Origin of the sequence: Comamonas sp. MYb69 (assembly GCF_037479315.1) — a bacterium.
In the GTDB taxonomy this organism is placed as follows: Bacteria; Pseudomonadota; Gammaproteobacteria; order Burkholderiales; family Burkholderiaceae_C; genus Comamonas.
This window is the reverse complement of record NZ_JBBGZG010000003.1, coordinates 171,039-251,855: the sequence shown is the minus strand read 5'-3', so window position 1 is coordinate 251,855 and position 80,817 is coordinate 171,039. Positions and strand designations below refer to the sequence as shown.

At 64.6% G+C, this 80,817-nt stretch carries 61 protein-coding genes and 1 tRNA gene (1 of these 62 cut by a window edge); 36 read left to right on the top strand and 26 right to left on the bottom strand.

The window, feature by feature from the left end; all coding sequences use genetic code 11:
* Positions 1-69 precede the first annotated feature (69 nt).
* Positions 70-735, top strand: coding sequence for a DNA oxidative demethylase AlkB (gene alkB / locus WH303_RS05355; protein WP_339517305.1), 666 nt, complete (start codon positions 70-72; stop codon positions 733-735).
* On the opposite strand, the gene WH303_RS05350 is transcribed toward alkB, so the two are convergent.
* Positions 732-1,637: a LysR family transcriptional regulator gene (locus tag WH303_RS05350; protein ID WP_339517304.1), complete on the bottom strand. Its 906-nt coding sequence runs from the start codon at positions 1,635-1,637 to the stop codon at positions 732-734. The two genes, alkB and WH303_RS05350, sit on opposite strands and share 4 nt — an antisense overlap.
* A gap of 88 nt (positions 1,638-1,725) precedes the next feature.
* Here WH303_RS05350 and WH303_RS05345 point away from each other — a divergent pair, with 88 nt between their 5' ends.
* The 8 genes from WH303_RS05345 (at position 1,726) to WH303_RS05310 (ending at position 10,871) form a co-directional block, all read left to right on the top strand.
* The gene (locus WH303_RS05345) at positions 1,726-2,571 is read left to right on the top strand and encodes a DODA-type extradiol aromatic ring-opening family dioxygenase (RefSeq protein WP_339517303.1); all 846 of its coding nucleotides are present in this window, start codon (positions 1,726-1,728) and stop codon (positions 2,569-2,571) included.
* Between the two features lie 95 nt (positions 2,572-2,666).
* Positions 2,667-3,650 (top strand): bifunctional helix-turn-helix transcriptional regulator/GNAT family N-acetyltransferase, encoded by a 984-nt coding sequence (locus tag WH303_RS05340; RefSeq protein WP_339517302.1) that lies wholly within the window; start codon positions 2,667-2,669, stop codon positions 3,648-3,650.
* 7 nt (positions 3,651-3,657) lie between these two features.
* Positions 3,658-4,557 carry a DMT family transporter gene (locus WH303_RS05335; protein WP_339517301.1) on the top strand — a complete coding sequence of 300 codons (900 nt, stop codon included), beginning with the start codon at positions 3,658-3,660 and terminating at the stop codon, positions 4,555-4,557.
* Positions 4,558-4,634: 77 nt separating this feature from the next.
* Positions 4,635-5,075, top strand: a complete 441-nt coding sequence (locus WH303_RS05330; RefSeq protein ID WP_339517300.1) for a hypothetical protein — start codon at positions 4,635-4,637, stop codon at positions 5,073-5,075.
* Positions 5,076-5,246: 171 nt separating this feature from the next.
* Positions 5,247-6,575 carry a tRNA (N6-isopentenyl adenosine(37)-C2)-methylthiotransferase MiaB gene (gene miaB, locus WH303_RS05325; protein WP_312989610.1) on the top strand — a complete coding sequence of 443 codons (1,329 nt, stop codon included), beginning with the start codon at positions 5,247-5,249 and terminating at the stop codon, positions 6,573-6,575.
* A 167-nt stretch (positions 6,576-6,742) separates the two neighbouring features.
* Positions 6,743-9,043 carry a hypothetical protein gene (locus tag WH303_RS05320; protein WP_339517299.1) on the top strand — a complete coding sequence of 767 codons (2,301 nt, stop codon included), beginning with the start codon at positions 6,743-6,745 and terminating at the stop codon, positions 9,041-9,043.
* An 8-nt stretch (positions 9,044-9,051) separates the two neighbouring features.
* Entirely contained in the window at positions 9,052-10,209 is a 1,158-nt protein-coding gene (locus WH303_RS05315) for a hypothetical protein (protein WP_339517298.1), read from the top strand.
* Positions 10,206-10,871, top strand: coding sequence for a DUF1266 domain-containing protein (locus WH303_RS05310; RefSeq protein WP_339517297.1), 666 nt, complete (start codon positions 10,206-10,208; stop codon positions 10,869-10,871). The genes WH303_RS05315 and WH303_RS05310 overlap by 4 nt, the downstream gene beginning before the upstream one ends.
* Before the next feature lie 61 nt (positions 10,872-10,932).
* On the opposite strand, the gene WH303_RS05305 is transcribed toward WH303_RS05310, so the two are convergent.
* Positions 10,933-11,508, bottom strand: coding sequence for a C40 family peptidase (locus WH303_RS05305; RefSeq protein ID WP_339517296.1), 576 nt, complete (start codon positions 11,506-11,508; stop codon positions 10,933-10,935).
* 238 nt (positions 11,509-11,746) lie between these two features.
* Between WH303_RS05305 and fdnG the strand changes: the two genes are divergently transcribed.
* The 8 genes from fdnG (at position 11,747) to selD (ending at position 22,347) form a co-directional block, all read left to right on the top strand.
* Positions 11,747-14,809, top strand: a complete 3,063-nt coding sequence (gene fdnG, locus WH303_RS05300) for a formate dehydrogenase-N subunit alpha (protein WP_339517295.1) — start codon at positions 11,747-11,749, stop codon at positions 14,807-14,809.
* A 9-nt stretch (positions 14,810-14,818) separates the two neighbouring features.
* Positions 14,819-15,760 (top strand): formate dehydrogenase subunit beta, encoded by a 942-nt coding sequence (fdxH, locus tag WH303_RS05295; protein ID WP_021026451.1) that lies wholly within the window; start codon positions 14,819-14,821, stop codon positions 15,758-15,760.
* Positions 15,757-16,419 carry a formate dehydrogenase subunit gamma gene (locus tag WH303_RS05290; RefSeq protein WP_021026452.1) on the top strand — a complete coding sequence of 221 codons (663 nt, stop codon included), beginning with the start codon at positions 15,757-15,759 and terminating at the stop codon, positions 16,417-16,419. Before fdxH ends, WH303_RS05290 begins: the two co-directional genes overlap by 4 nt.
* Before the next feature lie 138 nt (positions 16,420-16,557).
* On the top strand, positions 16,558-17,523 hold the full coding sequence (fdhE, locus tag WH303_RS05285; RefSeq protein WP_339517294.1) for a formate dehydrogenase accessory protein FdhE: 966 nt from the start codon (positions 16,558-16,560) through the stop codon (positions 17,521-17,523).
* Positions 17,524-17,632: 109 nt separating this feature from the next.
* A complete protein-coding gene (gene selA, locus WH303_RS05280) occupies positions 17,633-19,060 on the top strand; it encodes an L-seryl-tRNA(Sec) selenium transferase (RefSeq protein WP_339517293.1) in 1,428 nt (475 codons plus the stop codon).
* Positions 19,057-20,982 carry a selenocysteine-specific translation elongation factor gene (gene selB, locus WH303_RS05275; protein WP_339517292.1) on the top strand — a complete coding sequence of 642 codons (1,926 nt, stop codon included), beginning with the start codon at positions 19,057-19,059 and terminating at the stop codon, positions 20,980-20,982. The genes selA and selB overlap by 4 nt, the downstream gene beginning before the upstream one ends.
* Before the next feature lie 89 nt (positions 20,983-21,071).
* Positions 21,072-21,167, top strand: a tRNA-Sec gene (locus WH303_RS05270).
* Between the two features lie 112 nt (positions 21,168-21,279).
* Entirely contained in the window at positions 21,280-22,347 is a 1,068-nt protein-coding gene (gene selD / locus WH303_RS05265; protein WP_339517291.1) for a selenide, water dikinase SelD, read from the top strand.
* Between the two features lie 86 nt (positions 22,348-22,433).
* Here the strand turns inward: selD and ffh are convergent, their stop codons facing one another.
* Positions 22,434-23,813, bottom strand: a complete 1,380-nt coding sequence (ffh, locus tag WH303_RS05260; RefSeq protein ID WP_021026457.1) for a signal recognition particle protein — start codon at positions 23,811-23,813, stop codon at positions 22,434-22,436.
* 384 nt (positions 23,814-24,197) lie between these two features.
* On the opposite strand from ffh, the gene WH303_RS05255 reads away from it, so the two are divergent.
* From WH303_RS05255 to groL, 13 genes are all read left to right on the top strand, one after another.
* Positions 24,198-28,067 carry a response regulator gene (locus WH303_RS05255; RefSeq protein ID WP_339517290.1) on the top strand — a complete coding sequence of 1,290 codons (3,870 nt, stop codon included), beginning with the start codon at positions 24,198-24,200 and terminating at the stop codon, positions 28,065-28,067.
* Between the two features lie 49 nt (positions 28,068-28,116).
* Positions 28,117-29,043, top strand: a complete 927-nt coding sequence (locus WH303_RS05250; protein WP_021026460.1) for a diguanylate cyclase — start codon at positions 28,117-28,119, stop codon at positions 29,041-29,043.
* 110 nt (positions 29,044-29,153) lie between these two features.
* Positions 29,154-29,960 carry a cytochrome C assembly family protein gene (locus WH303_RS05245; RefSeq protein ID WP_339517289.1) on the top strand — a complete coding sequence of 269 codons (807 nt, stop codon included), beginning with the start codon at positions 29,154-29,156 and terminating at the stop codon, positions 29,958-29,960.
* 6 nt (positions 29,961-29,966) lie between these two features.
* Positions 29,967-30,203: a PP0621 family protein gene (locus WH303_RS05240; protein ID WP_021026462.1), complete on the top strand. Its 237-nt coding sequence runs from the start codon at positions 29,967-29,969 to the stop codon at positions 30,201-30,203.
* 18 nt (positions 30,204-30,221) lie between these two features.
* Entirely contained in the window at positions 30,222-31,904 is a 1,683-nt protein-coding gene (locus tag WH303_RS05235; RefSeq protein ID WP_021026463.1) for an ATP-binding protein, read from the top strand.
* Entirely contained in the window at positions 31,901-33,430 is a 1,530-nt protein-coding gene (locus WH303_RS05230) for a sigma-54-dependent transcriptional regulator (RefSeq protein WP_339517288.1), read from the top strand. Before WH303_RS05235 ends, WH303_RS05230 begins: the two co-directional genes overlap by 4 nt.
* A gap of 74 nt (positions 33,431-33,504) precedes the next feature.
* Positions 33,505-34,101: a 1,6-anhydro-N-acetylmuramyl-L-alanine amidase AmpD gene (ampD, locus tag WH303_RS05225; RefSeq protein ID WP_339517453.1), complete on the top strand. Its 597-nt coding sequence runs from the start codon at positions 33,505-33,507 to the stop codon at positions 34,099-34,101.
* A 432-nt stretch (positions 34,102-34,533) separates the two neighbouring features.
* A complete protein-coding gene (locus tag WH303_RS05220) occupies positions 34,534-37,437 on the top strand; it encodes a ribonucleoside-diphosphate reductase subunit alpha (protein WP_339517287.1) in 2,904 nt (967 codons plus the stop codon).
* A 58-nt stretch (positions 37,438-37,495) separates the two neighbouring features.
* Complete coding sequence (locus tag WH303_RS05215) at positions 37,496-38,623, top strand: ribonucleotide-diphosphate reductase subunit beta (RefSeq protein ID WP_339517286.1); 1,128 nt, start codon at positions 37,496-37,498, stop codon at positions 38,621-38,623.
* A 195-nt stretch (positions 38,624-38,818) separates the two neighbouring features.
* Positions 38,819-39,784 carry a hypothetical protein gene (locus WH303_RS05210; protein ID WP_339517285.1) on the top strand — a complete coding sequence of 322 codons (966 nt, stop codon included), beginning with the start codon at positions 38,819-38,821 and terminating at the stop codon, positions 39,782-39,784.
* Between the two features lie 202 nt (positions 39,785-39,986).
* Positions 39,987-40,613, top strand: a complete 627-nt coding sequence (locus WH303_RS05205) for a TetR family transcriptional regulator C-terminal domain-containing protein (protein WP_021025778.1) — start codon at positions 39,987-39,989, stop codon at positions 40,611-40,613.
* A 324-nt stretch (positions 40,614-40,937) separates the two neighbouring features.
* Positions 40,938-41,228, top strand: coding sequence for a co-chaperone GroES (locus WH303_RS05200; protein WP_021025779.1), 291 nt, complete (start codon positions 40,938-40,940; stop codon positions 41,226-41,228).
* Positions 41,229-41,396: 168 nt separating this feature from the next.
* Positions 41,397-43,040, top strand: coding sequence for a chaperonin GroEL (gene groL, locus WH303_RS05195; RefSeq protein WP_339517284.1), 1,644 nt, complete (start codon positions 41,397-41,399; stop codon positions 43,038-43,040).
* Between the two features lie 138 nt (positions 43,041-43,178).
* Here groL and WH303_RS05190 read toward each other — a convergent pair whose 3' ends face one another.
* The 5 genes from WH303_RS05190 to WH303_RS05170 form a co-directional block, all read right to left on the bottom strand.
* On the bottom strand, positions 43,179-44,435 hold the full coding sequence (locus WH303_RS05190) for a Zn-dependent hydrolase (RefSeq protein WP_339517283.1): 1,257 nt from the start codon (positions 44,433-44,435) through the stop codon (positions 43,179-43,181).
* 16 nt (positions 44,436-44,451) lie between these two features.
* Positions 44,452-45,918: a dihydropyrimidinase gene (gene hydA, locus WH303_RS05185; RefSeq protein WP_339517282.1), complete on the bottom strand. Its 1,467-nt coding sequence runs from the start codon at positions 45,916-45,918 to the stop codon at positions 44,452-44,454.
* 45 nt (positions 45,919-45,963) lie between these two features.
* Positions 45,964-47,469 carry an NCS1 family nucleobase:cation symporter-1 gene (locus WH303_RS05180; protein ID WP_021025783.1) on the bottom strand — a complete coding sequence of 502 codons (1,506 nt, stop codon included), beginning with the start codon at positions 47,467-47,469 and terminating at the stop codon, positions 45,964-45,966.
* Between the two features lie 126 nt (positions 47,470-47,595).
* Positions 47,596-48,918 carry an NAD-dependent dihydropyrimidine dehydrogenase subunit PreA gene (gene preA, locus WH303_RS05175; RefSeq protein ID WP_021025784.1) on the bottom strand — a complete coding sequence of 441 codons (1,323 nt, stop codon included), beginning with the start codon at positions 48,916-48,918 and terminating at the stop codon, positions 47,596-47,598.
* Between the two features lie 41 nt (positions 48,919-48,959).
* Positions 48,960-50,321 (bottom strand): NAD(P)-dependent oxidoreductase, encoded by a 1,362-nt coding sequence (locus WH303_RS05170; RefSeq protein WP_339517281.1) that lies wholly within the window; start codon positions 50,319-50,321, stop codon positions 48,960-48,962.
* 654 nt (positions 50,322-50,975) lie between these two features.
* On the opposite strand from WH303_RS05170, the gene WH303_RS05165 reads away from it, so the two are divergent.
* The 3 genes from WH303_RS05165 to WH303_RS05155 all read left to right on the top strand — a co-directional run bounded on the left by WH303_RS05165 (position 50,976) and on the right by WH303_RS05155 (position 55,204).
* Positions 50,976-51,530 carry a sigma-70 family RNA polymerase sigma factor gene (locus tag WH303_RS05165; protein ID WP_339517452.1) on the top strand — a complete coding sequence of 185 codons (555 nt, stop codon included), beginning with the start codon at positions 50,976-50,978 and terminating at the stop codon, positions 51,528-51,530.
* 7 nt (positions 51,531-51,537) lie between these two features.
* Positions 51,538-52,683, top strand: a complete 1,146-nt coding sequence (locus tag WH303_RS05160) for a FecR family protein (protein ID WP_339517280.1) — start codon at positions 51,538-51,540, stop codon at positions 52,681-52,683.
* A gap of 115 nt (positions 52,684-52,798) precedes the next feature.
* A complete protein-coding gene (locus WH303_RS05155) occupies positions 52,799-55,204 on the top strand; it encodes a TonB-dependent siderophore receptor (protein WP_339517279.1) in 2,406 nt (801 codons plus the stop codon).
* Between the two features lie 110 nt (positions 55,205-55,314).
* Here the strand turns inward: WH303_RS05155 and WH303_RS05150 are convergent, their stop codons facing one another.
* The 6 genes from WH303_RS05150 to tal all read right to left on the bottom strand — a co-directional run bounded on the left by WH303_RS05150 (position 55,315) and on the right by tal (position 63,475).
* The gene (locus WH303_RS05150) at positions 55,315-56,523 is read right to left on the bottom strand and encodes an aminotransferase-like domain-containing protein (RefSeq protein WP_339517278.1); all 1,209 of its coding nucleotides are present in this window, start codon (positions 56,521-56,523) and stop codon (positions 55,315-55,317) included.
* A gap of 72 nt (positions 56,524-56,595) precedes the next feature.
* On the bottom strand, positions 56,596-58,044 hold the full coding sequence (locus WH303_RS05145) for an FAD-binding oxidoreductase (protein WP_339517277.1): 1,449 nt from the start codon (positions 58,042-58,044) through the stop codon (positions 56,596-56,598).
* Between the two features lie 3 nt (positions 58,045-58,047).
* On the bottom strand, positions 58,048-59,421 hold the full coding sequence (gene hglS / locus WH303_RS05140; protein ID WP_339517276.1) for a 2-oxoadipate dioxygenase/decarboxylase HglS: 1,374 nt from the start codon (positions 59,419-59,421) through the stop codon (positions 58,048-58,050).
* Positions 59,422-59,711: 290 nt separating this feature from the next.
* The gene (locus WH303_RS05135; RefSeq protein WP_339517275.1) at positions 59,712-60,602 is read right to left on the bottom strand and encodes a transporter substrate-binding domain-containing protein; all 891 of its coding nucleotides are present in this window, start codon (positions 60,600-60,602) and stop codon (positions 59,712-59,714) included.
* Positions 60,603-60,866: 264 nt separating this feature from the next.
* Entirely contained in the window at positions 60,867-62,474 is a 1,608-nt protein-coding gene (gene pgi, locus WH303_RS05130; protein WP_339517274.1) for a glucose-6-phosphate isomerase, read from the bottom strand.
* A 53-nt stretch (positions 62,475-62,527) separates the two neighbouring features.
* A complete protein-coding gene (gene tal, locus WH303_RS05125) occupies positions 62,528-63,475 on the bottom strand; it encodes a transaldolase (RefSeq protein ID WP_339517273.1) in 948 nt (315 codons plus the stop codon).
* A 183-nt stretch (positions 63,476-63,658) separates the two neighbouring features.
* On the opposite strand from tal, the gene zwf reads away from it, so the two are divergent.
* Positions 63,659-65,128 (top strand): glucose-6-phosphate dehydrogenase, encoded by a 1,470-nt coding sequence (gene zwf / locus WH303_RS05120; RefSeq protein ID WP_339517272.1) that lies wholly within the window; start codon positions 63,659-63,661, stop codon positions 65,126-65,128.
* A gap of 28 nt (positions 65,129-65,156) precedes the next feature.
* Positions 65,157-66,002, top strand: coding sequence for a MurR/RpiR family transcriptional regulator (locus tag WH303_RS05115; RefSeq protein ID WP_339517271.1), 846 nt, complete (start codon positions 65,157-65,159; stop codon positions 66,000-66,002).
* Between the two features lie 71 nt (positions 66,003-66,073).
* Here the strand turns inward: WH303_RS05115 and WH303_RS05110 are convergent, their stop codons facing one another.
* The 9 genes from WH303_RS05110 to WH303_RS05070 form a co-directional block, all read right to left on the bottom strand.
* Complete coding sequence (locus WH303_RS05110) at positions 66,074-67,954, bottom strand: 5'-nucleotidase C-terminal domain-containing protein (RefSeq protein WP_339517451.1); 1,881 nt, start codon at positions 67,952-67,954, stop codon at positions 66,074-66,076.
* Between the two features lie 212 nt (positions 67,955-68,166).
* On the bottom strand, positions 68,167-69,219 hold the full coding sequence (locus WH303_RS05105) for an ABC transporter ATP-binding protein (protein ID WP_339517449.1): 1,053 nt from the start codon (positions 69,217-69,219) through the stop codon (positions 68,167-68,169).
* A 5-nt stretch (positions 69,220-69,224) separates the two neighbouring features.
* Positions 69,225-70,223 (bottom strand): ABC transporter ATP-binding protein, encoded by a 999-nt coding sequence (locus WH303_RS05100; RefSeq protein ID WP_021025747.1) that lies wholly within the window; start codon positions 70,221-70,223, stop codon positions 69,225-69,227.
* Positions 70,224-70,258: 35 nt separating this feature from the next.
* Positions 70,259-71,170 carry an ABC transporter permease gene (locus tag WH303_RS05095; RefSeq protein ID WP_027010623.1) on the bottom strand — a complete coding sequence of 304 codons (912 nt, stop codon included), beginning with the start codon at positions 71,168-71,170 and terminating at the stop codon, positions 70,259-70,261.
* A 53-nt stretch (positions 71,171-71,223) separates the two neighbouring features.
* The gene (locus WH303_RS05090; RefSeq protein ID WP_339517270.1) at positions 71,224-72,798 is read right to left on the bottom strand and encodes an ABC transporter substrate-binding protein; all 1,575 of its coding nucleotides are present in this window, start codon (positions 72,796-72,798) and stop codon (positions 71,224-71,226) included.
* 50 nt (positions 72,799-72,848) lie between these two features.
* A complete protein-coding gene (locus tag WH303_RS05085) occupies positions 72,849-74,066 on the bottom strand; it encodes a M20 aminoacylase family protein (protein ID WP_339517269.1) in 1,218 nt (405 codons plus the stop codon).
* A 1-nt stretch (position 74,067) separates the two neighbouring features.
* Positions 74,068-75,048 carry an ABC transporter permease gene (locus WH303_RS05080; RefSeq protein WP_116924570.1) on the bottom strand — a complete coding sequence of 327 codons (981 nt, stop codon included), beginning with the start codon at positions 75,046-75,048 and terminating at the stop codon, positions 74,068-74,070.
* A 181-nt stretch (positions 75,049-75,229) separates the two neighbouring features.
* Positions 75,230-76,810 carry an ABC transporter substrate-binding protein gene (locus WH303_RS05075; RefSeq protein ID WP_021025742.1) on the bottom strand — a complete coding sequence of 527 codons (1,581 nt, stop codon included), beginning with the start codon at positions 76,808-76,810 and terminating at the stop codon, positions 75,230-75,232.
* 549 nt (positions 76,811-77,359) lie between these two features.
* On the bottom strand, positions 77,360-78,415 hold the full coding sequence (locus tag WH303_RS05070) for a porin (protein ID WP_021025741.1): 1,056 nt from the start codon (positions 78,413-78,415) through the stop codon (positions 77,360-77,362).
* A gap of 323 nt (positions 78,416-78,738) precedes the next feature.
* Between WH303_RS05070 and coq7 the strand changes: the two genes are divergently transcribed.
* Positions 78,739-79,359, top strand: coding sequence for a 2-polyprenyl-3-methyl-6-methoxy-1,4-benzoquinone monooxygenase (coq7, locus tag WH303_RS05065; protein ID WP_021025740.1), 621 nt, complete (start codon positions 78,739-78,741; stop codon positions 79,357-79,359).
* Between the two features lie 66 nt (positions 79,360-79,425).
* On the opposite strand, the gene WH303_RS05060 is transcribed toward coq7, so the two are convergent.
* The 3 genes from WH303_RS05060 to WH303_RS05050 form a co-directional block, all read right to left on the bottom strand.
* Entirely contained in the window at positions 79,426-79,866 is a 441-nt protein-coding gene (locus WH303_RS05060; RefSeq protein ID WP_021025739.1) for a hypothetical protein, read from the bottom strand.
* Positions 79,832-80,431, bottom strand: coding sequence for a MarR family transcriptional regulator (locus tag WH303_RS05055; protein WP_339517268.1), 600 nt, complete (start codon positions 80,429-80,431; stop codon positions 79,832-79,834). Before WH303_RS05055 ends, WH303_RS05060 begins: the two co-directional genes overlap by 35 nt.
* 99 nt (positions 80,432-80,530) lie before the next feature.
* Positions 80,531-80,817: the 3' portion of an OsmC family protein gene (locus WH303_RS05050; RefSeq protein WP_021025737.1), read on the bottom strand. 163 nt of this gene lie beyond the right edge of the window; 287 of the gene's 450 nt are visible here — the last part of the coding sequence; its start codon lies beyond the right edge, outside the window; it ends in the stop codon at positions 80,531-80,533.

Here is an 80,817-nt window from a genome sequence, read left to right as displayed (position 1 = left end):
CCACATCCCACCGCAGTGCCTGCCACAGGCCCTGCGGTTTTTTTATGCCCGCAGAGGCACAATAGCCCCATGCAAGACCTGTTCAGCCCCGCCGCCGACGACGACCAGCCGCCCTGGGAGCGCATTGCCATTGGCCGCCAGGCCTGCGTGCTGCGCGGCTTTGCGCTGCGCTGGGAGGATGACTTGCTGCGCCAGGTGCAGGCCATCGTGCAGCAGGCGCCGTTTCGGCATTTGCGCACCCCGGGCGGGCGCCCTATGCAGGTGGCGATGAGCAACTGCGGCGCATTTGGCTGGTACAGCGACCAGCATGGCTACCGCTACAGCGCCAGCGATCCCTTGAGCGGCCAGCCCTGGCCCGCCATGCCACCCGCCTTTGCAGCGCTGGCCGCGCAGGCGGCAGAAGCCGCCGAGCTGCCTCCGTTTGCGCCCAATACCTGCCTGATCAACCGCTACAGCGTTGGCACCCGCCTGACCCTGCACCAGGACGAAGGTGATGCCCGCCACCCGATCGTGTCGGTGTCACTGGGCCTGCCCGCCATTTTTCTGTGGGGTGGCGATGCCCGCGCCGATGCCACGCAAAAGCTGCCACTGCAGCATGGCGATGTGGTGGTCTGGGGTGGCGTGGACCGCATGCGCTACCACGGGGTGATGCCGGTCAAGGATGGGACCAGCCCCGCGGCGCATCCGCTGCTGGACGGGCAAAGAATCAACCTCACCTTCCGCCGCGCGAGCTAGGCCGCTGGCTCAGGGGCCGCACCACCCAGCTCCTGCGACAGGCAATCGATAAAGCTGCGCACCTTGGGGGCCAGGTAGCGCCGGCTGGTGTAGATCGCATACAGGGTCACCGTCAGCGCCTCCCACTGGGGCAGCACCCGCTGCAGCTGGCCGCTGCGCAGATCGTCCTCCACCAGCCAGGATGGCAAAAAGCCCAGGCCCATGCCTGCGCGCACCGCATGCAGGCTGAGGTTGGAATCATCGGACAGCAGAGCAGGCTGCAGATGCAGCGGCGCGCTGCGCCCGCCAGGCTGGCTCAGCTGCATGGGGCTGAGCGATACATAGCTGGGCAGCACGGCAGGGTGCTGGGCCAGGTCGGCAGGCTGCTGGGGCGGGCCGGCCTGCTCCAGGTAAGCGGGGCTGGCCACCAGGTAGAACGGCACCTGGCACAGCGGGCGGGCAATCAGATGCGGCGCGGGGTCGGACGAGGCGCGCAAAGCCATGTCATAGCCGGCGGTGGCCAGGTCGATCTTGTGGTTGTCCAGGTGGATGTCGACCAGCACCTGCGGGTAGCGGGCGCGGTAGCGCGCCAGGATGCGCGCCATCTGCGGCGTGGCGCACCAGACCGGCGCGCTGATCTTGAGCTGGCCACTGGGGGCCTGGTTATGCTGGCCGATCTCCTGGGCGGCAGCGTCCAGCATCTCCAGCGCCAGGCTGCTTTGCGCATACCAGCGCTGGCCCGCCTCGGTCAGACTGATATGGCGGCTGCTGCGGTTGAGCAGGCGCGCGCCCAGGCGCTGCTCCAGCTGGGCCACATGCTTGCTGACCATCGGGGCCGAAATGCCCAGGCGTTCAGCAGCCTGGGCAAAGCTGCCGTTGTCCACCACCGCCTGGAACACCTGCATGCTGGTGAGCTGGTCCATAGTTTCTTAATAGGAAATCAACCGCTGCATTCTAGCTACTTGGTTTCCTTTTAGGCAGGTACTACATTGGAGACAAGGAGTTTTCAGCATGACCACGACGACCACCCACACCACCCTCGCCAGCACCAGCGGCAGCCGCCTGCCCGTCTACTTTATCTCGCACGGCGGCGGCCCCTGGCCCTGGATGCCCGAGATGCATGACTACTATGCGCAGCTGGCAGCCTCCTTGGCCGATATCCCGCGCCAGATCGGCCGCACACCGCGCGCGATCCTGATGGTGTCGGCCCACTGGGAGGCCGACACTTTTACCGTGCAGTCCACGCCCCAGCCCGGCATGATTTATGACTACGGCGGTTTTCCGGCCCATACCTACCAGGTCCACTACCGCTCGCCAGGTTCGCCTGAACTGGCCGGGCGTGTGGCGGGCCTGTTGGCCCAGGCCGGCATTGCAGTGCAGCAGGACGCCCAGCGCGGCTATGACCACGGCATGTTCTCGCCCATGGCCGCGATCTACCCCGAGGCCCATGTGCCGGTGGTGCAGCTGTCGCTGCGCCGGGGCCTGGACCCGGCAGAGCACCTGGCGCTGGGCCGGGCGCTGGCCGCCTTGCGCGATGAGGATGTGCTGATCATTGGCAGCGGCTTGTCGTACCACAACCTGCGTGCCTTTGGACCGCAGGCCCGTGTGCCCTCCAAAGCCTTTGACGACTGGCTGGCCGAGACCATGCTGCAGCTGGACAGCGCCAGCCGCAGCCAGCGCCTGCTGGACTGGGAAGACGCCCCCGCCGCACGCATCGCCCATCCGCGTGAAGAGCATCTGCTGCCGCTGATGGTCGCGGTCGGCGCCGCCGAACGCGACCGCGCCGTGCGTGTGTACCATGAAGACAACTTCATGGGTGGGCTGGCCGTATCCAGCTACCGGCTGGATGCCGCCTAAGCGCTGCGGATGGACGGGCAGCTGCCGGCCTCTCCAAAAAAGTTGCATTACACAACCAAAAAGTTGTATATTGCAACCAAACACTGGAGAGACGCATGGCAGCCGCTACCGACACCCCCTTGGTCAACGACATCCGCAGCGCCTCGCGCACCATGGTGCGGGAGCTGGGCTTTATGGCCAACACCTTGGCGGCGACGCCCTATTCGGCCTCAGCCGTCCATGCGCTGCTGGAAATCGATGCGCATGGCCAGGTCACCGCCGCCCAGTTAGCAGAGTATCTGGGGCTGGACAAATCCAGCGTCAGCCGCATGCTGGCCAAGCTCATCGCCAACGGTGAGCTGCAAGAAGAGCCCTGCGCAGACGATGCCCGCGCCAAGCAGCTGCAGCTGTCAGCGCAAGGCCAACGCACGGTAGCGGGCATCCATGCCTACGGCCAAACACAGGTGCGCAGTGCGCTGGCGCAACTCAACCCCTCGCTGCAGCAGTCCGTGGCGCAGGGCTTGATGGCCTATGCCCAGGCCTTGCAGGCGCACCGGCTGGGCAGCGCGGCGGGCCAGGGCAGCGCTGCCACCTCGGCCACGGGCAGTATCCAGATTCACAGCGGCTACCGGCCCGGCGTCATCGGCCGCGTGGCCGAGATGCATGCCGTGTTCTATGCCCGGCACTGGGGCTTTGGCGCTTTCTTTGAAAGCAAGGTCGCCTCGGGCCTTGCCGAATTCAGCGGCCGCCTGGGCGAGCCTTGCAACCAGATCTGGACGGCGGTGCACAACGAGCGCATCGTCGGCTCGGTCGCGATTGACGGACAGGACCTGGGCAACAACCAGGCGCATCTGCGCTGGTTCATTCTGGATGACGGCTGCCGCGGCGGCGGCATCGGCCGCCAGCTGCTGACGCAGGCCCTCGCCTTTTGCGACCAGCGCGGCTTTGCCAGCACCGAGCTCTGGACCTTCCAGGGACTGGATGCGGCGCGCAAGCTCTACGAATCGCTGGGCTTTGCGCTGGTGCATGAAGAGGCCGGCCAGCAATGGGGCTCGACCGTGGTCGAGCAGCAGTTCAGCCGCCGCCGGCACAGCGCCTAGGTGCGCGATGCAGGCCCGCCAGCCAGCGCTGTGGGCAGCGGCCACCACCGGCATGCTGGTGGGCGCGGCCATGGTCTCCACCAGCGCGCTATCGCCTGCTGCCTCGCCAGCCAGCCTGGCGTTTTTGCGCTATGCCATCGGGCTGGCGATCCTCGCCGGCCCTGCACTGCTTGCCACCTGGCCGCGCTACCGCGCCCGCGATGCGCTGGCCATCGCCTTGCTGGGCGTGGCGCAGTTTGCGCTGCTGATCCTGCTGCTCAACCATGCACTGGCGCGCCTGCCCGCCTCCACCTGCGCGCTGGTGTTTGCCACCATGCCGCTCTTTACCTGGTGCCTGGCGGCGCTGTCGGGGCGCGAGCCTTTGAGCCGCCGCAGGCTGGCGGGCCTGGCACTGGCCGTCTGCGGCGTCGCCGTGCTGCTGCTTGGCAGTGCGCGCGCTGCCAGCGGCGTGGGTGGCGCAGGCAGCCTGGGCCTGCTGGGCGGCAGCGGCATGGCGGCCTTGCTCGCCGCCACCCTGGTGGGTGCGGCCACCAGCATTCTCTACGGGCCCTATATGCGGCGCTACCCGGCGCTGCCCACCAGCGGCCTGGCGATGGCCGCATCGGTGCTGTTTTTGGCGCTGTACTGCAGCTGGCAGGGCCAGCCGCTGTGGCCGGTGTTTTCTGCCACGCAGTGGGGCCATATGGTCTTTATCGGGCTGTCGAGCGGCCTGGGTTACTTTTGCCTGCTGTGGGCGCTGGGCCGGCTGCAGGCATCGCTGGTGATTGCTTTCCAGGCGCTGGGCCCTGTCACCGCCGCATTGCTGGAGCTGGCCTTGCACCAGCGCCTGCCATCACCTGCGCTGCTGGCCGCCATCGCGCTGGTGCTGGCCGGCCTGGTCATCAGCACCCGGGCGCCTGCAGGCTAAGCCCAGCTTGCCCCAGTGCCGGACTGCGGCACCCCCAGTGTTTGTAAAATGCGGCCTCCAGCCCCTGGATATACACCATGAACCGCTGCACCACACCCCACACATCCCACCACCATCGCCTGCGACGCGCCACGCGCGCCAGCCTCGCCGCATTTGCGCTGGCACTGGGTGGCATCAGTGCCCTGCCCAGCCTGGCCCAGACCGCCACCTTTGCCCCGTTCCAAGGCCCCGTCCGCGCCTTTCCTCCGCAGGCCCTGCGTGGCTATCTGGTGGTCACCAGCCCGACCGAAGCCACGATCGACAACCAGGCGCTGCTGCTGGCACCGGCCTTCAAGCTCTACAACCCGCAAAACACGACGGTGCGCCCCAACACCGTGCTGGGTCAGAAGCTGACGGTGAACTATGTGATCGAGAAAACCAGCGGCCGCGTGCATGCCGCCTGGATCTTGAACAGCGATGAAGCCGCCCTCAAACGCGACCGCGCCGACAACGGCTTCTGGAGCGGACTCTTTAAATAAAGCGCATTGGCGCCGCCGCTTGGGCTGACCGCTGCGGTCAAGCCCGGCCGGGCGACCTGCGTATCCCCCCTTAGGCAGCAGTGCGCCCGCCAGGCGCCTGGCTTTCTGCCGTATTTCGGTATTCCTTCACGCCTGCTACCGCAGCCCCTGGGCCCCCACGAGATTTGCACCATGTCCAAAAAAGTATTTATCAAAACCTTCGGCTGCCAGATGAACGAGTACGACTCGGACAAGATGGCCGATGTGCTGGGCGCCGCCCAGGGCTATGAACCCACACAGGACATGGACGAGGCCGACCTGATCCTCTTCAACACCTGCTCGGTGCGAGAGAAGGCGCAGGAGAAGGTGTTCTCTGACCTGGGCCGCATCAAGCACCTGAAGGAAAAAGGCGTGCTGATCGGCGTGGGCGGCTGCGTGGCCAGCCAGGAAGGCGCCGAGATCATCAAGCGCGCGCCCTATGTCGATGTGGTGTTTGGCCCGCAGACCCTGCACCGCCTGCCCGAGCTGCTCAATGCCCGCGCGGCCAAGGCCAAGCCGCAGGTCGATATCTCCTTCCCCGAGATCGAAAAGTTCGACCACCTGCCGCCCGCCCGCGTCGAAGGTGCATCGGCCTTTGTCTCGATCATGGAAGGCTGCTCCAAGTACTGCAGCTATTGTGTGGTGCCCTACACCCGGGGGGAAGAGGTGAGCCGCCCGTTTGAGGATGTGCTGGTCGAGGTCGCAGGCCTGGCTGCGCAAGGCGTCAAGGAAATCACCTTGCTGGGCCAGAACGTGAATGCCTACCTGGGCAAGATGGGCGATACGGCCGAGATCGCCGACTTCGCGCTGCTGCTGGAATACGTGGCCGAGATCCCCGGCATCGAGCGCATCCGCTACACCACCAGCCACCCCAATGAGTTCACGCCGCGTCTGATCGAGGCCTATGCCAAGATCCCCAAGCTGGTCTCGCACCTGCACCTGCCGGTGCAGCACGGCAGCGACAAGATCCTGATGGCGATGAAGCGCGGCTACACCGCCATGGAGTACAAGAGCACGGTGCGCAAGCTGCGCGCCATCCGCCCCGATCTGGCGATGAGCAGCGACTTCATCGTGGGCTTCCCCGGCGAGACCGAAGAAGACTTCCAGAAGATGATGAAGCTCATTGGCGATGTGCGCTTTGACAACTCGTTCAGCTTTATCTTCAGCCCGCGCCCTGGCACCCCCGCTGCCAACCTGCCCGATGACACGCCTTACGAGGTCAAACTGCGCCGCCTGCAGGAGCTGCAAGCCGTCATCAACCATAACATCAAGACCATCAGCGAAGAGCGCCTGGGCACCGTGCAGCGCCTGCTGGTGGAAGGCAAGTCCAAGCGCGACAACGGCGAGCTGATGGGCCGCACCGAGTGCAACCGCGTGGTCAACTTCCCCGGCCAGGAGCGCCTGATTGGCCAGATGGTTGATGTGCGCATCACCGAGACCATGACCTATACGCTGCGCGGTGAAGTGCTGATCACCCATTGAGATCCATTGCTGGCAGACCGAGACCACGCTGGTCAGGCGCAGCAAACACGGTGAAAATAGCCTTCTGCCCTGCTTTTGTGGCCCGCAAAGGCCCCACCTGCCTTGGGGCCCGTTAGCATGCAGGGGGCGCATGAGGGATGCGCTATTACTAGAAAGGCATCATCACCATGGCATCCGTGTCCGACCCGTCCACCGCACTGCGCAGCGAGGCGCTTGACGCCTTTCTGGACCATGTTGATGCGCTGTTCAACACCGAGGACGAGACACAGGAATGGCCTGCCCGCCAGGCCGCAGCCGCCCAGCAGCTCGCATCGCGCGCGCTGGAGCCCGAAGACCTGGACCAGTTGCGCCGCGTCTACCGGCTGTGGAGCATGGCCGGCCAGCCCGCCCAGGCCCTTGCCGCCGTGCAGCAGCACCAGGCCCGCCTGCTGCAGGAGCTGAGCGCTGGCGCCCAGCGCGATGCCGCCGTCACGATGGCCATGCTGCAGGCCGATGCTGCCGAGGATGTGCCCGACCTCCCCCCCGAACAGTACCGCGCCGTGATCGCGCAGGCGATGGCGGCGGTGGACCAGGCCGGCGACCTGGGTGACCCCGACCGTGCCTGGCGCCACTTGGCCCGCCATGCCCACCAGGCCCAGGCGCTGGACCTGCAAGAGCAGATCTGCCGCAAGCAGCACCAGTACAAAAGCCAGCAGGCCGACCGCGCCCACTTGCGCGCCTGGGACGATGCGATGCTGGCCACGCGCCTGGGCCGCATCGAAGTGGCCAAGGGCAACAGCGCTGCGGCCCGCGACCTGGGCCACTACGCGCTGCAAAAACTCCAGCGCGCCGAAGCGGGCCAGGACATCGACACCGATGACTGGCTGCTGCTGGGCGAGGACATCATTGCGCTGGCCCCGGATGCGCTGGCCCAGCACAGCGAGCTGACGCTGGCGAGCCTGCCCAGCACCGCCTCGCCCGCTGCCTGGCGCGATACGCGCGCCCAGCTCGCGCGTCTGGCCGCTGGCAGCCTGCACCAGCAAGGCGCGCTCGATGCCGCCATCAGCAAAGGCCAGGAAGGCCGCTTTGCGCTGGTGCGCGACAGCGACGACCGCAGCAGCGCCTTGCTGATCGACTGGCTGGTGCAGGCCGCCCGCCTACCCGAGGCCGCCCACATGTGCTTTGAGAGCACCTTGCACAGCCGCCCCGGATCGCGCGAGGCGGCCTGCCGCCAGGCGCTGGCCCATCTGGGCGAATCGGATGGTGCGCCGTACTGGGCGCTGACCCTGATGGCCGCCGCGCAGGACGAGGACCTCGCTGAGTTTCTGCCCGCCGACATGGATGCCGAGCAGGCCTTTGCGCACTACAGCGCCATCGTGCAGCAGCAGTCGCTCAACCACCCGATGTGGCGCCTGCTGCAGGGCAACCATCTGTTCGAGCAGCAGGACTATGCGCAGGCCTTGCCGCTCTTGGAAACCCTGGCCGAGCGTCCCCAGTACGCCAATGGCGAGCTGGCCTACCGCTTGTTTGTCTGCCGCGCCCGCGTGGCGGGCCTGGCCAGCGCGCTGCAGTCGCCCTATATCCGCTGCGACAGCGGCAGCTGGTGCTATGCGATGGGCGTGCAACTGGACGACGACGAGGCGCTGATGCAAGCCATTGGCGGCGAGGGCGAAGAGCTGCCCGCCGACTGGCCCTATGACGAGCTGCTGCGCTGGATCAAGCACTACTACGAGACGGGCCAGGCCCGCTTCGAGCACTGGTTTGCCACCGGCCAGGGCAGCTACAAGGATGGCAACCTGCACGACTACTCGATGCTGTGCAACAACCTGGCCATCAAGTACCGCTACAACGACGAGAACTACGACGGCGCGCTGGCCCTGCATGCCAAGGGCATTGCGACCAGCCCCTTTGCCGAGCACTACAACGGCATCGTCTCCACCCATATCGACAGCGACAACTACGCGCAGCTCATCGGCGCCGCCGAGCAGCTGTGGCACTACAGCCAGGACCACGGCTACAGCCGCCACAGCCCCTGCGACTACTTCCCCAAGGTGGCCTACGCGCTCTACCAGCAAGACCGCAATGTGGAAAACAGCATCTGGCTGGAGCGCCTGGACGAGTGGTGGAGCCAGCTGGACGAGGACGAGCAGCGCAGCGAGCGCTATGACTACCTGCGCAGCCTGCTCAACCAGCTCGACTACTACTCGGCTACGCATGGCGCCGAGGTGCTGCCGCGCCTCCAAGCGCTGCTGCCCGAGCTGGAACAACGCCAGAACCCCTACCTGCTGCGCCGCGCGGGCGACGCGATGCAGACCTCGGGCACGGACCAGCAGGCCTTGCAAATCTACCAGCAGGCGCTGGCCTGCGCGCCTGCCGATGACGCGGCCGAGCGCGAGAAGCTGCAGACCACGATCGACAAGCTCCATGCCCAGCTGATCACCGCAGCGCCTGGCGCGGGCGGCGGCAAACCCTGGTGGAAGTTCTGGTAAGCCCGTCCATGCGCACAAGCACGGTGTACCTGGCGCGCAATGTGGTCAACGCGCCCGAGCTCAAGGCCCGCATCGCCGCGCGCAGCCGCGAGCGCGGCGACACGCCCGAGATTGCCGCCTGGCTGCAGAACCATTTCTACCGCTACCTGGTGGGCAATCTTCAGTCGCCGCCCGAGGCCGTACAGGCCATCACCACCACCGAAGCGCTGCAGCAGCGCTATGCCGCTGGCGCACCGGCCTGGGCGCTGGCCTTGCTGGCGCGCAAACCCGGCCCCGAGGCAGCGCAGGCCGATTCGGCGCTGTGGTGGATCAGCCCTGCCCATGACAGCGTGCTGGCGCTGGAGCGCCAGCTGCTGGAGTTTTTGCAGTCGCGCCAGGGCACCTCGCTGGAAGGCAAGCTCGCCCGCATCAACTGCCCGCAGGCCTTGGAGCGCTGGGCGCAGGAGCACCAGGCTTTCGAGGCCCAGCAACTGGCCGGTTGGCGCCAGCACCAGCCCCATGCAGTGCAGACGGTTTGGCAAGGCAGCCAGGGCGCATTTGTCGAGCTGTTGCCCGGCAGCGGCGTGCTGCGCGAAGAGATGGCCTACGAGAGCCAGATGATGCGCCACTGCCTGGGCCAGTTTGCCAACCGCCGCCAGCTCAGCGGCGGCTATGGCGAGCACTATGCCGAGGGCTGCGAGCAAGGCCGCATGCGCATCTTCAGCTACCGCACCGGCCAGGGCCAGCCGCGCATCACCATCAATGCCTGGCTGCAGCCCGATGGGCGCCTGCGCATCGACCAGATCAAGGGCAAGCAAAACCGCCCGCCGGTGGACCGCTACCGCGCTGACGTCATTGCCTTTTTGAACCAGCTGAACACCAGCGAAGACACGCCCGACGATGCGCTGGGCATGCGCCTGCTGCGCACCAGCGGCGCCCAGGCGGGCTGGCATGCGGTGGAGAGCTTGCACAGCGAGGCTGAGCATTTGCAGCTGTGGCAGCGCCAGCCCAGGCTGCTGGCCCATGTGCCCCAGGCCTCACCGCTGGTGCAATGGCTGGCCGCCGCACATGACAGCAGCCTGCTGGCTGGCCAGCAGCTGCCGCCTGCGCTGGCCTACAGCCTGGCGCAGGCGGGCAAGGTGCCCGCCAAAATGCCGCCGGGCATGCAGCCGGAGGCACAGCGATGATCCAGATCCTGGTGGCAGCCATCGGGCTGTGGCTGGTGTGGCAATGCGTGCGGGCCTTTCGCCGCCAATGGGGCAGCCAGGCGCCTGCGCCCTCGGGCCCACTGGGGCATTACCGGCTCACACCCGAGCAGAACTGGGCGCTGGCGCTGGCCCACCCGATGGCCTTCCATGCGCTCAAGGATGGCTTTGCCGACAGCGCCATGCCCGCGCCCACCAGCAGCCTGGCGGCATCGCTGCGGCCCATGGCCTTGCATGCCTTTGGCCTGCGCACCGACCTGGACGATGCCAAGGTGCGACAGCAGCTGCCCGAGCGCATGCGCACACGCTGGTGGTGCCTGGATGTGGAGCGCCTGCAGGCGGGGGACGACGCCCGCGCCGCGATGGCCTTTGCCTGCGTGCGCGCCAGCTTTTTTGTGCGTACCGCCGCCATGCTGGGCTGGATCAGCGCCGAGCAGCAGTGGCAGCTGCTGCAGCTCAATGCCGCACGGGCGCGCGATTGCTTTGGCAGCTGGCAGGAGCTGGGCAGCGCCTATATCCAGGGCCGCGCCCAATGGGTGGCCAAGGGCCGCTCGGACGCGCTGGGCCGCAGTATCAGCGACGAGGAGTTGCAGCACTGGCTGCAGGATGCTTCGCACCCCTGGGGGGCATACGCCTGGCGTTGAGCGCGCCCCAGACCTTTTTTTGCGGCAATGGCCGCTTGTTTTATTCAGGCAATGAATATTCTCAAGCGTCAAATACCGTGCGGGCCTCGGTAAAACGGCGCGAGAAATAGGGATTGGCCAGGCTCACCGTCTTGACCACGCCGCCGCTCGACGGCGCATGCACAAACTGGCCATTGCCCGCATAGATACCCATGTGCGAATAGCGCCCGCCCATGGTGTTGAAGAACACAAAATCGCCGCGCTGCAGGTCACGCCGGTCGATCTCGGCGCTCACCCCCGCCCACTGCGCCGTGGTGCGTGGCAAGCGGCGCGTGGTGATGCCCTGGATCGCGTACTGGATCAGGCCGCTGCAGTCAAAGCCGCCTTCGGGTGTGTTGCCGCCATAGGTGTAGGGCGTGTTGACCACCAGCATGACCCGCGCATAGAGCGCTTCGCGCAGCTCACCGCTCAAGCCCAGGTTGACGGGAACCACGCCGCTGTCCACACGCGGTGACGTCGATGTACCGCCTGCCGTGCGCTGCCCGCCTTCTTGCCGCGCCGTGCGTGGCGGCGAGGCGCCGCAGCCTGCCAGCAGCGCCGATGCCGACAGCGCCCAGAGCAAAAAGGGACGGCGCGCAGCCGCGTCTTGGTGGTCCATGGTCTCCCCCTTGGATTCAGGCCGCAAGAATTTCATAAAGCATATTATTCACAATTTCATGCAAGTTTGTGAAATGTATTGGTATTTCTCGCGGAGATACGGCCTCTCTCGTATTTTTACCAATTTGTCAAACGTGCTGAATACCCGGAATGCCCAACTATTCTGCTTTCAGAGGGAGAAGACTACAATTTGTGTCGTAAGCATAGAAAACAAGCATCCTTCATTGAAAGGACACCCCATGGTGCAATTCTCCAGACGCCAGTTCATGAAAGTGACTGGTTCGACTCTGGCGGGTTCCAGCCTGGCAGTGATGGGCTTCTCGCCCGCCACTGCGCTTGCCGGAGTCCGTCAGTACAAGCTGGTCGGCAGCACAGTGACACGGCAAACCTGCACGTATTGCTCTGTTGGCTGCGGCATTTTGATGTACTCGCTGGGCGATGGCGGCAAGAACGCCAAACTCTCGGTGATCCACGTCGAAGGCGATCCCGACCATCCCGTCAACCGCGGCACGCTGTGCCCCAAGGGCGCATCGCTGCTGGACATCGTCCACAGCCCCAACCGCCTGCTCTACCCCGAATACCGCGCGCCCGGCTCCAACGAGTGGAAGCGCCTGTCCTGGGATGAGGCCCTGACCCGCATTACCAAGCTGCTCAAGGACGATCGCGACGCGAACTTCCTGGAGAAGACCGATGATGGCCTGACGGTGAACCGTTGGACATCGACCGGCATGCTGGCCGCATCGGCTGCCAGCAACGAGGCCGGTTACATCACCTACAAAGTGGCCCGCTCTTGGGGCATGTTGGCATTCGATAACCAAGCACGTGTCTGACACGGCCCGACGGTGGCAGGTCTTGCCCCGACGTTTGGCCGTGGAGCGATGACGAACCATTGGGTCGACATCAAGAACGCGGACGTTATTTTGATCATGGGCGGCAATGCCGCTGAAGCCCACCCTTGCGGCTTCAAATGGGTGACCGAGGCGAAGGAGCACAACAAGGCTCACTTCATGGTGGTCGACCCGCGCTTTAACCGATCGGCTTCGGTGGCGGATTTCTACGCCCCTATCCGCTCCGGTTCGGACATTGTTTTCCTCGGCGGTGTGATCAACTACCTGCTGACGAATGACAAGATCCACCACGAGTACGTGCGCAACTACACCGACTTCACGTTCATCGTGCGGGAAGACTTTGCGTTCGACGAAGGCATCTTCTCGGGCTACAACCCCGAAAAGCGCACCTACGACAAGGCCAGCTGGGACTACGAGCTGGGCGAGGACGGCTACGTCAAGACCGACCCGAGCCTGCAGCACCCGCGTTGCGTCTACCAATGGCTCAAGCGCCACTACGCCAGCTACACGCCTGAGAAGGTCGAGAGCGTCTGCGGCACGCCCCAGGCCAAGTTCCTGCATGTCTGCGAAAAGCTCGCATCGACGGCAGAAGCGGGCCGCGCAGCGACCATCCTGTACGCCCTCGGCTGGACCCAGCACTCGATCGGCGCGCAGATCCTGCGCACCGGCGCCATGGTGCAGCTGCTCTTGGGCAATATCGGTGTGGCCGGTGGTGGCATGAACGCCTTGCGCGGTCACTCCAACATCCAGGGCCTGACCGACCTGGGCCTGCTGTCCAACGCACTGCCCGGCTACCTGACCTTGGCCAACCAGGGTGAGCAGGACTACCAGAAGTACATCGACGCGCGCACGCAAAAGCCTTTGCGTGCCAACCAGATGAGCTACTGGCAGAACTACCCCAAGTTCCATGTGAGCCTGATGAAGGCTTTCTGGGGACCGGCGGCGACCAAGGACAACAACTGGGCCTATGACTACCTGCCCAAGCTCGACAAGCAGTACGACATGCTGCAGATTTTCGAGCTGATGAACGAAGGCAAGGTCAACGGCTACATCGCCCAGGGCTTCAACCCGCTGGCGGCGCTGTCCAACAAGAGCCGTGTGCGCGACGGGCTGGCCAAGCTCAAGTTCCTGGTGATCATGGACCCGCTGGCCACCGAGACCTCGGAGTTCTGGAAGAACTACGGCGAGTACAACGACATCGACACCGCATCGGTGCAGACCGAGGTGTTCCGCCTGCCCACCACCTGCTTCGCTGAAGAGGATGGCGCCGTCGTCAGTTCTTCGCGTGTGCTGCAGTGGCACTGGAAGGCCTCCGAGCCACCAGGCGAGGCCAAGACCGACATCGCGATCATGTCGGCCCTGCACCTGCGCATGAAGGCGGCCTACCAGAAGGACGGCGGCAAGTTCCCCGATCCGATCCAGAACCTGTGGTGGCCTTATGCGCAGCCAGCGCACCCTTCGTCCGAAGAGATTGCCAAGGAGTACAACGGCCGCGCACTGACCGACCTGACAGCACCTGACGGCAAGGTCTTGCGCCCTGCCGGCCAGCAGCTGTCCGGTTTTGGCGAGCTGCGTGACGATGGCTCCACGATGAGTGGCTGCTGGATCTGGGCGGGCAGCTGGACCGAGGCGGGTAACCAGATGGGCCGCCGCGACAACAGCGACCCGACCGGCATCGGCAACACGCTGAACTGGGCCTGGGCCTGGCCGGCCAACCGCCGCGTGTTGTACAACCGCGCATCGGCGGATCTGGAAGGCAAGCCTTTCAACCCGAATCGCACCTTGGTCAAGTGGAATGGCTCGACCTGGGGCGGCGCGGACGTGCCCGACTACGGCCCGACCATCAAGCCCGAGACCGGCACCGGTCCGTTCATCATGAACCCTGAAGGGGTGGCGCGCTTCTTTGCCCGCAAGGGCATGAACGAAGGTCCGTTCCCGACACATTACGAGGCATTCGACAACCCGCTGGGCTACAACCCGATGTACCCGAAGAACGACAAGGCCGTCAGCAACCCGGCCGCCCGCGTCTTCCCGGCCATCTGGGAGACCTTCGGCAAGGCGGACGAATTCCCGCATGTGGGCACGACCTACCGTTTGACGGAGCACTTCCACTACTGGACCAAGCACGCGCTGCTGAACTCCATCATCCAGCCCGAGCAGTTCGTCGAGATCGGCGAGGCGCTGGCCAAGGAGATCGGCATTGCGACGGGCGCCATGGTGAAGGTCAGCTCCAAGCGGGGCTACATCAAGGCCGCTGCGGTGGTGACCAAGCGCATCAAGCCGATGCAGATCGAAGGCAAGACGGTGCACCACGTGGGTATCCCTATCCACTGGGGCTTCAAGGGCCTGACCAAGCCTGGCTTCCTCGCCAACACCCTCACCCCGTTTGTGGGTGATGGCAACAGCAATACGCCAGAGTTCAAGACCTTCCTCGTGAAGGTTGAGAAGATCTAAGGAGCAGCGATGTCATCTCTTCAATCATTGGATATCAAGCGCCGCTCCGCCACCACCACCCCATCGCCCAGCGTGCGCAGCCCGCACGGCGGCGAGGTGGCCAAGCTGATCGATGTCTCCAAGTGCATCGGCTGCAAGGCCTGCCAGACCGCGTGCATGGAGTGGAACGATCTGCGTGACGATGTGGGCACGGCAGCGGCCGGGGTCTACGACAACCCGACCGACCTGACGGCCAACTCCTGGACGGTGATGCGGTTTTCCGAATACGAAAACGAAGCCACCGGCAATCTGGAATGGCTGATCCGCAAGGACGGCTGCATGCACTGCGAAGACCCGGGCTGCCTCAAGGCCTGCCCGTCTCCCGGTGCCATCCTGCAGTACACCAACGGCATCGTGGATTTCCAGGAGGAAAACTGCGTGGGCTGCGGCTACTGCGTGACCGGCTGCCCGTTCAACATTCCGCGCATCTCCAAGAAAGACCACAAGGCCTACAAGTGCACGCTGTGCTCGGACCGCGTGGCCGTGGGCCAGGAACCTGCCTGCGTCAAGACCTGCCCGACCGGCGCGATCATGTTTGGCACCAAGACCGCCATGCAAGAGCGTGCGGAGGAGCGCATTGTCGACTTGAAGGAGCGCGGCTTTGACAAGGCTGGCCTCTACGATCCGCAAGGCGTGGGTGGCACCCACGTGATGTATGTGCTGCACCATAACGACAAGCCCTCGCTCTACCACGGCCTGCCCGATGATCCATCGATCAGCCCCATGGTGAGCCTGTGGAAGGGTGTGGCCAAGCCACTGGCGCTGGCAGCGCTGGGCGTGGCCGCTGTCGGCAGCTTCTTCCACTACATCACCAAGGGCCCGATCGAAGTGCCCGAGGAGCTGGAAGAGGAAGAAGCCGCCAAGGCGCGCGCGGACAAGGGCGCCGACCACCACGAGGAGTCTGGACGATGAAAAGCAAGACCCGTGATCTCCAACGCTACACCGCTGGCGAACGCGTCAACCACTGGGTGGTCGCGATCAGCTTTGTGCTGCTGGCCTTGTCGGGCCTGGCGTTCTTCCACCCCTCGTTCTTCTTCATGACGAACCTGTTCGGTGGCGGACCCTGGACCCGCATCCTGCATCCCTACATCGGTCTGGTGATGACCGTCGGCTTTGTGCTGATGTTCTTCCGCTTCTGGCAGCTCAACATCATTCGCAAGAACGATGTGGAGTGGCTCAAGAATGTGCCCGCCCTGGTCAACGGCGAGCACGAGAAGATGCCACCGGTGGACAAGTATAACGGTGGGCAGAAGGTGCTGTTCTGGATGCTGGTGCTGTGCATGGCGGGCCTGTTGGTGACCGGCGTTCTGATGTGGCGCGCTTGGTGGAACCTGCCAGTGAATGTGGTGCGCGCTGCGGCGCTGCTGCATGCGCTGTCGGCCTTTGGCCTGATCGGTCTGATCATCGCCCACATCTACGCGGCCATTTGGACCCAGGGCACGATCCGCGCAATGACGCGCGGCACGGTGACCCGCGCCTGGGCGCGCTTTCACCATCCGCTGTGGTACCGCCGCATGACGGGTGACACCACCGACCTGGACAAGCCCGCCAGCCACAAGCACGGCGCCTGATGCGCCTTGCAGGCCTGCTCCGGCCCGCGGCCCCGTGCCGCAGCGGGCCAGGGCCTACCCGCATCGCCCCCTGCCCTGCTCCCCAACGCCGATAGCCCCGCCAGGACTATCGGCGTTGATTTTTGAGAAAATCCCCGTATGCAACGCATTCTTCAACCCGGTGAGATCGAGTCGCTCGACCACACCAGTTTTCCACGCGTGCTGCTGCCCAACACCAGCAGTCTGTTTCTTGACCGAGCCCAGCGCATTCGCCAGCTGGCCGACGGCAACCCGATTGCGGACTACCTGCTGTTCATCGCCAAGCTGGTGGACGCCCAGCACCAGGCAGCCCAGGGCCTGCAGGTGGCTGCGCCCGATGCAGCGGCCATCGCCCAGGCCCAGCAGTACTCGTCGCCGCTCTTGCCCGCTGCTGACCACCTAGACCCCGTCTGGCACCAGGTGCTGGACGGCATGCTCGGCCACCTGGCCAGTGCCGATGGCCTGCCCGAGGCCTTGCAGCCGCTGATTGGCGAGCTGCAGCGCTGCGGCACCGAGGACCGCAATGCGCTGGCCAAGCGCCTGCTGACCAAGGAGCTGGCCGCGCGCGATGTGGGCCTGGCGCCCTTTGTGATGGCTGCGCTGCAAGTGGTGTTTGCCACCCGCGCCAGCCAGCTGCGCCTGGCCGACATCCCCTTTACCGACCCGGCCACCATCTGCCCGGTCTGCGCTACCGAGCCCGTTGCCGGCGTGGTGCGCATTGGCGGCAAGATGGCCGGCCACCGCTACCTGCACTGCGGCTGCTGCGCCACCGAATGGCATATGGTGCGCGTCAAATGCAGCCACTGCGAATCGACCAAGGGCGTGCGCTACCAGGGTCTGGAAGGCGGCAAGGATGTGGTGCTGGCAGAGACCTGTACCGAATGCGGCAGCTACCGCAAGCTGGTCAACCAGGAAAAAGACCCGCTGGCCGAGCCGCTGGCCGATGACCTGGCCAGCCTGATGCTGGACCTCTTGATGAGCGAGCAGACCTCGTTCTCGCGCGCCAGCGGCAACCCGCTGCTGTTTGTGGCCGTGGCTGAGCCGCAGGCGGCCGATGCCGACGGCAGCGTGCCCGATCTGCACTGAGCGCGTGCCGAGCACCTGAACGTTTTGGCACCATGCCATACTGGACGATGGCGCTGCTGCCGCAGCCCATCGTTTTTTTATTTCTGCCCCTGTTTGAGCTGGTTTGCCCATGAACGCACCGACCCACCTGCCCTCTGTTGACAAGCTGCTGCAGCACCCGCGCACCGCTGCGCTGTTGGACAGCTATGGCAAGGCCCAGTGCACGCAGGCCATCCGCGCCGCACTGGGCGAGGCGCGCAGCCGCTGGCTGGCAGAGGCTGGCAGCAACGCAGAAGGTGCCGATGCCTTGCTGGACGCTGCCGAGCAAAAGCTCCAGCAGCTGTTTGCGCCGCGCCTCAAGGCCGTCTACAACCTGACCGGCACGGTGCTGCACACCAACCTGGGCCGCGCGCTGCTGCCGCAAGAGGCTATTGACGCCGTGGTGCAGGCGCTGGCGACCCCCAGCAATCTGGAATACGACCTGGCCGACGGCGGCCGGGGCGACCGCGATGACCTGGTCGAAGACCTGGTCTGCCGCCTGACCGGTGCCGAAGCGGCCACCATCGTCAACAACAATGCGGCCGCCGTGCTGCTGGTGCTGTCCACCTTGGCACGCGACAAGGAAGTGGTGGTCTCGCGCGGCGAGCTGGTCGAGATCGGCGGCGCCTTCCGCATCCCCGATGTGATGACGCGCGCCGGCGCCCGCCTGGTCGAGGTGGGCACCACCAACCGCACCCATGAGAAGGACTACGAAGCCGCACTGGGCGAGCACAGCGCTGCGCTGATGAAGGTGCACTGCAGCAACTACGCGATCAGCGGCTTTACCAAATCGGTTGCCGAGGCCGATGTGGCGCGCATCGCCCATGCGCGGCAGCTGCCGCTGATCGTGGATCTGGGCAGCGGCACCCTGATCGATATGCGCGACTGGGGACTGCCCTATGAGGTGACCGTGCGCGAGACCATCGAGGCCGGTGCCGATGTCGTGACCTTCAGCGGCGACAAGCTGCTGGGCGGCCCGCAGGCCGGCATCATCGTCGGCAGCAAGGCCTTGATCGCGCAGATCAAGAAGAACCCGCTCAAGCGCGCGCTGCGCGTGGGCAAGCTCACCCTGGCCGCGCTCGAGCCCACCTTGCGCCTCTATCTGCACCCCGAGAAACTGGCCGAGCGCCTGACCACCTTGCGCCTCTTCACCCGCCCGGCCGCTGCCATGGAGCAGCAGGCGATCGCGCTGCAGACGCCGCTGCAAGCCTTGCTGGGCCCCGACTATTTGGTGGAGCATGCCGCGATGACCAGCCAGATCGGCAGCGGTGCATTGCCCGTCGAGAGCCTTCCCAGCCATGGCCTGGTCGTGCGCCCCCATGAGCGCAAGCGCGCCGGGCGCCTGTTGCAGCAGCTCGAGGCCGCGCTGCGCCAGCTGCCGCGCCCGGTGATCGGCCGGCTGCGCGACGATGCACTCTGGCTGGACCTGCGCTGCCTCGAAGCCGCCGACCAAGCCGCCTTTGCCGCCAACCTGCAGCAGCTGGCCCTGGGCAGTGGCGCCACGGACGGCCAGGCATGATCATCGGCACCGCAGGCCATATCGACCATGGCAAGACCACCCTGGTGCGCGCGCTCACCGGCGTGGAGACCGACCGCCTGAAGGAAGAAAAGGCGCGCGGCATCTCGATCGAGCTGGGCTACGCCTACACCCCGCTGGCCAATGGCGATGTGCTGGGCATCATCGATGTGCCCGGCCATGAAAAATTTGTGCACACCATGGCCGCCGGGGCCGTGGGCATTGACCATGCCTTGCTGGTGGTGGCCGCCGATGACGGCGTGATGCCCCAGACCCTGGAGCATCTGGAGATTTTGCAGTTGCTGGGCATCCGCCAGGGCACGGTGGCCCTCACCAAGGTCGACCGCGTGCCGCGCGCCCGCATTGATGAGGTGCGCGATGAGATCACCGCCATCCTGGCCCGCAGCAACCTGGCCGATGCGCCCATTTTTGAGACCGCAGCGGCCCTGGCCGATGACCCGGGCGTCTGGGCGCTGCGCCAGCACCTGCACCAGCAGGCCCAGGCCATGCCCCAGCGCGCCAACAGCGGGCTGTTCCGCCTGGCGGTGGACCGGGTCTTCAGCCTGCCCGGCCAGGGCACGGTGGTCACCGGCACCGTCTTCAATGGCCAGGTGGCCGTGGGCGACAGCCTCGTGCATTCGGCCAGCGGCGAGCCCGTACGTGTGCGCAGCATCCATGCGCAGAACCAGGCGAGCGAACAGGGCCTGGCCGGCCAGCGCTGCGCACTGAACCTGGCGGGCATCGCCAAGGAGGCCATCACGCGCGGCGACTGGATCATGGACGCGCGCCTGCGCCAGACCACCCAGCGCATCGATGTGCGCCTGCACCTGCTCGCCGATGCAGCGCCGCTGGCGCAGTGGTCTGCTGTGCACCTGCACCTGGGCACCATGCGCTGCACCGGCCATATCGCCTTGCTGCAAGATGGCGACCTGGCCCCAGGCACGGAAGCACTGGCCCAGCTGGTGCTGGATGCCCCGGCGCTGGTGCTGCCCGGTGACCGCGTCATCGTGCGCAATGCCCAGGCCAACCGCACGATTGCCGGCGCCATGGTGCTCGACCCCTACGCCCCCGCCCGCAAGCGCCGCAGCGACAGCCGCATGGCCTACCTGGCTGCGCTGGCACACTGGATTGACACCGCCGACACCGGCCCGCTGCTGGCCGAGGCCCCGCTGGGCCTGGCCCGCTCACAGCTGGTACGGCTAACCGGCACGGCGACACCGGCCGTGGCCGAGACCTGCACCCACCTGCCGCTGCCCGATGGCGATGCGCTGCTGGTGGACAGCGCTGCCTGGCAAACGCTGCAAGACCAGCTGCTGCAGGCGCTGCAACGCTTTCATGAAGTCGCCCCCGATGAGCCCGGCATCAACGCAGCCCGGCTGCGCCGCATGGCCCTGCCTGCGCTGCAGCATGGCCCCCACGATGCGCTCTACCACGGCCTGCTCGATGCGCTGATCGCCACCGGCCAGATCGCCAGCAGCGGCGCCTGGCTGCACCTGCCCGGCCACACGGTGCAGCTAAGCGACGCCGAACAAGCCCTCGCCCAGCGCTTGCTGCCGGCCATCACCGAAGGCCGCTTTGACCCGCCCTGGGTGCGCGACCTGGCCCGCGACCATGGCGCCGGGGAGGAGCTGGTGCGCCAGCTGCTCAAAAAGCTCTCGCGCCAGGGCCTCGTGTTCCAGGTGGTCAAGGACCTGTTCTATGCCGCCCCCTCCATGGATGCGCTGGCGGCACTCACCGCAGAGCTTGCCCAGCAGGCCGAGCGCGGCGAAGTGCAGGCCCATGCCTTCCGTGATGCCACCGCCCTGGGCCGCAAGCGCGCCATCCAGATCCTGGAGTTCTTCGACCGCGTGGGCTACACCCGCCGCGTGCGCGATACGCATGTGCTGCGCCCGGGTGTGCGCTGGCAGGCAGGCGCCACGTCCTAAGCCACCCAAGGGTCTGCGGCAGCGCCAGCCGCAGGCGCCACGCAGAGCCGCTACAATCGGCCATCTTGCCCAACACGCACGTGTTGCAGGGAAGGCAATCGTGCCCGGTGGCGCGGCCGGGCTTCAAACCCGGTGAGGGGTGTCAGCCACTCCTGGGTTGGTTCGACTCCAGCTGCTTTCCGCCATCCCCCCAAAAAAACAGCATGGCGCAGCTCTGCCCGCCAAATGCCGATAATGGTGGGCCGCCATGGGCGGCACCGCTTTTCTCGCCAGTCTGTTAGCCCTGAGGATGCCCGTATGAATGCCCCTACCACCACCCTGCCCACCTCGCCACGCCTGACCTCGCTGTCGCATGGCGGCGGCTGCGGCTGCAAGATTGCCCCTGGGGTGCTGGCCGATCTGATGAGCCGCAGTGCGGTGCCCAAGCAGTTCTATGCGCAGCTGCTGGTGGGCACCGAGACGGCGGATGACGCAGCGGTCTACCAGATCAACGACACGCAGGCGATTGTCGCGACCACCGATTTCTTCATGCCCATCGTCGATGACCCCTATGACTTTGGCCGCATTGCTGCGACCAATGCGCTGTCGGACATCTACGCGATGGGCGGCACGCCGCTGATGGCGCTGGCCATCGTCGGCATGCCGATCAATGTGCTGCCCCACGACGTCATTGCCAAGATTCTCGAAGGCGGCGAGTCCGTCTGCCGCGATGCCGCCATTCCGCTGGCCGGCGGCCACTCGATCGACTCGGTCGAGCCCATCTATGGCCTGGTCGGTATCGGCATCGTCAATCCGGCGCAGCTCAAGCGCAACCGCGATGCCCAGGCGGGCGATGTGCTGATCCTGGGCAAGGCCCTGGGTGTGGGTATCCAGTCCGCTGCCTTGAAAAAAGGCCTGCTCAGCAACAGTGACTACGCCAGCATGGTGCGCACCACCACCCAGCTCAACCGGCCTGGCGCCGCGCTTGCGCAGCTGGCCGATGTGCATGCGCTGACCGATGTCACCGGCTTTGGCCTGCTGGGCCATACGCTGGAGCTGGCACGCGGCGCGCAGCTCACAGCCGTGATCGACAGCCAGGCGCTGCCGCTGCTGCCCGGCGTCCTCGATCTTGCCCAGCAAGGCGTGGTGACCGGCGCCTCGGGACGCAACTGGGCGTCCTACGGCAGCGATGTGGCAATGGGCGCGCAAGTGCCCGATGCGATGCGCAGCCTGCTGACCGACCCGCAGACCTCCGGCGGCCTGCTGGTCTCCTGCACGCCGGATGCTGTTGGCCAGGTGCTGGACATCTTCAAATCCCAGGGCTTTGCCGATGCCTGCGTAGTCGGCCAGATGCAGGCGGGCGAGGCGCAAGTTGTGGTGTCGTAACACCGCAGCGCCTGGATGCAAAAACGCCTGCTGGATGCAGGCGTTTTTGTTGAAGCAGGCCTTGCAACCAGGGCATGCTGCGGTGCTTAAAACGGCAGCTTGGGCATGCCGCCGCCCATCATGCCCTTCATGCCGCCCATCTTCTTCATCATCTTCATCAGGCCGCCGCCCTTCATCTTCTTCATCATCTGCTGCATCTGGCCAAACTCGTTGAGCAGGCGGTTGACCTCTTGCACCTGCACGCCAGCGCCAGCGGCAATGCGTTTCTTGCGCGTGGCCTTGATGAATTCGGGCTTGGCGCGCTCATAGGGGGTCATCGAGCAGATGATGCCTTCCTTGCGGCGCACTTCGCGCTCGGCCTTGTCCATATCGACCTTGCCGGCCTTGCCCGCCAGCTCCGAGGGCAGCTTGTCCATCAGGGTCGACAGGCCCCCCATCTGCTTCATCTGCTGGAGCTGGCCCAGGAAGTCGTTCAGATCAAAGCCGTCGCCGGACTTGATCTTCTCGGCCATCTTCTGGGCCGCCTCCATGTCCACGCCCTTGGAGACCTGCTCGACCAGGGCCACGATATCGCCCATGCCCAGCACGCGCTGCGCATGGCGCTCTGCGTCGAACACTTCCAGGCCATCGAGCTTTTCGGACACACCGGCGAACTTGATGGGCGCGCCGGTGATCTGGCGCACCGACAGCGCCGCACCGCCGCGTGAGTCACCGTCGAGCTTGGTCAGCACGATACCGGTGAGCGGCAGCGCCTCCTTGAAGGCCTTGGCGGTGTTGATCGCGTCCTGGCCCTGCATCGCATCGACGACGAACAAGGTCTCGACCGGCTTCAAGGCCGCATGCAATTGCTGGATTTCGGTCATCAGCACTTCGTCGATGGCCAGGCGGCCGGCGGTATCGACCAGGAGCACATCAAAGTAGTGCTTCTTGGCGTAATCGAGCGCCGCGTTGGCAATATCCAACGGCTTTTGGTCGGGCGTGCTGGGGAACCATTCCGCGCCCGCCTGCTGGGTCACGGTCTTGAGCTGCTCGATAGCGGCGGGGCGGTAGACGTCTCCCGAGACGGTCAGCACCTTTTTTTTGCGCCGCTCGATCAGGTGCTTGGCCAGCTTGGCCGTGGTGGTCGTCTTACCGGCACCTTGCAGGCCGGCCATCAGGATCACCGCCGGCGGCTGGGCCTGCAGGTTGATGTCGGCCACGCCCTCGCCCATCGTGGCGGCCAGTTCCTTGTTGACGATCGACACCAGGGTCTGGCCCGGCTTGAGGCTGCCCAGCACTTCCTGGCCCAGCGCTTTTTCCTTGACGCGGGCAATGAAGTCGCGCACCACGGGCAAGGCCACATCCGCCTCCAAGAGGGCCATGCGCACTTCACGCAGCATGTCCTGGACATTGGATTCGGTGATACGGGCCTGGCCACGCATTTCCTTGACGAGGCGCGAGAGTTTATCGGTCAGTGCGGAAGCCATAGGGTGGAGTCTTGAGTAATCGTGGCAAAGGGGGCGCCCAGCGGTAGCCGCTGGCCGGAGCCCGGGCTAAAAACGACTGGCGCCAGGGGCTGTAAGCCACAGCCCTGCAAACCTTTGATTCTACCCGCTCACCCCAAAACTGACGCGGGGCCAGGGCTGGCAGCCTGCCCGCCACCGCAAGAAACTATGGCCCGCTCCCTACAATAGGTAAATGTTTGACCGTGAAGCGCCAAACGAATTTAGCCTTTGAGGCTGCGCACATGCAGGCCCGAAGCCGCGACAATGCAGCTGCGGCCTGCGCCTGCCCCCGCTGGCATGGCCAGCTGCAATGCCAAAGCCCTGCCCGCCACCCTGAGGTGGCGCTTTCTTTGACCAGGATCACCGATGCCAGACACGCCGTATCGCCACTTGCTAGACCATTTCTCGGACGCCTTCTTCGTGACCGATACGCAAGGCCGGATCCTGGATGTCAATACCCAGGCCTACCGGGAGATGGGCTACAGCCTGGCAGAGCTGATGGCCCTGACGGTGGCCGATTTTGCGCTGGACTACACACAGGAGGAGTTGCTGGCCCTGTGGCAGAAAATGGAGCCCGGTGAACACACCGTGGCCACCAACACCCACCAGCGCAAGGACGGCTCCTGCTTTCCCGTCGAGGTGCACATCACCTGCCAGCTGGTGGATGGCGAGAAGCGCTTTTTCACCATCTCCCACGACATCACCGAGCGCGTGCGCCGCGACCAGGAAATTCAGCTGCTCAATGCCGCGCTCGAGCAGCAGGTCGAGAAAAGCACCCAGCAGTGGCGCCATTCCACCCACCTGCTCGATGCGGTGATGCGCGGCACCTCGGACATCGTCTTTGTCAAAGACCGCCAGGGCCGCTATGTGTTCGCCAACCCCGCGGCCGAGGCCATCACGCAGATGCCGCCCGGGGGACTGATTGGCAAGACCGATGCCGAAATCCTCGGCGGCCACAACAATTTTGCCGACGACGATGCCGCCGTTTACCGGAGCAGCACGCCGGTGGTGTCGGAGTCACATGCGCTGATCGAGGGGCGCCGGCTCAGCTTCCAGTCCATCAAGAGCCAGTACCGCAACGAGCATGGCGAGGTCATCGGTCTCTTGGGCATTTCGCGTGACACGACGCAGATGCGCGAATCGGAAAACCAGCTGCGCCAAAGCTATGACTCGCTGCGCCGCGCCGAGCGGCTCTCGCGCATCGGCAGCTGGACGCTGGACCTGGCCAGCGGTGAGATCGAGGCCTCGGAGATGATGTACGAGATGAATGGCCTGGACCCGCAGGGGCCCAAGCTGACCCAGGACAACATCGCCCACATGATGCCGCCGCAGGACTATGCCAAGGTGGCCGCGGCCATTGCCCAATGCGCCCAGACCGGCCAGCCCTACCGGCTCGATGTGACCCATTACACGCCCGATGGCGGCCAGTTCCCGGCCAGCATCCTGGGCCAGGCCGACTATGACAGCAGCGGCCGCATCGTCAGCCTCAGCGGCACGCTGCAGGATCTGTCCGAGCGCGAACAGGCGCGCCAGCGGCTGGAGGCACTGGCCGACAACCTGCCCAGTGGTGCGATCTACCGCGTCGAAGGCACGGCCACGACCTTGCGCATGAGTTACATCAGCGCCGGTATTGAAAAGCTCATCGGCGTGAGCGCGCAGGCCATCATGACCGACAACGCGGCCTATATCAAAACCATCCACCCGGCAGATCTGGCGATGTACCGTCAGCAGCAGCGCGAGGCGCTGGAGCGCCTGAGCCTGTTTGACTGCAGCTTTCGCATCATCCGCCCCGATGGCAGCCTGCGCTGGCTGCGCTGCCGCTCGGCACCCAGCCGCCAGGAAGCGGGCACGATCTGGGACGGCATCATGCTCGATATCACGCGCGAGCGCGAGGCCGAGCTGGCGCTGCAAAAAGCCAAGGAAATGGCCGAAGCGGCCGAGCGCGCCAAGTCCGAGTTCCTGGCCACGATGAGCCACGAGATCCGCACGCCGATGAACACCGTCATTGGCATGACACGCCTGATCCAGCAGACCCCGCTGCTGCCCAAGCAGCGCAACTACCTGGAGAAGGTGGAGCTGTCGGCCAACGCACTGCTGTCGGTGATCAATGACATCCTGGACTTCTCCAAGATCGAGGCGGGCATGCTCACCTTGGAGAACGTGGAGTTCGCGCTCGACGATGTGCTCGAGACCGTCTCGGCCGTCACCACCTTGCGCGCCGAGGAAAAGGGCATCGAGGTGGTCTACTCGGTCGCGCCCGATGTGCCCCGGCAGCTGAGCGGTGACCCGCTGCGCCTGAGCCAGGTCCTCAACAACCTGGTGAGCAATGCCATCAAGTTCACCCACTTGGGTGAGGTGGTCATCAGCATCCAGACCACCGAGACCGCTGGCAACCGCCCCGTGGTCCCGGGCAAGATCGGGCTGGAGATCACCGTCAAGGACACGGGCATCGGCATGAGCCCGGCCCAGATGAGCCAGCTGTTCCGCCCCTTCTCGCAGGCCGACAGCCAGACCACGCGGCGCTATGGCGGCTCGGGCCTGGGCCTGGCCATCTGCCAGCGCCTGGTGGGCCAGATGGGGGGCGAGCTCAAGGTCGAGAGCAGCCCGGGGCTGGGCAGCACCTTCTACTTCTCGGTGCAGCTGCACCCCGCCCAGCTGCAGCAGGCGCCCAAACCAGCCCGCTACCACGGCACGCCGGTGGACCGCGTGCTGATCGTCGACGACAACGCCAGCGCACGCGACATCCTGGCCGAGATGGTGCGTGGTTTTGGCATGCGCGCCGACACGGTGGATTCGGGCGAGCAGGCCTTGTCCGATCTGCAGCTCGCCTCCCGCGTGGGCACGCCCTATGGCCTGGTGCTGATGGACTGGCGCATGCCAGGCATGGACGGGCTGGAGGTGGCGCGCCGCATCCGCGAGGAAGAACACCTCTCGGCCACCCCGGCGGTGCTGATGGTGACCGCCTACGGCCGTGACGAGGTCATGCGCAAGGCTGAAGAGCTGCACCTGCAAGGCCTGCTGATCAAGCCGGTGACCCAATCGGTGCTGTTCAATGCCATCTTGGAGGCCTTGCAGTCGCAGGGCGGCGGCCTCTCGCGGCGCGCCCTGCCCGACACGCCGGGCCAGCCGCAGGCGCTGCACACCAACCCGATCCAGCTCTACCCCCACCTGCATGGCAAGAATGTTCTGGTGGTCGATGACAACGCCCTCAACCGCGAGGTGGCTGCCGACTTCCTCAGCCTGGTCGGCGTGCAGGTGAGCCTGGCCACCAATGGCGCCGAGGCGCTCAGCATGCTCGAGCACCACCACTACGACGCCGTGCTGATGGATGTGCACATGCCGCAGATGGATGGGCTGGATGCCACGCGCGCGCTGCGCCAGCTGCCCCATCTGCAGCAGCTGCCGGTGATTGCGCTGACTGCGCAGGCCCGCGTCGAGGACCGCAGCGCCATTGAAGAAGCGGGCATGAACGCCCACCTGACCAAGCCCATTGACGAGCGCAAGCTGTACGAAACGCTGAGCGAATGGATCGCAGGCCCCGGCAACGGCGCCGATACGCCGGATGCACCCGAGTCCGAATTCATGCGCGACGAGGCCCGCGTGGCAGCCACGCCCGGCATCAACCACGCCAAGATGCTGCAGCGCTTCCATGGCAATGCCGAGCGGGTCGAACGGGTGCTGGCCGGCTTCTACCGCGACTTTGCCGACGCCCCCCAGACCCTGGTGCTGCATGTGCAGCAGTCATCCTGGGAGCCGCTGTCGATGCTCGCCCATTCGCTCAAGGGGGCGCTGGGCTACCTCGATGCCACGGCCCTGGTCCAGGCGGCCGAAACCATCGAGAGCCAGGCCCGGGAGTGGACGCAGGCCCCGCCGCCCGCAGCGCAGCCCCAGCGCCTGCTGCATGCCGAGACCTCCGAGTTTGCCGCCCAGCTGCAGACACTGCTGCAAGGCCTGGCCACGCGCCAGCATCCACCGGCCCCGCCGAGCGCAGCGCTGGACGCCGCGCCTGCGGCCAGCCCGCCCGCTGCCACCAGCCTGCGCCAGGACCTCAAGCACCTCAAGCGCCTGGTGGCCGATGGCGACTATGCCGCCGTCAGCGAGCTCGAACGCATGCTCCTGGCCAGCCCCACGGCGCGCTGGACGCCGCTGCTCCAGCAGATCCTGCAGCATGTGGAAGACCTGGATGGCGAGGCCGCGCTGGCGGCGATCGAGCGGCTCGAACAGATCCTGCCTTGACCTTCTGGCTACCAGCCCCCTTGAGACCTAGACCCCCTACCATCGCACCATGCAAGCTGAGCCCGATAACGACCAACCCACCATCCTGATTGTGGATGACGAGCGCGTCAACCGCTCCATGCTCGCCGAGCTGCTGGGCCAGCAGTACCGCGTGCTGCTGGCCAAGGACGGCCCCAGTGCGCTGACCATCGCCACGCGCGAATCGCACCGGCTGCTGCTGGTGCTGCTCGATGTCAGCATGCCCGGCATGAATGGCTATGAGGTGCTGACCCAGTTGAGAAAGCAGGAGGCGACGGCCGGCATTGCGATCATCTTCATCACCGGCCAGAGCGATGCTGCGGCCGAGGAGTATGGCCTGCGCCTGGGCGCGGCCGACTATGTCTCCAAACCCATCCGCCCGGCAGTGGTGAGTGTGCGGGTGCGCAACCAGATCGACTTGGCGCTGCAGCGCCAAGCCTTGCAGCGCCTCGCGCAGGTCGATGGCCTGACCAACCTGGCCAACCGCCGGCATTTTGATGACATGCTGCGGCGCAGCCAGCGCCTGTGCCTGCGCAGGAACGACCCGCTGGGCCTGGCGCTGATCGATATCGACCACTTCAAGCTGTACAACGACCACTATGGCCATGTGCAAGGCGATGAGGCGCTCAAGCAAGTAGCCGGTACGCTGGCGCGCCATGCGCGCCGCCCTTATGACCTGGCCGCCCGCTTTGGCGGTGAGGAGTTTGCGCTGATCCTGCCCGGCCACGCCGATGCCGTGGCCGTGGTGGAGCGCTTTCGCCAGGAAGTGCAGACGATGGCGATTGCCCATGCGGCCTCCACCACCGCGCCAGAGCTGACGGTGAGCTGCGGGGTGCTGACCATCCACTGCGGCCAGACCGACGGCCTGGAGGACTGCCTGCGCCGGGCCGATGAACTGCTGTACGAGGCCAAGACCAGCGGCCGCAACCGGGTCTGCGCGACCAGCGTCGGCATATAGCGCGCGCTGGGCAGGCTCTGCGGTTGATCGCTGGCAATAGCCGGCAGATGGCAAGGCGCTAGCGCCCGCGCAGAGCACACAGGCCTTTCGCCGCAGCTATGATAGCGGGCATGCTCTCTCCCGCCTTTGCCGCAGCCAGCACCAGCCCCATCGGCTGGGCGCTGGCCATTGCTGCAGCCATTGCCTACGCCATCCCCGCACTTGCGGCCCGACGCCTGCAGGAGCCCAGCGCACGGCTGGGCTTGCGCGCGGCCTGGGCCTTGCACCTGGCGGCCATCGGCTGGAGCCTGGTGGGTGACACGCCCCATTTCGGCTTTGCGCCGGCACTGTCCGTCACCGCCTGGCTGGTGCTGACGGTGTATGTGGTCGAGCAGCAGCTCTACCCGCAGCTGCGCTCGCGCTGGCCGCTGTCGGCCATGGGCTGCATCGCGGTCCTGCTGGCCGGCGTCTACCCCGGCAGCCCTTTGCATGTGAATGCCTCGCCCTGGCTGCCGCTGCACCTGGCGCTGGGCATTGCCTCCTATGGCCTGTTTGCCGCCGCCGTCGTGCATGCCGCACTGATGACCCGGGCCGAGCGCCAGATGCGCCAGGATGGCAGCCACGACGGCGGTCTGCCGCTGCTGGCCCTGGAGCGCCTGACCTTCCGCTTTGTCACGGCCGGCTTCATCTTGCTGTCCGCGACCTTGCTGGCCGGCTGGTGGTTTGGCGAGGCGCTGTACGGCAAGGCCTGGGTCTGGAACCACAAGTCGGTGTTCTCGATGCTGGCCTGGTTGACCTTTGCCGTGCTGCTGGTGGGCCGCAAGCGCTTTGGCTGGCGCGGGCAGCGCGCCGTCAACATGCTCTATGTGGGCGCCACCTTGCTGCTGCTGGCCTATGTGGGCTCGCGCTTTGTCCTTGAAGTCATCTTGAAACACTGAGCTGCCATGAAGTATTTGCTGGTATTGCTGGTGCTGGCCGTGGGCTGGCACATGTGGCGCAGCCAACGGGTCAAGAACGCGCCGCCGCCACCGCCCAAAAAAGGCCTGGCCAAACCCGAGCCCATGGTGCACTGCGCGCACTGCGGCGTGCACCTGCCGCAGTCCGATGCCATCGGCTACCAGGGCGCACATTACTGCTCGCAAGCCCATCTCGCCCAGGCGCTGCCGCCTGGCCAGCGCTAGGCTTTGGGCATCGCCACGATGGCCGCGTTGGCGTTGATGGAAACCCCCTTCAAGCGCCTGTGGCGCGGCTACCTGGTGGCCCGCGTCTTTGTGGCCCTGCTGCTGGCGCTGGGCGCCATGGCCATCACGCCGGCGCAATCGGGCCCCTTGCTGTCGCAGCTGGCGCTGCTGGGCGCCTATGGCATCTCGGCGATGCTGTATGCCGCGCTCAGCCACCAGCCGCCACCGCAGCGCCGCGTCTATGCCTGGCTGCCCACGATCGGCATGGATCTGCTGCTGATCTCGCTGCTGGAGGTGACCAAAACCGGTACCTACACCTTGACGCCGATGTTCGGCCTGGCGGTGCTGTTTGCCGGCACCCTGGGCGGCTGGCTGGTGACCTTGGGCAGCTGTGCCTACATCACGATCTTCCTGATTGTCGAGTCGCTGAGCTTTCGCCTGTCGGTGTTTGACCCCGATGGCACGCAGAACACCGTGCAAGCCGGGCTGGCCGGGGCGGCCTATTTTCTGGTGGGCATTCTTGTGCGGCTGCTCGCCTCGCGGGTGGAGCGCGAGACCTTGCAGGGCCTGCGCAATGCCGCTGCGGCCAACCAGCAAGAGCAGATCAATGCGCTCATCCTGCAGAACCTGCCCGATGGCGTGCTGGTGGCTGACCAGGCCTTGCAGGTGCGTATTGCCAACCCGGCCGCCATGACCTTGCTGGGCCACCCCCACCTGCCGCTGGCGCTGGCGCAGTTGCCCGCCTGGCGCGGCGTGGTCGAGCAGGTCACCCAGACCTTTGCCGAGCAAAAGCCCTTCTCGCAAGACCTGGCACTGACCGCGCCGCAGATGGCCCCCATCGGCCTGCATGTGCGCACCTGGCTGACCCACCCGCTGCCCACCTTCGGCACCATTGGCAGCCATGACAATGACCCGCTGTGCCTGGTGTTCTTGCATGACCTGCGCGAGATAGAGGCGCGGCTGCGCACCGAGAAAATGGCGGCGATGGGGCGCATGTCCGCAGCTGTCGCCCATGAAATCCGCAACCCGCTGACGGCCATCACCCAGGCCAATGCGCTGCTCGATGAGGAGCTGACCGACCCGGGCCAGAAGCGCCTGACCTATATGGTCGAGCAAAATGCCCAGCGCCTGGGCCGCATTGCCGAAGATATCCTGGACATTGCCCGCGTGCATAACCAGATCCAGCCCGGCGATGGTGACTCCATTGCCCTCAATGACAGCGTGCTGCACATCTGCCATGACTGGATGGCACTGGCCCCTGCCGCCCACACCGTGGCGCTGTCGCTCAGTGCCGAGGACAGCCTGGTGGCCTTTGACACCGGGCACCTGCGCCAGCTGCTCTACAACCTGCTCAACAACGGCCAGCGCTACCGCCGGGACTGTGCAGACTCCTTGCGCGTCAGCACCCACAGCAGCCTCACGGGCACCACCACCTTGGTGGTCTGGAGCGATGGCGCGCCCATCGAGCCGACCATTGAAAAGCACCTGTTCGAGCCCTTCTTCTCGTCCGAGAGCCGATCGAGCGGCCTGGGCCTGTACATCTGCCGCGAGCTGTGCACCCGCCATGGCGCTATGATCCGCTACGAAAGGCAGAGCACAGCGCTGCCCGAGCTGGCACAGGGCAATGCCTTTATTGTGCAGTTTCGCCGGGCCGCCAGCCCCGCGCATCCCCAGCAGACTGATTTGATCCACCAGGCATGAGTTTTGAAAACACCACTGTTCTGGTCGTGGACGATGAGCCCGACCTCAGAACCCTTTATGAGCTGACCTTGCTGCGCGAAGGCTACCGGGTCTACACGGCCGGCTCGGTGCAGGAAGCCCGCGCCCAGCTGCAGCAGCGCCGCTTCGAGATCCTGATCACCGACATGCGCCTGCCCGATGGCCTGGGCATGGAGCTGCTGCAGGACCTGCGCAGCCAGGGCCGCAGCGAGCGCGCCATCGTCATGACCGCCTATGGCTCGGCCGACAATGCCGTCGCGGCCCTGCGCGAAGGCGCGTTTGACTACCTGACCAAGCCAGTGGACCTCAAGCAGTTTCGCCAGGTGGTGGCCTCTGCCAGCCAGGGGCTGCAGGATGCCGCTGCGCTGGCCCTGGCGCAGCCCGCGTCTCAAGCGGCGCCGCAGCCGGGCACGCCCGCGCGGTCAGCCCTCCCGGCCCAGCGCGAATTGATCGGCCCGTCCCTTGTGATGCAGCAGGTGCGCGAGCGCATTGCCAAGGTGGCCGGCAGCATGGCGCCCATTCTGGTGCGCGGCGAATCGGGCACCGGCAAGGAGCTGGTGGCCCAGTCCTTGCACCGCAACAGCCAGCGGGCCAGCGGGCCGATGGTGGCCGTCAACTGCGGCGCCATCCCCGAGAACCTGCTCGAAGCGGAGTTCTTTGGTGCCCGCAAAGGCGCCTACACCGGCGCCAACCAGGACCGCGAAGGCTTTTTCCAGGCCGCCCATGGCGGCACCCTCTTCCTTGATGAAATCGGCGAGCTGCCGCTGTCGATGCAGGCCAAGCTCTTGCGTGCGATCCAGGAGCGCAAGGTGCGGCCCCTGGGCTCGCAACAGGAAGAAGCGGTCGATGTGCGCATCGTCAGCGCCACCCACCGCGATCTGGCGGCCGATGTGCAGACCGGGCGCTTTCGCCAGGACTTGTACTACCGGCTCAACGTCATTGACATCTTCATCCCGCCGCTGCGCGAGCGCCGCGAAGATGTGCCCGCGCTGTGCCAGGCGCTGCTCGAGCGCATCGCCAGCGAGAGCGGCCAGCCGGTGCCCCAGCTCAGCGCCCAGGCGCTGCACACCTTGGCGGGCCACGCGCTGCCGGGCAATGTGCGCGAGCTGGAAAACCTGTTGCTGCGCTCGGTCGCCTTGAGCGATGGCGCTTTTCTCGATGTGGAGCCGGCCCGGGCCGATGCCACGCGTCCCTCGCCCGCGCAGAGCCAGGCAGCAGAGCCGGCACCGGCCTATGTACGGCCCAGCGCGCCGCTGGCGCCGCTCCAGCCACAGGCTGCGGCCATGGCCCCCAGCAGCCTCCAGCGCTTTGCGCCGCCACAGGATCTGCCCGCCGATCTGCAAGCCTGGCTCGATGGCATCGAGCGCGACATCCTCGTGCGCGCGCTGCAGGAGTTTGGCTTTAACCGCACCGCTGCGGCCAACCGCCTGGGCATCAGCCTGCGTCAGATCCGCTACCGCATGGAGCGGCTGCAGATCCATGACCCCAGCGACGGGATGCAGCCCTAGGGCCCGACGCCATGCCCCACGACCTGCCCGAGACACCGCCTGGCGCGCACCCCCACGCTGCGCCTCATGCCAATATGCACGCCACCAGCGCGCCGCAGGCAGCGCTCTGGCAAGACGGCTGGCTGCGCACGGCCACGCACTGCCCCTCGCCCAATTTCGGCCCCCGACCTGAGGGGGCATGCACCGATCTGGTGGTCGTCCACTCGATCAGCCTGCCGCCGGGCATCTACGGCACGGGGGATGTGCAGCGCCTCTTTACCAACCAGCTCGACTGGGATGCCCACCCCTATTTCCAGAGCATCCGGGGCCTGCAGGTGTCCTCGCATTTCTTCATCACGCGCCAAGGCCTGGTGTGGCAGTTTGTCAGCGCCGACCAGCGTGCCTGGCATGCCGGCCAGTCGTTCTGGCGCGGCCGGCCGCGCTGCAATGACGACTCCATCGGCATCGAGCTCGAAGGCCTGGAGGGCGAGACTTTCGAGCCCGCCCAGTACGAGAGCCTGGTGCAGCTGTGCCAGCAGATCCGCGCGCAGTATGCGATCGCCTATATTGCCGGCCATGAGCACATTGCGCCGGGCCGCAAGAACGACCCGGGTCCCGGCTTTCTCTGGCCCCAGCTGCAGCAGGATCTGGCCTGGCCGCGATCGATGTTTCCCGCATCGCTCGGCCTCTAAATCGGGCTATAGCCCAAGCCTCTAAGAACCTGTTCAAAGCCGCCTGCATCTGCCCGGCATCCCCTTTCATTCGCATGCAATGAAAGGCATGTACGCCACAAAAAACACGGCAATTTTCCACATTTGAAAAAATTTTTTTCAGATGCAATGCCTATGTTTTACGCAGGCTCTGCAACGCAGATGGCGCAGAAACACACACACAGCGGTGGTTTGCAGGCGCAAACCACCACGCCATGCGCAGTTGCCGCCGTTTTGCTGCGCAGCATGGTCATCAGCACTACACACAAAGCCTGCAATGCGCCATACACTACAGGTAGTGTCCAGCGCTTAATAAAACACTACATGTAGTGTGAGGTGGTAGCCGGCGGCTCAGTGGTACCGGTATGCCCAGCGCTGTTTCTCCGGCTTTTCACGCACCACAGAGAGGACATCATGAGCGCTGCTTCGCTTTCCGAGCAACGGTCCGCACCGGCCGCCAGCTCGCGCACCCTGGATGGATTTACCGTACTGCCGGACTACCAGATCATGCGACGCAACGGAGCAGTCGTCCCTTTCGAGCCCCCCAAGATCACCACCGCCATCATGAAAGCCTTTCTGGCCGTGCATGGCAGCCAGGGCTCGGCATCGGCCAGCGTGCGCGAAGTAGTCGAGAACCTGACCCACACGGTGGTGCGTGCGCTGATGCGCTCGCGCCCGGGCGGCGGCACCTTCCATATCGAAGATGTGCAGGACCAGGTCGAGCTCGGTCTGATGCGCGGCGGCAACCATGAGGTGGCACGTGCCTATGTGCTGTACCGCGAGCGCCGCAACCAGGAGCGCGCCCAGCTCCAGGCCCAGCACACGCCCGCCCATGCCAGCTTGCATGTGCAGGACCGGGGTCAGCAGGTGCTGCTCGATGTCAAAAAGCTCCATGACCGCATTGCCGCAGCCTGCCAGGGCCTGGGCCAGGATGTCGACCCCGCACCCATCCTGAGCGAAACCCTGCGCAACCTCTATGACGGCGTCCACATGGACGAGGTGTTCAAGGCCTCCATCCTCGCCGCCCGCACCTTGATCGAAAAAGACCCGGACTACAGCTTTGTCACCGCGCGCCTGCTGCTGCACACCATCACGCGCGAAGTGATGGGCCAGGACGTCAGCAGTGCCGACATGGGCGCGGCCTACCGCAGCAGCTTCCCCGGCTTTGTCGCGCAAGGGGTGGCGCATGAACTGCTCGCCCCCGAGATGCTGGACTTTGACCTGCCGCGCCTTGCCGCCGCTCTCCAGCCCGAGCGCGACCTGCAGTTTGACTACCTGGGTCTGCAGACGCTGTATGACCGCTATTTTCTGCATGTAGGCCAGCAGCGCATCGAGCTGCCCCAGGCCTTCTTCATGCGCGTGGCCATGGGCCTGGCGCTGAAGGAGGACGACCGCAATGCAAGGGCCATCGCGTTCTATGACCTGCTCTCGTCCTTCGACTTCATGTCGTCCACACCCACCCTGTTCAACAGCGGCACGCTGCGCTCGCAGCTGTCGTCCTGCTACCTGACCACGGTGGCCGATGACCTGGGCGGCATCTACGATGCGATCCGCGAAAACGCCTTGCTGTCCAAGTTTGCCGGTGGCCTGGGCAATGACTGGACCCCCGTGCGTGCGATGGGCGCCCGCATCAAGGGCACCAATGGCGAATCGCAAGGCGTGGTGCCCTTTCTCAAGGTGGTCAACGACACGGCCGTGGCCGTCAACCAGGGCGGCAAGCGCAAGGGCGCCGTCTGCGCCTACCTGGAGACCTGGCACCTGGACATCGAGGAATTTCTGGAGCTGCGCAAGAACACTGGCGATGACCGCCGCCGCACCCATGACATGAACACCGCCCACTGGATCCCCGATCTGTTCATGCAACGGGTCATGGAAAAAGGCCTGTGGACCTTGTTCTCCCCCTCCGATGTGCCCGATCTGCATGACCGCTTTGGCCAGGATTTCGAGCGGGCCTACACCGCTTACGAGGTCAAGGCCGCGACCGGCGAGCTGGCGCTGAGCAAGACCGTGCCCGCGGTCGATCTGTGGCGCAAGATGCTGTCGATGCTGTTCGAGACCGGCCACCCCTGGATCACCTTCAAGGATGCCTGCAACCTGCGCTCGCCCCAGCAGCATGCCGGCGTCGTGCACTCGTCCAACCTCTGCACCGAGATCACGCTCAACACCAGCGACACGGAAACCGCCGTCTGCAACCTGGGCTCGGTCAACCTGGCGCGCCACTTGAAGGACGACGGCCAAGGTGGCCTCGCGCTCGACCATGACAAGCTCAAGCGCACCATCACGACGGCCATGCGCATGCTCGACAACGTCATCGACATCAACTACTACGCGGTGGGCAAAGCACGCGACTCCAACCTGCGCCACCGCCCGGTGGGCCTGGGCATCATGGCCTTCCAGGACAGTCTCTACCAATTGCACATTCCCTACGCCAGCGATGCGGCCCTGCAGTTTGCCGATACCTCGATGGAGGCGGTCTGCTACTACGCCTACTGGGCATCGACCGAGCTGGCGCGCGAGCGCGGTGTCTACAGCAGCTACCCCGGCTCGCTCTGGAGCCAAGGCATTTTGCCGCTGGACACGCTGGACCTGCTTGCCCAGGCGCGCGGCCAGGCCGGCTATGTGCAGGTCGACCGCAGCATGCAGCTGGACTGGGAGGCGCTGCGCCGCAAGATCGCGCAGGACGGCATGCGCAACTCCAACTGCGTGGCCATTGCACCCACCGCCACCATCTCCAACATCGTCGGCGTCGATGCCTCGATCGAGCCCTCGTTTGGCAACCTCTCGGTCAAGTCCAACCTCTCGGGCGAGTTCACCGTGATCAACCAGTACCTGGTGCGCGACCTCAAAGCGCTGGGCCTGTGGGACGATGTGATGGTCATGGACCTCAAGCATTTCGATGGCTCGCTGCGCCCCATCGACCGCGTGCCCCATGCACTCAAGGCGCTGTATGCCACGGCCTTTGAAGTCGATCCGGTCTGGCTGGTGGAAGCGGCCTCGCGGCGCCAGAAATGGATAGACCAGGCGCAAAGCCTCAATATCTATATGGCAGGGGCCTCGGGCAAGAAGCTCGACGACGCCTACAAGCTTGCCTGGGTGCGCGGCCTCAAGACCACCTACTACCTGCGCACCACCAGCGCCACGCAGGCCGAGAAATCCACCATCCAAAGCCGCGTGCTCAATGCCGTGCCCAGCAGCCATGCCTCGCCCGTCGCCCAGGCTGTCGCCAACGCCGCCGCTGCTGCATCGCAGTCCGCCGCGCCCGGCACCGACATTCGCTTTTGCGCCATCGATGACCCCGGCTGCGAAGCCTGCCAGTAGACCACGCGGACCGACTGAACCGGACCGCAGCAGCGGCCACCACCAGGAGCATTCATCCATGCTGAGCTTTGAAGAAGATTCGAGGGACGCGCTGGCCACACCAGCCGCGCCGGCCACCACGGCGGCCTCGCCCTCTGCATCGCCTGCCGCATCCCCAGCCGCCACATTCAAGCGCGTCAATGCCGCCGACAAGCGCATCATCAACGCCAAGACCGATGTCAACCAGCTGGTGCCTTTCAAATACAAATGGGCCTGGGAGAAATACCTGGCCACCTGCGCCAACCACTGGATGCCCCAAGAGGTCAACATGACGCGCGACATCGCGCTGTGGAAATCGCCCCATGGCCTGACCGAAGACGAGCGCCGCATCGTCAAGCGCAACCTGGGCTTTTTCGTCACCGCCGATTCGCTGGCCGCCAACAATATTGTGTTGGGCACCTACCGCCATATCACTGCGCCGGAGTGCCGCCAGTTTCTGCTGCGCCAGGCCTTTGAGGAAGCCATACACACGCATGCCTACCAGTACATCGTGGAGTCGCTGGGCCTGGATGAGGCCGAGATCTTCAACGCCTACAACGAGGTCCCCTCGATCCGCAACAAGGATGCTTTCCTGATCCCCTTCATCGAGGCGATCATGGACCCCAGCTTCCAGACCGGCACAGCGCAGACCGACCAGACCCTGCTCAAGAGCCTGATCGTTTTTGCCTGCCTGATGGAGGGCCTTTTCTTCTATGTCGGCTTCACGCAGATCCTGGCGCTGGGCCGCCAAAACAAGATGACCGGCGCGGCCGAGCAGTACCAGTACATCCTGCGCGACGAGTCCATGCACTGCAACTTCGGCATCGACCTGATCAACCAGCTCAAGCTGGAGAACCCGCAGTTGTGGACCGCCGCGTTCAAGGACGAGATCAAGGCCTTGTTTATTCAAGCAGTCGAACTTGAATATCAATATGCCGAAGACACGATGCCCAGAGGTGTGCTGGGCATGAACGCATCGATGTTCAAAGGCTACCTGCGCTACATCGCCAATCGCCGCGCAACGCAGATCGGCCTTGAAGCTTTGTACCCCAACGAGGACAACCCTTTCCCGTGGATGAGCGAGATGATCGACCTGAAAAAGGAGCGAAATTTCTTCGAGACACGGGTCATCGAATACCAGTCCGGTGGCGCGCTTTCCTGGGATTGACGCCGACCTTGATGTGCAAACCCCGTCAGAATGTGGTTTTCCTGAGAGAAAACTGTGAAATTTGGCGTCTTTATTGAGGTTTGCACTATGCCAGTTGCTAGCAGCTGATGCACAATTCAGTTTGCTATCAAAACTTCGTGTCGAATTCAATCAGGCATGAAGTCTGCTTTCTAAATTGACCCGAAGGAGAAGAGCATGGCAACGTCCAAAGCAAGCAAGAAAACTGCTGACACCAAGGCAACTGCCAAGAAGGCAGTTGCAACCAAGGCAGCCGCCCCCAAGGCAGCTGCAAAGCCCAAGGCCGCTGCCAAGCCAGCCGCCACCAAGGCAGCTGCAAAGCCTGCTGCCAAGGCCGTCGCCAAAAAGGCCGCTGCTAAGCCAGCCGCCAAGAAGGCCGCCGCCAAGCCCGCAACCAAATCCACCGCAGCTGCCAAGACTGCCGTGAAGAAGGCTGCCGCTCCTGCCAAGAAGGCCGCTGCTCCTGCGAAGAAGGCTGCCGCTCCAGCTAAGAAGGCCGCCGCTCCAGCCAAGAAGGCCGCTGCTCCTGCGAAGAAGGCCGCTGCTCCTGCGAAGAAGGCTGCAGCTCCTGCCAAGAAGGCTGCAGCTCCTGCCAAGAAGGCTGCAGCTCCTGCCAAGAAGGCCGCTGCTCCTGCCAAGAAGGCTGGCGCTCCAGCTAAGAAGGCCGCTGCTCCTGCCAAGAAGGCTGGCGCTCCAGCTAAGAAGGCCGCTCCAGCTAAGAAGGCTGCAGCTCCTGCCAAGAAGGCCGCTGCTCCAGCCAAGAAGGCTGCTGCTCCTGCGAAGAAGGCTGCTGCTCCTGCGAAGAAGGCTGCCGCTCCTGCCAAGAAGGCTGCTGCTCCAGCTAAGAAGGCTGCCGCTCCTGCCAAGAAGGCTGCCGCTCCTGCCAAGAAGGCTGCTGCTCCTGCGAAGAAGGCTGCCGCTCCTGCCAAGGCTCCAGCACCTGCCAAGAAGGCTGCCGCTCCTGCCAAGGCCCCTGCTGCTGCCAAGGCTCCAGCACCTGCGAAGAATGCTGCTCCCGCCAAGAAGGCTGCCGCTCCTGCCAAGGCCCCTGCTGCTGCTGCGCCTGCTGCTGCAGAGCCTGTCAAGACCGTGCTCAGCACCAATGCTGCTTGGCCTTTCCCCACCAACAGCCGCCCACAATAAGACCACCAAGCCGGGCAACCTGCCCGGGTGCCGCAAGGCACCGCTTGGTCACCAAGGCAACGCGATGCGTTGCCTTTTTTCTTGTCTGTCGTGCGGCGCTTTTCATGTCTGGCTACAAGGCCTCCCAAATGCCAGACAATACGGGCTCATGAATGATGCCCTTCCCACACCGCCAGCCAGCGCGCATGCAGCCACTGCCGCGATGGCACGCAAACCCAGTGCCGCCCGTCTGCGCAAGATTGACATGATCCTGGGCTCGGCAGAGCGGCATTTCGCATTGCTGGGTTTTGAAGGTGCACCGCTGGAGCAGATCGCGCAGGACGCAGGCTTTAGCCGCCACAACCTGCTGTACTACTACCCCAGCAAAGAGGCGCTGTACCAGGCGGTGCTGGCCTCGGTGATCGATGACTGGCTGGGCCATATGACAGGCCTGTCCAAGGACGGCGAGCCGGCCCAGCAGATCCGCCAGTACATCCGCGAGAAATTCGAGTTTGCGCGCACCCGCCCTTATGGCAGCCAGCTGTTCACCAAGGAGATGATTGCCGGCGCGCCGTTTGCCGCCTCTGCGGTGCGCGAGCGCATCGCACCGTTGCTGGCAGCCAATGTGGCAGCGTTTGCGCATTGGGCCGGGCAAGGCCGGATCGCGCCGGTCAATTTCCAGCACCTGATGTTCAGCATCTGGGCCATCACCCAAGGCTATGTCGACCAGCAAACCCAGTTTGCGCTGCTGCAGAACAAGGCCGCACTGGACGCGGGTGACTTCGCCCAGGCCGAGGCCTTGCTGGTGCAGATGCTGTCGGCCACGCTCAAGATCGAACTGCCCGATTGAGCAAGGACCTGCGGCCCCTGGTGCAGCGCTTGTCCCCCGTGCTGCATGTCGCATTTGCCTGTACATATCCAAATTTGATAGCAACATTCCAAGCATCCATCGATGCTTGCGCAAATCCAGTGCTGAGGGATCGCGATCCGACAGCACAGCCCCCTGGATTTTTTAGCCCCCGCAGTCTTGAACTGTCATCAAATGACCTTATTATTAGCACTCGAAGGGGTAGAGTGCTAAAACCACCACTTCTCAGAAATTTTTGCGTATTTGGCGCGGCATCTGCCGGGCCATCTTTCATCAAAACCTGGTATTGATATTGAAGGAGTTGTTATGAACCTGCGTCCTCTGCACGATCGCGTGATCGTTAAGCGTCTGGAAAACGAAACCAAGACCGCTTCGGGCATCTACATCCCCGACAACGCTGCTGAAAAGCCAGACCAAGGCGAAGTGCTGGCCGTTGGCCCAGGCAAGAAGAACGACAAGGGCGAGTCCATCACCTTGGGCGTGAAGGTCGGCGACCGCGTGCTGTTCGGCAAGTACTCCGGCCAATCGGTCAAGGTGGACGGCAATGAACTGCTGGTCATGAAAGAAGAAGACCTCTTCGCCGTCGTCGAGAAATAAAGCTACTGCGCAGGCGCCAGGCGTCGTTGCGCGGTGCTCGCAATCCTCACGTACCCAAGTACGTTCCGGTTGCTGCGCTCCATGCGCCTAGCCTGACACCTGCTCGCTACGCTTTCTCTCCCGAGCATTCATTCTCATTTCAAGTTTTCAAGTATTTAGGAGCCAAAAATGGCAGCAAAAGACGTAGTATTCGGCGGTGAAGCACGTGCACGCATGGTTGAAGGCGTGAACATTCTGGCTAACGCCGTCAAGGTGACCCTGGGCCCTAAGGGCCGTAACGTGGTGCTCGAGCGTTCGTTCGGCGCCCCTACCGTGACCAAGGACGGTGTGTCCGTGGCCAAGGAAGTGGAACTCAAGGACAAGCTGCAGAACATGGGCGCCCAGCTCGTGAAGGAAGTGGCCTCCAAGACCAACGACATCGCTGGTGACGGCACCACGACCGCTACCGTGCTGGCCCAAGCCATCGTGCGCGAAGGCTCCAAGTACGTGGCTGCTGGCCTGAACCCGATGGACCTGAAGCGCGGTATCGACAAGGCTGTCGCCGCCCTGGTGGAAGAGCTCAAGAAGCAATCCAAGGCCACCACCACCTCCAAGGAAATCGCCCAAGTCGGTTCGATCTCCGCCAACTCCGACGAATCCGTGGGCAAGATCATTGCTGACGCGATGGACAAGGTCGGCAAGGAAGGCGTGATCACCGTGGAAGAAGGCAAGTCGCTGGACAACGAACTCGACGTCGTTGAAGGCATGCAGTTCGACCGTGGCTACCTGTCGCCCTACTTCATCAACAACCCAGAAAAGCAAGCCGCGATTCTGGACAACCCCTTCGTGCTGCTGTTCGACAAGAAGATCAGCAACATCCGTGACCTGCTGCCTACGCTGGAAGCCGTGGCCAAGGCCGGCCGTCCTCTGCTGATCATTGCAGAAGACGTCGAAGGCGAAGCACTCGCTACCCTGGTGGTCAACACCATCCGTGGCATCCTGAAGGTTGTGGCTGTGAAGGCTCCTGGCTTCGGCGACCGCCGCAAGGCCATGCTGGAAGACATCGCCATCCTGACCGGCGGCAAGGTGATCGCTGAAGAAGTGGGCCTGTCGCTGGAAAAGGTGACCCTGGAAGACCTGGGCCAAGCCCAACGCGTCGAAATCGGTAAGGAAAACACCACCATCATCGACGGTGCTGGCCAAGCTGCTGAAATCGAAGCCCGCGTGAAGCAAATCCGCGCTCAGATCGAAGAAGCCACTTCCGACTACGACCGTGAAAAGCTGCAAGAGCGCGTGGCCAAGCTGGCCGGCGGTGTTGCCGTGATCAAGGTGGGCGCTGCCACCGAAGTCGAAATGAAGGAAAAGAAGGCCCGCGTGGAAGACGCCCTGCACGCTACCCGCGCTGCTGTGGAAGAAGGCATCGTGGCCGGTGGTGGCGTGGCTCTGCTGCGCGCCAAGCAATCCGTGGGCGCCCTGGCTACCGGCAATGCCGAGCAAGACGCTGGTATCAAGCTGGTGATGAAGGCCATCGAAGCGCCTCTGCGCGAAATCGTGGCCAACGCCGGTGGCGAGCCATCGGTGGTGGTGGATGCCGTGCTCAAGGGCACGGGCAACTTCGGCTTCAATGCGGCCAACGACACCTACGGCGACATGCTGGAAATGGGTATCCTGGACCCAACGAAGGTGACCCGCACCGCGCTGCAAAACGCTGCGTCCGTGGCTTCGCTGCTGCTGACCACCGAGTGCATGATTGCTGAAGCCCCCAAGGCTGACGCAGCTCCTGCCATGCCCGACATGGGCGGCATGGGTGGCATGGGCGGCATGGGCATGTAATTGCCCCGGCTGTCATAGCGCAGCATCAAGCCTGCAAGTACCCTTGCGGGCTTGGTGCCAGACACCAAAAAACCCGGCACCGCCAAGGTGGCCGGGTTTTTTTATCGTCTCTGGCTCAGCGGGTTCATCCGCACCGACTCAGCGGCAGGCGCGCTCCAGCATCGCATGCAACAGCACATTGCAGCCTGCGGTGATGTGCTCGGGCTTGGCGTCTTCAATCTCGTTGTGCGAGATGCCATCCTTGCAGGGGATAAAGATCATGCCCGCAGGCGCCAGGCGCGCCATATAGACGGCATCATGGCCCGCGCCGGAGACGGCATCCATGTGCGAGTAGCCCAGCATCTGCGCGCCGCGCCGCACCGCATCGATGCAATCCGCGTTGAAGGGCTGGGCGGTGTAGCTGGACACCAGGTCGATCTTGATCGGCAGGCCGGTCTCGTCGCTGATGCGCGCGGCCACCGCGCGGATGTCCTGGTCCATGGACTCGCAGTCGGCATCGGTGGCATTGCGCAGGTCGATGCTGAATTTCACCTCGCCCGGAATCACATTGCGGCTGTTGGGGTGCACATGCACCATGCCCACCGTGCCGCGCCCGTGCGGCGGGTGGCGGTGCGCGCAGGCCACCACTTCCTGCATCACCTGGGTGGCGACCTGCAGGGCATCCTTGCGCAGCGCCATCGGCGTGGGGCCGGCATGCGCCTCCATGCCGGTGACGGTGCAGTCATACCAGCGGATGCCCAGCACACCGGTGACCACGCCAATCGTCTTGTCGTGGTCCTCCAGCACCGGGCCTTGCTCGATATGGGTTTCAAAGTAGTAGCCGATCGGGTGGTCACCGGGCTCCTGCGGGCCGATATAGCCGATGCGCGCTAGCTCGTCCTGCACGCTTTTGCCGTCGGTATCCTTGGCGGCATAGGCATGCTCCAGGCTGAAGGCCTTGGCAAACACGCCCGAGCCCATCATCACCGGCACAAAGCGCGAGCCCTCCTCGTTAGTCCAAAACGCGACCTCGATGGGCGCCTCGGTCTCGATGCCATGGTCATTGAGCGTGCGCACCACCTCGATACCGGCAAGCACACCATAGTTGCCATCAAACTTGCCGCCCGTCGGCTGGGTGTCGATATGGCTGCCGGTCATGATCGGCGGCAGGCTGTTGTTGCGGCCCGGGCGGCGCATAAAGCCATTGCCGATCTTGTCAATGGTGACCGTCATGCCCGCCTCCTTGGCCCAGCGTGTCACCAGGTCGCGCCCTTGGCGGTCCAGGTCGGTCAGGGCCAGGCGGCACACGCCCCCTTTGGCGGTGGCGCCAATCTGGGCCAGCTCCATCAGCGATGCCCAGAGCCGGTCGCCATTGATGCGCAGCTGGCTGGTATCGGTCTTCACTTTCGTGTCCATGCTTGGTCTCCTTGTTTCATTGCGCGCGTGCCACGGCCGTCGGCGCCGTCTCTTGCGCCCGCTTTTGCACCGCCTGGAAGTTGGGGCCGAAGGCCGGCCGCTTGAAATACTGGCCCGCGCCCTTCTCGGCGCGCAGATCGCCGTTCGCATACACCACGCGGCCCCGGCTGATGGTGTGGCTGGGCAGGCCTGTCACCTGCCGGCCTTCAAAGATGTTGAAATCGCCCTTGGAGTGCTGGGTCTTGGCCGACAAGGTCTTGGTCGCCTTCGGATCCCAAAGCACCACATCGGCATCGGCGCCCACGCCGACAAAGCCCTTGCGCGGATAGACATTGAAGAGCTTGGCCGTGTTGGCCGAGGTGATCGCGACAAACTCGCTGGGCGTCAGGCGCCCGGTGTTCACCCCGGCATCCCAGACCACGGCCATGCGCTCTTCAACGCCGCCGGTGCCATTGGGCGTCTTGGCAAAATTGTCCTTGCCCACAGCCTTTTGCTCGGCGCAGAAGGTGCAGTGGTCCGTCGCCGTGGTGTGCAGGTGCCCGGCCTGCAGGCCACGCCACAGCGCCTCCTGGTGCTCCTTGGGGCGGAACGGCGGGCTCATCACATAGGCGGCGGCCGTCGCGTAATCAGGATGGCGGTAGACGCTGTCGTCAATCGTCAAATGGCCGGCCAGCACCTCGCCGTAGACGCGCTGGCCGCGCGCCCGGGCACGGGCAATGGCGTCGGCCGCCTCGATGCAGCTCACATGCACCACATAGATGGGCACGCCCAGCACATCGGCAATCGCAATCGCCCGGTTGGCGGCCTCGGCCTCCACCATCGGCGGGCGCGACAGCGGATGGCCTTCCGGGCCGGTGATGCCCATGCGCGCCACCTCCTGCTGCAGCAGGTAGACCAGTTCGCCGTTCTCGGCATGCACGGTGGGCATGGCGCCCAGCTCCAGCGCGCGCCGGAAGCTGTTGACCAGCGTTTCGTCGTCGCACATGATGGCGTTCTTGTAGGCCATGAAGTGCTTGAAGCTGTTGATGCCTTCGTCGCGCACCAGCCGGCCCATGTCCTCGCGCACCTGCTCACTCCACCAGGTCACCGCCACATGGAAGGAGTAGTCGGCCGCCGACTTCTCGGCCCAGCCGCGCCACTTGCGGTAGGCGTCCATCAGCGGCTCCTGCGGCGCGGGAATCACAAAGTCGATGATGCTGGTGGTGCCACCGGCGAGGCCCGCGGCGGTGCCAGTGAAGAAGTCGTCAGCGGTGACCGTGCCCATGAAGGGCAGCTGCATATGGGTGTGCGGATCGATACCGCCGGGCATCACATACTGGCCGCTGGCATCCAGCGTTTCGGTGCCGGCCGGCGCCTGGGCCGCAGCCCCCTCACCGACCGCCACCATCTTGCCGTCCACCAGCAGCACATCGGCGCGCTCTTCACGGTCCGCATTCACGACGGTACCACCACGGATCAGAAGGGGGTGGCTGGCTGTGCTCATCATGTCTCTCCTTGGTTCAAATCACAAAAACGGCGGCTGCTACGCTCAAGCGCGCCGCAGCATGGCCTGCGACGCCGCCACATGGCTGGCCATGCCGATGCGGTAGACCACACCGGCAATGAACAGGCCGATAAACCAGGCATAGGCATACAGGTCCTTGAAGATCGCTCCCACATCGGGGAAGCTGGCAGGAAACGCGGCATTGAGAAAGCCCGGAATATTGGGCGCCACGCCGCAGGCAAATGCGGCCACGGCCACCCAGTTCCAGCCGCCGGAATAGCTGTATTTGCCGCCCTCGCGGTAGAGCTCGTCCACATCGAGCTGGGTGCGGCGGATCAGGAAGTAGTCGACCATCAGGATCCCGGCGATCGGGCCGAGCAGCGCCGAGTAGCCGATCAGCCAGGTGAAGATATAGCCCTGGGTGGACTCCAGAATCTTCCAGGGCATCATCAGGATGGCAATCGCCACGGTGATGTAGCCGCCGGTGCGGTAGCTGATGCGCTTGGGGTTCAGCGCAGAAAAGTCGTAGGCGGGGCCCACCAGGTTGGCGGCCAGATTGACGCTCACCGTATCGACCAGCAGCACGATGAGGGCGATGAGCACCGCAGCGCCGGTCATGCGCGCGGCCACATCCACGGGGTCCCACAGCGCCTTGCCATAGATGACCACGGTGGCCGAGGTGACGATCACCGCCAGGGCCGCCAGCAGGCCCATGGGCACCGGCAGGCCAATGGCCTGGCCCACGATCTGGTCCCGCTGCGAGCGGGCAAAGCGGGTGAAGTCGGGAATATTCAGCGCCAATGTGGCCCAAAAACCAATCATGGCTGTGAGCGACGGCCAGAAGGTGCCCCAGAACTGACCGGCCTTCGCTTCGCCGGCTGCAAAGGCCGACGGCTTGCTCAGGATCGGGCCAAAGCCGCCCGCCTTGTCATACACCCACCACAGCAGCACAAAGCAGATCACGATCTTGGCCGGCGCCGTATAGGTCTCGAGCTTGCGGATGGACTCGATGCCATGCACCACAAAGTAGAACTGGATGGCCCAGAAGACCAGGAAGCAGACCAGCTGCGCCACATTGATGCCCAGCCAGGAGATCTTCTCGCTCTCGAGCGGATGGCCCAGGATCACGCCGAGCAAGGTGTAGATCATCAGGCCGCCAAACCAGGTCTGGATGCCATACCAGCCGCAGGCCACCAGCGCGCGCAGCACGGCAGGCAGCTTGGCGCCCCGGGTGCCGAAAGAGGCACGGGCCAGCACCGCATAGGGGATGCCGTATTTGGCGCCCGCATGCCCGATCAGCAGCATCGGCACCAGCACAATCAGATTGGCCAGAAACACGGTCATGACCGCCTGGAACGCCGACATGCCGCCTTCAACCAGACTGGCAGCCAAGGTGTAGGCCGGAATGCACATCACCATGCCTATCCACAACGCCGTGAAGTGGTACCAGGTCCACGTTCGCTGCGAGGCTTGCGTGGGTGCGAGGTCGTCGTTCCAAAGGCCGCCGGCTTCGCTGCCGGCGGCACCCCTTGCTTGCGCGTCATGGGACATTGCTCACTCCTTGAGAGGTGTTATCGATAGGTTCTAAGCGTCCAAATCCAAAGTCTTGGTTTCCATCCTGTAGCACATCGGGTCATGCAAAAAGCGCGCCACCGCAAGGGACGGCGCGCTCGCCGCTCAAGGGGAGATCTGCGCGGCTACCCGTGACGGGTTGTTGGGGTGGGTGGTCCAGTTCGCGTACTCGCCGGTGACGGTCTTGCCGGTGCGCGCATCCACCTCGCCGGGCTGCAGACTGCGCATCGAGATCGTGTCGGGCACCGGGCAGATCGACACGCAAAGGTTGCAGCCCACGCATTCGGCCTCGTTCACCTCAAAGCGTCGCTCACCGGCCTCACCCTTTTGGTAGAAGATGGCCTGGTGCGAGGTGTCTTCGCAAACCACATGGCAGCGTCCGCACTGGATGCAGCTGTCCTGGTCGATCACGGCCTTGTCGATGTGGTTGAGGTTCAGGTCCTTCCAGTCCCTGACGGTAGGCACGGCGCGGCCCTGGAAGTCTTCGATGGTCTTGAAGCCATGCGCGTCCATATAGTGCGACAGGCCATCACACATGTCCTGCACGATCTTGAAGCCATAGACCATCGCAGCGGTGCAGACCTGCACCGTGCCGCAGCCCAGCGCGATGTACTCGGCCGCATCCTTCCAGGTGGTGATGCCGCCAATGCCGGAGATCGGCAGGCCAGCGGTTTGCGGATCGCGGGCGATCTCGGCCACCATGTTCTGCGCAATCGGCTTGACCGCCGGGCCGCAGTAGCCGCCGTGCGAGCCCTTGCCATCGGTGCTGGGGTGCATCACCAAGGTGTCCAGGTTCACGCCCATCACCGAGTTGATGGTGTTGATCAGCGACACCGCATCCGCCCCGCCCGCCTTGGCCGCGCGCGCCGGAAAGCGCACATCGGTGATGTTGGGCGTGAGCTTCACAATCACCGGCAGCCGGCTGTAGTGCTTGCACCATTCGGTGACCATCTGGATGTACTCGGGCACCTGGCCCACGGCAGCGCCCATGCCGCGCTCGCTCATGCCGTGCGGGCAGCCAAAGTTCAGCTCAATGCCATCGGCGCCCGTGTCCTCCACCATCGGCAGGATGCGCTTCCAGCTCTCTTCGACGCAGGGCACCATCAGCGAGGCGATCAGCGCGCGATCGGGCCAGGCCCGCTTCACCCGGGTCATCTCCTCCAGGTTGATCTGCAAGGGACGGTCGGTGATCAGCTCGATATTGTTCAGCCCCATGACGCGCCGGTCCTGCGACATCAAGGTGGAGTAACGCGGCCCGTTGACGTTGACCACATGCGGGTCCTCGCCCAGCGTCTTCCAGACCACACCGCCCCAGCCCGCCTCGTAGGCGCGGGTGACGTTGATCTCCTTGTCGGTCGGCGGCGCAGAGGCCAGCCAGAAAGGGTTGGGGCTGCGGATGCCCAGAAAATTGCTGCGAATATCGGCCATGGCGACTCCTTGGTTCGGTGGATAAAGGGCTGGGCGTGCGCTTAGGCGCTAACACCCACTTCGCGCATCAACATGCGGTGCATGGCCGCTGCGGCGCGTTTGCCGTGCTCTACGGCTTCCACCGTCAGGTCTCGGCCGCCCCAGCGGCAGTCGCCCCCCGCCCAGACCCGCTCCAGGCTGGTCTGGCCGTCTTCGTCCGTCTCGATCCGACCGGCCTTGAGGGCGATACGTGCGCCGGCGGGCTCGGCGATATAGCTCTGGCCGATGGCCTTGAGCACCATGTCGGCCGCCAGCACCTCGGTCTCGCCGGTGGTTTGCAGCTTGCCATCAACCTGCTGCGTGGCCGCCAGGCGGATGCCGCTGACGGCACCGTTGTCCACCAGCACCTCCTGCGGCGCCGCCCACAGCCGGATCGTCACGCCATGGGTCTGCGCCCATTGCTGCTCCACTGCGGAGGCCGACATCGCATCCTGACCGCGCCGGTAGACGATGGTGACTTCCTGGGCACCCAGCAGGCGGGCTTGGACGGCCGCGTCCACGGCCGTCATACCGCCGCCAATCACCACCACACGCCGGCCTACCGGCACCGTGGATTTGTCGGGCGCCTGGCGGATATCGGCAATGAAATCGACCGCATTGCGCAGGCCCTGGGCGGCGGGCTCGGCAATACCCAGGTCATTGACCCCTGCCAGGCCCAGGCCCAGAAACACCGCATCATGGCTGGTCAGCAGGCTGTCCAGGGTGAAGTCGCGGCCCAGGCGCTGGTTGTTGCGCGGGGCAATGCCACCCACCGACAGCAGCCAGTCAATTTCACGCTGTGCAAAATCGTCGGTGGTCTTGTAGCTGGCCAGGCCGTACTCGTTCAAGCCGCCAAGCTTGGGTTTGGCATCGAGCAGGCTGACATCATGGCCCTGCAAGGCCAGCAGGTGTGCGCAGGCGAGCCCGGCCGGGCCCGCACCCACAACAGCCACCTTCTTGCCGGTGGGCTCGGCGCGTTGGAACAGCGGCGCCCCGCCCCCTGCCATGAAGCGGTCGGTGGCATAGCGCTGCAGCGCGCCAATCTCCACCGGTTTGTCCTCATTGGTGTTGCGCACGCAGGCCTGCTCGCACAGCACCTCGGTCGGACACACCCGGGCGCACATGCCGCCCAGGGGGTTCGATTCGAGAATGGTCTTGGCCGCGCCCCGGATGTTGTCCTGCGCAATGCGGGCAATGAAGCTGGGCACATCGATGCTGGTCGGGCAGGCCGTGGCGCAGGGCGCGTCGTAGCAGTAGTAACAGCGCTCGGCCTCGATCGATGCCTGCGCCCATGTCAGCGGCGGGTGCGCATCTGAAAAGTTATCGGCATATTGTTGCGCGCCAAGCCGTCCTGCGCGCACACCGCATCCTGTGGGTCCGTTCATGACTCATCCTCCTCGACTGGGTTACCAGCGCGAGTGCGAACGGCTCCATCACCATGCCGCCTGCGACCGCGCCACTGCATCTACAACGGGTCCGGCAAATGGCATGGCTGCGCCATCCATTCACCGCCAAAGCTGCACCAACCAGGGAGGGTTCATCAGGCCCTCATCGTGGGTGTTTTATCTGTCCTGTGCTGCTGTTGCCGCAGCACTTAGGGAACCATTAAATGCCCGATTAAAGTTTTACGCACTGGTAAAAACACTAGGCATAGACTTCGGCTGGCGCTTCAGTCCGGCCACGGGGCGGTTCTGGCCTGGCGCGAACCTGGCGTTCTGGGCTTGTGCGGAAATACGCAAGGCTGGCCAGCCATGAAGGGTCGATCCATCGGCGCATGCGCCGATCTGCCAGGCGCCATCACCCGCGCAGCAAGCAGTGCCAGCGGAAGGTCTGCATGTGGCTGGAAGCGCAAATCGAGCCTTGGGGCAAGCGCGCGCCTTCTCCCTCCAAGCCCAGCGGCATTGGTGAAACGGGGCCAGCAATCAGCGATAATGATAACAATTCCCATTTGCGTATATGGCAGGGCCGCGTCCCTGGCCACGGCGACGGCGTCCACCGGTTGCGAAGTCCCCTCTTCCCCTTTTTGCAACGGCCGCCTGGTGTTTGAGCGCTACTACCGCGAACTGCTGAACTTTCTGTCCCGATCGGTACAGGACCGCGACACGGCGGCCGATCTGGCCCAGGAGAGCTATGCCCGCGTGCTGGCGGCCCAGCAGACCGGCCAGGCCGTGCAAGACCCGCGCGCGCTGCTCTACCGCACCGCCCGCAACCTGGTCATCGACCAGCACCGGCGCAGCAGCATTCGCGCCGAGCTGGAGACCGCAGCGCCCGCAGCCGGCGATGAGTCGGCGCTGGAGCACCTGCCGGGCCCGCGCACCCTGGAGCCCGAGACCATCCTGGCCTCGCGCGAAGGTCTGGCGGCCCTGGTCGCCACCATCGACCAATTGCCTCCGCGCTGCCGCGAAGCCTTTATGCTCTACAAGTTCGACGGCCTGAGCTATGCCCAGATCGCCGAGCACATGGGCATCTCCACCCGCACCGTCGAGATGCAGCTGCAAATCGCAATGGAGGCCTGCTGGCGTTGCCAGGACCGGCTCGATGGCGTGGCGCATGCCCGCCACGGACGCGCCCGCACCAGACGCGCCAAGTCTTGAGCAGCCCATGCCCGCCTCCGACTCCAGAATTGACCACGAGATGAACGCATCGCCCCTGCCACCAGACAACACCGCCGGCCTGCGCCAGCAGGTGCTGGACTGGTTTGTCCGGCGCCAGCGCGAGAGTTGGAGCACGGCGGACGAGCAGGCCTTGCAGCAGTGGCTGGCGGCCGATGCCGCGCACCGCGCCGCCTATGTGCAGTGGGAGCAGCACTGGCGCGCGATCGATGCCGTGCCCGCCGATGCCATCGCCCAGCTGCGCCGCAACCTGGCGCATGACAAGGCGCAGCCAAGCACCACGGCCGCTGCTGCACCCGCGCCGCGCCCGGCCGCAGCAGCGCCTGCGCCTGCCGCAGCCCTGTCAGCCTTGCGCCGCCGCTGGCTGTTGCCCTCGCTGGGCATGGCCGCTGCGGTCGTGATGACCAGCGGCACGGGCCTGCTGGCCTGGCAGCACTGGCAGGCGCAACCCGTGTTCAAACAGGCCTATGCCTCGCAGCGCGGCCAGCAGCTGCAGGTACAGCTGCCCGATGGCAGCGAGCTGCGCCTCGATACCGCCACGCGGCTGGAGGTGGCCTACTACCGCGACCGCCGTGAAGTGCTGCTGCACGAGGGCCAGGCCGTGTTCAGCGTGCAGGCCGGTCCGCAGCGGCCTTTCCATGTGCTGAGCGGCCCGGTCGGCATCACCGTGGTGGGCACCCGGTTTTCGGTGCGCTACACGCCGGGCCTGGCTGGCAGCGATGGCGTGCGCGTGGCCGTCGAAGAAGGCAAGGTGCGCGTGGTACGCCGCGATGGCGCGCCCGGCCCCGCGCTGGCGCAGATCGCCGAAGCCCAGACCTTGGTGGCCGGCCAGCAGATCAGCGCCAACCCCGAAGGCAGCCTGCGCCCCATCCAGCCCGTCGCCGCCGAAGGCATTGCCGCCTGGCGCGAGCACCGCATCAGCTTTGTCAACACGCCGCTTGCGCAGGCGCTGGCCGAGTTTGAGCGCTACGGCAGCACGGGCCTCGCGATCAGCGACCCGGCGGTGGCTGCGCTGCGCCTGAGCGGCACCTTTGACCCTAGCGATACCCAGACCTTGCGCAAGGTGCTGCCCCATGCGCTGCCGGTGCGTCTGCAGCAGATGGCAGGCGGACTGGAAATACGCGCACTGCGTTGACGTCGCCAAGCCCCAGAAAATTTTTAATATTTTTTCGCGCTCACTACCGTATTTCTCGCAACTCGTGCGTCTACCTCAGTAGGAATGATTTGCATTGACTACTTTGAGGACCTCCATGTCGTACCCCCTTCTGCGCCCCGCTCCGCTGGCTTTGGCCATGGCCCTGGCCTTGGGCTCCGTAGCAGCCCATGCGCAAAGCGCCGCGCTGCCGACCACGCCGCTGGCCTTCAGCATCCAGGCCCAGCCGCTGGCCGAGGCGCTCAATGACTGGGCGCGGCAAACGCGCATCCAGCTGATTGCCCAGCAAGGCCTGGTCGCCGGCAAGCGGGCCCCTGCCATCGTCGGCACCTTGACGCCCAACCAGGCGCTGGACCGCTTGCTGGCAGGCACCGGCCTGGTGGCCACGGTCGAAGGCCAGGCCGTGGTGATCAAGGCCGCCTCGGTCGGGGAAGAAGGCGCGACCCTGGCGACCGTCACCGTGACGGCCGATGCCCAGCGCGATGGCGCCACCGAAGGCACGGGCAGCTACACCCAGCGCGGCCCCAGCGCCACCGCCACGGGCTTGAGCCTGAGCCTGCGCGAAACCCCGCAGTCGGTCAGCGTGATGACGCGCCAGCGCATGGACGACTTCAAGCTCGACACCCTGACCGATGTGATGGAGCAGACCCCGGGCATCGGCACCTACCGCCAGGGCAATGCCACCGATTTCCAGGCGCGCGGCACCTCGGTCAACCTGCAGACCGATGGCATGGCCCAAGTGCGCAGCGGCTGGTACTACCTGACCAGCACCCTGTTCTCGCTCGACGACATGGCCGAGATCGACCACATCGATGTGCTCAAGGGCTCGTCGGGCCTGGTGGTTGGCAAGGGCGAATACGGCGCCACCGTCAACATGGTGCGCAAGCGCCCCACACGGACCTTCCAGGCCAGCGTGCAGGCCAGCGCCGGCAGCTGGGACAGCTACCGCGCGCAGGCCGATATCGGCGGCCCGCTCAACGAGGCGGGCACGCTGCGCGGCCGCCTGGTGGCCTCGGCCACCGATGCGGGCAGCTTTCGCGACCATGAAGACAGCAGAAGCAAGATGCTGTTCGGCACCCTGGAAGCGGACCTCAGCCCGGACACCTTGTTGAATGTCGGCTTTACCTACCGCCAGCGTGCGGCCAACGGCATCGGCACCACCCAACCCATCCAGGGCTACACCCGTGCCGGTGTCAAAACACCCGACCGGCCGCGTTCGTTCAACACCGGCGCGCCCTGGGGCGGCTATGACCAGGACGCGCTCAACCTCTTCGGCAGCCTGGAGCAGCGCCTGGGCAATGGCTGGACAAGCAGCCTCAAGTTCTCGCACCAACAGATCCGCATGGACGACATGTTCGCCGCCTATCTGTACGACCAGGACCGGGTCAACTATGGCCGCTGGACCGACATGCGCAACGACAACTGGACCGTGAACCTGGACATCAAGGGCCCGTTCAGCCTGCTGGGCCGCCAGCATGAGCTGCTCGCCGGCATCGGTATCTCGCGCTTCCAGAGCAGCGTCAAGCTGCCGTTGAACGCGCTGACCCTGCTGCCGCTCGATGGCCTGGGCACCAGCTACGACCAGGGCGGTGCCTACCTGCCCGAGCCCGACACCAGCAGCTGGACCTATGGCGACAACCGCTTCAGCCAAAAGCAGCGCTATGCCTATGCGGCAGGCCGCTTTCAGCTCAGCGATCCGCTGCAGCTGATTGCGGGCTTGCGCGTGACCAAGTTCGAAGAGCGCGACATCACCCCCTACTGGTGGAACTACGACATGAACGAGAGCGCGGTCTACACGCCCTACGCCGGTCTGGTCTATGACTTCCACCCCAACATGTCGGCCTACGCCAGCTACGCCAGCATCTTCCAGCCGCAGACCTCGCAGGACGAGCAGGGCCGCACCCTCAAGCCCGAAGAAGGCAACACCTATGAGGTCGGCATCAAGGGCGAGTTCTTTGACAAGCGCCTCAATGCCAGCATCAGCCACTACTGGATCAAGACCAAGAACACCGCCGAGGAAACCGGTGGACTCACCCCTGGTGGCGACACCGCCTACCGCTCCGTCGCCTCTGCCACCCGCCACGGCTGGGAGCTGGAGCTGTCGGGCGAGCTGGCACGCGGCTGGCAGGCCCAGGGCAGCCTGGTGCGGCAAAACAGCTCGCTGAGCAATACCAGCCAGTACCCCGAGTACCAGTTCAAGCTGGGCAGCACCTACCGCTTTGACGAAGGCACGCTGCGCGGCCTGACCGTCGGTGCCTCCACCCGCTGGCAGGACAAGACCTCCGTCAGCAACAGCGCTGCTACCCTGGAACAAAGCAGCTACGCGGTGCTGGATCTGATGGCCCGCTACCAGGTCGACAAGCAGCTGTCCTTCAGCCTGAACATCAACAACGCGCTGGACAAGCACTACAAAGCGGGTGTGAACAACTTCAGCGCCATTGGCCTGTACTACACCTGGGGAGCGCCGCGCAGCGTGAATGTGGGCATGCGTTACGACTTCTGAGCGGGATGAACAAAAGGCCGCGCTGCGGCCCTTTGCCGGCCAGGCCGTACACAAAAAAGGCCCGTCAGCATGCATGCTGGCGGGCCTCGATGCTTGGGCGTCAAGCGCGTTTATTGGGCCTTGTCAAAAGCGGCAGCCAGCCTGTCAACCGCCTGCTCGATCTGCGCCACATCGGGCGCGGCAAACGACAGGCGCATCGAATGCAGATGGGCGTTGTCGGCATAAAAGGCCTTGCCCGGCACAAAGATCACGTTGGCGGCGACGGCGGCATCAAACAGCTTTTGCGGATCGATGCGGGCATCAAACGTCAACCAGACAAACATGCCGCCAGCGGGCTGCACAAACTGCACCAGGTCACCCAGCCGCGCCTTCAGGCCCTGGGTCAAGGCCAGCATGCGGCGCTGGTATTCGGCGCAGGCCTTGGCGACGGCCTGGCCATAGCGGCCCGACTGCAGGTAGCTGGCGGCCACGGCTTGCGCCAGCGGCGAGGTGCAGAGGTCATTGGTCTGCTTGGCCACCGTGCAGCGGCGCAGCACGGCCGGGTCGGCCACCATCCAGCCCACACGCAGGCCGGGGGCCACGGTCTTGGACAGGCTCGACAGGTAGACCACCGGGTTCTCTCCCTCACCCACTTGCTGCTGGGCCGCGGCATAGACGGGGGCTGGGCGGGCATCGGTGAAGGCCAGCTCGCCGTAAGGATCGTCCTCGACCACGACAAAGCCATACTGCAGCGCCAGCTGCACCAGGCGCTCGCGGCGCTGTTGTGTCAGCAAGGTGCCGCAGGGGTTGGAGAAGTTGGGCACGGTGTAGAGCAGCTTGGGGCGCTCGGCCACCGGCAGCGCAGCCAGCATGGCGGCCAGCGCTTCGACATCCAGGCCATCGCCATCGACCGGCGTGCTCAGCATCCTGGCGCCCGCCTGGCGCAGCGCCGCAAGGGTGGCGGGGTAAGCCGGGGTCTCCACGCAGACGGCATCGCCGGGCTGAATCAGCACGCGCAGCAGCAGGTCAAAGCCCTGTTGCGAGCCGGTGGTCACCAGCATGTCGGCCGCTGTGCAGCGGATGCCCCGGGCCTGGCACTGGGCTGCCAATTGCTCGCGCAGCGCGGGCGAGCCTTCGGTGGCGCCGTACTGCAGCGCGGTGGCGCCGGTGGTCATCGCCTGCGCGGCCGCCGCTGCCAGGCCTTCCTGGTCAAACAGGCTGGGCGAGGGGTAGCCACCGGCCAGCGAGATCATGCCCGGGCGGCTCAGGTAGGGAAACAGCTCGCGGATGGGCGAGCCCTGGGGGTTGGCGAATGCGGGAGTGAATTGAAAAAAAGACATGGCCTTGTCTCGCTGGGTTGTCTCTGGTGGTTGTTGTTGGCCATGCCTGCCCATGCAGGCATGGCCAGGGTCTTAGTTTTTGGCGGTGCCCAAATCCACGGTGCCGCAAAGGTGCTGGGGGTCCAGCCGGTCGCGCCAGCCATCGGCCCATTGCTGCAGCAGCGGCGGCGTAAAGCGCTGGTAGTAAGCCAGGTTGTGCGGGCCCACACCGTGCTCCGCGCTGTAGCTGCCCGCAAAGTCCTGCACCACCATGCCGTAGATGGCATCGCGCAGGCGCTGCACTACGGCGGGGTCGTACTGCTCGGGGGCATCCTTGCGCCAGATGACATTGAAGTGCACACCGCCATCGGCGATATGGCCAAAGTCCACGACGGTGAGGAAGGGGTAGTCGCGTGCGACCAGTTCACGGCCCTTGCGGCAGAACTCCATGATGCGCGAGCGCGGCACCGACACATCAAACGCAATGGGCTTGCCCAGCGCCCGCGCGCCTTCGCTGATGCTATGGCGCAGGTGCCACAGCTCGGTGGCATTGCCCAAGGCCGCGTTGACGATGGTCGACTCGAACTGGTCTTCCAGAAAGCTGTTGAGCGCCTCTTGCAGATCCAGCTGGCTGTATTTGGCAGCGGCATTGGCTTCCAGCTCGACCAGGATGGCGAACTCGGGCGCATCATCCGGCGCAAAGGGGTTGCGCAGGTTGGGCACATGGTCAATGGCCGCCTGCATCGCGTTGCCCGAGATGCCTTCAAACGCGGCCAGCCAATCGCCCAGGTCGCGCTCAAAGGCCTGCAGCAGCTCCATCACGGCCTCGTCCGAAGCGGGCACCACCAGCGCCGTGGCGCGTTGCGCCGGGCGGGCATGCACCTGGAGGGTGGCCTGCGTCACGATGGCACCGGCGCCAGAGCCGCCGACAAACAGCTGCTTCCAGTCCACGCCGGTATTGTTCTTGCGCAGCGCGCGGCCCAGCTCCACCACCTCGCCGGGCGGGTCCATCAGTACCACTTGCAGTGCCATCAGGTTGGAGCGCACATCGCCGTAGCGGATCAGGCGCGTGCCACCGGTGTTGGTGGCCACCATGCCGCCGATCGAGGGGTTGGCCCCCAGGTCGATCGGAAACCAGAGGCCATGGGCTTCGAGCTGGTCGTTGAGCTCCTGCAGGGTGACGCCGGCATCGACCACCACGCTGCGGTTGGCCACATCCACCTCGCAGTGGCTGCGCAGACGCGAGAGGCTCAGCACCAGCTGGGTGCCGCTCATGTCCGGCGTGCTGGCGCCCACCATGCCGGTGTTGGCGCCTTGGGGCAGCAGCGCCAGGCCGCGCTCGGCGCAGAGCCGCACGACGGCCTGCACCTGCGCCACATCGGCGGGGCGCACCACCAGGCGCGCACGGCCCTGGCCGTAGCGCGCGCCTTCTTCATAGGCGGCCATGTCGGCGCCTTGCAGCACCCCGACTTCGCCCACAATGGCGTGCAGCGCACTCAGCAGCTCGCTGTTGTCGCGGTTGTCCAGATCAGAGGCGGCCATCGCTCAGGCCACGCTTTCTGCCACATCGGCTTGCGCCAGGGCCTCGCGCACCGCTTGCAAGGATGCGTCCTGCATCGCCTGGTACAGCGCGATCTCGTCATGCACCTGGGCACCCAGGTCGGCCTCGAAGGCCTGCTGCGCCTGGTTGGCCTCGTAGTGCTTTTGCTCTTCGCCGCCCAGGTTGGACTGGAAGATACCAGCCGCGCTCACCGGCAAAAAGTCCTCGTACACGATGGGCTCGGCACGCACCACGCCGTCGGCAATCAGGGTCTCGATATCGGCCGAGGCATCGCCCACGGGCTGCTGCAGCACATAGCGGTAGAACGCCAGGCCCTGCTGGCGCATGGCGTCATGGCTGTCAGGGAAGGCGGCAAAGGATGACTCCAGGCGGTCCTGGTAGTTGGCGCTGGCGCTGCCGGCATTGCCCATGCTGCGCACATTGGCCAGCAGGCTGTCATACAGCGCGCGGCCCTTGCGGGTCAGGGCCACGCCGCGTTGCTCGATCTCGCCAAAGCGGGCGGTGTGCGTGCCCTGGTCGTCGCTGCCGGGGAAGTTCACGCGCTCCTGCAGCGCCTTGAAGCTGGTCTGGCGCAGCAGGATCGGGCAGGCGCGGCGGGGGGGGCCTTCGACCACATCCTTGGCATCCATGCCATGGGCAGGCATGCCCAGCTGGGCGGCGTCGATATCGAGCGTGCGCGGCGTCAGGTGGTTGATGTGCGGGCCCTTGAAGCAGACCACATCGGCCACCAGGCGGTGCGCCTTGTGCAGCTTGTCGTAGGTGGCGGCATCCACGGTCGCCTCGCTGTGCCAGCGGAAGGTCTCCAGCGCTTCGCGCACAAACTCGTCAGCCTCTGCATCGCTCAGGCCACCGGCGGCTTCGCACTGGGCGATCAGCGCCAGCGCGCGCTCGGTGAAGATCTGGCGGCGGGCCAGGATGGCGGCCGACTGCGCGCGCAGCGCCTCATCGGCCAGCAGGTCCAGGCGCAGCAGCGAGGTGAACACGCGAAAAGGGTTGCGGTTGAGCGAGCTGCCCAAGACCGGGCGGAAGGCGGTAGAGTGCACCGGCACGCCCGCCACCGACAGGTCGTAGTAGCCCACGGCCTCCATGCCCATCACGGCAAACAGGCGGCGCAGGGTGGACAGCTCTTCCTTGGTGCCAACGCGGATGGCGCCATGGCGCTCCACATCCAGGCGGTCCAGCTCGTCAGCCTGCGCCATTGCATTGGCCAGTGCGGGCTGGGCCTTCAGCACCTCGCCATTGACCTGGGCCACCAGCGCCATCAAGCTGCCGTATTGCGGCACTTCGTCGCGGTACATATCGGACATGGCGCGGGAGAAGCGCGAACGAACCTCATCGGGGTGCACAAAGTGGGTCATCGTGGGTACCAGATCAATAGCTAATAAAACGGGAAAACCGGGCCTTGGCGGCCGGCCAAAAAGCGGCTCGGCACCAAGACAACACTGCGCGTCATGCTAGGCAGAGCCTTGTGCCAGGTCAAACGACAATAGCGCGGCAAATTATTCCAATTACGCACAACATGGCGGGGGCCGGTGCCTGCGATGAAAAATGCGATGTTTGGCGCAGCCATCGCTGCCCGATAGGCGCGGCCTGCGGGCATAAAAAAACCCAGCCGGGGCTGGGTGGGGGCAGGGTGCAAGCGCGCAGCTTACTGGTCCGCGTAGGCTTCCAGTGGCTTGTCGTTGGGCTCTTGCAGCAGCTTCTTCAGGGTATCGCTCATCGGCAGGTTCAGCGCCTGGCCCTTGGGCGGGATGGGTTGCATGAACCACTTGTCATAGACCTTGGCCAGCTCGCCGGACTTCATCATCTTGGTCAGGCTGTCGTCCACGGCCTTCTTGAAGGCCGGGTCGTCCTTGCGGAACAGCAGCGCAATCGGCTCCGATCCCAGCGCCTCGCCGACAATCTTGTAGCCAGTTGGGTTGGCCGAGTTCGCGATCACGCCGGCGAGCAGGTTGTCGTCGAGCACAAAGGCGTCAGCGCGGCCCGATTCGAGCAGCATGAAGCTCTCGAAATGGTCCTTGCCCAGGGTCGTGGGCAGGTTGATGCTGTTGTCCTTGGCGAACTTGCGCAGCAGCTGCACGGCAGTGGTACCGGCCGAGGCCGCCACCGTCTTGCCATCGAGCTGCTTGACGCTGGTGATGTTGGAGTCCGCACGTACCGCTGCGCGCACCTGGCTCACATAGGTGGTCACGGCAAAAGCCACTTGCTTTTGGCGGCTCAGGTTGTTGGTGGTGGGGCCGCAGCCAATGTCCACGGTGCCGTTTTGCACCAGCGGCATCGTGTTCTGCGCCGTCAGCGCCATGTATTCGATCTTGGCCTTGGGCGCAATTTCCTTGAGCACGCGCTCGCACAGCTCGACGTGGTAGCCGCCAAAGGTCTGGTTGGAGCCGATCGCATAGGCCATCGGGGCCGAGCTCTCGCGCACGCCCACCACCACCTTGCCGGTGCTGTTGATCTTGTCGAAGGTGCTTTGCGCAAATGCCGCGCCGCCTGCGGCAAAAGCCACTGCTGCAGCCACCATCTTGATGCTGAATTTCATTGTGTACTCCTTGGAATGAACGAACTGCTATCCCGGCACCGGGCCAAGATGCCTCACCAGCTTTGCGATTGCGCTGGTCTTGGTGCGCTGCACATGCGCTTTAAAACAAAAAGGATGCGCCGGTTTTGCGCCAGCGCATCCAGCCTCCGAGTATTCCAGAGAGTCGCGCCAATCCCTAGCGCGTATTTAGAAGCATGTGTTGCTGTTTTGGAAACACCGTGCTGCACTGCCGTATTCGCTGACGGCAGTGCCTGGCGCGTAGCGTCAGGGCGCCAAGCGGCTGACCAGCGCCACGGTCGAGGGATCGACGCCTTGCCAGTCGCCCTGGTCGCGGCGCGCAAACAGGTCCTTGGCCAGTTGCTTGCCCAGCTCCACGCCCCACTGGTCAAAGCTGTTGATACCCCAAAGGGCACCGCTGACAAACACGCGGTGCTCGTACAGCGCGATCAGCGCGCCCAGCGAGGTGGGGGTGAGCTTGTCCATCAGCAAGAAGCTGCTGGGCCGGTTGCCCGGGCAGTACTTGGGGCCTTGCTCTTCTGTGCGGCCCACCAGCAGCGCCTGCGCCTGCGCAATCGCATTGATCACCAGGTTGTTCTGGTGGCTGGCCAGGTTCTTGCCGCCCTCGCGCGCGGCAATGAACTCCACCGGGATCACATCGCGGCCCTGGTGGATCATCTGGAAAAAGGCATGCTGGCCATTGGTGCCGGGCTCGCCCCAGACCACGGGCGACGTCGCATAGGGCAGCGGCTGGTTGTCTACATCCCGGCCCTTGCCGTTGCTCTCCATCTCCAGCTGCTGCAAATAGGCCGACAGCCGGCGCAGACCATGGCTGTAGGGCGCTACACAGCGCGTGGCAAAGCCGTGGAAGTTGCGGTACCAGACATCGAGCAGGCCCAGCCGCACCGGCAGGTTCTGCGCCAGCGGCGCGGTCTTGAAGTGCACATCCATGTCGTGCGCGCCCTGCAGCAGCGCACGGAAGGACTCGGCCCCCACCGCAATCGCAATCGGCAGGCCGATCACCGACCACAGCGAGTAGCGGCCGCCGACCCAGTCCCAGAAGCCCAGCGTGGTGTCGATGCCAAAGGCCGCTGCCGCCTCGGTATTGGTGGTCAGCGCCCAGAAGTGCCTGGAGATCGACAGCGCGGCGCTGCGGTCCTCGCTGCCGCCTTGCGCAAGAAACCAGTCACGCGCCGAATGCGCGTTGACCATGGTCTCCAGGGTCGTGAAGGACTTGGACGCGACCAGGAACAAGGTGCTCTCGGGCCGGGTCTGCGCCAGCACATGGCCCAGCTCATGCCCGTCCACATTCGAGACAAAGTGGAAGCGCTTGCCGGCAATGCGCCAGTCCTCCAGCGCATTGACCACCATGGCCGGGCCCAGGTCCGAGCCGCCAATGCCGATATTGACGATGTCGGTGATCTGCGGGTTGGCACGCACCTGCTCGGCCAGCGCCAGCATCTGGGCCAGGCTGCGCTGCACATCGGCCAGGGCTTCGCGCACGGTGGCCGGGCTATCCGGCAGCCAACTGTCCAGGCCCTGGGCGGGCTGGCGCAGCAGCCAGTGCATGGCGGCACGGCCTTCGGAGCCGTTGACCTGGGCGCCGGCAAACATCGCATCGCGCGCCTGCTCCAGACCGCAGTCGCGCGCCAGCTGCAGCAAAAGCTGCTGGCTCTGGCGGTCGATCAGGTTCTTGGACAGGTCGGCCAACAGATGGGGCGCCTGCTGGCTGAACTGGTCCAGGCGGGACGCATCGTCGGCAAAGGCCGCGCGCAGGTCCTGGCCCCGGCCCTCCGCGTCGTAGTATTTTTGCAGTTCTTGCCACGCGGGCGTTTCATCGCAGCGCTTGCGCTGTGTCGCACATTCTCGGTTCATAGGGCAGTGTAAATGGCTGCACGGGGCTGCCAGGCGGGCTGGCAGCCACCCGATCAGGCCGATTGCAACAACTTGTCGAGCTTGATGGCATCGGTGACAAAAGCGCGGATGCCTTCGGCCAGCTTTTCGGTGGCCATCGCGTCTTCGTTCAATGCAAAGCGAAAGCCCGCTTCGTCGTACTGCACACGCTCCAGCGACAGCGCCTTGGCCGCTTCGGCGTTCAGCGCGGGCTGCAGCGGTGCGTCAGCGGCGGCCAGCTGGGCCAGCAGCTCGGGCGAGATAGTCAGCAGATCGCAGCCCGCCAGCGCGGTGACCTGGCCGATATTGCGAAAGCTCGCGCCCATCACTTCGGTGGTGATGCCGAAATGCTTGTAGTAATCAAAAATCGCCTTGACCGATTTCACACCTGGGTCGTTGGCACCGGCCATCGCGGCCTCCTCCCAGTTGCTGCCAGCCTGCTTCTTGTACCAGTCGTAGATACGGCCGACAAAAGGCGAGATCAGCTGCACCTGGGCCTGGCCACAGGCAATGGCCTGGCACTGCGCAAACAACAAGGTCAGGTTGGTGTGGATGCCCTGCTCTTCCAGCGCCTTGGCAGCCTGGATGCCTTCCCAGGTCGAGGCGATCTTGATCAGCACGCGGTCGATGTGCACGCCTTCGGCCTCGTAGAGCGCGATGATGCGCTGGGCCCGGGCCACCGTCGCGTCGGTGTCGAACGACAGACGGGCATCGACTTCGGTCGACACGCGGCCTGGAATGATGGACAGGATCTCGGCGCCGAAGCGCACCAGCAGGCGGTCCATCACCTCATCGAGCGGCTTGCCGCGGAACTTTTGCACGGTCTCGGTCAGCAGCGGCGCGTAGTCGGCCTTCTGCACGGCCTTGAGGATCAAGGACGGGTTGGTCGTCGCGTCTTGCGGCTGGAACTGCGCGAGTTGGTGAAAGTCACCGGTATCTGCCACTACCGTGGTCAGCGCTTTGAGTGCATCGAGTTGGTTCATGGTCTGCTCTTGGTCAATATCCGGTTTGCCGCGCCTGTCTCCCACGGCGTACTGCGGCCAACATGAGGGCCGCCCAAGCTTAACCGAACTTATGCCCGGTTCAGGGGTGGATGTATTCTACGGCTTCTCTCCGGCCATGAAACTGAGTTACATTAATCCCTGCCTTGATGTTCAGGAAGTTTCATGCGTTTTGATCTGGTTTTATTTGGCGGTACCGGCGATCTGGCCTGGCGCAAATTGCTGCCCGCGCTGTTTCAATCTTTCCGCCACGGCAGCCTGCCTGCGGGCGGGCGCATCATCGGCGTGGGCCGAGGGGCAATGAGCGACGACGAGTACCGCGCGCTGATCGCGCAGCGGCTGGCCGAGGTTGAGGCCGACAAGCGGCCCAGCGACGCGGAATTTGCCCGCTTTGCCCAGCACCTGCACTACCTGCGCATGGACCTGTCGCAACCGGCCGACTATGCCGCGCTGCGCGCGCTGCTGCAGGCGCGCGATGCCGACACTGTGGTGATGTACCTGGCCACGGCGCCTTCGCTGTTCACCACCGTCTGCGAGCAGCTGGGCGCAGCCGGTCTGGCCACCGAGCGCACCCGCGTGGTGCTGGAAAAACCGCTGGGCCATGACCTGCCCTCGAACCGCGCGATCAACGCAGCGGTGCGCGAGGTGTTTTCCGAAGCGCAGATCTTCCGCATCGACCACTACCTGGGCAAGCCCTCGGTCCAGAACCTGCTGGCGCTGCGTTTTGGCAATGCCATCTTTGAGCCCCTCTGGCGGCGCGAGAACATCGCCAGCATCGAGATCACGATGGCCGAGCAGCTGGGCGTGGAAAAGCGCGGCGAGTTCTACGAAAGCACCGGCGCGCTGCGCGACATGGTGCAAAACCATGCGCTGCAGCTGCTCTGCGCGATTGGCATGGAGCCGCCCATCAGCGCTGACGCCGATGCGATCCGCAATGAAAAGCTCAAGGTGCTGCAGTCGCTCAAGCGCTGGACGCCGGAGACGGTGATCCGCGACGTGGTGCGCGGCCAGTACGCGGCCGGCCAGATTGCCGGCAAGCCGGTGCCGGGCTACCGCCAGGAAGAAGGTGTCTCGCCCACCAGCCAGACCGAAACCTTTGTCGCGCTGCGCACCGAGATCAGCAACTGGCGCTGGGCCGGCGTGCCGTTTTTCATCCGCACCGGCAAGCGCCTGGCCGGGCGCGAGGCCTCGATCGTCGTGCATTTCCGCCAGGTGCCGCATGCCATCTACCGCACGCCGCTGGGCGCGGCCAACCGCCTGACCATCCACCTGCAGCCCAAGGATGGCCTGACCCTGCAGCTGATGGCCGCCGCGCAGAGCCAGGCCGATACCGGCGGCGTGCAGACCTTGTCGCCCGCAGCGCTGGACCTGGACTTTGACCAGCGCTTTGGCACCGAGCGCGTGGGTGCCTACGAACGCCTGCTGCTCGATGTGATCGCCGGGCGGCTGAACCTGTTTGTGCGTGCCGACGAGCAAGAGGCCGCCTGGCAGTGGGTGGAGCCGATTCTGGAGGCCTGGCAACAGGCCAATGCGCGCGGCGAGAGCCCGCGCCCCTATGTGGCCGGGCATTGGGGCCCGGGCGCCGCCAGCGCGCTGGTCGCACGCGACGGCCACAGCTGGATGGAAGAGTTTTGAGCACCGCTGCCACCCACAAGGGATCCCCATGCTAGACCGCATCACCGCCTCCCTCCCCTCGCTGGCACCGGCCGAGCAGCGCGTGGCCCGCCTGGTGCTGGCCGATCCGCGTGCCTTTGCCTCGCGCCCGGTGCGCGAGCTGGCCGAACTGGCCCATGTCAGCAAGCCCACCGTGGTGCGCTTTTGCCGCAGCATGGGCTATGACGGCCTGGCCGATTTCAAGCTCAAGCTCGCCGGCAGCGTCAGCGAAGGCGTGCCCTTTATCCACCGCAGCGTCGATGCCGATGACAAGACCAGCGATGTGCTGGTCAAGGTGGTGGACAACTCAGTCGCGGCCTTTCTGGCCTACCGCAATGCCGCCAGCACCACGGCGCTGGAGGCGGCATCCAGCGCCATCGTGGCGACCTGGCAGGCAGGCAAGCGCATCGAGTTCTATGGCGTGGGCAACTCCGGCATCGTCGCGCAGGATGGGCAGCACAAGTTCTTTCGCCTGGGCGTCACCAGCCTGGCGACCAGCGACGGCCATATGCAGGTGATGAGTGCCACCATGCTGGGCGCGGGCGACTGCGCCATCGTCATCTCCAACTCCGGCCGCACCCGCGACCTGATGGATGCCACCGACATCGCCAAGCGCAATGGCGCCACGACGATCACCATCACCGCCAGCGGCTCGCCGCTGGCACGCGCGGCCAATATCCACCTGGCCGCCGACCACCCCGAGGGCTACGACCGCTACAGCCCCATGGTCTCGCGCCTGCTGCACCTCTTGATTCTCGATGTGCTGGCCACCAGCGTGGCGCTGCGCATCGGCGAGCCGCTGCAGCCGGTGCTGCAGCAGATGAAGGACAACCTGCACGCCAAGCGCTATACCTGACGGCGCTTTTGCCTGGCCGGAACGAAAGAAGGGGCAGCCTAGGCTGCCCCTTCGTCATGCGGCGTCAGCGTTTAACGCACATCCACAAAGCTCTTGGTGCTGTACAGATCGGTGGACAGGCGCTTGAGCGCTGGCAGACCGGTGGTGGCATCCTTGGGCTGCGATTCGATGTAGTTGAAGAACACATCGGCATCGAGCACACCGATATCGAGGCGGCGCGCTGCAGGCACCGAGGCCAGGGTCTTGTAGCCGTCACCGCCGTTGGCGTTGAAGCTCAGCACAAAGAGGCGATAGGTCTTGCCCTGGTCCAGCGCAATCCATTGGCCGCTGGTGGTGTCGCGCACTTCGATGCCCGTGACACGGCTGCCAAAGGCGGCCTTGGCATTCACATCAAAGCGCATGCCGCCGGTGTAGGGGTAAGGGCCGGTCGAGCCGCCTGCGCCGTAGACAGCTTCCAGGCCGTCTTCGAGCATGCCCTTGACTTCCGTGCCGGTCACATCCAGGCGGAACAGCATGTTGCCAAAGGGCAGCACCTGGATCGCATTGGCCGCCGTCACTTCACCATTGAGCGGAATGCGCACGCCACCACCGCTTTGCAGCGAGATGTCGGCACCGCCGTAGTGTTCGTTGGCCACTTCCAGATAAGACTGGGCCACCAGCTGCTGGATGTCGCCACCGCGCAGGCTGACGCTGCCTTCGGCATTGCAGGCCGCGCTGGAGCGGCTGTAGTCGGTGCTGCCTTCGCCGCCCGGCACCCGGCGCGAGCACAGCTCTTGCGGGGCATAGGCCACCTTGGTCACGTTGAAGCTGGCGACCTTTTCGGTGAAAGGCTTGAGCACGGCGGCCGCCTGGGCGGACGGCGACGTGATGCGCAGGAAGCCGGCGGCATTCACGCTGCTGATGATGGAAGTGCGCTGGGCTTCGGTCGCGGCAGTACCGGCGATCTTGAAGTCATCGCCGATCAGCACGTGGGGCGTGCCTTCGCACTGGCTGACCACGCCGTCCTTGTCGAACTTGACCTTGAGCTCACCGACGACTTGCGAGTATTCCCAGGCCTGCACGATGCAGACGGGCTTGCCGTCGAGGTCGGTGGTGTTGGTGGGATAGGCGCCGCCTGGCGTGCCCACGCCGATGGTCTTCATCGCGTCTGGGCCCAGCAGCGTGTGCGAGTCACCGCCGACGATCACGTCCACACCGCGCAGCTTTTTGGCGATGGTCCGGTCGTTGTCGTAGCCGATGTGGCTCAGCAGCACAATGCGCTTGACGCCTTGGGCCTGCAGCTTGTTGATCTCACGTTGGGCCGCCACGGCTTCGTCTTCGAACAAGGTGTCCTTGTCCGGGCTGGACGAGGCCTTGGTCTTTTGCGCGATGGTCAGGCCGACGATACCGATCTTCTGGCCGCCACGTTCCACCACGGTGGAGGGTGCGACCATGTTCGGTGCGCGGCTGGGGTTCAGCGCCGAGCTGGCACCGAACTGCACGTTCGCGCTCAGCACCGGCGTGGTGCAGCCGCCGGACTTGAGGCGGTCCAAGATGCCCTTGAGGCCCGAGTCGCCCTTGTCGAATTCGTGGTTGCCCAGGGTGTAGGCATCAAAGCACACGGTGTTGAGCATGGCCATGTCGGCCTCGCCATCGGCACCTGCGCGGTTGAAGTACAAGGTACCCGTCACCGCATCGCCGGCGTGCAGCTTGAGCACATGGGTCGACTGGGCAGCAATCGCTTCGATGGCGGCCGTCACGCGGGGGAAACCTGCGGCGTCCACGGTCACGGCCGTGGTCTTGCCGTCCACGGGCAATTGCAGGGTGGCCGTCTTGCTGGCCAAGGTGGAGTGGTGGTCGTTGATGTGCAGGATCGTCAGCACATCGTCTTTTTCGCTGTCGTTGTCGCTGGAGCCGCCTCCACCGCAAGCCACCAGCACGGCAGCCGCCACACCGCACACCGTCCAAACCATCACCTGACGTGCACCCTCTCGCACTGACAATGCAACCATTTCTGCTCTCTCCGTTATGACAAAGAGCTCTATGGTTTGTCCGCCAGATGACGTAGGTGTGACTTTCTGTAATACCAAAGGGGCTTGTCAAGGCACCCGCTCCATGCAAAACCGGCGTCCAGGACGCCAGTTGGGTGGGCCGCCTGCGCACAGCGCAGGCAGTCGCCAGTGCATCACAAAACGGGGATGCGCCCTTCTTGCACCGCATGGCAGGCCACCTTCACGCCGCCATCGTCGATCAGCTGCGGGCGCTCGCTGCGGCAGCGCTCATTGGCCAGCGGGCAGCGCGGGTTGAAGGCGCAACCGGTAGGAGGGTTGAGCGGATTGGGCACCTCGCCCTGCACGGGGGTGCGCGCCTTGCCGGTGTCGTGCATCTTCGGAATGGCATCGAGCAGCATGCGCGTATAGGGGTGGCGCGGCTTGGCAAACAGGGTTTGCTTATCGGCCAGCTCTACAAGCCTACCCAGATACATGACACCCACCTGGTCACTGACGTGGCGCACGACAGCCAGGTTGTGCGAGATGAACAGATAGGTCAGACCTCGCTTTTTCTGCAGGTCCTTCATGATGTTGAGCACCTGGGCCTGCACCGACACATCGAGCGCCGAGGTGGGCTCGTCGCAGACCAGAAACTCCGGCTCGGTCGCCAGTGCACGGGCGATGGAGATGCGCTGGCGCTGCCCGCCCGAGAACTGGTGCGGGTACTTGAGCATGTCCATCGGCGCCAGGCCCACCTGCACCAGCAGTTCGGCCACGCGGGCCTTGAGCTGCTCGGTATTGGTGATCAGGCCATGCTCCTTGAGCGGCTCGCCAATGATCTGCTCAACCGACCAGCGCGGGTTCAGGCTGGCGTAGGGGTCCTGGAAGATCATCTGCACGCGGCGGCGCATCGCGCGCGCGTTCGGGTCGCGGAAGGCGGCATGCGCATCCTGGCCATCGAAGGTGAAGCTGCCGCGCGTGGGGCCGTACAGGCCCACCAAGAGCCGCGCCACCGTGCTCTTGCCGCAGCCGGACTCGCCCACCAGGGCCAGGGTCTTGCCCTTTTCGATGTCAAAGCTCACGCCATCGACGGCGCGCAGCAGGCTGCGCGGCTTGCGCTCCAGCACCCGGTTGAGCCAGGGTGCCGACACATCAAAGGTCTTGGCCAGGTCACGGGCCTGCACCAGGGGCTGCTTGTCGCCCGCGCCTTGCAGCGCTGCTGCGTCCTTGTTCGTCATGGTTGCCATCTCGCTCATACCGTGTCCTCGGTGGCAGCCACTTGGGGCTGGTAATCGGCTGCATGCAGCCAGCAGGCGGCCTGGGTGGCTCCAGCAGCCATCAGCTCGGGGCGCTGCTCCATGCAGCGGTCAAACACCTGGGGGCAGCGCGGGTTGAAGGCGCAGCCCTTGGGGATGGCATTGAGCCGGGGCATGGCGCCGTCGATCTGGTTCAGGCGCTCACGGTCGGCCTCCATGTCCGGGATGGACGCCATCAGGCCCCGGGTGTAGGGATGTGCGGGGTGGTTGATCACCTCATGCACCGGGCCGATTTCGGCGACACGGCCGGCGTACATCACCGCGACCCGGTCACAGGTCTCGGCGATCACGCCCATGTCATGGGTGATCAGCATCACGGCCGCGCCACGGGTGCGGCAGATGTTCTTGAGCAGGCTGATGATCTGCGCCTGGATCGATACGTCGAGCGCGGTGGTGGGCTCGTCGGCCACGATCAGCTTGGGTTCGGCCGCCAGCGCCAGCGCAATCACCACGCGCTGGCGCATGCCGCCGGAGAACTGGTGCGGAAAGTGGTCGATCCGCTCTTCGGCCGCCGGAATGCCGGTGTCCTTGAGCAGTTCGATCGCGCGCTGGCGCGCCTCCGAGGCCGAGAGCTTGAGGTGGGTCTGGATGGTCTCGATCAGCTGGCGGCCCACGGTGTAGAGCGGGTTCAGCGAGGTGAGCGGGTCCTGGAAGATCGCGCCAATGCGGCGGCCCCGGATATGGCGCATCTTGTCGGCGGACAGGTTGTCGATGCGCTCGCCTTCGAGCACGATCTCGCCCGAGGCCACATGGCCTGGCGGCTCGAGCAGGCCGATGATGGAGGCGCCCGTCAGCGACTTGCCCGCGCCCGATTCACCGACCACGCCCAGGATCTCGCCGGGGGCGATGGAAAAGGAGATGTTGTCCAGCGCCCGCAGCACACCATGGCGATTGGGAAACTCGACCACCAGATTTTTTACTTCCAACAATGACATCGTGGTTGTTCCTTGTTCGTCTTGTGTCCGCACCATCAACGCAGGCGCGGGTTGAGCGCATCGCGCAGCCAGTCGCCCAGCAGGTTGACCGACAGCGCAATCAGCACCAGCATCAGGCCCGGGAAGATCGTGATCCACCATTCGCCGGAGAACAGGTAGTCATTGCCCACGCGGATCAGGGTACCCAGCGAGGGCGAGGTGGGCGGCGCGCCCACGCCGAGGAAGGACAGGGTCGCCTCGGTGATGATGGCGGTGGCCACCTGGATGGTGGCCAGCACCATGACCGGGCCCAGCACATTGGGCAGCACATGCTTGACCATGATGCGCAGCGGCGCCACGCCGGTGACGCGGGCGGCCTGCACATATTCCTTGTTGCGCTCGACCATGGTCGAGCCGCGCACCGTGCGTGCGTACTGCACCCAGCCGGTGAGCGAGATCGAGATGATCAGCACGCCAAAGGCCAGCGATTCATTGGCATTGGGGAACACCGCGCGGCCCACGCCAGCGATCAGCAGCGCGACCAGAATGGCCGGGAAGGACAGCATCACATCGCACAGGCGCATCAGCACCGAATCGATCCAGCCGCCCTTGAAGCCGGCCAGCAGGCCCAGGCCCACGCCGACGACCACGGACAGGGCCACCGAGGCCAGGCCCACGATCAGCGAAATGCGCGCGCCATACATCAGCGCCGACAGAATGTCGCGACCCTGGTCATCGGTGCCCAGGATGTATTTCCAGCCGCCCTCTTCGCTCCACACCGGCGGAATGCGCGCGTCGCTCAGCTCCAGGGTGGTCAGGTCAAAGGGATTGTGCGGCGCCACCCAGCCGGCGAACAGCGCGCAAAACACGCAGACCGCCGCAATAAGGGCGGCCACGATGGCTGTGGGCGACTTGCGAAAGCTGTAGCCCACATCGCTGTCCATCCAGCGCCTGATTCGGTTTTTCATCGTCATCTTCTCTCTCTAGTCTCTGGCCGCTGCAGTGCAGCGGCCCGGGGCATTTACTTCTTCACGGTCATCCATTTGAAGGGCATGAAGCCATCGGCCATCTGCACCAGCTCGACGTTCTTGCTCACCCCCCAGTTCATGAACTGCTGGTGCAGCGGCAGGTAGCCCACATCGTCGGCCACGGTCTGCAGCGCCTCATGGATCGCCTGGTTACGCTTGGTGGTGTCGGTCTCCGACTGCACCTGGCGGGTCAAGGCATCGACCTTGGGGTTGCAGTAGTTGCCATAGTTGAACGCGCCAGCACCCTTGCCGTCATTGCAGTTCATCAAGGCCAGCAGCGGGTTGTGGGCGTCGTAGGTCGACGGCGTCCAGCCCAGGATGTAGAAGGCCGTTTCATGGCGCATGATGCGCGGGAAATAGGTGCCCTTGGTCTCGGCATTGAGCTGCACCTTGACGCCAATCTTGGCCAGGTTGGCCGACACCGCCTGGCAGATGCGGCTGTCGTTGATGTAGCGGTCATTCGAGCAGTTCAAGGTCAGCGAGAAACCGTCGGGGTAGCCTGCTTCGCTCAGCAGCTTCTTGGCGGCGGCCGGGTCGTAGGGCAGGCGCTTGATGTCGTCGGTATAGCCATTGACGCCCTTGCCGATCAAGGTGGCCAGATTGCCCGAGGCGCCGCGCATCACCTGCTTGTGCAGGCCCTCGATATCGATGGCCTGGTAGAAGGCCTGGCGCACGCGCTTGTCCTTGAACGGGTTCTTGCCCTTCACGCTGGCGTTCAGCAGCTCATCGCGCTTTTGGTCCATGCCCATGAAGATGGCGCGCAGCTCCGGCCCGGACACCACGCGGGTGCTGCCGGTATTGGCGACACGGTCAAGATCCTGCACCGGCACCGGGTCGATCACATCGACCTGGCCTGAGAGCAGCGCGGCCACGCGGGTCGCGTCATTGGCCACTGGCGTGTAGACCACTTCCTGCACATTGCCTTCGACCTTGTCCCAGTAGTTGGCGCTGCGGTTGAAGACGGTGCGCACATTGGGCTGGCGCTCGCGCACGCGGTAGGGGCCGGTGCCATTGGCCTTGAACGACGCGGTGTTCTCGATGCCCTTGCGGCGGTCCACCGGGTTGACGGCATTGTTGGCCTCGGACCAAGCCTTGCTCATGATGTAGACCTGCGAGATCATGCTCGGCAGGATCGGGGCCGGGTCCTTGGTCTCGATGTCCACCGTGTAGTCATCGACCTTGCGCGTTTCCTTGATGGGGTTGGTGTAGGACTTCATGTCCGAGCCCTCGAGCTGCGTGCGCATCATCGAGAACACCACATCATCGGCGGTGAACGGCGTGCCATCATGGAACTGCACGCCCTTGCGCAGGGTAAAGCGCCAGATGGTGGGCGAGGTCTGCTCCCACTTGGTCGCCAACACCGGGCGCAGGCTCAGGTCCTTGTTGCGGCCGGCCAGCGGCTCGTAGACATTGCCGGTCACACTCAGCTGCACCGTCTCATTGAAGGAATGCGGATCCATGGACAGGGCATCGCCCTGGGAACCGATGCGCACCGTCTGCGCGCCGGCGCAAACATAGGCGGCCGCCAACATCGATACCAACAAGGTCTTGCTCATCGTGTGTTTCATCGTTTTCCCCTTTTCTGAAGTCCGGCCCGCAAAGGCCGGGTGCGGAGGCTTTAGCCCAAAGCAAGTGGCATGCCACGCTCGACAATGCCGGCGTGCAGCGCCGCACCCAGCGGCAGCACATCGTCATTGAAGTCGTAGCGGTTGTTGTGCAGCGGAATGATGTCGTCACCGACGGCCTGGCCCAGGCGCAGATAGGCCCCGGGCTTTTGCTGCAGCATGAAGGAAAAATCCTCGGCGCCCATGCTCGGGTCCATGTTGCGCACCACCAGGGCTTCGCCCACCAGGTCAGAGGCGACATCGCCGGCAAACACCGCTTCTTCGGCGGTGTTGATCGTCGCCGGGTAGGAGCGCTCGTACTGCAGCTGCGCATTCACGCCAAAGGCCAGGCCCAGCGCCTGGCACAGCTCGCCCAGGCGGCGCTCGACCAGGTTCTGCACATCGGGGTTGAAGGTGCGTACCGTGCCCACCAAGGTCGACGAACCCGGCGTGACGCTGAACGCAGCCAGGTCCCCCGACTGCAGCGCGCAGATGCTGATGACGGCCGAGTCGATGGCACGCACATTGCGCGAGACGATGGACTGGATGGCCGTGATCAGGTGGGCCGAGGCCAGCACCACATCATTGGTCTGGTAAGGATGGGCGCCGTGGCCACCCTTGCCCGTGATATTGATCTGGATGCGGTCGGCCGCAGCCATCATCGCGCCGGGGTTGATGCCGATCATGCCCTGGCGCATCGCGGGCCAGTTGTGCATCGCATAGACCGAATCGACCGGGAAGCGCTCGAACAGGCCATCCTGGATCATCTCGCGCGCGCCGGCATAGCCTTCCTCGCCGGGCTGGAAGATCAGCACGGCGGTGCCGTCAAAATTGCGCGTCTCGGCCAGGTAGCGCGCCGCGCCCACCAGCATGGCGGTGTGGCCGTCATGGCCGCAGGCATGCATCAGCCCCTGCTTGCCAGAGCGCCAGCTGCAGTTGCCCTGCTCGGTGATCGGAAGCGCATCCATGTCGGCGCGCAGACCGATCATGCGGCCGCTGCCGTGCTTGTGGCCACGGATCACGCCGACCACGCCGGTCTTGCCAATGCCCTGGTGGATCTCATCGACACCACACAGGCGCAAGGCCTCGCTCACGCGAGCCGCGGTGTATTTTTCTTCAAAACCCAGCTCCGGATTGGCATGCAGGTCACGGCGGAAGGCCGTCAGCTCCGGATGGATCTGGGCCAGGTGAGAAAAGGCGCGCGAGCTCGCGCTATAAGGCAGACGTGGCATCTCAGTGCCCTCCCGATTTTTCGACGCGCAGGCGCGGGTCGACAGCGAAATACAACAGATCGACCACGAGGTTGATCACCACAAAAATCAGCGCAATCAGGCACAGGTAGGCGGCCATGACCGGGATATCGGCAAAGGTCACCGCCTGGATGAACAGCAGGCCCATGCCCGGCCACTGGAACACGGTCTCGGTGATGATGGCAAAGGCAATCAGGCCGCCCAGCTGCAGACCGGTGATGGTCATCACCGGCACCAGCGTGTTCTTGAGGGCATGGCCAAAGTAGATCGTGCGGTTGCTCAGGCCCCGAGCCTTGGCAAACTTGATGTAGTCGGTGCGCAGCACCTCCAGCATCTCGGCGCGCACCAGGCGCATGATCAAGGTGAGCTGGAACACCGCCAAGGTAATGGCCGGCAGGATGATGTGGTGCCAGCCCTTGGCACTCAGCAGGCCGGTGCTCCAAAAGCCCAGCTGCATCGTCGTGCCACGGCCAAAGCTCGGGAACCAGCCCAGGTGCACCGAGAAGATCAGGATCAGCAAGATACCGATCAGGAAGGTGGGCAGGGACACGCCCAGCAGCGACAGGGTCATGAACACCTGGCTCATGAAGCTGCCGCGCCGCAGCGCGGCATACACGCCCATCGGCACGCCAATGACCAGGGCCAGCAACGCGGCCACCATGGCCAGCTCAAAGGTCGCCGGGAAGCGCTCGGCAATCAAGGACGAGACCTTGGCGCCCTGGCGCAGGCTGATGCCGAATTCGCCCTGGGCAGCATTGAGCAAAAAGTGCCAAAACTGCACGAAAAACGGTTTGTCCAGCCCCAGCGCACTGCGCAACTCGGCAATCTGCTGCGGGGTGGCATCCTGGCCCAGCAAGAAGGTGACCGGGTCACCCACATACTGGAACAACATGAAGGAAATGAACGCCACGGCGATCATCACGATCACCGCCTGTATCAATCGGCGCAATATGAATGCAAACATGGCTGACTCTCATCGTGACAAACAGAGGGAAGGTGCCCTAGGGACCCCCTGCAAAACCCCGTTGACGAGGGTTCTGCAAAGCGCCCCTGGCACCCGTGTTGTCTGCCTATTCTTCTTTCGCTTTTTATGAAATGGCCGGCTGCCGCACCGGGCAGCAGGCCTGCAAACTGCTCACCGTTGGCTAACGGACCGTCACCAGTTTGATGTCCACCCGGTTGTCTGCGCGGTGCACCAGGTCGATGTTCTTCTTCATCGCCCAAGGGATCACCTGGTCGTACAGCGGCAGGTGCGAGACCGTGTCGTTGGACAGCTGCAAGCCCTCGGTCAGCATGCGGGTGCGCACGGGCTGGTCGGTTTCGGTTTTGACGCGGTCGACCAGGTAGTCCATGCGCTCGTTACTGTAGCGGCCGACATTGTAGTTTCCGTCGCCGCCCTTGCCGACGGTGCGCACCAGCGACTGCAGGCTGTAGAGCGAATCGAAGGTCGGCACGCCCCAGCCGAGCATGTAGATGCTCGCTTCATTGCGCTGGATCATCGGGAAGTAGGTGACCATCGGCAAGGTGCGCAGCTTGGCCTTGACCCCAATCTTGGCCCACATCGCGGTGACGGCCTGGCAGATCGCCTCGTCGCTGATGTAGCGGTTGTTGGGGCAGGCAAAGTCGACCTCGAAGCCATCGGGGTAGCCCGCTTGCGCGAGCAGCTTCTTGGCGGCGTCCTGGTCATAGGGCAGGCGCTGGCCCACGGTCTCGGTCCAGCCATTGACCTGGGGCGCCACCAGGGTGCCGGTAGGCTTGCCCAGGCCGCGCAGAATGGTCTTGGTGATCGCCTGGATGTCGATGGACTGGTAGAGCGCCTGGCGCACCTTCTGGTCCTTGAGCGGGTTCTTGCCCTTGACGCTGGAGCCGGGCAGCTCGTCGCGGAACTGGTCCATGCCAAAGAAAATTGTGCGGTTCTCCAAGCCTTCAAGGATCTTCAGGTCCGGGCTGGCGCGCAGGCGGTTCAGGTCTTGCGGCGTGGGGTCGAGCACCATGTCCACTTCACCGGACAGCAGCGCTGCCATGCGGGTCGGCGCCGATTTGATCGGGGTGTAGGTGATCGATGTCACATTGCCCGGCATCTGGCCCCACCAGTTGGGATTCTTCTTGAGCACCATGCGCACATCGGGCTGCCAGGACTCCAGGATGAACGGGCCGGTGCCCATCGCATTGCGGTGGGCAAAATTCTCGTCGGACTTCTTGATGTCCATCGGCTCGGTGGACTTGTTCTTCTCCGACCAGGCCTTGCTCATCATGCGCAGCTCGGTCATCTGGCGCAGCAGCACGGGATTGGGGTCCACCATGAAGATATCGATGGTGCCGTCATCGACCTTGACGACCTTCTCGATGCCCTGCACAAAGGGGCCGTAGTTCGAGGTCTTGGCCATGGCACGGGTGATCGAGAACACCGCATCATCGGCGGTAAAGCTCGAGCCATCCTGGAACTTCACACCCTGGCGCAATGCAAAGCGCATCTGTTTGGGAGTCACTTCCTTCCACGAGGTAGCCAGCAGCGGCTCGACCGCAAAGGTCTTGCTGTTGTAGGTGACCAGGGTCTCGTAGACATAGGGATGAATGGCATTGTGCAGGCCATTGTTTTGCGCATGGATATCCCAGCTGGCAACGTCGGCCTGGCTGGCCCACTTGAAGGGCTTGGCCTGGGCCACGCCAGCTGACAAAACGGCGGCTACCGCTATCGCAACCAGAGCAAGAGAAGGCTGTTTCATAAGTCCTCGCAGAATAGTAGTGCTTCACTATGCCGCAAGGAATCGATCTTCCGCATGGTGCTTCCCCCAAGGCGGGGATATTCCCGAGTCCTGTTTATTTCTGTTAGGTGACCGGCAATAGCAGGTGTTTTGTCGGGCAAAACACGGCTTCATCTGCTAATTATGAAAACGCCCTGCCTGCCAGACCACGCCTGCCCTTCTATTCCCACATGTCAAAAAGCGATACAGGCGCATCTTGGCGGCTACCAGCGCCGATACAGCATGCGGTATGTATCAAGCCTGCCACAAGCCAGCGCAGTTGCTCACCTGCCGCTCAGCGATGAAAGAGCAACAGCCCTGGTGCTTCCAACGGTTTGGCGTCTCCGCATGGGTTGTTGAACATGCTGACCGAGCGAGCAGACCACTGCAGCGGCCGCCGCGACAGCGGCCATCTGCCCGGAACAGGGCCGAGCAGCCCGGGCCTGTGCCGCGAGCAGGCATAAAAAAAGCCCGTCTTTCGACGGGCTTTTTGCTTTTCAGATTGAGTAGCTAGGAAACCCTAGCCATTCATTAGAAAGCGTGACGCACACCAACGGTGATAGCGTTTTGGTTCTTGCCAGCGCCAGCTGGGTCGATGCCCAGGCCGTTAGCCGACAAGCTCATGGTTTCGCTCTTCTGGTTCTTCAGGAAAGCGTAGGTGCCGTACAGAGCGGTGCGCTTCGACAGGTTGTGGACATAGCCCAGCGACAGCTGGTGAGCCTTGCCTTCGATTTCCTTGTTGTCGTAGTAGTTGTAAGCCAGACGTGCTTCGCCAGCAGCGCCGACAGCAGCCGTTGCGCCCAGACCAGCGGACTGGAACTTAGCCTTGCTGCCACCACCCACTGGGGTGCTTTGCACTTGACGGATCAGACCCGACAGCTTGAAAGCGCCGAAGTTGTAAGCAGCGCCCAGACCCAGACCTTGAGCCTTTTCGAAGCTGGCGGTAGGATCGTTTTGCTGGTCGTAAGCAATACCGGCGCTCAGAGGGCCGTTGTTGTAACCAGCGGACACGCCGATGTAACGCTTAGCGGAGCTGTCGCCAGCGGTTTCGCCGAAGCCGTAGTTCACGCCAGCGGTGAAGCCGGACATGTTAGGCGTGTAGTACGAAACCATGTTGCCCACGCGAACTGGGTCGCCGAAGCCGTAGGTGCCGTTGCCGAAGCTGAAGTTTTGGCCGATACCGACTTGGCCGAACACGTCGTAGCCAGACACGGTGTTGTAAGCTGCGGTCAGTTCACGACCCAGACGCACTTCACCGAAGTTGCCCATCAGGGACACGGTGGAACGACGCTTGAACTCGAAGCCAGGACCTGCAGCGCCGCCGCCGGAAGCGGTACCGCTGTCGTTCTGGATTGCGCCTTCCAGCCAGAAACCAGCCTTCAGACCGCCACCCAGATCTTCCACGCCGCGGAAGCCCAGACGGCTGGTGGCGTTACCGGAGTTGGTCAGACCGTAGTTGCTTTCGCCACCGCTGGTCTTAGCGTAGGTCACGCCAGCATCAACGATACCGAACAGGGTCACGGAAGATTGAGCCATTGCGGCGCCGGAAGCGGCCAGCACTGCCAAGGCAACAAGAGATTTTTTCATTGCGAGTTACTCCAAGGTTTAACAGACGGCGCTGGTACGGGGGGGTTGATGTCAGCCTCACGGTTCTGCACAACTTCTACCTGCTCCCGCGCCAACCTCCTAGTGTGGAAGTTCTCTCTATTTCAACAGACCGCAGGCGGTTGCGCAAACAAATTCCCCCACTTGAGGACCTATTCGCTGCAAATCGTTGCTTGAGTGCAACGTTTAACGAATGTCAGCCGCCGTCCTATTTTTCGACAAAAATTTGCTGCAAAACAAGCCGCTCCAGAGGAGATTCGCCATGTTTGCAGCGGGGTGTATTCTACTGGTTAGCATGGCACCCTATGCAAGAACGACTCCTTTGCGCAGCAGATACTGCGCTGCGCACCCTGTTTGCAACGCCCCGTGCGGCCAACCCCTCGCCCGCTGCGGGCATGGACGAGGCGGACCTCAGCCCTGAGGAGAAGAAGCTCTCCGCTTCTTATATGCGGGTCAACCATGTGGGCGAAGTCTGCGCGCAGGCGCTCTATACCGCCCAGGCCATGGTCACCCGCGACGAGCATCTGCGCGAACACCTGCTCGAAGCCGCCCAGGAAGAGATGGACCACCTGGCCTGGACCCACCAGCGCCTGCAGGACCTGGGCGAACGCCCCAGCCTACTCAATCCGCTGTGGTTTGCCGGCGCTTTTGTGATCGGCACCGTGGCCGCCAAGGTGAGCGACCGCGCCAGCCTGGGTTTTGTCGAAGAGACGGAAAACCAGGTGTCCCTGCACCTGCAGTCCCACCTGGAGCTGCTGCCAGCGCATGATGCGCCCTCACGGGCCGTCGTCAGCCAGATGAAAGCCGACGAGGAGCGCCATGCCGCCGCAGCGGTGGATGCCGGCGCGCTGCCGGTACCACTTCCCGCCCGGATGCTGATGAAGATCGCCTCCAAGGTGATGACCGTGACGGCACACCATATATAGATAGAGAGACAGGGCCGGACGGGGACCCCATGCAAAGGCCGCCTCTGAGGCGGCCAGAAAGCATTCTTAAGCCAACCAGTCAGGCCGCTGCGCCTGCAGCCAGCCATGCACATGGGCCCGCAAGGCCATGGCATTGTTCCGGCAGCTGTCTACCGCCGCCTGGGAGACCAGGTCTCCAGAGTAGTCCGTCAAATTGCGCTGCTTGCGCAAGGCGTCCAGCGGCCAGATCTTCTCACTGGGCCACTGCACGGTAAGTGCCAGCGTCTGGATGGCGGTCTGGTGGTGGCCCGGCTTGCTGGTCAGTGTGCGGTAGCCATGGGCCATCAGGCCCAGCATGGCCAACTGCATGATGGCCTTGTAGGCGGCATCAAACTGGTTTTCTTCACTTAAGCCGGCAATGTGTGCATCGGCAATATTGCGGTCAGCCGCAGCCAGCAAAGACCGCACTTGCTGCGCATGGGGCTCCACGGTCTCAAGACTGATGCCGACCAAGTTTTGCAAGCTCATCGTCACCCCCCACCACAAAGATCTTGGGCTTGGACAGTACATCGCGCATGAACGCGTCCTGGGCGCGCGCTGCGAACTCTTGCTGGCCCAGTACCTGCGGATTGATCTCCCGGCCCAGCTCCGCCTGCAGCGGCCAAAGCACATGCACCGCCTCGTCAAAGCCCAGTGTACCAACCAGCATCAGGTCAATATCGCTGCCCGCAGTCTCTTGCCCGCGCGCCACAGAACCATAGATAAAGGCCACATCGATCTTGTCTGCAACAGGCGCCAGGGCGGCCGCCAACACATCGGCCACGCCGGATGTCTTGCGCAAGATACTGGCCAGCTCTGTAAAAATGGGGCAGCGCTTGTCTGCGCGGTACAGTTGTTGGTTGCCCCGTTTTTCTCGTTGCAACAAGCCCGCCGATGTGAGCTTGCCAAGTTCTCGGGTGATGGTGCCTGCCGGCAGCCCCGTGCGCCTGGCAATTTCTCGCCCGTGCAGCTGCGTATCAGGGTGCAGCAGCAACAGCCCCAGGACACGCCGCCGGTACTCCGGCAGCAGCAAGGCAATCAAAGATTGATTCATATAAGGCGTCAATTGTCGCCTTTTTTGCATCGGACCACAAGACAGGCTGACATCCCGTCCAGCGGCCATCCGGGCATTGCGGGATATCAACGCCCGTGCTCAGGCCTCCACCAGGTCAAACCCCGTGGTGATCTCGGCTGTCTTGCCCAGCATGATGCTGGCCGAGCAGTATTTTTCATGGCTCATCGCGATCGCGCGCTCCACCGCCGCTGCGGGGATGCCCTTGCCGGTGACGGTGAACTGCATATGGATCTTGGTGAAGACCTTGGGCTCGGTGTCGGCGCGTTCTGCCTTCAGGGCCACGGTGCAGTTTTTCACATCGTGGCGGCCACGCTTGAGGATCAGCACCACGTCATAGGCGGTGCAGCCGCCGGTGCCAGCCAGCA

Excerpts from the sequence above, each read along its gene's own strand:
- WH303_RS05110 (WP_339517451.1), bottom strand. The coding sequence starts at position 67,954 with ATGGTTTGGACGGTGTGCGGTGTGGCGGCTGCCGTGCTGGTGGCTTGC.
- miaB (WP_312989610.1), top strand. The coding sequence starts at position 5,247 with ATGTCCAAAAAAGTATTTATCAAAACCTTCGGCTGCCAGATGAACGAG.
- WH303_RS05095 (WP_027010623.1), bottom strand. The coding sequence starts at position 71,170 with ATGAAAAACCGAATCAGGCGCTGGATGGACAGCGATGTGGGCTACAGC.
- WH303_RS05085 (WP_339517269.1), bottom strand. The coding sequence starts at position 74,066 with ATGCCACGTCTGCCTTATAGCGCGAGCTCGCGCGCCTTTTCTCACCTG.
- WH303_RS05245 (WP_339517289.1), top strand. The coding sequence starts at position 29,154 with ATGCTCTCTCCCGCCTTTGCCGCAGCCAGCACCAGCCCCATCGGCTGG.
- WH303_RS05220 (WP_339517287.1), top strand. The coding sequence starts at position 34,534 with ATGAGCGCTGCTTCGCTTTCCGAGCAACGGTCCGCACCGGCCGCCAGC.
- WH303_RS05230 (WP_339517288.1), top strand. The coding sequence starts at position 31,901 with ATGAGTTTTGAAAACACCACTGTTCTGGTCGTGGACGATGAGCCCGAC.
- WH303_RS05250 (WP_021026460.1), top strand. The coding sequence starts at position 28,117 with ATGCAAGCTGAGCCCGATAACGACCAACCCACCATCCTGATTGTGGAT.
- selB (WP_339517292.1), top strand. The coding sequence starts at position 19,057 with ATGATCATCGGCACCGCAGGCCATATCGACCATGGCAAGACCACCCTG.
- WH303_RS05135 (WP_339517275.1), bottom strand. The coding sequence starts at position 60,602 with ATGAAATTCAGCATCAAGATGGTGGCTGCAGCAGTGGCTTTTGCCGCA.
- WH303_RS05310 (WP_339517297.1), top strand. The coding sequence starts at position 10,206 with ATGATCCAGATCCTGGTGGCAGCCATCGGGCTGTGGCTGGTGTGGCAA.
- WH303_RS05330 (WP_339517300.1), top strand. The coding sequence starts at position 4,635 with ATGAACCGCTGCACCACACCCCACACATCCCACCACCATCGCCTGCGA.
- WH303_RS05320 (WP_339517299.1), top strand. The coding sequence starts at position 6,743 with ATGGCATCCGTGTCCGACCCGTCCACCGCACTGCGCAGCGAGGCGCTT.
- hglS (WP_339517276.1), bottom strand. The coding sequence starts at position 59,421 with ATGACCCACTTTGTGCACCCCGATGAGGTTCGTTCGCGCTTCTCCCGC.
- WH303_RS05100 (WP_021025747.1), bottom strand. The coding sequence starts at position 70,223 with ATGTCATTGTTGGAAGTAAAAAATCTGGTGGTCGAGTTTCCCAATCGC.
- WH303_RS05210 (WP_339517285.1), top strand. The coding sequence starts at position 38,819 with ATGGCAACGTCCAAAGCAAGCAAGAAAACTGCTGACACCAAGGCAACT.
- WH303_RS05170 (WP_339517281.1), bottom strand. The coding sequence starts at position 50,321 with ATGAACGGACCCACAGGATGCGGTGTGCGCGCAGGACGGCTTGGCGCG.
- WH303_RS05335 (WP_339517301.1), top strand. The coding sequence starts at position 3,658 with ATGCAGGCCCGCCAGCCAGCGCTGTGGGCAGCGGCCACCACCGGCATG.
- WH303_RS05345 (WP_339517303.1), top strand. The coding sequence starts at position 1,726 with ATGACCACGACGACCACCCACACCACCCTCGCCAGCACCAGCGGCAGC.
- WH303_RS05105 (WP_339517449.1), bottom strand. The coding sequence starts at position 69,219 with ATGGCAACCATGACGAACAAGGACGCAGCAGCGCTGCAAGGCGCGGGC.
- WH303_RS05215 (WP_339517286.1), top strand. The coding sequence starts at position 37,496 with ATGCTGAGCTTTGAAGAAGATTCGAGGGACGCGCTGGCCACACCAGCC.
- WH303_RS05155 (WP_339517279.1), top strand. The coding sequence starts at position 52,799 with ATGTCGTACCCCCTTCTGCGCCCCGCTCCGCTGGCTTTGGCCATGGCC.
- WH303_RS05070 (WP_021025741.1), bottom strand. The coding sequence starts at position 78,415 with ATGAAAAAATCTCTTGTTGCCTTGGCAGTGCTGGCCGCTTCCGGCGCC.
- WH303_RS05150 (WP_339517278.1), bottom strand. The coding sequence starts at position 56,523 with ATGTCTTTTTTTCAATTCACTCCCGCATTCGCCAACCCCCAGGGCTCG.
- WH303_RS05200 (WP_021025779.1), top strand. The coding sequence starts at position 40,938 with ATGAACCTGCGTCCTCTGCACGATCGCGTGATCGTTAAGCGTCTGGAA.
- WH303_RS05290 (WP_021026452.1), top strand. The coding sequence starts at position 15,757 with ATGAAAAGCAAGACCCGTGATCTCCAACGCTACACCGCTGGCGAACGC.
- WH303_RS05305 (WP_339517296.1), bottom strand. The coding sequence starts at position 11,508 with ATGGACCACCAAGACGCGGCTGCGCGCCGTCCCTTTTTGCTCTGGGCG.
- WH303_RS05060 (WP_021025739.1), bottom strand. The coding sequence starts at position 79,866 with ATGAGCTTGCAAAACTTGGTCGGCATCAGTCTTGAGACCGTGGAGCCC.
- WH303_RS05340 (WP_339517302.1), top strand. The coding sequence starts at position 2,667 with ATGGCAGCCGCTACCGACACCCCCTTGGTCAACGACATCCGCAGCGCC.
- WH303_RS05255 (WP_339517290.1), top strand. The coding sequence starts at position 24,198 with ATGCCAGACACGCCGTATCGCCACTTGCTAGACCATTTCTCGGACGCC.
- tal (WP_339517273.1), bottom strand. The coding sequence starts at position 63,475 with ATGAACCAACTCGATGCACTCAAAGCGCTGACCACGGTAGTGGCAGAT.
- WH303_RS05090 (WP_339517270.1), bottom strand. The coding sequence starts at position 72,798 with ATGAAACACACGATGAGCAAGACCTTGTTGGTATCGATGTTGGCGGCC.
- WH303_RS05350 (WP_339517304.1), bottom strand. The coding sequence starts at position 1,637 with ATGGACCAGCTCACCAGCATGCAGGTGTTCCAGGCGGTGGTGGACAAC.
- WH303_RS05080 (WP_116924570.1), bottom strand. The coding sequence starts at position 75,048 with ATGTTTGCATTCATATTGCGCCGATTGATACAGGCGGTGATCGTGATG.
- WH303_RS05240 (WP_021026462.1), top strand. The coding sequence starts at position 29,967 with ATGAAGTATTTGCTGGTATTGCTGGTGCTGGCCGTGGGCTGGCACATG.
- ampD (WP_339517453.1), top strand. The coding sequence starts at position 33,505 with ATGCACGCCACCAGCGCGCCGCAGGCAGCGCTCTGGCAAGACGGCTGG.
- selA (WP_339517293.1), top strand. The coding sequence starts at position 17,633 with ATGAACGCACCGACCCACCTGCCCTCTGTTGACAAGCTGCTGCAGCAC.
- WH303_RS05205 (WP_021025778.1), top strand. The coding sequence starts at position 39,987 with ATGGCACGCAAACCCAGTGCCGCCCGTCTGCGCAAGATTGACATGATC.
- zwf (WP_339517272.1), top strand. The coding sequence starts at position 63,659 with ATGCGTTTTGATCTGGTTTTATTTGGCGGTACCGGCGATCTGGCCTGG.
- WH303_RS05145 (WP_339517277.1), bottom strand. The coding sequence starts at position 58,044 with ATGGCCGCCTCTGATCTGGACAACCGCGACAACAGCGAGCTGCTGAGT.
- WH303_RS05075 (WP_021025742.1), bottom strand. The coding sequence starts at position 76,810 with ATGAAACAGCCTTCTCTTGCTCTGGTTGCGATAGCGGTAGCCGCCGTT.
- selD (WP_339517291.1), top strand. The coding sequence starts at position 21,280 with ATGAATGCCCCTACCACCACCCTGCCCACCTCGCCACGCCTGACCTCG.
- pgi (WP_339517274.1), bottom strand. The coding sequence starts at position 62,474 with ATGAACCGAGAATGTGCGACACAGCGCAAGCGCTGCGATGAAACGCCC.
- coq7 (WP_021025740.1), top strand. The coding sequence starts at position 78,739 with ATGCAAGAACGACTCCTTTGCGCAGCAGATACTGCGCTGCGCACCCTG.
- fdhE (WP_339517294.1), top strand. The coding sequence starts at position 16,558 with ATGCAACGCATTCTTCAACCCGGTGAGATCGAGTCGCTCGACCACACC.
- WH303_RS05315 (WP_339517298.1), top strand. The coding sequence starts at position 9,052 with ATGCGCACAAGCACGGTGTACCTGGCGCGCAATGTGGTCAACGCGCCC.
- hydA (WP_339517282.1), bottom strand. The coding sequence starts at position 45,918 with ATGAGCACAGCCAGCCACCCCCTTCTGATCCGTGGTGGTACCGTCGTG.
- alkB (WP_339517305.1), top strand. The coding sequence starts at position 70 with ATGCAAGACCTGTTCAGCCCCGCCGCCGACGACGACCAGCCGCCCTGG.
- WH303_RS05055 (WP_339517268.1), bottom strand. The coding sequence starts at position 80,431 with ATGAATCAATCTTTGATTGCCTTGCTGCTGCCGGAGTACCGGCGGCGT.
- preA (WP_021025784.1), bottom strand. The coding sequence starts at position 48,918 with ATGGCCGATATTCGCAGCAATTTTCTGGGCATCCGCAGCCCCAACCCT.
- groL (WP_339517284.1), top strand. The coding sequence starts at position 41,397 with ATGGCAGCAAAAGACGTAGTATTCGGCGGTGAAGCACGTGCACGCATG.
- WH303_RS05160 (WP_339517280.1), top strand. The coding sequence starts at position 51,538 with ATGCCCGCCTCCGACTCCAGAATTGACCACGAGATGAACGCATCGCCC.
- fdxH (WP_021026451.1), top strand. The coding sequence starts at position 14,819 with ATGTCATCTCTTCAATCATTGGATATCAAGCGCCGCTCCGCCACCACC.
- ffh (WP_021026457.1), bottom strand. The coding sequence starts at position 23,813 with ATGGCTTCCGCACTGACCGATAAACTCTCGCGCCTCGTCAAGGAAATG.
- WH303_RS05190 (WP_339517283.1), bottom strand. The coding sequence starts at position 44,435 with ATGGACACGAAAGTGAAGACCGATACCAGCCAGCTGCGCATCAATGGC.
- WH303_RS05180 (WP_021025783.1), bottom strand. The coding sequence starts at position 47,469 with ATGTCCCATGACGCGCAAGCAAGGGGTGCCGCCGGCAGCGAAGCCGGC.
- WH303_RS05115 (WP_339517271.1), top strand. The coding sequence starts at position 65,157 with ATGCTAGACCGCATCACCGCCTCCCTCCCCTCGCTGGCACCGGCCGAG.
- WH303_RS05235 (WP_021026463.1), top strand. The coding sequence starts at position 30,222 with ATGGCCGCGTTGGCGTTGATGGAAACCCCCTTCAAGCGCCTGTGGCGC.